Raw genomic sequence first — 115,343 nt, 5'->3', positions numbered from 1 at the left:
ACTTTTAGTTCCTTAGGCTGTAATATTTTTTTATTTAACCTAGGGGTGTACATAATTAAAAAACCAGATCTTCCAATAGTATAGATAATAAAAGCCAGCCAAAGTCCATGGTTATGCCAGATAGGAGTTACTATGAGTTGGATAATTATATATAAAACTGTTGCGTAAATCATAGAGTTTCGAACCGGTGCAATTTCAGTTGCTCCTGTAAAAACACCATATAGGACAAGGCCAAAACAAGCAGCAAATGGATAGATGACAAGCCATGTTCCATACTTGACTGAAATTTCGATAACACTAGGTAGGTTTGTAAAAAGCCCAATAATAGGTTCTTGGAAAAATGCATATAAGCTAGATATAACAAAAGCTGTTATTATTGACCATTGCCTTGATAAAGAAAGCGTTTTTTTATATAATTCTTTGTCATTTGCTCCTACTGCTTTACCTACGAGAATACTGGAGGCATTAGCGAATCCATCAAAGAAATAAGCCATTATGTAGTGAATTTGAAACAATACAGCATTTGCAGCTAGAAATTCTGTGCCAAACGAAGCACCTTTTGCTGTAAACATATTAATAACAGCCAATAAACAAATAGTTCGAATAAACAAATCCTTATTAACATTAAACATCCTTTTCATAGAATCTGTATCCATAAGTGCCTGAATCGATGGCGTTTTCCATTTAAATGGAGATGCTTTCACAATAATGAATAAACCTAATACGAAGGCTGTAATCTCAGCAATCAAGGTTGCTGTAGCGACTCCTTGCACACCAAAAGAAAAAGCATGAACAAAGAGAATAGCTAAAACCATATTTAAAACATTTGTTAGTATCTGTAAACACAAAGATTCTTTAATCTTAGCCATTCCCATTAACCAACCGAGAATCACATAGTTCATCAATGTAAAAGGTGCTCCCCATATTCTAATTCTGAAATATTCTACTGCAAAACTACTTACATCAGCATCGGGAGAAATTACTAGGAGGGCCGCACGTTCAATCGGCCATTGTACATCCCTACTATTACAGCTAATAAAAATGGACGAGATAGAGCAAGTACCCCCTGATCTGGATCGCTTGCCCCATTTGCTTGTGCGGCAAAGGCGGATGTACTAACTCGTAAAAAGCCAAATACCCAATATAACGTATTAAAAATAAGAGTTCCCACCGCAACTCCTGCAATATAAGCTGGAGCTGGAAGTTGCCCAACAACAGCGGTATCCACCGCACCTAATAAGGGCGTAGTCATCGTTGAGATTGTCAGGGGAATCGCCAAAGTAAGATACGTACGATGATTCATCCAACTGGCCTCCTTCTATTATTTTGAACTAAACATAAAAGCAATAGCTTCGATTACGTGGAAGTCTCTTTCCTAAAATGTATGTTCTAATCTATTCGATTGAAAAAAGTTGAGGTAGCTCATTCAACATGATACCCAACTATTATTTAATGGATTTAGTTGCAATATAACAAGGCATATATTCAGTGATTTTTCCCTTGTGGTGATGATCTTCATAGAGATCTTGTAAGGTGAATCCAGCTTTTAGTTGTCCGCCGATTTGAGTTTCTAATGAATGGCTAAACTGTACACCGCCATTTTTTATAAGTTCTTCATCATTTTCCACCGTGTTTTTAGTTCCATCATAAGGTAATTTATTAACCACTTGTAATGCTTTCTCATCTTCTCCAAATAAATAAAGAGCAGGGTTTGCAAAGCCAGATAGCAGAACGCCACCTTTTTTAAGAACTCTAAAGCATTCTTGCCAAACATGTTCAACATCTTGAATATAGCAGTTTGATACAGGATTAAAAATCATATCGAACGTCTCATCTTCAAAAGGAAATGTCTCACTCATATCCCCTTTAACTAAATCAATAGAATAGCCTTCTCTAGTGGACACCATTTTTTCTAATTCTAATTGTTTATCAGAGTAGTCAAACACTGTAACTTCTGCATGTTGTGCTGCAAAAACTGGGCATTGCTGTCCTCCTCCGCTAGCAAGTCCTAATATTTTTGCTTTTTTAAATGGAATAAACCAGTTATGTGGAACAGGTTTACAAGGTGTTAAGTAGATATCAAAATTACCTTCAGTTGCCTTTACAAAATCTTGATGATTAATAGCCAATGACCATTCTCCCCCAGCTGAAGCCCATTCATCCCACATTTCGGAGTTAATTTTTGTATAACTAGCTTTTTGTGACATAGTTAATCCCCCCTTTACCTTTTTGAGTGTTTTATTTAATTTTATCATGTTACTAGAAGAATAATTTAGATGTACTAATTAATTTGTTCTGTTTCAGATAATTCATCTGTACTGGAGAAGTAATTAATAGATATTTTTTTAAATAAAAAACACCCTTTTGAAAAATCAAAAGGATGTTTGTATCTTAAATATAAAAGCTTGTATATAAACAAGGTACAAGTTTTATTTTTAATGGCTTGTCTCGAAGCTTTCAGCCATCATTAGGTCATTTTTGTAGGCAGCCATTGCGAGTTCATACCTCACCTTTTGGCTCGCTTCCACAAAATCAGCTTCCTTCACAAGCCCCGATAACGAATATTGGTGACCTTTAAAACCTACGTTCAATTCAGTAATTTGATTGAATCGAAAACTTTCTATAGGAATTCCATTCACATCTTTCAACAAATATTGACCATACTTCTCGTTACATGTTTGGGCTACTTGCTCCAATACTTTGAACGCCTCGTCCGGGTTTTGCCTATAGTTGAGAATAAGACTTTCATTTACCCTGCGTCTTCCTCGGGTTCCGTTCTGAAGTTCCGTAATGTTGCTATATGAAACTGTATAGAGGTAGCCATCATACTGGCGAATCTTCAAGTAGCGCATAGTAATTTCTTCTATTTTTCCTTGGCGGTTTCCGTTGAGAATAACATAATCTCCGTGATGGATCTGGCGTTCAAACAAGTAAGCCAGTCCCATTATGTAATCACGGATGATATGCTGAAGGATTATTGCCAGGGCACTGGCCAACACTACAGAACTAGTGAGAATCTTTCCGAAATCAAAGAAATGGCTAAGCACATAAATAAAGAAAAAAGCCAGCCCTACTACCCTTGTCACCTGATTAGAAAAATGCATCAGCGTCTCTTCTCGTTTTTCATCTAAAAAGCTCGTTTTGTCAAAGAAAAGCTTAATGAATTTACGAATAAAATAAACAATAAGTATAATCAGCAGAGCTACCGTTAAAACCTTTACGGGAAACTGCTGGAAGAATTCAGTAAAAACCAACCTATCCACTCCTTATTTCTAACACTATACCAAAAGAATGTACATAAAAACAAAAATCTTCTGTTCTTCACAAACCTTAATGATAATAGCACGGTTTCACCAAAATCGGTATATTGATGATAATCTCTCAATTAATTAAAATTAAAGGGGTAAGGCGAACTGTAATAGACTAATTTTCTTCATTTTTTTGTAGCCTATTCTTATATATCTCTTGACTTTTTCAGGCTTTTTAATAAAGACATTCCTATATGTTCATCATTATTTCTACCTAGTCTATAATTAGCTAAAACGACGGACGCAACTTTCTTTTCTTTATCAACCCCTAAAAATAAGCTGAAGCATCCTGTTCCACCACCATGTAACATTACGTTATTGTTTTTCTTTAAAAGCAACCATCCAAGACCCATATCGAACTTCTTAGTTCCATCGCTATGTTTTTCATGGCAAAAAGACAGATATGGTTTATCTTCGTCCATATTTATTTTTGCGTATTTAAGTAAATCCTCAGCGGTTGAGGATACTGCCCCCGCAGGTGATATAAAGTTTTCTTTGTCCCACTGCCAGTTGTCGCAATCATTATTTTTGCGGTCATAGCCATGTAAATTATTATTTGAGCTGCCTATACAAGTATCGTTTAGTCCAAGCTCATTATGAAGAAAGTCATCCATAGTGTCCCAATATCCTTTACCCGATACCATTCCCAACACATACCCAATAAGTGAGATGCCGAAATTGGAATATTTCCATGAATAATCTATTTCTTTCAGTCTATTTCTTTCGATTAGCATCTTCATTTTGTTAAAATCCATATGCAGCGGATTATTTTTGTTCAAATCGCGTCCGCCAAAAATCAAACCTAAAAGTATTTTAAAATATTCCCGTTTATTTAAAGGTAAGCTTCCTGAATATCGGGAAGAGTGAGTAGCAAGGCGGAGCAATGTAGGATAATACGTATCTTTCTTAAGCTCTTTTATGTATTTTTGTATAGAGTCGTTTAACGACACCTTGTTTTCAAATATGTATTTTGATAACAGCGATACAGTGAAAGTTTTAGTAATAGAACCAATTTCATAATGATATCTTTTTGACGAGTCAATTTCACCGCTTTCATTATAGACTTTTATAATAGATTGATTATCCGTTAAGTAGCCAACGGTTAGTTTCAAGTGCTTTTTTCCTTTACAGGTCTTGTTAATTAATCGTAATGTTTCATCACTGATTTCGATCATAATGATTGCTCTCCTTTATCCTTTATTTCAAAAATCGTTAAAAGGATTGAACAGTCTGCTTTAAGATAAAGTAGCCTATCGGATTTATTTTTATGTATTCTTTCCTATATTATTAATTGCTTCACCTCTTCGACTTTCAAGCTCCCTTATTACTCTCAACTGTAATTCATTGTGATCTTCATCCATTTCTACGTTACCTTCCTCTTCAAATCCATCGTGTTCTTCCCCATCAAAGCTATAAAGTTTCTTTAAAAGCTTCCACATTATTTCCAACTCTTCAGTTGAGAACTTGTTAAAAAGTTCTTCTAAAAAGAAGATTCCTTTTTCTGAAACAACAAGCAGTGCCTCTTTTCCCGCTTTTGTAATTTTTACGTTAACTGCACGCTTGTCTTTACTGCTAGGAACTATGTCGACATAACCCTTCTTTTCCACAATGGTAATTAACTGTTTGACGCTTTGTTTTGTGGTTCCTAATTTTCTAGCAATATTATTCAACGTTGTTTCACCTTCAGGTAAATGAGCAATTGCCACCATCGCCATATGCTGTCTTGATGTTAAAAGTTTAAGAGATTTATCACCCTTTACTTGAATTTTATTTGCCAGAGAAAATAAGGTAGCGTAAGTTTGCTGCATTAAGAAAAGCTCTTTATAAATATCCATATTCACCCTCCATTTTAGACAATATATTGTCTAAAATAAGAATGGTATATTTTGGTAATTAAGTCAATGTACTGTCTATTTTAATTTTGACTATTCTAAGGAGATTATTCTGTTACACTAAAGTAGGCAAAGAAATCATGATCGTTCGTAAGCAAAAGTTGTCCTTTCTTTATCTGATTAGATATACTAAAAAGGCACTCTAATTTAATGTTACTCTAAAAAAATGTAAGAAAACCGATATGAAGTAAAGGAGAAAAACATGAACCAACACACACAACCTTTAAACCCTATCGCCTTCCATCTTGGTCCACTTGAAGTCCATTGATATGGAATTATCATAGGAATAGGAGCTTTCTTAGGCTTCTTGTTAGCCTCGAAAGAAGGAAAGAAACGAGGTATCTCTTCAGAAACCATCTCTGATTTACTTCTGCTAGCACTACCCATTGCTATCATTACTGCTCGAATTTACTACGTACTTTTTGAATGGAGTTATTATAAAGACCACCCAGGCGAAATTATAGCAATTTGGCATGGAGGCATAGCTATTCACGGTGGAATTATTGGATCTGTATTAACAGCTATATGGTTTTGCAGAAAAAAGAATCTTTCTTTTTGGAAAATGGCTGATGTTTTAGCTCCTAGCTTATTATTAGGCCAAGCTATTGGCCGGTGGGGAAACTTCATGAATCAAGAAGCACATGGCGGACCTGTTACACGTCAGTTCTTAGAAGCTTTACATTTGCCTGATTTTATTATTAACCAAATGTATATAAATGGAACCTGCTATCATCCTACGTTTCTCTATGAATCACTTTGGAACATAATAGGTGTTCTTGTCCTAATCGTACTAAGAAAATCCTTGTTAAAAAGAGGCGAAGTCTTTCTTACTTACCTACTATGGTATTCGATAGGAAGATTTTTTATAGAGGGTTTGCGTACAGATAGCTTAATGTTAACCTCTCATATCAGAATAGCTCAGTTAGTTTCTTTCCTTTGCGTGTTAGGCAGTTTGATTCTGCTATGGTATAGACGCAAAAAAGGCTTAGCAACTAGTAAGGCTGTATCTCTCTCATAAGTACATACATTTTTGTATGGATCATTTTCTAAAGAATTAAAGGATAAAAACGTACAAAAGCAGCAAGTTTATTTTCAGTGACTCTGAAGATCAACTTGCTGCTTTTTTGTTTTATTTATTAATATTTTTAATCACAATAATGATTTATCTATATTTTACTAATAATGAACTGTCTTTTATAGTTAAAGTACATATTTCTTATGTGAAGCTTTACTTGATAAGAATCTATATTGGAGATGAAATGCATGATAAATATAAATAAAGCTCAAAAGCAAAATCTATTCTCACGAACAAATGCCCAGACGTCATCTAATGTTTCTTTATGGGCTGAAGGAGTTGCTTTTACTTTTCTTTTTGCTTTACTTGCTTATGGCTTAGCGAAAGTCCCGGGGTTTAATCATATCGGTCCACTAGCCTGTTCAATTATAATGGCAGTCACGTATCGTCAAATTTGGGGATACCCCGAAAAAATAAGATTTGGAATTGAATTTTCTTCTAAAAAGCTGTTACGATATGCGATTGTTTTATATGGACTAAAGCTTAATATTGATGTTGTTATTCATCAAGGGTTAGGATTGTTACTTCGGGATGTGGGAACGGCTGTATTTGCGATTGTTTTAACGGTTTTTCTAGCCAAATGGATGAAGGCTGATAGTGGTTTATCCCTTCTTTTAGGGATAGGAACAGGAATATGCGGTGCTGCAGCTATTGCAGCTGTTTCTCCGATTGTAAAAGCAAAAGAAGAAGATACAGCTATCGGAGCTGGTGTTATTGCTTTAGTGGGAACCCTATTTGCGATTGGATATACCATTTTAAGACCTTATATACATTTTACAAATATTCAATATGGAATTTGGTCAGGCGTAGGTCTCCATGAAATTGCCCATGTAGCTCTAGCTGCAGCACCGGCTGGGCGCGACGCCCTAGCTATTGGCCTGTTGGCTAAGTTAGGCAGAGTGCTCTTACTTGTGCCATTAAGCTTTATCTTAATGTACTGGATGAAGCGAACAGGAAAAATTGAAAAGGATACCAAGATTGAATTCCCTTGGTTTTTAATAGGTTTTATAATCATGAGTATTTTTGGGAGTTATGTCGTTGGTAAGCACCTTATAATACCTAAAACGATCATGAATGATATTTCAACTCTAACTACCTTTCTTTTAACAATGGCTATGGTCGGTTTAGGGTTAAATGTAAGTATGAAGGCTCTTCGAACAAAAGCATTAAAGCCGTTGATTGCGATGTTTATTACCTCTACACTCTTATCATTCCTTACATTTTTGGCGATGTAAAAACAAACGAATTATTACGAATAGCTATTAAACAGCCTCAGGTTCATTTTTCGATAGTGAACCTGAGGCTGTTATAGTATTCTTGAGAAATGACTTCCATCTAATGTTACAATAGAAAAAACAATGGCCATCAAAAAGGCTGATTACTCGGCAGCTCATATTTCCTATTCTTATATGCCGAATAGTCATTGTATGTAACGTGCAACCAACTCATAGCACCGCTCTTTTGTAAGGCTTGCTAAAGAAGCCGTATATTCTAAATTCTCTGCTGTACTATCCTTATATTTTAATGATGCCTCTTTGGACAATGATCGTGATGTAATATGCGCTCGGTTTGTATATACTAGGGGTTGTACTGTACTTGATTTTTCAAGAGCATGAGGAGAATGAAAAACCAAAGCATCTCTTCCCACCTAATATAATAAAGTAGAGGCACATTTAGAAAATACATTGACTCTTTTGAATCAGTCATGGTATAAACACAATAGGAGAATTTAGCGCTTAAAAGCATAAAAGCGATAAAGTTTAAAATAATATTCATATAAATAGGATACATAGGAGGAAATTGCCACCATGGAACATACTAGCAAAATTATAGACTGCACTATTCGTGACGGAGGTTTAATTAACAATTGGGATTTTAGCGTTGAATTTGTTCAAGACTTGTATAATAGCTTAAACGCAGCCGGCGTTGAATATATGGAGATTGGTTATAAAAATTCCCCTAAGCTTCTTCAAGCGACTGAGCCCAATCCATGGAGATTTCTTGACGATAACTTCCTCAAAGAAATTATCCCTGAGAAAAAGTTCACGAAGCTATCTGCCTTAGTAGATATTGGGCGTGTAGATCCGAATGACATCCTACCGCGTGAACAAAGTATGTTAGATATGATTCGAGTGGCATGCTATGTCCGCGAAGTAGATAAAGGCCTAGAGCTTATAAAGATGTTTCACGATTTGGGCTATGAGACCTCCCTTAATATTATGGCACTATCTAGCGTACCGGAAAATCAGCTCATTGAAGCATTTGAAATGGTAAAGAAAAGTCCGGTAGATGTTGTGTATATCGTTGACTCCTTCGGAAGCCTAGATCCTGCGGATATTGAGCATCAAGTGAAAAAGTTCCAAGCCATGATTCCTAGTAAACAGCTTGGAATCCATACACATAACAATATGCAGCTAGCTTTTGCTAATACATTAACTGCGATGCGCAATGGCGTTACATTCCTCGATTCGTCTGTTTATGGTATGGGACGTGCAGCTGGTAACTGTAACACAGAGCTGCTTGTTAGCTACATACCAAAACCAAGCTATGAGATGAAGCCGGTCCTTGGCGTAATTGAAAAGCATATGTTAGAAATGCGTCAAAAGTGGGAATGGGGCTATATCATTCCTTACATGATTTCTGGTGTGCTGAATGAACATCCACGTGTTGCTATGGCTTACCGTGATAGCGAAGATCGTGACAAATTCGTAGATTTTTATGACAAAGTAACGTCTCCAGAAGTTACTACGTCTCCAGCATCAAAATAAGTTAAAATGCTAAAAGTACCTCTGTTAACCGGGGTACTTTTTTGTTATTACATAAAAAACCCATGATTGTATAGCATATACTTAAACTTTGATACCCTGGATTTCGACAATTAACTACATGTAAAAAATCGTGCTCTTCTTAAACTATTATTTGTGTATATAAACCGGCGTTCCAATGGGAACTGCAGAGGAAAGTTCTAGAATATCTTCATTGTCCATTCTGACACATCCATGTGACATATCTCTGCCAATAGAAGCTGGATCATTAGTCCCGTGTATTCCATATGTAGGCTTTGACAGTCCCATCCATAGGGGGCCAAATACAGGTGGAGGGGTAGTATCTTTATTAATAATTTTAAATTTTCCAGTTGGAGTTGGAGTAATCATTTTCCCTACAGCAATAGGATATGTCTTTACTAATTTAGCCCCATCATATAGTTTTAATTGATGCTGCTTTATTGAGACATCTATCCTTTTTGCCATAGCAGTACCTCCAATCTCTTATAAGTTACTATAAATAGAATTTTTTTATTGTTAACCACGTATATCGAATAACTATTAACTGAAAAATATTTAAATTGATTCATAAAAATTAGTGCTATTTATACCGTTCTAATAGTGAAAAATTTCTTTAAAAGCCAAGGCCCTGGCGTAAATCCGAGTGTTAATTGCCAAGCTCCTATTGCTTGCAAACCAAATTTACGAACTAACACCATTTTTTCACTTATGCTTCTTACATCTTCAAACCATACTTCATGCATCTGTCCCGCTTGATCTCTATACTGAAAAAATGGGGATTTATACTCCTTAGAATATTGGATGGGCGACTGATATCTCATCGCTGTTTTAATCGCATTTTGATTGGATATAGCAGATGCTACTGTGCCAGGCTTATAAGGGATTGACCAGTTATATCCATACAAAGGAACTCCAATGATGAGTTTTCTTCGCGGAACACTTTTTATCGCAAATTCTATGGTTCTTTTTACTTCAGTAATGGGTGCAACGGGCCCTGGTTCGCTGCCTGCATGATGCCAATCATATGCCATAATGAACATATAGTTAACAACTGCACCTATCCCTCCGTAATCATAGCCTTTTAGCCAAGGAATATCTTCGCTTGTCTTGGCCGGAACCGCTATGGTCAGCACATAGTCTGCAGGTTTTAAACGTTCACCCAGCTGACGTAAAAATCCTGTAAAAAGATCCCTATCCTCGGCCTTTACACGTTCAAAATCAATATTCACCCCGCCGTATCCTTTTCTAGAGACTAAATAAAAGATATTATTAACAAGATTATTTCTTGCCTGAGGGTTATTTAAAACTTGATGAGCAAGATTAGAACTAAATCCTTCAGAAGTTAGATTAGTAATCGTAACTAACGGTGTAACTCGGTTTTTCCAAGTCGTTTCAATCGCTACTAAATCGTTTAAATTGTTCATGATATCTCCATTGCTGCCAATATGATATTCAAAGATAGAAATGGACGAGGAATAAGTTGCAAAATCAGTAATTAAACTGCGATCTAACTCTGGATTTCGAACAGCATAATATTGCAGTGTACCTGCAATGTAGTTTGATATGTTAGGAATTTTTATTTTCATTCCCACCTGCAAATAATTATAATGGACTGAAGAATTAACCCTTTTTAATTCTTCTAAGGATACATAAGCTTTTTTAGCAATGCTGCTCATTGTATCACCAGGTTGAACTGTGTATACATAAGAAGCTATAAGTAAGGCCTGACCTGGAACAATATTCGTTTCTTCTAACCCATTCACACTCCTAAGCTGAGCAATGGGGTAACCATATCTACTGCTTATTGAAGACAAGGTATCACCAGGTTGAACTATATGAACAAACATGTTTTCTCCTCCTATGTACTCTTTATCGAATTATGTTTTATTTCGTGACAAGTTTAAAGAAGCCAGTCAATAAATGTATATGAGTATTGTTTGTTTATATAACTGAGTTAAGTGAGGGGGGAACCTTTTTACACACTCCCCCTCTATTGCGCCCCTCATACGGGTAGAAATGTTCCAAAGATTACATCAAAATCTATATATCATAAACGTATGCTTTTAGCGTGCTTGAAAAAGGAAGATTATTTGTCAGGTAGGATTACGTTAAGAAATAAAACTATTTTAAACAATATAAACAACGCGGCGATTAATGTTAGTCTTAATGAATAATTAAAATCGAAAAACCTTCTCCTCTGTTAGGTAGAAGGTCATTCGTGTAATTGAAATGTCAATGTAGTCTCTGTAAAAAAGAATTCAATTCTTTAAACGGAAGTGGAAGAATACAAGTAAATTTGAGTAACATCATTTATTTGAGAGCCAGGCTTCCATACCACAGATAAATTAAAGTCCTTGACCTACTTTAGCTTTATTTTCCCCTGTACCTCTATAAGCCCATACGATAACCGGAATTAATACTAAAGATAGAATTCCTCCACTTAATGATAAAACGCCATAACTTGATTGAGCTACAACCATTCCTGATAAAGCCCCTCCTGAAGCTCCTGCTAAAGCAATTAAAACGTCTATAGTACCTTGTGTTTTCGCACGTGTTAATGGTTCTGTAGCATCCACTATTTGAGCTGTACCGCTAATTAACCCTAAGTTCCATCCTAATCCAAGTAACGATAGAGCAACCACTAGAAGAACCATTGAATCACTCGGTGCCATAGCTGCCATCAGCCCAGCTAAAAGAAGGGTAATTCCTGAAGCAATTGTCATCGCCGTTCGTCCAATTTTATCAATTAAGACCCCTGTAAATAATGAAGGAAGATACATGGAACCAATATGAAATCCAATTACAACCCCTACTTCAGTTAGCCCGTGGCCATGATGTCTCATGTGCACAGGCGTCATGGTCATGATAGCAACCATTACAATTTGAGTAAGGACCATAACTGTGGCTCCAACAGCCACTCCTTTTTTGTTCGTTGATCGCTCAGTATTTATTAAATTTTTTTGAGCATCACGTTCTTGTTTATTCGCTTCTATTGCTCTTGCAATCAGTAACGGATCCGGACGCAGCATAATATAAAATACAAGACCAGCTACTATATATGCAACTGCTGCTAAAATGAAAGGTCCCGCAAGTGCTGGGGCACCAATAGAAAGAGCAAAATCTCCCATTACATCAACTAAATTCGGACCTGCAACGGCTCCAAATGTAGTGAAAACCATGGCCATACTAACAGCGGTCCCCCGTTGTTTTGCTTTGGCTAAATCTGTTCCTGCATAACGCGCTTGTAGATTAGTAGCTGTTCCTGATCCATAAATGAGGAGCGAAAGAAAAAGAAGAAAAATACTATTAAGAATGGCAGAAAAAATAACACCAATCGCTCCAACTCCCCCTAGAATAAAACCCGTCGTAAGTCCTGCACGACGCCCTTTTTTTGAGAAAGCTTTCCTACTAACCAAGCAGCTCCTGCAGATCCTAAAGTAAATAGAGCCGTCGGTACTCCTGCATAGGCATCTGTACCAAGCATTTGCTGTGCAATAAGTGCACCGACAGTAACTCCTGCTGCCAATCCTGCACCGCCAAAGATTTGAGAAACACTTACAACAAATAAGGTTCGTTTATATAAAGCTTTTTGTTTCTCTGGTGAATTAACATATTCTTGTAAACAAATTGATTGGGTGTCTAAAGCTTTTACATGATCCTCGTTTACCATCATAACCTTCCTTTCAGAAAACTCATTCTATTTTTGAAAATATTCTCACTAGATTTGGATTATCATAACACGCATAAAAAAACCATACAATATTATAATTGTATGGCAAACAATATTATAAATAGTCGTTAAGTAAACGTTTAAGGATAATCAATCCTTGCTCAAGCTCTCCAATCGTTTTCGGTGCACAGACAGCGATCCTTACAGCTCTGTCTGGACAACTGTTTCCCACTACAAAGCGTTCTGCTGCATACACTTGTACGCCCTGCTGCGCAGCTAATGTTTCAAATTCAACACCTGTAATCTTTTCTGGTAATAGTAACCAACGAAATATACCAGTTTCCATACCTAAACACGTGTAATTTTCTAAATGTTGATTTGCAATTCGATTTCTGAGAATAGCTTGTTGACGATGATTCTCTACTAAGGGTTCAAATTGATTTGACACAATAATACGTGCTGTTAACTCTGCTAATAATGGTGAAACTGATATATTTAAATTATAAAGTGCCTTTGAAATAGGCTCTTTAAATCGACTAGGCGCTGCTACATATGCTAGTCGTAACCCTGGTGCTATTGATTTTGATAAACTAGCAATATAGATGACTTGTTCTGGTGCATATGATGCCACTGCTGGCATTGGTTGCTCATGATGGAGATGATACGTTGCATCTTCAATAATAAATTGGTTATATTTTTTTGCAATCACGGCAAGCCTTTCTCGGTTTTCAACAGACATACAGCAAGCAGTTGGATTATGGTAGTCTGGTATCAAGTAAATGCCTTTAATATTATCATTTTTACATGCATATTCAAAAGCAGTTGGACTCATTTCATAATTCTTTGATTTTATCGGTACTAATTGTACACTAAGCATAGCTGCAACCGTTTTTAAACCTGGATAAGTGTGATGATCAACCCCGATGCGATCTCCAGGCTGACAAAGACTCGCTAGTATTGCAGCAATTGCATTTTGTCCTCCATTTGCAAATAAAATGTGATCAACTGTTGTTTTGAATCCGCCTCTTCTCATCAGCTTTACAGCTGCATCTTTGTGCCAAAGACTTTCACCTTGCCTCCCATAACTAAACAACTTTTCGTAATCAGTCTCTTGTAGCATATCTTTTAGTTGAAGGAGAAGTGGCTCGTATGAATCATTGTCTGGCAGTGTCGCGCCCATTTCAATTAAGTGGCTAGGCTTTATATCTTCGAGTAAATACGCATTCGATAACGCATCATACGATACGAATGTACCGCTTCCAACAGTAGCACTTAATAAACCCTTTAGCTCGCACACTTTAAATGCTTTTGAAATCGTACTCAAATTTAAATCTAAATAATCGGCTAGCTCTCTCTGTGGAGGAAGTTTTGTTCCAGGTAATAAAACTCCCTTGATAATATCCTGTTCCAATTGTTCTGCAATGGCTTGGTAAATAGGCTTTCTTGTTTTATCAACAGATGGTTTCCAGCTCATCGGATAGTTTTCAAACGAATTAATCGGCATAGTATCCATCCTTTTTTCACACAATTATATACTTGTACTGTTTATATCACAATTATCATTATTAATATTAATAATTTCCAAGAATCTATGGTTTTTGAGACTTGATTATGATCAATTATTTTAACGATTAAATACAATTGCTCATAATTTTCTACACCTTTTTCTCATGTTTCTAAGCCTCTTGTGACTACTACGAAGAAAAATTTTTGTCCTACTGCTAAGAGTTAATAGAGGAGAAGCACATGCTGAAGGTACCAACTCACGCATGTGAAATATCTTAACCTTATCCTAGAGCAGGATCATCAGGGGATGATATTTTTAGAAGCTATCTCCTATTCAATAAAGGAGTCTTTTGTAAAGAGGAAGTCCGTTCTTTCTTAAACTTTTTAAAATTTCTTGACCTTAATAGTGCTTAATGAAAAATATATTTTTCAGTCTAACTACTGATAAATCTATACAAATCTTTACCTACTGTTGTAGATAAACGTTTACAGTTTAACTTATGTTCCTTTTACTTATTTCTTTTTTTCCATATTTTAATAGCAGTAAAAAAACAATAGGCCAAAAAGAAAGGCTATATAACCTTTCTTTTTGGCCTACATCTAGTTCAGTGCCTAGCTTATCAGTGCCGTTATGAAGTTGGGTTTAAAATCAGAAGAATTGTACTTTTATCTTTATGAAAGTCCCATGCTACTAGTATATCTGTTACCTTTGAATCTAAAATTACTTCTAATGATTGACTATGTTCATGAAGTAGCCTTTTTTCGAGATTTCTTTTAGCCAATGTAAGGTTTTCTTCAAATCCTAATTGAACTAATTCTTTCTCTATATTTACCATAATACCTTCCCTGATTATAAGAAGTTCTCTCTGATCTAATAAATAAGAAGAAACATCGTGAGGAAATTTTTCTGCTTTTTGAGTTACTTCCTCAACTTCTTTATGCAGCAATTTCTGATTTTTATAGGAATGATTAGCTATGTTTTCTTTATCAGAATGGATCATGGTAAACATCCCAGACTGCAGCTCTAAATTCCAATCATAATAAAATTCTTCAATATCTAAATGTATATTTAATTGTATATATCCTTTTATCTCTTCAATTAAAGTCTCCATTAACAAATCACGTGTTTTTTGAACATAGATAACTTGTCCCTTGTCTAACAAAGCCTTTTCTAAAGGTAATAAAAAGGCTTTAAAATAAACGGTTATAAAAGGAGGAGAAATGACGGTGAATACACCTCCAGGACCTCTTCCAAAGTTTTCACGAAGTAACCTTCCCATATAGCTACTTAATTCTTTTTCCAGTTTCGTTTTATCCATAGATGGTGCACCTAGTTTCTAGTTTCATAAGGTATACTATTCGTGATGTTTTATGAAAAATCCTTCTTCATCATAAGATCATTTTCGGTAATAAGAATTCACTTTTTACAAAGTGTAAACGAGGCATACTAGTATATCTTTAATAGATTGGTTTCTGTTTACCTTTGTATTTCCTGTGTTTCAAGATTCTTCTTTTATTTAAAATTCCAATTTTACTTCCATAGATAATGGTACTTAAAAGTATTATATCCTTGCTAATTTCTTCTTTGTATAATTCATTGTCATACTTTTGGTAATCCTGCAACAATCGACGAAGCTCTTTTATAAACAAGACAATCTCATGATTATCAGCCATCCCGACCAAATCCTTTCTGTTGGCACATCCTATTTTTAGGTGCTGTTTTAGGGAATTATTCCGTTACAAAAGGACTTACTCTTTTTAGACAACAAAAATAAGCCGAAAAAGAAAAGGTATGTCCTTTGCTTCCTCGGCTTATGTTTGGCACAGTGTGTCCAATTCATTACTGCCTCATTAATTTTTTGGTTTTAGGATAAGCGTAATAATACTATTATCCTTTTCAAAATCCCAATCTACAAAAATATCAAGAATGTCTGCATTTAATATCTCATCATAGTCATCGTTTTGTCGTAAGATTCCTTTTTCCAAAGGACGTTTAGAGATGCGTAAGGTGTCATCAAAACCCAACGAAATTAGCTGCTTTTCAATAGCCACCAGTATTCCCTCGCGTACGATAACCAATGTACGATCGCTTAATTTATATGAAGAAATTTTTTCAGGTCCTTTTTGGGCAATCTCACTCATCTTTATAATTCGATCATGAATTGCTTGTTTTCCTGGGTAAGGGTCACCCTCAGTCAAATCGGCTTTCAAATCGTCCAGACACACTCCCACAAAAATTCCGGAGTGGTGATCTAAATTCCAATCATAATATAAGTGCTGTAGGTCAAGGTCTGTAATCCCTTTAATTTGCCCAGTGATTTGGGGTTTAAGAGTCTTTACTAAAAGCTCTCTTGTAGTCATAACCTGAAGTTCTTCATTTTGGTTTAACAGTACTTGCTCCATAGGTGATACGAAGCCACTGACATAAATAACAACATAAGGTTCATAAATTGTAACATGAACAGCCTCGGGGCCTTTTCCAAAGTTATCTCGTAACAATTTCCCCAAATTATTCGCCAGCTTTGTTTGCTGAGCCTTAATATCCATATTTCTTCATCCTTTATTAAGAAAGAAGCATCATATCCTCTTTCCATCATTTTATTGTACCATTACGAACGAATAATTTAAATATGCAGAATAAATAAAAAATAATTGTTACAATATGTTTAACCTAATTATAGACGTTCAAAACCTCTTCTTTCTATTGCTTAGGAAGTATTTTGAATGTCACCGGAAAATACGAATCCATTAGATTCGTATTGCTGTTTTCAATAAAGAAATTTATTATACGATGATGAACAAAATTTTTTTATTTCTTAGTAGAAATCTATATATTTTTGAAGGAAAGACCAATTGTTTGTAAAAGAGAATTAAGCTTTGGAAACGTGCAAAAAAGCCAAAGCTTTCTTAAAAAGCATTTGGCTGCTTGCTTATTTCTTTCTTGCTTTACTTAAATAAAAATCTACTAATCATTTAACAGACCTTTATTAAGAAAGAAGACCGTCCTCCCTGACCGCTTTCTTTCTTAATAACCCCATCTATTTAAGAGAGTAGCAGCACCGGTAGTACATCGGCGTTTGATGGATTCCTCTATGATTGAACCGGAACTATTTTGTTATAATTTTTTCAGCCTTCTCCCTTTAGCTCTACCAATTTTTTATTTAATCGCGGAGTGTACATAACTAGGAACCCTGATCGCCCGATAGTATAGATGATGAAAGCCAGCCATAGGCCATGATTATGCCAGATAGGAGTTGCTGTAATCTGTATAATGATATAGACAACCATCGCGTAAATCATAGAATTTCGAACGGGAGCAATTTCAGTTGCTCCTGTAAAAACCCCATAAAGGACAAGGCCAAAACAAGCAACAAAGGGGTAGATGATAAGCCATACTCCATACGTAAGTGAAAGTTCAATCACATCAGGCAAATTTGTAAATAGCCCTATAACCTGCTTTTGAAAATGTGCATATAAACTAGCTATAATAACAGCTGTTATTATCGACCACTGTCTAGACAAAGTAAGTGTTTTTTTAAATAATTCTTTATCATTTGACCCTACTGCTTTGCCAACTAGGATACTAGAAGCATTAGAAAATCCATCAAAAAAATAAGCCATTATATAGTGAATTTGAAATAATACAGCATTTGCAGCTAGAAATTCTGTGCCAAATGAAGCACCTTTTGCTGTGAACATATTAATAACGACTAATAAACAAATAGTTCGAATAAACAAATCCTTGTTAACATTAAACATCCTCTTCGTAGAATTTGTATCTATAAGTGCCTGAATTGATGGCATTTTCCATTTAACTGGAGATGATTTCCAAATAATGAATAATCCTAATATGAAGGCTGTAACTTCAGCAATCAAGGTTGCTGTAGCAACTCCTTGTACGTCAAAAGAAAAAACATGGACAAAAAGAATAGCTAAAAGCATATTTAAAACATTTGTTAGTATCTGTAAACATAAAGATTCTCTGATCTTGGCCATTCCCATTAACCAACCAAGAATCACATAGTTCATCAGTGTAAAGGGTGCTCCCCATATTCTAATTCTAAAATATTCTACTGCAAACCTACTTACATCAGCATCGGGAGAAATCACTAGGAGAGCCGTATGTTCAATCGGCCATTGTAAAAGAATAAAAAGCACCCCTACTATTAAAGCTAATAAAAACGGGCGGGATAATGCAAGTACTCCCTGATCTGAATCGCTTGCCCCATTTGCTTGTGCAGCAAAGGCGGATGTACTAACTCTTAAAAAGCCAAATACCCAATATAACGTATTAAAAATAAGAGTTCCTACCGCAACTCCTGCAATATAAGCTGGAGCTGAAAGTTGCCCGACAACCGCGGTATCCACCGCACCTAATAAGGGCGTAGTCATCGTTGAGATTGTCAGGGGAATCGCCAAAGTAAGATACGTACGATGATTCATCCAACTGGCCTCCTTCTATCGTTTCGAGTTAAACATAACAGCAATAGCCTCGATTACGTGGATGAAATCGAGGCCTTAAAATGCATGAGTATAGTAATATCTTTAAATTAAATATAATTGCTCTTTGTTCTAATCGAGCGAAAACGTGGATGCTCGGCAAGTATAGAACCTCTCATCTCTTTTACCACAGGATTTTCTGAAGTAAAGAACTCATTTTTCGAATTATAATGTTCAATTAATTCTCCTTTTTCTAATACACCTAATGTATCGCTAATCATGCAAGCGGCTTTGATATCATGTGTAATAAAAAAATACGATAAGCCAAAGTCTTCTTTTAACTCCCTTAATAGTTCTAGAATAAGAGTTTGCGTAACCATGTCTAGACTGCTTACAGATTCGTCTAAGACAATGAGCTTCGGCTTAAGAGAGACTGCCCTTGCAATATTGATTCTTTGCAGCTGACCACCACTAAATTGATGTGGATATTTTTTTAAGTCCTTTTCACCGAGCCCTACTTTTTCTAATAATTCAATTACGGTTCGTTTTTGTTCAGCTAATGTTAATTTCTCATAGTTTTCTAACGGCTCTGCAATAATACGTTCAGCGGTCATTAGGGGATTAACTGCTGAGTATGAATCTTGAAAAACAACTTGAAGATCACGCCGAATTTTTTGGCGAGTGTACTTATCTACCGTATAGATATCATGTCCTTGAAAAAGAATCTGTCCATGCTTTGGCTTTTCCAAACCAAGGATTACTTTTCCTAACGTACTTTTACCGGCTCCACTCGTACCCAGCATTCCTAAACATGTCCCTTCTTCAATAGAGAAGGAGATATCAGAAAGTACTTTCTTAGAACGATTTTGCCATTTGAAAAAAGTTCGATTTCCGTAGCTATGAGTGACTTCATTTACTTGTAATAAACTCACTTGTTCACCTCTTATAAAATGCTTTCCACATATCAAATTAAGTTGGTCATAGGTTCTTCTAAATATAATGTTGGTCTTGCATTTAACAGCTTCTTTGTATACTCATGCTTGGGTGAATCAAACAGCTGAAATACACCTGCTTTTTCTACTATTTTCCCATGCTGTATAACGGCTACTTCATCTGCCATTTCAGAGACAACTCCTAGATCGTGTGATATTAATAAAATTGCTGAACCATATTCGGAACGAATTTTATCCAAATGACGTAGTACATTCTTCTGATTATTTACATCTAACGCGGTGGTCGGTTCATCAGCGATAATAACAGCTGGATGCAAGCTTGCTGCAATAGCAATCATTACTCGTTGAAGCATACCCCCACTTAGTTGAAAAGGATAGTATTTCAAAAGCTTGTCAGGGTCAGGTAAGTTTACTTGTTTCATTGACTCAATAGCAAGCTCTGTTGCCTGTTTTTTATTCAAGCTCGTATGAGAGCGAATAGTCTCAACAAATTGGTGCCCAATAGTAAAAACTGGTGTAAAAGCATTCATCGGGTTTTGCATAATAAACGCTATGTCCTTGCCACGAATCTTACGCATTTCTTTCTCAGCTAAACCGTTTAATTCTTGCCCTTTTAGCATTATGCTCCCTTCAATTGTTGTTTCCTTACGATTAAGGAGCTGAAGAATAGACATACTTGTGACGGTTTTACCACAACCGCTTTCACCAATAAGGCCAAGAATCTCCCCAGGCTTCAGTTCAAAATTGATATCTTGAACGAGAGTTGTAATACCGTTTTTTTCTTTTATTTGAACATGTAAATCTCTAACTTGTAATACTTTTGACTTGTCTGTTCCCAACTTTCTTCATTCCTTTTTAAAATCGACGTTTGACACCGTAACGCTCTGATAATGCTTCGCCTAATAGATTGAATGTAACAATAACAAGCATAATAGACAAACCTGGATAAAGCATCAGTTCCAGATTCGTCCGAATATATGATTTTCCTTCGTGAATCATTGCTCCCCATTCAGGTGTAGGAGACTGAACGCCTAATCCCAGAAAAGACATAGCAGATATATCCATGATTGCCCAGCCCATTTCCAATGTACCCATTACGACAAGCGGGGGTAACACATTGGGGATAATATGATTTTTAATGATCTTCCATTGAGAAGAACCACTGATCTTCGCAGCAGGGATAAAGTTCTGCTCTTTCAAACTAAGGGCCATTCCTCGGAACATTCTCGCGTAATAAACCCATTGTACAAGCATCAGCGCTAAGATTACTTGTGACAGTCCAGGACCAAATATACCAACCAATCCTAATACAAGAATAAGGCTTGGAAAAGCCATAACAGCATCGCAAAATCTCATTAAAACATGATCGACCCAGCCACCTTTATAACCTGAAAAAGTTCCAATAATTAAACCAATGGCTAATGATGAAATGAAAATAAGTATAGCAAAACCTAATGAGATGCGTGCTCCATATAAAATACGTGACAAGTTACATCTTCCTAAATGATCGGTTCCTAATGGAAAATTCCAGCTTGGAGGCTGCAATTTATAAGCTAAATTGACGGCAATGGGATCATTTGGTGTAATCCAAGGGGCCAAAATGGCGATGATAAAAAGAATACCTAATATCGTTGAACATATGGGAATTACTTTTTCATTTTTAAATATCGTACGTATACTTGTTATCATCGATGTTGCCCTTCTTTCCTGGAAATACGTGGGTCGATATACATTTGAACTATATCTACAATTAAGTTACTCAAAATAAATAAACTAGCCGCTATTAGTACATAGCATTGTATAACAGGTATATCACGATTAAAAATAGCTTCAATGAAATAACGTCCAAATCCAGGCCAAGAAAAAACCGATTCAACGATAATTGTGCCCGTAAGTAATTTCCCAAGATTCATTCCAAGCCCAGTTATCATTGGAGAAATAGCAATTCTCAGCACATGTTTTGTCATAATCGTTTTTTCTTTAAGTCCTCTAGTTCGAGCAAATAGCACATATGGTTGCTGCAAGTTTTCAAGAACACTGGCACGTAATAATCTTGTATACATCGCTATTAAAGGAAGAGCTAGCGTAATGGAAGGCAGTACAAGATGCTGCCATGTCCCAATCCCTTCAACTGGAAAAAGGTTAAGCTTAACAGAAAAGAAAAAGACCAATATATAGCCCAGCCAAAAACTTGGAATAGATGCACCAAAAAAGGAAAGTAAACGACTAAAATGATCAATAGCGCTACCCTTCTTTACTCCCGCCAGAAATCCAAGAGGGACGCTGACGAACACGGCTATTAATATACTTGCTATAGCTAGTTGGATGGTCGCTGGTATTCGATATATAACCTCATCCCAAACCGGCTTATTCGAAACATAAGATATGCCAAAATCAAGTTGGCATATCTTCATAATAGAGTTTGCATATTGAATAAAGAATGGTTGATCTAAACCAAACTCATGTCTTTTTTGAGCTAAAATCTCATCAGTCGGCTGGATATGGGCTGCTGTTAAATAAGCTTCAGCTGGATCCACCGATGAAAGGTGAACCATTCCAGTCGTGAGAAGTGTGGCCAAAAGAAAAACTGGAATGATGGACATAATTCGTTTCAGTATATAATTGCCCATGAAAACCTCCTGCTAGTTACTGTTTGATGCTAATTCCTGTGAATGGATTCTCGTCACGATTAGCAGGGAAATTAAAATTCGTTACATTCTTTTGATAAATGGCTGTTTTCTTCATATACGAAATAGGAATAATAGCTCCTTGGTCTTGTATTGACTTTAAAATAGACGAATAGAGCTGTTGGCGCTCTTTTTCATCTGTTGTTTGAGGAACCTTCGCCATTTGTTTAATTAATTCATCTTTATTTGGATATGCTGAAATAGCTTCATTAAACCCATATCCTTTTGATGAGACAATGTTTAAAAATGTATGAGGATCATAAGGAGCACCAAAATTACTATAGAAATTAATATCAAATTTATTATCTTTAAATCTTTGAACTTGGTCTGGTAGTTCAACTCCCTCAATGTTTAATTTCACACCAATTGCGGCCCATTCAGATTGAAGAGTTTCGGCCATTGCTTTTTGAATTGATTCTGCTGAATCATACATTAGGTCAATTTCAAGTAACTTTCCATCTTTTTCACGAACTGTTTTTCCTTTAGGGAGTTTCCATCCTGCTTTCTCTAATAGTGCCTTTGCTTTTTCTACATTATACTTTACCAACTTCACATCAACATCTTTCGTGTAAGGTAAATTTGTAGGTAAGATATGGTCTGCTTTTTCTTCTAAACCTGAAGTCACTCCTTTAACCAACGCTTCTTTATTAAAACCATAATGCAGGGCTTGTCTTACACGTTCATCTGAAAGCTGTTCTGTTTTTGTATTCATAACAAGCTGTCTTGTGGCAATTGGTTCAGAAACCCTAGTTTCATATTTTCCAGTAGACTTTAATTGCTTAAACGTGTCTAGACTGACAACTCCTTCTCCATAAATCATGTCCAAATCACCTTTTTCAAATGCGAGTACTCTCGTTTCCGCATCTGGAATAACTTTCACTTTGATTTTTTCTACTTTTGGAATCTCTCCCCAATAATTTTCATTTCGTTTATAAATAGCATATTCGTCTGCTTTATACTTTTCTAAAATCCATGGCCCTGTACCTACCGGTTTAACGATACCTTTTGAAGTATCACCATCTTTAGGAAAACCAGCTTCACCCAAGAAACGAACTGGTCGAACTACAGCTAGCTCTTGAATTGTTGGGTAATATGGTTCAGTCAATGTTAATTTAAAAGTATTTTTATCCACTACTTCTGTTTGAGCTATTTTTGTAATGAAACCCAACCAACTATGTAATTCTTTATTATTCAAAATAGTGTCAAAATTCTTTTTAACAATTTCCGCATTAAAATCTGTTCCATCGGAAAATTTTACACCTTCACGCAAATGAAACGTGTATACTTTACCATCCTCAGAGATTTCCCATGACTTAGCTAGATTTGGTTTTATCTTACCGCCGGCTTGATAGCTTACTAACGGTTCATATACCATAGATTGAGCAAATAATTGTGAAGGATTGTAGACATGTGGATTCATTTCTCCTACATCTCTCGGCCAAGCAATCGTAAGCATGTTATCATGATTGCCTTTCGATATTGATTCCTCATTATTAGCTTTTGAACAACCAACTAATAATGTCGACAAAATTAAAATAAACATAAAAGTTAACTTAATTTTCAGACTAATTTTACCCTTAGACATAACGGTGTCTCCTCCTACTTGATGTTGATAATCGTTTTCAATTGTAAGCAGGATTCGCATTCTTGTCAATGTAATATTAAAAACTTTATTTTCAATATTGTTATCCCATCTGTGAAAGTAACTTTCTAATAAAATAAGCTAATCCTTATTTATATGTATGATATAAACTTAATTATTGCTTAATATATAGAATTAATGCTATATCTTCTTTGTATAAATAGATATTTCCTACTTTTTTTGGAATTTACTGCTTTTTTATTTGCGTTTGTTTGTATAAAAAGGTGTAAATCTTTAAATTGTCTGCTTTAGATATTCTCAATTATGGCTTATGTATTATATCCTCTTTTAACATATTATATTGGGTTAAAATTCCTTTTATCACCCACTTTGTTTATACAGGTTTGTTGTTGAAAACCTTGTTTTGACAAATAATATATTTACTTTGACTTAAATGAGGAGAAAATATGAAGATTTTCGGAATAAATATATTGGTTCTTTTATTGACAACTGCAAACCTCCTATTAATGGATGTTTTGTTAGTTTAGAGGGTAGATTCATTTTTGAGGGAATGAGTTATAGCATGTAGTCAAATTATTGTTGGGGAAATATAGCTTTATCTTTTAATTGATGCATCGCAGGGACATACTAAAAAATGAGGTGATAATATGGAAATAAATCGAGCTAAGCAAATTCTTTCTTCACCCAAGGAAATTGATGTTCATTACCACGGAGTTCCTATTTGGATTAAAAGTGTAGATGAAACATCAAGTATGGCTACCGTTCATGCGAGAGGAACACATGATGAAGACCGTATGGTTCCAGTCCTTGATTTAGAAGAAAAATAAAAAGCCATAAAGGAAGAATGTGGAATTTTCACATTCTTTTCTTCCATCTCCAAATAGAACCGAATAACTGATACCATATTTCTCTAAGCTTTATTTATAAGAAAAAAGAGGTGCAGCATGAAAGAGAAAAAAGAACCACAATTCAGAAGTGGCGAGCTAGAAAATGCGGAACTAAAAGGCTATTATGGAATGGATCCTGAAACTAGCCTTCAATCTGTTAATTTTGCTACGACAGAGAACCTATACTTAAATGAACATTACCAGGAAGATTCTAAAGAAAATGAATAAAGAGGGAAGAAAATAACCGATCTTTATTTCTTTTCTTTAGTTATACATTTTTAATAAGTTGTCAATAAAAGGGGTTGCAGATACCATATTTCAATCTCCGCTTATTCTTACTTCTGCAAAGATATTACCTAACACATAACGAATATAAAGAGCCAATTGCTTTACGCAAGTGGCTCTTTGCTACGTTAATTGAATACACTTGAATCCCTAATAAATAATGGCAAATAGCAATCTATAAGTGATTTAGATTATTCTTTAACTAATTTAACAAGCATATGAGCAAGATGATGTTGTTCTTCCTCATTTCCAACTTTCCATAACTCATGTAACAAGTATTGCTCTTCATTTTGTGGCTCCTCATGCGTTGCGAGATAATCAGCTATTTTTTTAGCTGCTAGAGCTAATTGATTATCATTTAACCCTAGTTTCTCACCTTTTGTGACTTTATCTCCTAAGTAACTTTTAAATTTGTTAAAACTAGAAAGGATGTTGTCTTTCTTCTCTTGACTCATTTCATTTAGTTTATCCTCTACTTTATTTTCAACGGTTTCAGTATTATTGTTCATTTTTCATTCTCCTTCCAATTAAGTATTAATGTTCTTATATGGTAAATCCCCCATTTACAAGTATATAAATATTTCGTAGCCTACTCATATATTAAGTAGAATAGTTAACGGGCTTCAAAATAGTGCACACTTCTTTTTTGACGAGTTTGAATAGAAGATATTGGATATTAAAAAAGAAAAACTTCCCTAGTGCGTTAAGGGAGTTTTTCTTTTTTTAATATTAAGGGTGTAATTGCTTGTTACTTACATATCATTTAATATTTTTGTAGATATTTATTATAACCTATCAAATGATTTCGAGAAAGTAAAAAATGAAAGCGATTACTTTAAATTTAAAATAATAAATGAAACATAACTGTTTTTTATGAGATGTATTTTGGTTCTGAAAAAATACAGAGCTTAAGCTTAAGCTTAAGCTTAAGCTTAAGCTTAAGCGCTCTAAAGTTTCTCTTATATATTAATATATAAGAAACTTTTATTCTTTATCGTTTCGTGGCACAGCATTAGAAACCATAGAAGTGTCTCCAGTATAATATTTATGCAGATAAGGAGCAGAAGACTTAGCAGGCTTTGTTACAAACTCTTTCTCAAGATCATCTAATTTGGTTTCATCTGTATTGTTCTCTGATACCTGTTCTAAATTATTTGATTGATTATCGCCCATATAAAATTCCTCCTTTTAATTAAACAATGCTCATTGCTCATTAAGGATACATTTTTTAATAACCTGGATATAAATGCTGTTTTTATTCTATACTTTCCTGTGCTTTTTCTTCATTTAGTATATATTTGAAATAAATATTTATTACTTTTTTGAAATTGTGAACGATTTATTTATACCTTTAAAATCCATTATGTTAATTAAGAAAGTATGTTATATTCACTTCAAAAAGCAGAGACCGATTGGCCCTGCTTGTTATTTGACTATCACTTTCCCCACCATTCCACTATTAAAATGATACCTACATATCAGTTCATATGTACCAGGGTTTTGTGGTTTTACAGTAATGGTTTTTTCTTTTCCAGGCTGGACTTCAGCGTCAATTCCGAGCTTTTCTACTGTGAAGGTATGCTCTTTCTGACCTTCATTTTTTAATATCAATGTTGTCGTTTTTCCACTCGGGATAGTGATGGTTTCTGGATTAAAGTAATCATCGTTCAACTGAACCTCCATGGTTTTTTGTCTTACCATGTCGAATTCGGCCAAAACACCGAGTGATCCTGAAGTCATCACACTGATAACCATCGCAAACAAAACGACTAATCCCATTAACCAGTTTTTCATAGACATTTGCATTCACTCCTTTCATAAGCCATATTCTTTTCCAATTCATAAAATAATATCAATATTTTTTTGTGAATGAAGTATTATTTTTCCTTAATTTCAATTTCTGGAAAGTACAAATAGTTATAAACGTTGAGAGAATCGTGAGTGCTAAGAGAAGTAAATAGCAGGTGTAATCAAGGGTGGGTAGGTTTTATGAAAGAAGCTTCTCGATTAGGTCTCGCCATTAAATTGCCTAACTTTATAAAATAGTATTGATACTAATAGAACAGTTACAATCATATTCTTATAAGAGAAAACAATAAAAAGGAGTGTCAAGTTAGTTGATAAAAGCTAAGGTTAGTTTACGGCCTATTGTTAGTAAGATAAATTTACCTACCGTTTTGAAAACAGCTATACTTCCTGGTGACTCATTTGAAAGCTTATTTATTGCAACTCAAGTAGGAGAGATCTTTTACATAAGAGACGAAGCTATACAGACTTTTTTAGATATTCGCTCACGAATCATAAAATTAGGTACGTCTGAACCAGGTGTTTCTCGCGGAGGATATGATGAACGAGGATTGCTAGGGCTAGCGTTTCATCCAGAATTTTATTATAACGGTCTGTTTTATCTTCATTACTCAGTAGCTGGAACACAAGGCCCAGGTGCACTTTCCGAACATTATAGGCCTAACCCGTGTGATCCTAAAACTTCAAACTTAAGGTGGATAAATAGAGAAACTAAATATGATCATATTGATACAGTGGAAGAATGGGTTTTCCAACCAAATGCTCAGCCTCAAAAAAGACGGACGTTACTTAACTTAAGAAGACCATTTTTTAATCATAATGGTGTCAACAGCTTAAACTTTTCACCTGAAACTGGAAAACTTATCTTAACAATCGGAGATGGTGGATCAGGCTATGACCCCTTTAACTTAAGTCAGGATGATATGGAAATTTACGGGAAAATAATTGAAATTGATGTAGGTAAGAATATATTCATCCATAATCCACCCGCAGTCACACGTTTTAGTGAACTCCCCTCACCTATTCAGGAAACTCTTACGCTCATTGCCAAAGGAGTTCGCAATATAACGGGCATTTCATTTCAAAGATTTTATAATCAGTACATCAAATATGTAGGAAATGTTGGACAAGACGTGGTAGAGTCGATTTTTTCATTCGTTCATTATAAGCCAATACCTGTTTCTCAACTTGTTCAAGCTTCTTTAATGAGAGCTAAAACGAGCCAAAAAGGATTTATTAACCTTGGCTGGCGGGGATGGGAAGGAGATTTTCCAACTTCGTTTATAAAAAGATGTTCTGAAAATCCGGCCTTGGATGAGAAAATAATTGCTTATTACAATGAAGCGGTAAAAACTTCAGTGAAACGTCTTCAGCCTTTAACTAGTTATTTTCACAAAGATCCCCGACCCAATAAATTTGGAGGGACCTCCCTTACAGGAGTTCAGCCATATATGGGGAATAAAATCCCTAGCTTAACAGGAAGCGTTATGTTTACAGATATTGCACAGGTCAAAGAATCTCAATCCCCAGTTAGAGGAGTTTTAGCTTATACCAGAGCAGGTACAGATTGTAAGCTAAATGATTTTAGTGTTGTGGAAATTGATTATAATTTTGGTTCCCAATCAGCTTACTACGTTAGTTTGGGAACGAACCTGGATCAAACCAGGCTTTATTTAGGAGTTTATGGCTCTATGAAAGTGTCTGACTTTAATCAAGGTACTGTTTTTGAAATTGTTCCATGACTTATATTTATAAAATTCGACTGGGTATTGATTTTCTCCTAAAAATTATAGCTTAATTTTTTCACCAGCTATTTTATAGGAATGAACAAATGAACTTTCTAGAAAATAAAAAAGCCTTTAATCAATAAAGCCCATAAAAGATTCATTTTATGGGCTACAGTACATACCTTTAGAAAGATAAAGAAATTTATCTTAACGGATATGACCTATTCCTGTAAAAGTAAATGCGACTTATTAGTCCCCCCTCTTAATTTCTTTATATATTACATGTAAGAGTTGATATATCGGACAATGATCTAAATCTCTCTTTAACCCCTTATAATGTAAAAACAGTTAACGGAGGTGAAATTCATGTACTTTTTAAAGTCTCTTTCAAATGAAGTAAAATTTGCGCAACTTTTTTTTAATAGACTATCTAAAACTAAGCAGCTTGTATCAGGCGCTCTTTTCGCCAGCTTAGCAGCCTTTTTTCAATCAGCAGGAGGTTTCTTACCAGGAATAGGAATTTTTATTAGTCCATTATCTACTGCACCCATTCTTTTTTGTTTTACACTTTCGCTCCCTTTAGGATTTATTACCTATATACTAACGAATCTGCTTCTTCTCATTACCCAGCCAAGTGAACTTATTATTTTTCCTTTTACCACAGGAATATTGGGAATGGGCATAGGAGCCGCTTTTTACTTTTTTAAAAAGAGATTGTACATTATTATAAGTGGGGCCACCCTATTAACTGTTGGGATTATTACCCTATTGTACGGTTTCAAATTCCCAGTACTAGGTCCCGTGATTTCTAAAAATTTTTCTCTTTCTACTACTGGTTTAATTTTTGTATTTACTTTCCTTTATAGTTGGATTTGGGTTGAACTCAGCTTAGCTTATTTTAAAAAATTAAAAACCTTTATTTCCTAGTGAATCTACAAATTAATCCCTTAACAGAGATAACTCGTTAAAATAATGGAGAAATCCCAATCAGCTTTTTAGAAGAACGTCAATTAGGACAATCTCATCTAAACCTTGTAAGGCTCTTTTCATTATATTTTCAAATTCAACTAAACTATTTGCCTGTTCCCCTTTAATTCCAAAGCTTTTTGCCAGTTGAACAAAATCTGGGTTTGTAAAAGTTACTCCATAGCTCTTACCAAACTTTTTGTTCATCATTTCCTGCTCTATTTTTAATGTAGAGTCGTTTAAAACAATAATGATGAATGAAAGCCCTAAGCGCTTTGCCGTCTCTATTTCAGCAAAATTCATTAAAGCTCCTCCATCTCCAGTAATACAAATAGCTGGATCATTAGGGCAGGCTAGTTTAGCTCCAATTGAGCCTGGTAGAGCAATACCTATGGAAGCTAGACCATTTGATATAATGAGCCTGTTAGGGTTTTTAGGTTGATAAGTTCGGGCTATAGATACTTTATGAGCTCCCACATCTGAAATCACAATTGTTTTCTCTGAAGAGAGCTTGTCAATAATATGCAAGATATTCTCGATTGTCAAAGGCAGCAAATTGCTATCTATCTTTTTTTCTTCAATGTGATAAGATTGCTTAATTTGTTCCTGGAGATTATCAGAGGGAATCCATGGTTTAGAAGGAATATCAAGCTGATTGAATACTCGTAAAGTTTGCTTTATATCTCCAACCAATTCGACCTCTATAGGGTAATATTCATCTACTTCTGCGGGTAAAGTATCTATATGCAAAATTGGTGTTTTTTCCGTGTTCCATTCTTTGGGTAATCTTTCGACAAAATCAAACCCAATTACAATAAGTAGATCAGCTTCCTTTAAGCCTGCGAGCACTTCATCTTTTTCATTAAATCCAAACGTAAAGAAATTTTGTGGATGATCTTTAGACAATACACCTTTAGCCATATAACTATGGGTAACAGGTGATTGAAGGCGTTCAATAAATGGTTGAAGCTCATCCACGGCTCCCTGTCTAACAGCGCCGTTACCGATAATAACAAAAGGTTTCTTATACTGCTTAATAAGAGTATTGGCAGCATGAATGGACTCCAATATAGGTATGCTTACGGGTATAGATGTAGGTAAAATAGTTTTAATGGGAACAATTTGAGTTGCTAAGTCTTCTGGCAATTCTACTACTACGGGTCCTGGCTTTTCCATTTGTGCAATTTTAAATGCTTTTCGAATAATCTCAGGAAGCGTTTGTGCATCTTTTATCTGAACACCCCACTTCGTTGCCGGTTCCACCATTTTGATAATGTCCATATACTGATGCGAATCTTTATGCTGCCTTCCCAAAGCAGCCTGTCCTGTTAAAGCAACAACAGGGGAATGGTCTAGCTTTGCGCTAGATATACCTGTCAATAAATTAGTAGCTCCAGGGCCTAATGTTGATAAGCATACCCCTACTTTGTTTGTTAACCTTCCGTATACATCTGCCATAAAAGCAGCTCCTTGCTCATGCCTCACATTCACGAATTGAATCTGTTTAGAGTTGGATAAAGAATCAATAAAATCCAAGGTCTCTTTACCGGGTATTCCGAAAATATATTCAACTCCCTCATTTTCTAAACATTGAACAAGTGTATCCGTCACTTTCATATTGTTCGACCTCTCTCTAGATAGTATTCTGACAAGCTTATGTGAAAGGAATAGATCATTAATCTTTATCTCATTTTTTGAGTTTCAACTCGCAAAAACCCCAAATATATGCAAAAAGATCCTATTCACTAACTATTGTTTATAGTGTTGCCATTAGGTTCTTATGTTAAATACATTTTTTAGAGAATGTATAAATAATTGAATGGGTCAAAAAACTTGGAAGGAAATTAGACCTCAATGACTGTTTCTTTGTTAGTGAACAAAAAAGGCTTCATTTTTTCTGCTATAACCTTACAGAAAGGTATCCTCTCTAACCCTTCCTCTATGTTGGCTGATTGAAAGTGTGGAGATACCCTATAAAAAATTACTATTAGAAAGTAACATTTTGAGAAATGTAAAAAATCCCATATACAAATAATAAGACGCATACTCGTTTAAATTGGAAGGAGCCGTTTTTATGAAAAGATTATTATTGATGGGATTTATGTTGTTATTTTCGCTAAACATGCTGGTTGAACCAAGTAGTGCTCGTGCTGAAACACAAGAACATCGTGTTAGTCAATCTCAGGTAAAGTTTGAAAATGAATTCAGAAGACTTTGGATGGATCATGTACTGTGGACAAGCAATTATATTACAAGTGCAACAACAGCAGGGTCAGAAGACCAAAAACAGGTGTTGACAAGGTTATTAAAAAATCAAGAAGATATCGGGAATGCTGTGAAGCCGATATACTGAGAGGAAGCTGGGAATAGACTTACGGATTTGCTCAAGGAACATATTGTGATTGCTGGCAAGATTGTAGATGCGGCTAAAACGGGAAAGAAAGCCTTGGTGAATCAGTTAAACAAAGAATGATATAGAAATGCTGATGATATAGCAGCGTTCCTTAGCCAGGCCAACCCTTATTTAAAAAATGAAGATTTGAAAAAATTACTGTATATGCATCTAAAATTAGTGACAGATGATTTATCTGCAAGCTTAGAAAAAGATTGGGAGACAAGAATCGTTGCAATTGATGAAGGAGTCTCACGTATTATCTTAATGGCAGATACTATATCTGAGGGAGTTGTGAAGCAGTTTCCAAAGAAATTTAATAAATAATTTTAATAATATCCAGTATTATTTGAAATTTCTTCATAAAACACTGCATCTGTAAGGGCTCTTTTGCTGGATGACTCTAAGAAACCTTATGTTCACTAAAAAGGTACACGTAGATATTCTGCATAAAGCATCATAACCAAAGGTTTATTAAATTTAAACACTGGGTATTATCAAATCAAGACGATGTGTTAAGAGTACCGCCCGTGCATAGGGTGTGTCCTTCTCTATTCTATAAAAAATGGCGCCTAAAACGGCGTCATTTTTTATTTGGAAACAAGTTTACTGATTCTAGTGCGAAGGTTGTATTTATATGAAAAAGGTATATAGATTCCTATCTAATAGAATGTATTTTTACCCCACTATTCAAAAATTTTTTGAGTGAACTTCATTTTCTTTAGGAAAGACCGGTTCCATCGTGCTCTCTCATCTAATTTAGGCTCATATTTATGAATACAATGCCCTAAACGATTGTGTGAACAGTGGCTAATACTCGACTTCTATCATTTCCATGTTTAGAAGATCACTTATAAATATTTTGAAATTTTTACACGAGAACTCCATTATGAGGTATATAGTCATGCTCTTATTACCTTTTAATGGAATGAATGATGATAAAGAAAGTTAAAAAGATCAAATTAATTTAAGTTTAAGATGTCTCTATTGGGATAATATAATAAATAAGCTAGATTTAATGATAATCTGGTTTATTTTCTACATTTTAGGAGGCAACAAAAAATGGAACATGGTAAAGTGAAATGGTTTAATGCTGACAAAGGTTTTGGATTTATTGAGCGCGAAGGTGGAGAAGATGTATTTGTTCACTTCTCAGCTATTCAAGGTGAAGGCTTTAAATCCTTGGATGAAGGTCAAGAAGTGACTTTTGATATCGAACAGGGACAACGTGGACCACAAGCGACAAACGTAAATAAAGCATAAGAAACCATAATAAAAAACAGACTCTATTTTCAGAGTCTGTTTTTACTTAAAAAGATTTTTATATCAACACTTATTCATCAATAATTAGAGTTCATGTTTTTTTAACTCTTCTTCGAAGAAAAAGGTACTTGGGTATTTGTCGACTGTATAAGAGTATCTTTTCATGTTTTTTACATAATGACTTTTTAAGATTGTCACTAATTCATTCGATACTCTTATATTTACTACTTCTCCATTACTAAATATTTTCTCACTCATAGCCCTTATCCTTTCTCGCATCAAAAATAATCAGGGATTATTTTCTATATGTTTTTTTACGGCCTACTGTTTCTTTTCTCCCTCTATTTCTCTTACGTTCTGTTTTTGCCTTTTTATTACGAAGTGGTGCCACTTCAGTCAATTGGACAGAGGTCATATTTGATTCTTTTGTTAAGAGCTTTAAAGTGGCTGACAGTAAAGAAACAGAATCCACTTCTTCTAATAACTTTTCCGCCATTGGCTTATATTCCACAAACTCCCCTTTGTCGATAGCGGTCAAAACCTGGTGAATGATTGCTTCCTGATGCCCAGCCATTACCTCACTAGAAGTAGGAGGTGATTGTCTAGACATTTTGGTTTTCGTGACATCTTCGATCACTTTTAAGTGATTACGTTCTCTTGGAGTTATAAAGGTAACTGCCAATCCCTTAGTACCTGCCCGTCCTGTTCGGCCAATACGATGAACATAGCTTTCAGGGTCCTGAGGAATATCAAAATTATAGACATGGCTAACACCTGTAATATCAAGTCCTCTTGCTGCAACGTCGGTTGCAACCATAATCTCAATCGTATGATTCTTGAATTGACGAATTACATCGGCACGTTTGGATTGCGTAAGATCTCCATGAATGCCTTCTGCTGCATATCCACGCTTTTTTAGCCCTTCAGCAAGTTCATCCACACGTTTTTTTGTGCGTCCAAACACAATAGCAAGGTCTGGTGATTGAAGGTCTACGAGATTACAAAGAACATCAAATTTTCGATTCTCTGGAATTTCCATATATTGCTGTTCGATGTTCTTTACCGTTAACTCCTTCGCTTTTACTTTTACGAGTTCAGGTTCGTTCATAAATTTCCGGGCTAGACTTTGTACTTGCTTCGACATGGTTGCTGAAAATAGCAAGGTTTGATGAGGCGAAGAGATGCCACCAAGAATCGTTTGGATATCTTCAATAAAGCCCATATTTAACATCTCATCTGCTTCATCCAGAACAGCTGTACGAATATGATTTAAACGAATGGTTCTTCTTTTCATATGGTCCTTAAGGCGTCCTGGGGTTGCGGAGATAATATGCGGCCTGTTTTTAAGGGCTTTGATCTGACGGTTAATATCCTGGCCTCCATAGATGGGTAGCGTTTTAACTCCTTTTACCTGTCCAATTCGATTTAACTCCTCTGCTACTTGAATAGCCAGTTCACGTGTCGGTGCTAAGACTATTCCCTGAATCCCTTCTTCACCAAGCTCAACCCGCTCTATAAGAGGGATGCCAAAAGCTGTTGTCTTTCCAGTACCGGTTTGAGCTTGTCCAATTAGATCTTTACCCGTCATAGCTATCGGAATAGCTTCAGCCTGAATCGGCGTCGCCTCTTCAAAGCCTAAGTTATGAACTGCCTTTTCAATTTCCTTGCTTAAATTAAAATCAGAAAATTTTTTCATTTTTTCGTGCTCCTTCTCTTACTTAAATTCAGAAATGAGAAAAGTACTCTTTAACCAGAGGTGTTATTTATTCATTTCTGCGTATTGGAAATCAGTGTTATTATTCACGAACATCTTATTTTAGCGTATCTATACAAGGCGAATTTATGCCTTATTTTATCCGCACTTCCGCGTATTTATAAATTTTTATAGGATCTATAAAGTGTGGTTTAATTTAGAAAGATATGGTTCTTACTATTTCTTTTTTAAAAGGCATACTATTCAGGAGGAGGGATGATGTAGTTATGTATTATAACCATAGGAAGAAAAATCAAGAGCCCTTACCTAAAGAACAAATAGAGATTTGGGAATGTGAATCAGAAGAATGTAATGGTTGGATGAGAAAAAATTTCTCTTATCAAAATCATCAAAAGTGTCCTTTATGTGGCCATAAAATGAGAACAGGAGAACGGCTTTTAGATGCGTCTCCTAATCCCCATCAAAAATAATTTATGCCCGTCTGTTGTATAAATCTATAAAAAACTTACGGCACTTCTTTAACTGAAAGTAAACTTCTTACCAAACAAACATGCCATATTTGCTTTGTATTTCTAGTGTATGGTTAACTAGTTCATACCTTGTACCCTTCGTATGACCCAGAAACCAGACTTAAAACGCTGGTTTTTCTATTATAACGAGATTTTAAAATGAGATATAATATGTCTTTTGCTAGCTAGTGAAATCAAAAGTAAAAAAAAGACTCCTAGGTGGAGTCTTTTTTACTCATTTTAATTATGCTACTTTATGAACGTTAGCAGCTTGTGCTCCACGTTGGCCTTGTTCGATGTCAAACGTTACTTTTTGACCTTCTTCTAATGATTTAAAGCCTTCACCTTGAATAGAGCTGAAATGTACGAATACATCGTCTCCGCCTTCAATTTCGATAAAACCGAAGCCTTTGTCTGCATTAAACCATTTTACTGTACCTTGTTCCATAATAGTGCCTCCTGGTGTGGAATACTCCACACTTGTATTACTACCCTTGTCCAACCATACTATCTTAAGATGAAAATTTCTATGGAAGAGATTTCTCTTCTCTCAATTCTACACCGAACAAAAATAATTAACCTAAGCGTAACACACAGAACCGAAGATAGCAAATACAGAAAAATAGATAAAATTTTAAAATGGAAATATATGTATCATAATAAGAACTAATTTAAGGTTTACTAGCAGTACATAAATTCAATGGACTTTCACCATTTTTGCACCTCTGTAGATTATTTACAAAATAATAAGCGCATTAAGAAACCTGCTGTTTTTGTGTATATGAAATTTTTCATAAAATTGATATCTTGGGCATAATACAGGATAGACACTTGGTAGAGGGGGGATTGTGTGAGACTGAAGGATGGAAACTTTTATACAGATAGTAGAACCAATAAGGTATATAGATTAAATGAAGATAACAAAGGAAGTTGGTACCTGAGTACTCATGATGATGAAGATAATAATCAAATGTCAAGAACTTCAGGACGTAACATGATGAAAATGTTAAAGAGTTTTTATAACAAAGTGAACGACAGTTGAAAATTTTCAGCTCTGGAAAACAGCATAAAAAATATAAAGCTAGCTTAACACAGCTAGCTTTATTTCTAGTTTATAGAGCTAGTTATCATAATGTTTTTTAGGGATTAAGCAACAATACTAACAAAAAATTTTTAGCCTTGCCATTGGGAATCACCTATTATTTAATTTCGATTGCAGAAGCCTTGTTGCCCCAATCGGATGCCATAATACCATTTCTATATTGTTTTTTGAAAAATCATCTATAATTGATATTGTTTTAATCTCATATTGATATATATAATAAAACCAAGAACAAAAGAAAACGCTTTCTAAATTTAAATACATTGTTACTTCTCAAACTATAAGGAGGATTTAAAATGAGCCAAGTGGAAAGAAATTCTAAAGTGCAGAAATTAGTTGAGTATCAAAAATTCAATGAAGAAGAAGTTTCGAAGATGACAGATCCGCAGGTTGAATATTATCACTGGCTCTATTTTGATGATTCCGCTTATGATTATATGTAACTCAATTATAAAATAAGAAAAAAGCACAAAAACGTTTGGTACCAACGGGTTTGTGCTTTTTTCTTTTCTTTAATTATAAGATTACTCGTTTTTAATACCATTTCCTGTGACAACAAAGTGAGGGCTGTCTTCCTTCCGGTTGAAAAGTCTCCAGAACTCACTATATTCATCGTCTTCTGACGTATCCGGAAATACCTCTAATAAATAACCTTGAGATAAAAAGATCTTTAGCCCTCCTACTTCGTCCGAGTCAACTCTTTCTACAATCGTGTGTTCGTTTATATCTTTTATAATCGATTCAATTCGTTCGCTGATTTTCCCCTTCTCTTACTTCGCTGATTGTCTTTATAAATTCACGCTCAGTTACTCCTAGATAGGAGTCGGAGCGACGAACATACACAATCCTGAGGTTTCTGTAAGGTTCAGGTATTGAAAATAGTTGTACTAACCCTTCCCGCTCATATCTTTCCGCTAATGACCGGGCTATAAGTGTCACACCAAGACCAGAAACTACTGTCCCCATAATCGTTTCAAGTGTAGCAAATTCCATAATTTTTGGTGATACTATTTGTTCGTCTTTTAACCACTGCTGTAGTCTTTCTCTATATTGGCAGCCTTCATTAAATAAAATGAATGGTAAGTGCAGTAACTCTTTGGCAGACTGACTCTGCTTCTTACCTTTTTCATTTGCACTGCATACAAGTACAATTTCTTCATCAAAAGCCGGAATTTGATCAAGCGTTGACACATTTACTGGTTCTGCTACAAATGCCCCGTCTAACTGAAACTTAAGAACTTTCTCTATTAATTGTGTACTGACTCCTGATACAAGAGAAATATCTACATTTTTGTGCTTATTATGATAGGAAGAAATGATTTCAGGAAACCCTACTACCGTTTCAACTAATCCAATACATAATGATCCAACAAGGTTACGCTCATCTTGAAAAGCTTTCTGTATTTCATCCATCAGCCTCATCATTTGTTCTCCATACGTTAAAAGTTTTCGACCTTCTACATTTAATGTCATTCCGCGTCTGTGACGATGAAACAATGGGTGTCCAATTTTTCGTTCAAGAGACCGAATACGTGCTGTTACATTTGGTTGGACATAACCTAGCTTATCAGCGGCAAGGCTTACACTGCCGTATTCTGCTACAGCCATAAATATGCGTATATCTTCTACTTCCATAAACATCCTCCTTTCCACTTACATTCATTTAGGTATTAATAATAGTGATATCTATAATCATTTATCATTATTTTACAAGATATCAAGCTCTAGATAAAATAATGACATCCGAGTGCTACTGCAATTATTTAGTAGCAATTACGTAAAGTTCTTAAAATGAGGTGACTGAAAGGAGGAAATCTGATTGTTTTATTTACTATTGTTTCTTGCCATCATCTTGGAGGTAATTGCAGTATTTTTTCTTAATCTTACAAATGGATTCACAAACTTTGTTCCTACTGTTTTCGCCATACTATTTTATTGTTCTTCAATTGCTGCTTATATGCTACTCAACGCCAAAGGTGAAGTAGGAGTAGCAAGTGCTTTGTATGCAGGAGGAGCAACCGTACTTGTTGTTGTCACAGGTATTATCTTTTTTGATGAAACTATTTCTTTATCTAAAATTTTAGGAGTTTCTCTTATTATAATCGGTGCAGTTTCTCTTAACATTAAAGGGAGCTCTAAAGAAAGGTTGACAGCGTAATGGGATACGTATTTTTAACGATGGGCTTAGTTTTAGGCATTGCAGGGCAAATGTGTGTAAAACTATCTAAAGGCTTTAGACAAACTGTTCCCACAATAGGCGCATTTCTACTCTTCATTGCTTGTATTTATTTTATTTCTCTAACGACACACTATTTTGAAATGGGAATCGTTTTTGCTATATGGGCAGGGCTAACGATTGTTAGTACAACGCTGTTAGGAATTTATATATTTAAGGAATCAAAAAACAAGAGAAAAATTATCTCGGTTACTCTTATTATTACAGGTGTTATTATACTGAAAGCTTTCTAATAAAAATAAGATAAATATGGCCCTTACTTAACTTATAAGTAAGGGCACCAATGCAACTCGGTTCATCTCTTCTTCTAATTCATGTATTCGTTTTGATAATACACTTTTCAATTTCACAGCCTCTGCTAGAGAAATTTTAGACATAGATCAAAGCTCCTTTATTTATAAACTTAATTTTTACTATTTTATTGTTGTAATACCTTCTCATAATAAGGAGGTGTTGTGCCACTGCCGCCATACCCTGAGACACTGCTGCGATCTACTTTATAAGACATTACATAGTGTCCTTTTCGTTTCCCTTTGGTCCAGTTTTCTTCAAAGGTCACAAGGTATAACTCTTTATTTAATTTTTTAGCACGAGTGCTTCTTTGAACGTGATATCCCTCAAACGTTCCTTTCCATGTTCCAACTGTATCAGGAAATAAATCAATATCTGTTCCTTCACCACTTGTCGCAAACTCTATGGCATCTTTTTTAGTGAATGGCGGAAGACTAGGTGATATCACTTCCAATATACTCCAACTGAGAAGTAAAAGAACAAAAGGTATAATTAATAGTACTTTTGTTCTTTTTTCCCTGTCAATTCTTCTTTCTACCCACCAATCTATACATGCATATAACATAGCAGCTGCCATTCCGTAATAAGCCAAATATGTATCTTGAAAAAACAAACCGTTAATTAAACCTAACATGCCGTGAAAGAAGACAAATAGCCACCTCATGTTGGGAAAACATTTCTTTCGAATAGCGTCCAGTATAACTGAGACAAAATTCCCGTAAACAGCAATGATTGCACCTATATAAAAAAGATACACAAGGAACCATCCTGCCATGTCGTTTCCGATATGATACGACAGTTCTTCTTCATCAGTGAGCTGTAGAACTAGATCTGTTATTGCCAAGAGGTAAGCTAAAATAAAGCTTGTAGAAAGAGTTGTTATCGTTTTTCTCAAAATCACATAATCTTTTTCACTTTCCATAAAGGGTACCTTTTTCTACTTATTTCTATATATTTTATATTAAACCATATTTCGTCATTTAAAGGTGACTTACAAACAAAAAATTGTGATTGATACTATTTATTTTAGTGGCTTTGTTATTGTAAATCGTTAATCACAGAAGTACATATATTAAACTGATTTGTGTTAGACTGTTACAAGCTTAATACTTTGAAAAAGAAAGGCCGGAAAAAACATGACACAAACGAATACAGCATTTCGTGATGCGCTTATCAAATCACTGCGAGGTGAAAGAGGTCATCTTCCAACGATTAACGCAATAACCGATATTAATATGGAACTTGCTTCACATAAACCAGAGGAATTACCTTATTCTATTTATCAATTAGTAAAGCATATGAGCTATTGGCAAGACTTTTTACTTGCTCTTGCTAAAGGAGAAAACCCCGTAAGACCGAAAAGTGTGAGTGAAAGCTGGCCCGACCATCCAGCTCCGTCTGATGAGCAAGAATGGAAAAAGACGATCGAGCATTTTTGTGATGGAATTGACGAAGCTTGTCATTTAGCTGATACATTAGCAATCGAAGAACCTCTGGAGGCTTGGCCAAGTGAAACCCCAGGGGGATTACTGCGCAATATTGCTTCTCACAATAGCTATCATCTAGGTGAAATTGTCATTATGAGAAGGTTAAATGGAGCATGGCCGCCGCCAACAGGAGGCTTTCCTGCTTAATAAAAAACGATTGAGACACAATGATTGGCAGAAATAAAGCCCTAAGAAGCGTCGATTAGACACTTTTAGGGCTTTATTTTAGTTATGTGCTATTACCTTTTGTTTTATCTATAAATCAATCGATTACTGAATTCGATTTTCAGTACTCTAAAAATCTTTGTCTTCGTGCAATTAGTTACCTATAAGAATAATGTGTCGGACGAAACAAGTCTTCTTCTGCATTTCTGACAATTGAAAAGTGTACAACATTGTAATGACCATGTAAACTTTCACTATGATGCTTTATAATTTGTTCCGTACTTAAACCTGTTACGGCTCGCTGTTGAATGCCCACCCCATTGATCGTAGCTGTTTTGACTGCACTATCTATACAGTGTTGCGTTTAAATTTATGACAAGCTCAGTGAGCAACTTAACGAATGTTCTTTCCCCCTTGGTCTTTTAACTAGTTCTCCTCCACAGTTAGGACAAATATACATCGCGTTTTCACTACATTTATCACAAAATGTACATTCATGTGTACAGATATAAGCAACAGAGCTATTATGGAGTTTCTTATTGCACTTTTCGCATGTATTTCTCATTTCTAAAGCCATTAAATCCCTCCTTTTGATATAATTAAATTGTATTCTATAAATTTCTATTTTTACATATGTTTCTTATTGTATTACTAAGTAATAACTTTAATATTGACGGAAAACCTATTATTTTAATTTATAATTTAAAGCGGGGTATGTTTTATGGATGAAATTGATAAAAATATATTACTACATCTACAAGAGAATGCTCGTTTGTCCGTTACACAGTTGGGAAAGCTGGTTAGTTTATCTACCCCTGCTGTTAATGAAAGAGTAAAAAAACTTGAAGAAAAAAATATAATAGATGGATATAGAGCAATAATTAATCCTGAAAATTTTAACAAACCTGTAACTGCTTTTATTTTATACAGCAATACAAAATGCAAGCAATTTGTAGAATATTGCAAAGAACACCCTGAAGTTATCGAATGTCATCGTTTGGCAGGTCAATACAACTACTTAGTAAAAGTTTTAACTAATTCCGTTCAATCTCTTGAAACATTCATTGATGAATCTATGGCTTTTGGGCAGCCATCTACATTGATTAAACTTTCCTCACCAGTTGTTTATAAAGCAATAAAGTAGATTAATAATCTACTCTTTTTTATTACTAAATCTATTTAAGGTAATTCTATTATAAGAAGAACATGTTCTGTTGATAGTCACCTTTTTAACTGATCAGCTAGCAGGATTAGAAGTGCATAGAATTTACAATTGCAGTTACCATACTGTCTGTTCTCGGCAGGTATTTTTCTATACGTTCATATGTTACAATAGAGAAAGAACATAAATTAAAATTATATGGTCTCTTTGTACCCTTAGTTTCCTTATAATGGAAAGAGGTACTTTTATGAATATACTTGAAATAAAAAAAACGCTTTATACTCTTATTCAATATGAGGATAGTACTATTACTCATACCATTCCTCAAGTACTGGAACTGTCGTATTGTAAAACATCTAAGATTTTTCAAATCACTACACTTACGGATCAAAAAACCTTAAATTATAACGATTATGATATAGATAACGCTTCTGAAGCTTTATACAAGATCTTAAACTGAAGAAAGCGATTCAATGATTCTTCTATCTTTTATTTAACAAACGTGCGATTTCACAATATGTTATTTTAAACAAAAGAAACTCCTGGTATATGTTCAGGAGTTTCTTTTGTTTTTCTAATGTATACAAGATACAAATCTAATTTAAAAAAACCATTTAAAAATATTTAAAACAGAACGAAACCGTAAAGACGATGCCACTATTTCTTTAATTAGAAACTTCCTCTGAAAGGTTTAGCACCACCTAAAGATTCATATGATATGTATCTTTAAAAAGGTAAAAGTTGCTTTAGTTATTTTCATTTTACAGGTTATTTACTAGAAGTAATTCCTAAAAAATGAAGTGCATTTTTTACAGTAGCCATTATCAGGGTAGAATCTAAATTAATACCTAGCTGTACAGCAGAGCGAGATAATTCTGGCCTTAATCCTGTTAAGATACATTGCACTCCAAGTAGTGACATAACGCTATTAATTTTAAAAAGATGCTCCGTTACAATTGAATTCAATGTATAAATACCGGAAAAGTCTATAATTAAACAATTTATATTTTGCGTCTGCACTTTTACTGGAACAGCCATTAAAAGTTGGTTTGCTCTTTCCTCATCTATGGATCCTACTAAGGGAAGTACAGCGATTCCCTCTAAAAGAGGAACAAGGGTTGTAGACAGTTCATTTATTTGCTTTATTATTTCTTTTTGTCTTGTTTCACTCTCTTTTTTTACCGTAATATCTCTCACATAGGTTTGGATTACTTTTTTATCTCCCAGCAGCAAGGGATGACAATATAATTCAACATTAACAGTTGTCCCGTCCATTCTAAATATGGTTTCCTCAATAAGCTCTGCTGGACGTTCATAAGCAGATTGGATTCTTTTCCTTATTGCTGCTTTAGATGTTTCTTGAAATATATCTAAAGGACTTGCACCTATAATATCTTCCCTTTTTCCTCTAAAAAAATGTTCAGCTGCGTGGTTAACATATATAATCTTATGATTTGAATGAATAATGAGTGGATCTAACGCATATTCAATGACTTCCTGATAATCAATACCCGAAATGTTTTGATTCATAATTTTCACTCCTTAATATAAAGGTTAGACTACTATTTCAAATTTATCAAGGGTTCAATTGCTTGCTTAAAATCTTAAAAAACGACAATAAAGCTTCCTTTGAATTTATAAGTAAGAAATAGTAAGAAAATAGAAGATTAAAAGGTCGTCTGTCCTTTACAGAATAAAAATAAAAACAGCCCTTGGAAATGAATTCAAGGGCCCTCTTTGCATGTATTTAGATCATACCTTCTCACGGGTTAAATCATGGTGTAAGGCTGTATCGGGAACTGTAGGATTAGGATAATTTACTTTCACTTCAAACGGGAATTCTTTTTGATGACGAAATATATTAATTCTTCTTTTAGATTATTTACAGAGTTTTGTCTTTTCCTCTTTTCCCCTTTACCCTATTCTCATTTGACTGAATCGTTTGATCTCTATTTCTTTTTCTTCTACTAAGAAAATAGATAATAAAACCTACTAAAACTAATAAAGTAATTAGAAGGATACTTGTAGGAAAGTATAACGTCCCTATGTGGATACCAAAAAATTGAATCATTATCCTTTCACCTCCATATGAGATTAGTAAACGACTCTAGTAATATACTTTTCGTTCAGTATCTTTTCCGGTTCATAAACCCTTCGTACAGAAGAGCAAATATTATATATAAAGCAACATACTAGCAAGATTTACTAATTTTTCTCTATCACTTAGTTCTTTCAAAGGTTATTGTATAAGAAAACCATTACATATCTTTCTTTGCGATAATGATTATACGTTCTTGTTTCATTTCACCGACACATTGTTTAGCTTCTTCTTGGGTTAAACCTAACGAGGCCATTTTAGAATGAAGTTCATCTTCACGAGAAAATAACTTATTAACTGTAGATTCAAAAACTCCTTGTTCAGAAGCTCGATATTCTTTTGTATTTGTTGTATTTGTTAAATATTCCGAGCGCTCTTTATTATAGGTCAATAAATAAATTTCACTTTTACTAAACCCGTTGACAAAAAACTCTTCAATAAACTTATTTGCCTGACCGCTATTTTCTGCTACTTTAATTTCCTTCACTATTTTCTCCTCCTCTATCCCCATAGAATATGTCGTTCTACTAATAGGTGTATCCTTCAGCAGCCAATTAAAACCAATTTATTCGGATATGGGATAAAAGACTATAAAATATCATCTAAATATTGTATAAAATAGGGTAAATTATCTACTTCTAAGAGAATAGAATATAGACTTCTTTTCCTTTGTAGAAATATCGAAAGAGAACTTTTTATGTAACCCTTCAATGAACCTTAAATCGCAAGTCTTTCTTTCTAGACCTTTTTAATCGTTTAAAATTGGGTAATATATTTTGTGAAAATGTGTGATTTTATTAATTTTTTACGTATTACTATCAAGGCTGTTGTTCTCTCTTTTGCTGGTGTTATATTCAGAGTAATTTACGACCAAATAATTGGAGAAAAAAGTGTTCAAATAGAAAGTCTTATCGGTCTTTTCATTGGTTTTTTTATTGGAATTTTCTTAATTTCCTATTTTACTGATTATCGCAAAAGGAACAAAAATAATAAATAAAATAACCAAGTTCGTTTGCGCAACCATTTCAATTAAAAAGTGCGTTAATCCGGCTTGGATTAACGCACTTGATAGTTACACTTGAATCAACAAAACTCACTTTTTCTATAGGACCTAAACATGCTTTTGAATGTTAAAGATGAGGCTCCGCTTGGATGGAAAGAGTAAGAATAACTGATAATTTAGGGTGCGTATGGCCCTTGATTATCTTTTAGGCCGATGGATTTTCTGATGATTTATTACCCGGTGCAAACCAACCCAATAGCGCGATACCAACTAATACTCCATAGAAAATCAGGGTCCAAGTGGTGCTGTGAGGAAAATGAGGATCTAAGACACCAATATCTTTATGTGCAAAAGTAATAACAGCAAGTTTCACACCTACCCAGGCAACAATGGCATATGCTGTAGTTTCCAAGGCAGGTCGCTTTTCAAGGAGTTTTACAAACCAGGTCGCTGCAAACTTGATTAAGATAAGACCTGCAATCCCCCCAAGAACTACAACTGCAAACTGCCCTCCGTCCATACCACCGATTTCTCCAAACTGTGAATCCGGAAGTCCAAGTGCTATAGCAACCGCAGCTAAAATAGAATCAATGGCAAAAGCTAGGTCGGCTAACGCAATTTTGCCCACCGTCGGCCAGAACCCTTTTCCAGCAGACTCCTTTTCATCATCATTATGAATATTCTCATTGTGTTTCCCAAACCGTGCCTTAATGATATGCTTTAAACCTAAATACAGAAGGTAAGCTGCTCCTATCGCCTGTATCCACCAGACGTTGGCAATAAATGAAATGGCAAAAAGAGCTCCAAATCGAAAAATAAATGCCATGAGAATTCCGTAATTAATCGCTCTTTTTTCTGGTCATCGGGTAAATGTTTGGCTATAACTGCTAGTACAAGAGCATTATCAGCTGATAATAATCCTTCTAACCCGATTAGAATCAATAATGCCCATACGTATTCGAGCCAAATAGATTCCATCCATTTTTCTCCTTTCCAAAATGTAAGCTGTTATGCTAAAGGCCTTGTTTACAATAGAATAACCATATATGCTGCAGTAAACTCTAAAAGATAAGATTTTCATTTTTTTAACACTAATCAACGGTTGAACAACTTTTAGAATAAACCTAAATACGAATTCCAGTATGTGAGTAAATAGTTTATGTCAACATACTTACATAGGTTAGAAAGCCACCATATTATTGTTATGCCATTGGGCTTTTCTCAAGAAGTACCTGTGAACAATAAAAAAACGGCTGTAACATATTAACCAATATGTTACAGCCATTTTTTATAGTGGAATAAGAAAATTAATTAGGACTAATCCCCACCCAAAACAGGTCCACTAGAGCCTGAGCCGTTTTTTCAGGGCCTCCTAATTCTGTAATTAATTCTTTTTTATTCCGAATCATTGTTACCGTGGAAAATGTATGCGCAAGCAATCTGGGACTTGCTACGACGATTTCTCCGTTGTTTGCAGCTTGCTTGAATACGTCCTCTAATGCCTCATGTATCGCTCTCTCTGCCTCACGAATTTCATGAATATGATCTTCTGTAAGCGAAGAAGTCGCTTCCTGCAATAATGTTTCAAAATCAATATGCGGTCTTTTTAAATGATCTAATGTTACCTCATATAATCTGTGTTTCAGCCCATTGGAATTTTGTAATAATTTCTCCGTTTGTTTTGTAATGCGTTGAAACATGCTTGATACCGAAACTGTAAACAAAGTTGCCTTATTTTTAAAATAGTAGTAAACGCTGGCCTTGGTCACATCGCTTGCTTCAGCCACTTGGTCCATTGAAACTTTTTCGTATCCATATGCCATAAAGAGATGAGCAGCTGTTTTTAAAATTTGCTCTCTCGTTATATTATTTTCAGCTGTTATTTTAGGTCTGCCAGGCTTTTTTTTCGATGTCTGATTCGTATTCATAAGGGCCCTCCTTCTAGTTCAAGAAATTGGCAAATTTAAACTAGTTGATTAATTAACCTTCTGGTATATATAATTATTGAAGGTTCTATATATATTGTAATAGAAACAAACAGATTTGGAAATGAGGGAGCATTAATGAAAGAATCACCTTTAGCAACATTCAGCCAATTTATGACTGGAAAAGTGAGTCGTTGGGTTGTTATTGCCGTATGGATTCTGGCAACTGCAGTTCTAACAATTGCTTGGCCTGCCGTAAATAAAACGGAAGTGAACAATGCACCAAACTTAAGTGAGAATTCACCTTCCGTAGAGGCTGAAAATCTTATAAAGAAAGAATTTCCTAACTCATCAGGGGTTCCTGCCTTACTTACATGGCACAAAGAATCAGGTTTGAACAACGATGATCTAAAATCTATTCAGCAAGTGGCGGCAGATTTAGAAAAGAAACCATTAGAAGAACAAACGTCTACACCGCCTTTGCATAAGTTACCGCTATCAGCTCTACAAAAAATGATTTCGAAAGACGGTACAACGCTTGTACAGCCCATTTTCTTTAAAGAAAACGTTGAAACGGATGTACTAGAAAAAAATCTAGACACGATTAAAAAACAAGTAAAAGAACAAGTTTCATATGATTCTTTTGGTACAGATATTGATGCAAAAGATAAGCTAAGCACGCGTGTTACGGGGCCTGTAGGGATTCAAGTAGATGCAACCAGCTTATTTGAAGGAGCAGACGTTTCGTTACTAATTGCAACAGTTTTACTAGTCTTAATTTTACTTCTTGTAATTTATCGTTCCCCAATTTTAGCGATTATTCCTTTAATCGGTGTAGGTTTTGCCTATGGGGTGCTGAGTCCAATTCTCGGTATTTTAGCAGATAAAGGATGGATTACGGTCGACTCGCAGTCCATATCCATTATGACGGTCTTGTTGTTTGGAGCAGGAACAGACTATTGCTTATTTTTAATTTCCCATTATCGCGATGAGCTTCGCAAAGTAAAAGATAAGAGACAAGCACTTATCAACGCCTTTAAAGGTGCTTCAGGTGCTATAGCTATGAGTGGATTTACAGTTGTCATCTCTCTTCTGGCCTTGATTGTAGCAAAATACGGTGCTTACAATCGTTTTGCAATCCCTTTTAGCTTATCTATTCTAGTTATGGGAGTAGCAAGTTTAACACTTATTCCCGCCCTGCTTTCGGTTATGGGAAGAGGTTCTTTTTATCCTTTCGTCCCTCGTACTCCTGAAATGGAAGAGGAATTGGCGAAAAAGAAAGGAAAACCGGTGCGTGACCGAAAAGAGAAAAACCGTTTCGGGAATTGGATTGGTAATGTGGTTACGACTAAACCATGGACAATCATTGTAGCTTGTCTAGTCTTTTTTGGAGCTTTATCCCTTTACTCTAGTCAAATCAAGTACACATATGATTTATTGTCTTCTTTCCCTGAAGATATGCCTTCTCGTGAAGGATTTACGATTATTTCTGATGCTTACTCTCCTGGTGAACTAGCACCAGCACAAGTAGTCATTGATACGGAAGGAAAATCGGTTGACCTTGAAAAAGCATTAAAGAAAAATGACCTTATTAGTACTGTTTCTGCACCTCAAAGTGGTACAAATAATGAGGATTTAAAAGTATATGACGTTACGTTTAATGTGAATCCATATAGTATAGAAGCAATGAAAGCTATTCCAGACTTGAAAGATGCAGCTGAAAAGGCACTGTCACAGTCCGGAGTTTCCGCAGTGGAATCCAAAGTATGGATCGGCGGTCAAACAGCTACACAGTATGACACAATGACAACGAGTGATAAAGACGACAGTATTATTGTCCCATTAATTATTATTTTTATATCACTTCTGCTATTAGCTTACTTGCGTTCCATTGTAGCCATGCTTTACTTGGTTGGAACGGTTATCTTGTCCTACAGTGCAGCCTTAGGATTAGGCTGGCTCATTATTCACAACATCATGGGGGCAGATGCTATCCAAGGAGCGATTCCTTTATACGCATTTGTATTTTTAGTGGCGCTTGGTGAGGATTATAATATCTTTATGATCTCAAGCATTTGGCAGAAAAAGAAGCACATGCCATTAAAGCAAGCAATTAAAGAAGGCGTAAGCGAAACAAGCGGTGTTATCACATCAGCTGGAATCATTTTAGCTGCTACCTTCGCGGTTCTAGCAACACTGCCTATTCAAGTTCTGGTTCAGTTCGGAATTATCACGGCTTTAGGTGTTCTGTTAGATACATTTATTGTGCGACCATTCCTTGTACCTGCGATCACTACGGTTTTAGGAAGGTTTGCTTTTTGGCCAGGTAAAGTTGAAATGGTACCAGAAAAAGAGCAATAAATATTAAAGCCAAGAAAAAAGCAAAGAGAATATTCTCTTTGCTTTTTCAGCAAACCCAGGTAATAACATAGGGTGATACTCACTACTATTATTAATGAGAAATGCAAGGACAAGAAGAATAATTCCTCAGTAGAAACATGTGGCTTTCTACACTTCTTTTAATACCAAATTCATTTAAATTGTTAACCTTTACTTGCAATTCATAAAAGCAGCTATTCAGGATAAAGTATTACTTAAGACACGTATACTACTGGAGGTCGTAATTTGTTAATTGGTGAGATTATTCAAAAGTTAAATAATGGTAATACTTATGAGGAGATTGCTTCTTCCATGAAAATTAGTGAAGATATATTGAGAAATGATTTAAAAAATTTCGGATTTCAATATGATAATAAAGAAAAAAAGGTGGTATTTACAGGCTGCGAATCTGAGTATGAGAATACACTTCTCGTTTGTTATCCTGATATAAAAGGACTTTCTATTTAACATTTCTGGTTTAAATATATAATTTCCCATTCTAAAAGCGTGGACTGCATTCAGTCCACGCTTTTAACTATCTTCATTTTAGTTCTCTTTTTAATACTTTACCAAGCTGGTTTTTAGGAAGTTTATCAGTAAAATAAACTTCTGGAATTTTGTAGCTTGCTAGACGATCTTTACAATATTTTAAGATATCTTCTTTTGTTAAAGAAGAATGAGAATCTTTTACCACATACGCTCTAGGTTTTTCTCCATAAACTGGATCTTCTACTCCTATTACAGCGGCTTCAATGACCGTATCTATTTGCTCAATTATTTCTTCTACCTGATCAGGATAGATATTATCACCGCCATATACGATAACATCTTTATAGCGTCCCATAATATATAAAAAGCCGTCTTGATCTACCTTTCCAGCGTCCCCCATATAGAACCAACCATCTCTAAGGACTTTGTCAGTCGCCTCTTGATTATGCCAATAGCCTTTAAAACAATAGGGGCTTTTTATAATAATTTCTCCAATTTCTCCTGTTTTCACTTCTTGTCCTGACTCAGGATCAATAATTTTTACTTCTACACCAGAAAGAGGCTTACCTGCTGATTCAATTTTTTCATTTCCCATATTTGGTGTCCATACACTGACTGTCCATGCTTCTGTACTTCCATACCCTTGTATCATGCTAATGCCTAATTTTTCATATTCCTTAATAAGATAAGCAGGAACTTTTGCCCCTCCAGCAATAGCAACCTTTAGTGAAGATTTCTTTGACCCTGCATTTTTCACTGCTTCGAGCATTTGCATATACATAGAAGGAAACGCTAACATCATAGTGATCTTATGAGTTTCAATCGTTTCCCAAATGATTTCTGGTGTAGGATCTGACAACAAAAATAACCCCATCCCGTTGGAAACAGATTTCAAAATATTATTAATAGAACTCATATGATAAAAAGGATGCGAAGCAAGAAAACGACCATCCTCTTCATAATCGATTCGTTGGCTAGATGGTTGTATATAAGAATACACATGACCATGCTCAATCATACAGCCTTTTGCGTTGCCAGTTGTTCCAGAAGTAAAAAGAAGCATAGCTATGTCATCTTGAGAGACCTGTATATTTGGATTTAGTATAGAATACGTAGAAAAAATTTCATTATATTCTTCAACTGTCTCCACGCTATTTTTTCTTCCTACTTGTAAAGTAATCACGTCATTTAATATTTCAGAATCAAAAAGAATAACCTCATGAAATTTTTGGTCGTAGAAAATAATTTTAGGTTGTGCACTATCTAAAATATCGATAATTTCATACTTCGTAAGCTGCCAGCTAATAGGAACCGCTACGGCTCCTATTCTTAATGCGGCTAGCAGAATGGTAGGAAACGGATGATTGTTTTGACAGAGAATTGCAATTCGATCCCCTTTTTTAACGTTGTGGCTTAACAGGTAATGAGCGAGTTGATTGACACGTTCATTATATTCTTTAAATGTATGGAAAGATGTACTCCAAATTAAAGCCTCTTTTTCAGCAGATTGTGTAGCCCTTTGCTCTAATAGTTCTCCAAGTGTATACATAATAGCTCTCTCCTTTAATGATAATTACCAGTTTGAATCATATTTAAATGGTGCTTCATTCTAATTATTTTTAAATCTATAAACTACATTACCCATAATTAACGTTAACGAAAACGTCAATTATGGGCGTTTGGAAAATTCATATCTTTTTAGCATGTAAAAGATACATATTTGTTATTCAGAGCAGACTATTCAATATACTTTGAAGCTTATCTTGAGGAGTTCATAGCGCTTTATCTTGTACGATTCTTTTCTTTTTTAACTTTAGCCCCCTTTTGCACCAGCTATTAAGTATGTTCTCTTTCTATGCGTCGAGTTAATTGCTAGTTGCACTCTCCATGTGAATAACAAAAGTCTTAAGAGTTATATTAATAAAAACGCTAAGATAATATAGAGCATCTCTTCTTGCTATAGGATCTATAAATGACCATGGAGGAAAATATGAATAAAGTCTTTTTCATTTTTATGATTATTGGTGTACCTCTTTCAATTATTGGCAGCATTTTTAATTGGAATTATATTTTAATGTTCTTTATTTATTGTGTGACATTAATTAGTTTGGCTAATTACATCAGACGTTCTACTGAAAGCCTTAGCGCTGTAGTAGGTCCAACAGCAGGGGGATTACTTAATGCTACGTTTGGCAACGCTGCAGAAATTATTATTTCGTTTTTTGCATTAAGTAAAGGACTAAATACAATCGTCATTTCCTCCATTACTGGAGCAGTTCTCGTTAATCTACTTTTTGCGAGCGGAATATCAATGATTGTTGGAGGAATCCGATTTAAAAAGCAAAAATTTAGTGTGTTTAAAACACGACATAATACCTCCCTCTTAATGTTTGCTATTATCGTAACTTTTGTATTGCCATTTATCTTTGCAAAACGCTTGGATGATAAAGATATGCAGGTTTTATCAACTTCTTTTGCCATTGTGATGCTGACCATTTACCTGCTTGCTCTTCTTTTTAAACTTGTCACGCATAAGGGGATTTTCACTGGAAACGCAGAAGAAAATGGAGAGGAACCAGAATGGGGAAAAAAGAAAGCAATCGTTGTACTTGGACTGGCCACAATTGTACTAGCTTATATTAGTGAAAAACTTGTTGGCACCATTGAGCCAGTAGGTGCTGCCTTAGGGTGGAGTCACGTTTTTATTGGAATTATTGTTGTGGCCATAGTCGGAAGTGCTGCAGAGTACGTGTCAGCAATTGCAATGGCCTATAATAACAGAATGGACGTAATGGTGGAGATTTCCATTGGTTCAACCGTCCAAACGGCCATGTTTGTTGCTCCTATACTCGTTCTGTTCTCATACTTGTATGATTTCTTGCCTCTTGTATTTAATACAGCGGAAATGATTGCGATGATCCTTGCCGCTCTCATGACGGTGACCGTTGTGAACGACGGTGATTCCAACTGGTTCGAAGGTGTTTTACTTGTTGGTACCTACATTGCGATAGGTTTTAGTTTTTACCTTTTATAGAATCTTTTCAAGAAAAAGATAAAAATTTCAGCTTACATAAAGACAACGCTTGGTCATCTTTTTAAATCTTGATGAATAACATATACAAAAAATTTGCTTTTTTTTGCATGGTTTTCAACTTTAAACACGATTAAAATATTGCTGCATTGATAATATATAATGGTATATGAACGAGAAAAACGAGCTCTTATCTGCTAAGGGCTCGTTTTTCACATTTATTTCATCTGCCCTTATATAAACATTTAAAATAAACAAAAGACACAAGTAAACCTAAAACATATGTCCTAATTGAATATAGCAAAAAATGTTAAGAACCAAGATTTGTTTGCTGTTATAGTGAACGTAAGGTAGGTGAATGTAAATGAATTATGTAACTTGTATACAGAGATCGCTAGATTACATTGAGGAGAATTTGGAGACACAAATTACTTTAGAAAAGTTAGCAGAAATTGCTTGTTTTTCTCCTTTTCATTATCACCGTGTCTTCCAAGCCATGGTGGGAGAATCAGTGATGGATTATGTGAGGAAACGAAGACTTACACGCGCAGCAGAACGCTTATTTTTCACAGATGAAAAAGTGATTGATATTGCACTTGATGTTGGTTTCCAATACCAAGAATCATTTAACAGAGCCTTCAAAAAATTTTACGATGTTTCACCAAAACAATACCGTAACGCAAGGAGAATATCTGGACCGCTGCGGGGAAAAGCCTACCTAACTACCACACTTTTGTCAGGAGGAAATAAGATGGAACCAAAACTAGTCACTAAATCTGCTTTTTATATCATTGGATATGAGCTAAAAACGAAGAACGAGGGTGGCCAGAATAACAAAGACATTCCTGAATTTTGGCAACAGTACATGCAAAATGGATTAGGCTCTAAAATCCCCAAACCCCTAAACGAAAACGCGGAGCTTGGCATTTGCACTGATTTTAATCCTGAAACGGGTGAATTTGTTTATGTAATTGGCATGGAAGTAGAGGAAGGCACTCCCGCGCCTGAAGGAACAGTTTACAGAAGCTTCCCTGAACTAGAATATGCTGTATTTACTACACCAAAATCAAATGAAGAATCTTTTACTTCTTCCATTCAGTCCACATGGAATTATGTTTTTACAGAATGGTTCCCTGAATCGGGTTATGAGCACTACGGATCAATGGAGTTTGAATTGTATGACAAAAGATGCTATGGTTCAGAAAATAAAGAGATCGACATCTACATTCCTGTGAAAAAACAGATTGTTAAGGCATAACAGAGAACTCCCATTTGTTTAAGAGAAAAGTAGTGTAGAAATTCATTTATAATACTATGATATTTAAGTTTCTAATAAAATCTTTTATGTATTGGGTGAAAAGCACTACACCTTATGCTACCTTGCCTTTTTTATGTGTATAATAGTCAAAGATAGCAACCCCAAAGGAAACTCCAAAAGCGGTTGAAAATGCTGTTAAAAGATCAAAATTAGAGGTAAACAGAATATTAATCATTAAGTTTCCTCCAAAGAATATTAAAAAATATACCAAGAATTTCAAAATAACTTTTTTCAAGAACTACCCTACTTTCATAGATGTCGTTTAAATTGACTGCTGATTCAACACAGATTTTAAAAAACATGAAATTATAAATATAACCAATATATGATTATATTACCATATATTTTTACTGACCATAAAAAAGAACCTCTTTAAAATAGAGGTTCTTTTTTTATAACAGACAAGATATTTAGTTACGGTAATAACAAGAATTAAAATGTCATTCGCAAGCTTTAATAAAGATAGTCCTCTTACTACCTATAGCTTCTCTACCAATTCATCAACACGGACACAAGTGAATCCTTTTGTTTTCACTGTTTTTAATACATCTCTTAACGCATTAATTGTGTTTCTTGGAGCTTCAGATTCCGCCCCGAGCGTATCTCCGCAGTCGTGCAGCAAAATGACGTCCCCGCCTTTTATGTTGGCCAGGCGTTGTTTAATCTTTTCGCTTCCGCCAGAGGTTCGCCAATCTTCCGCCATGATTGACCATAGAATAATCTTATATTTACCTCTTCTCATAAAATCGAAAAGGGTGAGTATTCCCCAAGGCGGGCGATAATAAATAGGTGTGACTCCAGTGATAGATTTAATCACCTTGGCTGTATTCTTAAGTCCATTTCTAACTTTCCAAGGCGACATAAACCAGTTGGAGTGATGTACGTAGTTATGAATTCCGATTAAGTGGCCTTCACTATGCATGCGCTGAATCAGTTCAGGGTACTTTTCTGCTTTAGTACCGACCACAAAAAAGGTTGCCTTCACCTCATGTTTCTTCAATAAATCAAGAAGTATCGGCGTATAAATAGGGTTCGGACCATCATCAAACGTAAAAGCAATTTTAGATAAATCCCTTCCTCTTTTAACTACGTTCACTCCTAGACCACGTGATAGGAAATACGGAATAACGGTGTATAATAAAATGAAAAAAATAATAGCAGAAATCATGAACTCCATATTATATACTCACCTCTATCTCCTTTTTCTTTTGTATCGTTCTACTATCTGTTACGTTACGTAATGGACCGCGTCTTGCTGTTTCGACAATGACATGGAGAGCGTCTATGGATGATGTTTTGGTTTGATATTTTTTCATTCTTTGTTTCATCCATCTTAAAGGTGCTGAATCACGGACAAGATTTTCAATTTGCGCAATTAACTCTTTTTCTGACTGTGCAGACAGTGCGAATCCCGAACGACATAAATACTCTGCATTGTCTTCTTCTTGTCCTGGTAACGAATGATAAAGTAGTATTGGTAGATCCATCGCCATTGCCTCAGAGGTTGTTACTCCCCCCGGCTTGCTGATCATTAAATCTGAAATAGCCATTAATTCTTCAACCTTTTCACAGTATCCAAAAATTCTCACGTCATGCTTCGAGTCTTTTAATTCCCACTCTAATTGTGTTTTTAATTTCTTATTTTTACCACATACTATAAAAAGTTGAATCGGTGTGGAAATGGATTCTAATGCCTTAAAGGTTGAAATCCCTTTTCCAAAAAATCCGTCTCCCCCTCCCATGATGAGCAGGGTGAACATATTTGGATTGATCATATATTTATCTAGGAGAAGGTCTTTTGGAAGAACATCCATAAATCTTTTCCGTACAGGTATTCCAGTGTATTTAATTTTGTCTGCCTCTACCCCTAACGCAATTAATTGATCACGCAATCGAGCAGACCCTACCACATATTGGTCTGTAGAGGGATGAATCCAATAAGAATGATCCGTATAATCTGTGATGATGGTTACCGCTGGAATATCAATTAACCCTTGCTCTTTTAATTTCGATACTATCCCCGCAGCAAATGGATAGGTACTAACCACTACTTTCGGTTTTATTTCCTGTATGATTTTAAGCACGGTTTGCATACCCGACAAAAAGATCGAATTTAGCTTAATGGAAAACGAATTTTTCACACGAGTTTTTTTATACAAAAAGCTATACACTTGAGGAAACTTCTTAATGCTTTTTTTATAAATATAGTGGCTGATTGGATAGAGGGTGGGATGAATCCACTCCACGATATCCATGGTAATAGGCTCAGCATCAGCGGCGATCTCATTTACTGCCTCGCTTATCGCATTAGCCACTTGTTTATGTCCCTCTCCAAATGTAGCGGAAAGAATGAGGTATTTATTTTTCTCACGATTATTCATGACTTTTCCCTCCTTGTAGTTTGTATGCTTTTGCTATGTGGTAAAACCTAGGCTGTTTCCCGCACCTTTTTGTTCTCTTATTTATACGATTAAAGAATTACTCTACTTGGAAAAGAGTAAGCATTATAAAAAATTCATAACGGGTAGTTACCCTTTTCAATCAATTGGTAAGATTTATCTTTTCTTCTCTTCCGTTACATAGATTGTTTAGGAACTCCTTACACTATTTATTAGAAAAATAAACGGTCTTATGTTGAACTTTCAAATAGCACATTTTCAGTCTACGGTTTGTAATTAAAAATAGGCTAAAAATAACATTAAAAATCAATGAAAAAGAAAGTTTTTTTTATAAATAGTGCTACATTAAAAGAAAAGTAAAGGTGAAATTAACCTTTTCCCTTCTCTTATTTTCAATCAAATTCAAGCATATTTGAGTTATTCACTGTGCTTTAGGCAAATACATATTATGAAAGAAGGACAAACCATGGATTTTATCACATCTTATATAAATCAATACGGATATATCGTGCTGTTTCTAGCATTGATGCTGGAACTTCTTGCTCTTCCTCTTCCAGGGGAGCTGCTCATGGGCTACGCTGGGGTTCTTGCTTTTCAAGGACATTTAAGCTGGGTGGGAAGTATCTTGGTGGCTGGTATGGGGAGTATGGTTGGAATGACCGTAGCCTACGGGGTAGGTTATAAGTTAGGGACTCCTTTTTTTGATAAATACGGAAAAACATTTCATATGGGGCCAGAGCGAATTGAAATAATGTCAAAATGGTTTAGTGTACATGGAAACAAGCTGTTGATTATTGCTTATTTCCTCCCAGTTATTAGACATATTACAGGATATTTTTCAGGAATTACTCGGCTTCCCTTTCGGACGTATGCACTGTACGCCTATAGTGGATCGTTTCTTTGGGTCACCACATTTATTACTCTAGGAAAGTTATTAGGACCTCAGTGGGAACAGTTTCATAATTCTATTAAGAAGTATTTTGTCATTGGGATGATTGTAGCTGTAAGTTTGTTCGCAGCTATTTACATTTATAAAAAGTTCAAAGTAACGATTAAAAAGATAGCAATTAATTGCCTCAAGTGGATAGTAAATGTGTTTCATACGCGGAAACGGGCAGGTCTTGTTTTTATATTTACAGCATTAGTTACATTAGGGTTTATTCTGCTTATGATTGGAATGACGCAAGACTTTATCGCAAACGAGTTTGGAGATTTTAACAAAATAACAAGTCTATTAATAACAGCCCTTTTTAATAAAGATTGGAATGTACCAATGCGGATATTTTTCATGCTGGGATCCAGGCAAGTGCTGGTGGCATTAATTTTCTTTACACTTGTATGGATTTTATGGAAAGGCAGAGATAAAAAAATCGAATTATTATCTCTGGTAGTTGTTGCAGGCGGCGGGGAGCTATACGAAGAAAGCCTGAGACGAACTTTCCACCATTTCTCCCCTATTAGAAAATCGTTGATAGAACAGCTTTCATACACCTTTCCAAGCGAGCAGTCTTTGATGGCTTTTGTTATTTATGGGTTTGCTGTGTTTATGCTGGTTCGACACTCTAAAAGATTATGGGTTCCTACATTAGCACCAATAGCAGCCATTCTTATTTTATTGCTTATTGCGACTAGTCGTTTTTACCTGAGCATACAATATCCCAGCGATATTGCAGCAGGATATGTATTTGGAGGAGTATGGCTAGGGTTAAACGTTTTACTTCTTGAAACCTTCCGTCTTATGAAAGGTATTACTCTATAAGTGATACCTTAAAGAAAATTTATTTCTGATGTTTCCTATGAGAAAAAACACCTCCAAATGATTGCTCGGTACTCCATACCCAGTTATCAGCTTGAAGGTGTTTTTTTATTTATATAAAATCAGAGCCTGTACAAATTATTAGCAACTACGTTTTCTTAATCTGCGAACGCTGATACTGTCTAAACTAGTAGTATTTCTATTACCTGAATTATCTTCCCATACTAAAAATCCGCCTTCTGCTCGAATAAACGTACCATTTCCATCAAGTTGTCTTCCAGCAGAAAAAACTTGAATTTTATCTCCTCTTCGAAAATTGTCTACTATAGAGCGAGATTGAGATGTACGACGATCTCTACTACGACGTCCTGCCATAACTTCACCTCCCTATACATTTATAGTACATACTATAAAAAAAACGAAAACTGGAATAAGCAAAGCCCGTATAATCACAAAAAATATTTTACAAATTAAAAATTTGTCCATATCTGTCCATAGTATTTCTGTAATCTTTCTTACATTCATTCCCAGTCAACATAATGCCTCTTTCTAGAGCACATATAAAAATCTAGCCTTTAGTGCATAACGATCGTTTTTGTTGCTGCAGCTTAAAAACACATTGAATCTCTTTCATCTTGTAATGCTGTTGTTACATTGATTTATTGAGTATAAAATATATATATGATTAAGGTGTTTGATATATATATTTTAAAAAATTATATCCTTTAGACACACAAAAAAAATCCTCCACAAAAAGAGGATTCAAACAGGATAAGTAAGAAAAAGAAATATACATGCATGTTCCTGGGGGCACTACGCTTGTATAATCAACTTATACCCGATTTTCATCAATGCCTAAAAATTTTGGTGCATAACTAAAACCTTTGTTCTCTAAATGCTTTAATAGCTTATGAAATTTATGACTATCTGATTTTAATTCTCGTCGTACAGTATCTCCCGAGCGATAAACGTTAGAGACATTCCCTCCTGTTAGCACTTCTTCGTCCTCAAAGCTTGACATATAAACATTCCCCCTGAATATATCCTATTTGTCGTCAATAAGTGAAAATGATAAAGCATTCTTCATAAATGAAATATCTCATTTTACTACTGATTTAGAAAAGCCCGTACTTTTTCTTTTGTAGCCCATCAACAATCCTTTGGGACTGACTGATAAGTTGTAGAAACTCGGTTATCGTCATGTTACGTTACATTATAATAAAAAAAGAATCTTCATTCGAAGATCCTTTTAACTGCTTGTTTCATACAAAAATCCGCTAAAAAGTGGAAGACCGCTACTATGTTAAATCACCAAAAGCCTCCATCTGAGTGAATAATTTGTCCGGTAATCCATTCTGATTCTTCACTTGCTAAAAAGATAACTAATTTTGCGGCATCCCGGGGCTCACCAAGTCGACCCATTGGGAACTTTGGCAGTAACTCTTCCTTTAACTCACTGCTCATCCAGCCAGTGTTAGTTGGTCCAGGATCTACAGCATTAACAGTAATTTTAAGAGGTGCTAATTCAATAGCAACTGATTTAGTAAATGTAGAAACAGCCCCTTTTGTTGCAACATAAGCCAAATTCCCAGGCTCAGGTGACTTATCTTGACCTGATACCATATTAATAATTCGACCGCCATGCTTACCTTCGATTAGACGTGCAAACTCAACAGTCAAAAGGCACGTCCCTCTAACATTCACGTTATAATGAGCATCAAGCATATCAGCATCTATAGAACGAAAATCTACGTCCACAGAATGTGTTCCATTATTTACAAGGATTGATGGAGAACCTAGTTTGTTTTGAACTTCATCAAGCAGCTTTCTTGGTGCATTGGGTTGCGATAAATCCAATTCCATTGATTCACATCGCACTCCCAGACTGCGAATCTCTTCCATAAGACGTTTCGACCATTTAAAATCATCCTCATTGCAATAATCCATTAAACGATCATACTTTGACCAATGAGTGAAAAAAATATCTGCACCTTCTCTAGCTAATTCCCTGCATATTTCAGTACCAATACCTTTTGCCCGACTAGCACCAGTCACAATCGCAATTTTATTTATTAACCGCTTCATAAAGCATCTCCTCATGAGAACGCTGAATTCATATGCTCACCAATAGCACACGAATTCAGCAATCCTGTATATGTATATTAATCTATCAAGTTGTAATAAATGAAAAAATGTAATTAAAGTTTAAAAGGTATTTTCTCCATATTAATCATTCATTCTTATTTCACCTCACATAAGTATTTTTCCATACATGCATTCAACTTTCCTGCCTTATCAACATGTTACAGACAGCAAACGCTGAATCCCCATGCTCTCCAACAAGTTTAGGCTCTTCCCTTAGTTACATTTTATATTTTACTTTTTAGTAAAAAGGTAAAGAGATAGGCAGAATAATGGCTTTCCTAAATAAAATTCCAAAAGGAAATATCCTCATTTTAGAGAACTGAATAAAGGACTACTTTTCATTTCTCTAACACTTAAAAGGAGGTACACGAATGAATGAAGAAATAATAAAAATTGATAACGTTGAGATTTGTACAGAAAGTTTTGGAAACCCCAAAAACCCTGCTGTCCTTTTAATAATGGGAGCAATGTCCTCGTTAGATTGGTGGGATGAAGACTTCTGCCTTCGCCTCGCTGAACGGGAGAGATTTGTTATTCGTTACGACCATCGTGATTTAGGTCGGTCTACCACTTATCCACCCGGTACTTCTAACTATACAATAACGGATATGGCTGACGATGCAATTGGTGTTTTAGCTGCTTATTCTATAGACAAAGCTCATATTGTTGGAATGTCTTTGGGCGGGATGATAGGACAAATCCTTGCTCTTAGATATCCGGATCGCATAGACTCCCTTACCCTAATTGCATCAAGCGTATTTGGAAAAGAGGCGGAAAAATTGCCCCAAATGGATCAGCATATACTTGATTACCACACGAAGAGCACTTCCATAGACTGGTCAAATCAAGAGGCAACCGTTCCCTACCTTGCAGGTGGATGGGAAATTTTAAGTGGGACAAAGCCTTATGAAGAGAAAAGAATGCATAAGCTAGCAGAAAGAGAAGCTGCCCGCGCCAAACAGCTGCCGAGTAGATTTAACCATGCCTTGCTTCAAGGAGGAGGCCAATATTATGACAGGCTGAGTGAAATTAACATACCTACGCTGATCATTCATGGAACAAAAGACCCCGCACTTCCGTATGAACATGGGCTTGCTCTTGCAAAAGCTATTTCTCATGCTAAATTAATAGCTCTTGAAGGTACAGGACATGAAGTTCATAGTGAAGACTGGGAACAAATTATTGAATCAATTGTAGGAATTAGCTCTTAAAAGTAAAAAATGAGATATGAAGACTTCAAAGCGCTTTTTCAAAAAAGCTTTGGGGTCTTTTTATGTTTCAAATTTCCTTCTACTGACAGTAGACAAAACATCCCCCACAGCAGCGGGTGTTTTGTACAAAAGTACCTACACCTTTTCAAAACATCACATTTACGATACACTGATATTCTGTATAATATCCACATAAGGGTATTTAAGTAATAAAATGGATGTTTTTGTGAAGTATTTTAAGGTGTTTTTTTGTTTAATATTATTAATCCTTGTAAGCATAACAGGCTGTTCTCAAAAAGAAGAAGTCACAAGTGTTAACAATGTTGATGTAAAAAAACTTAAAGACCATAGTGAAACTTATGTTGGAGATAATTCCAACGTAGTAGCTATCATAGAGGCGTTGCCTGGAGGAGAAACATTTAAAGAAATTGATTTACATAATAAAACACCAAAAATAATGTATGGTACTAAAGAGGGCTCTTTATCAGAAGATGAAATGTTAAAGTATTGGTTTGATGGTAAGAATACATTAGAGAAGAATTTTCTTTACAATGCTATTTATTTAACAATATTAGTACCTAATGCTGAAGGGTACAGTTTTAAAATAGATGATCAGAAATTCTCAGTATCTAGAGAAGAAATGAAACAATTCATTTCCAAAAACATTCAAACTTTACCAGATAGCAATGAGTTATTTGATAAAGAAAAAGCACAGCAATTTATAGATCATAATAAAGAAAAGATAAATAAAACAGTTAAATCGGCAGCTATTCGAGAAAATTTTTTTAAGAATGTTCCTATAGTATAAGAATAAGAGGTTGAAACATAACGAAATGAATCCAATCTAAACACGAACAAATGGATACATGAGCTGAACCGCTTGTGACACCGCTGTTGATTTCCGTGCAAGACTTCGCTTTCCGCGGGCGGCCGATGAGCCTCCTCGTCGCATAAGCTCCTGCGGGGTCTCACCTGTTCCGCTGCTCCCGCAGGAGTCTTCGCCTTGCCCTCCAATCAACTGCTAGAAAGACCTACACACATGAAACCTACGTTTACTCCAACAAAAAAACCAAACTATAAATCAAATATGTTGATCAATAGTTCGGTTTTTACTTCGTCTAAAATAATTTTGTCCCAGCCTCTCTATTTGCCTTTGTGCCTAGCTTTCGCCTTTAGTTTCTTCATCAAATACTTTTTTTCCTTTAGTTCTTCATGGTATTGTTTAGCTTTCTTTTTTCTACTTTTTTCTTTTCTTCGTACTCTTGCTTCATGGCTTCTTGAGCTTTAGTCGAAATACTAATTTTATTTATTTCTTTTGCTACTTGGCGTTGTAAGCGTTTTGGATTTACCTTTTTATTAGATTTTCTTTTTACATCAAGACCTGCATGAACTGATTGATTGATCACCTCTAGCAATCTGTAATTAATAAAGTCTAATATCTCTGCATCTTTTGGTTCTGCTCCAAATACATAACGAAATGCTTTTAACTTACCGCCTTCTACAACTTCAATAATGCCTACCCAAAACTGACCATCATGGTAAATCGTTAGTGACATAACGATTCCCTCCTCTAAACATACTATGAAATGATGGACATCCCGAGGAGGGGAAGGTCACTGACATTAATATATTAATGCATCCGGACTACCAACCGAATTGTGTTTTCACATCCCATATACAAATTTTAACATAAAGCTATTTAATATCACTACCTTCTTTTATTTGTCGCCAAAATTCATTGAAAAAAATAAAAAGCCCGCCATAATAAATAGTGGAATTACTACAAAAGAGATTAAACTAAAATATTTCATTAGCCCTTTTTCTTGTTTTCCAAAAGCTATTATTCCAAATGAGAATCCTATTAAGTAAACAGTAATACATACAAAATTTTGGATCTATGTATGGGTGTGAAATATTGTCCAACACCAACAACCATTCCAAGCAACTATAACCACAGTGAATATTGACTAAAACGTTTTTCCAATTTGAGCCTCACTGAACTAGGTACATGTTTATATGGCCCATTTAGTTATCAGTTACTATAATGTACTTAATCATCGGTAGAAAAAGAGCTTGGATGAATCACTCCAAACTCTTTTTTCTATAAAGAAAGAAACCTATTACCGCTCCGAGTACAGCTATAACTACACTAAAACGAATTAAATGAATAATAAAATCACTAAGGTTTAAATAAGTTGTTTCTGTTGCACCATCACCGACTGATTCAACTTCTTTATATGGGATTACAAAGAAACCCATTGATCCTCCTAAAATAAGGCCATAGAAAAACCCTTTTTCTATAAATTTCAACAAGAAACTCTCCTCCTTTCAAAAATGCTCTTTTAATAGTTATAGCATTCCCTATAACTATTAAAAGGCATTTATTTATCTTCCATAAAAATTATTTAATTATTAATTTTATTACACATAATCCATATATTAACATATGTACAGATTAAAAGGGAGACTAACGTATAGTCTCCCTTTCTATAAAAGTTTAATAACTTTTAAAAATGCTATTTACTTAAACAGTCTTTCAAATTAAATAAAAGATCCAGAAAATCACGAAGCAAGGAAGCTTTTCACAGCAGTTAAAAAAGCGGATAAGTTTCCTGCATGCACCTCATGTCCAGCCCCTTCTATCGTTACTAATTTGCAATTTGGAATGCGCTTAGAAACTTCCTGCAATTTATCTTGAGGAATATGGCTGGATCCTCCTCCTATGATGAGAGTAGGTGCAATTATCTCTGTAAGACTTCCCCACCATTTAGGATTGGGGTTGTTTAACTGTTGAAGAATTGAAGGTACAACCTCCCAGTCAAACGGTAAAGAACCAGGCGGTTTGGCAGGAATTTCTCCTGTAAAAGGTGGAGGAGTGTCTTCAACAATCAATTGATCTACCCTTTCTGGAAATGTTTCAGAAAAAAGATAGGACACCGTACCACCCATAGAATGCCCAATCAACGTAAAGCTCTCCAAATTCATCGCATTTACAAACTGAAGCAAGTCATCGCACATAAGTTCAAACGTATAGGTGCCGGTTCTCTCACTTCCACCGTGTCCTCGCTGATCTAAAGCTAGAAACCGATATTCCTTCCCTAATACAGCTGCTACTTCATCCCAAGACTCTGCACTCATTCCCAAAGCGTGAAGTGCAATAATGGCGGGTGCCGAAGCTTCGCCCGCCTCTCGATATTGAAATGTTAAACCATTTAGTTCAATTTGATTTACTCCCATTTTCAAATTAGTTCAACTCCTAACTCAGATTTCACCAATTAAAATCTAGATTATTAAGGTTCATCTATATATTAGTGAAGTAATGAAAATTCCCTTCACCCCTTATCTTATTAAAAATAATGTGAGATTATTTTATATACCCTTTATAAGTCTTTAGTCAGTGTAATGTACCTAAAGATTCTTACTTTCAATCCCCTTATAATTTAACCCAAAGGTATTACAAGCTAATTGAATAAAAGACTGCAAAGGAAGAGACATAAATTTATCTTTATGCCAAAACATTTGTGTATAAAGAGGCGTATCAACTTTAGTACAAGCCAATTCTTTTAATATGCCTTTCTCAAGCTCTCCTTTTACTACTACTTCGGGCAATATGGCAATACCTAAATCTAACATTACACACTGCTTAATAGCTTCTACGCTTACAAATTCAAATTTAGTTGATGTACAAATACCCGCCTCACGAAACAAGTTTTCCAATACTACCCGATATGAACACCCCGACTCAGTATACAAAAGAGTCTCATTCTCAAGGTCTTCTAAGTAAATTTCCGCTTTATCAGCTAAAGGATGCTGAGGAGAAGCTATAATTTTCAAGTTTTCTGCAACAAGACATTGCGTATGTAGATTTGCATCATGATGCTGAATAGGCTCCATTGTAAAAGCAATATCAAGGGTTCCATCTAGTAGCTGCGCTCTTGTTTGTGCTTGAGAGTAAATGGGCTTAAAAATCATTTTAACCTTTGGAAATTGATCCTTAAACTCTTTTAATATTGGAGGTAATCTATAAGTGCACTGGCTTTCAGAAGATCCAATGATAAGCGTACCCGCAGGCTCCTCCACTCCACTTACAGCGTTTTTTGCTTCCTTAGTCAATTGAATCATTTTATCGGCGTACCTTTTGAATTCTCTACCTGCTTCTGTTAAAACCAAGCGCTTTCCGAGACGTTCAAATAAAGGAGTTTCAAGTTCATTCTCAAGAGCTTTTATTTGAGCGGTAACGCTTGATTGAGCAAAGTTCAAAATTTTAGCTGTATATGTAAAATTTAAATTTTCTGCAGCTGTTTTAAATGTAATCAGTTGTTTTATTTCGATTTTCCTCACCTCTTTATAATCGGATATTTCGATTGGTTCAATCGTAATGTTCATCTGTAATGATTGCTAATTTCATTATAAAATATGGTAAATCAAACCACAACATACTAAATATAAAGAGATAAGGGGAAATCATAATGTCTATAAAAAAAGAGAATACAAAGGAATCAACTGTTCTAATGCAAAAAAATACAAGTGACAAAAACTTCAAATACTATTGGAATGAAATTATTCGAGCGCTTATCGTAACCAAATAAGTAAGGCTAATCAATTTTATTTTTGGGAAAAGTAAATCCACATACAAGCATATAAATATAAAAACAATAGCTCGCTAACGCTGACGATATACAGAGTTAGCGAGCTATTAACCTATTTAAAATTATAATCATGTTTATTGGCTTGAATCTAACCTAAACTTTGCAATATCTTTGTCATCTTGGGAGATAATGAGTGTACCCTTTAACGCATTAGCTTGTAGCTTTTTTAGTTTTTCTTCAGTTGGCAAAAGAGGCAATTCATTATTTTTTTGTTTTGCTCCTAAGGTATAACTAAGAGTAAATTTACTTGTTCCTTTAGATGGAACTTCTCCTATACTCGTACCAATACCTAACTTATTGTTATCCATATTATAAATATTTGAACCAAGTGCTTCCTTTACAGCTGATACTAACTCCTTATCTGGTTCTATGCGAATGTTTGTTTTAGCAGAATCAGAGAGAGCCATAATATTATTAGACGTATTTTCCATCGTAAATGTATAGCGTAACTCCATTGGAACGATACGTTTACTTTTATTCTTTTTATCAGGGACTATCATTTCCCCAACGATTTTTTTATCATCTGTTAACATTACCTCTGCTTGTTGTAATTTTAAGTACTCAACATTGTTTACATATTCGGTTTTTGAACAAGCGGAAATGATAAACACTAAACAAATAACAAACAAACCAAGATAGAACTTTTTCATATTTCTCCTCCAAACATTTTTTATCCCACAACAATAAACATATGTTATCATATTTTCTATATTTTGCATTTTATAATTGTCATATGAGATATTATTAAACGTAAAAACACCAAGGTGCTTTATGCTTCCTTGGTGTCTTTTATTAGTTTTTAAGCGTTTAGTTAAAAAATTAGATTTGGAGAGGAGATTTAATTTGGAAATGGATGTTGAAGATGAACGTAATGGAGCTTATTATACATTTTTTGTAGGAGGAAAAGATGATACAAAATTTATTTGTTTTTGTATCTAGTAATTTTCTTCTACAAAACGTATCGCTTTGTTTAATTCTGAAGTTCTTAAAACGACTTCTTTATCATTAAAAATAATAAAGAAAGGGCTGCCTTCTACCTTTAAGTCTGGATATTGATTCTTTACTTCTTCCAACGAGGAAAAATATCGAACCTGATTTAAACCCATTATTTCCTCTGGATGATCGATGTCTTCCCCTACTGCCAAAATAGAATATTCTTCTCCACCTGACAATAACTCCCTAGGTGGAGAATCCACATATTGCTTCTCCCAAGTTAAACTTGAACATGCTGCACATAGAATGACCAAAGATAGAATAAAAGGTAAGTATAACCACTTTTTCATAACACAGCCCCTTCTTTATTTGAAATATATTTCAAAAGAAAAATGATGCAACATCTTTATTTACCATAATGGATTTTATAGACACTTTAGCACCTTTATTGACGAGCATATAAAAACCACATAGGCATCTCTGTGTTTTCAACTAGCAGCACTTGTTTATGCTTATGATCACCTTTAATAGCATAAACAAAATCCCCATTTTGTGTTTTACCAAAGGCTCTAAAATATTTCTTAGAGTCATACTTTGTTTGATCAGCCATCTCCGTGCACTCATAATTTCCATATGTATCACTTAAAGGCTTTGTGTTCAACACATTCTCGTCTTTCGTTACATAAAACTTATCGTAAGAAAAGAACAAAAAATATATACTTAACGCCCCTAGAATTGTTATACAACTAGCTAAACTGCATCGAATTTTTTTATTCACTTTCGACCTCTTAAAATTTTTTTTGTTTTACTATAATTAGATTTCCATATATGTAACACGCTCATATAGAACGTATTTTCTAAAATACAAAGTAGTCAAATTAGATAATACTCACCTTTTTTGAACTACCTTTTTCATTAACTGACTTTTATGATCTTTGTCTTTAACTATAATATAATATAATATAATATAATCCTCTGTTCCTTTTACTGAATAGATTTCTGAACCAACTGTAAAATAGTTTGATTGATTATTACCTGCGGGCATTTTAGTTGCTTTAGTTTTCTTTTCTATTGTCTCTATTTGGTCTCCTATTTCTTATGTTTGATCTAATTTATCTTCTGTTCCGTTTACAACAATGACAGCAGAAGAACTTTCTGTATTCGTTCCTGTACTTTCTTGATTACATGCAGTTAGAACGGTTAAATAAACTACTGACAGAAAACTAATTGTTCTCTTCATAATAGCCTCCACAAATCATTTTCCTTACCCTTTAATTAAAATTGACATTAGGCGATATACCAAGTTCAGTGACGTATCATAATGTAGTTGAAAATAAAAAATCCTAAAAGTTCTATTAAACAAACTTTCCAGGCTCCTCCACATAACCGCAGCTTGAACAAACATAAGGTATTAACTCACTGTAATTGTGATTGTTATTTAATACGCTGCTCGGTGTTTTATTTACACCTACTGTACCAGGTGATGATTGAATACGAGCTTTGATTAGAGTTGAATCACATTTAGAGCACTTTTTGCTTTGCATACATATCACCCCTCTATTCCATAACATCATTCCTATTTTCTATAGTACATGCTTACTAGCTTTAAAATTAACAATTAGCCATATAACCTGAATAATCAAAGGGAAAATAAATGCAATCAGCAACACTATAAACGCCAACAATTTTAGCGCCGGTGTTTGGATAACACCCGCTCCATCAACTTCTCTTGTCCAGACAACAACTGTGCCTACAGCGAAAAGTATGATCCAAATCATATTAGCTATCCACCAAGAAATCCATCGTCTTTTCACATCATAACTCCTTTCAATTTAAGCTGTATCTTCCTTTTTTAATTCCCAGATAAGAGCAATGGTGGAAATAGCTCCACCTACCGCAAAGAGGTAAGAAGAAAACGGTATTGTTTCATGTATGAATAAACCTCTTACTCCATAGAAACACAGGATAATAGTGCTGATTAAACCAATCATAAGCCGAATATTTTTATTGATCGTTTTCTCCTCCTTTAGGCTTCTCTTTGCACCTGGTCCTTTATCATAAGTCCAAATAAAGCGAAGAAGTTCAACACAACCAGCAATCCATAATAAAAGCCAATCCCTTCAAAAAGCAAAGAGAGAATAGGAAATATCATAGATTCAAAGCCAAACAACATAATAATAAGTCCAATTCCTTTAGCGAGCTGTTTTTCATCCTTAGGTGTAAATATCTTTCCATACCCAGCAATGAAATTAGTATTACCTTTTTTCCATACGCGTTTCCCAATATAAATAATGAAGCAGCTTACTAAACATATAAATAATACGTTCAACATCAGATATTACCCCTTCTTTACACACTATAATTTAACATATATAGTATATTTTATCATAAATGATTTACAAATATTATGTATTAAAGGTGGACTCATAAAATATAACACTATAAAATATATACATACTAATTTTGGAGGTTTTTGTTTGTTAAACTTATTTTTAGAGCTGGATGAGTAAGCTTCCTTGATGACTGTGTGCATAAAGGAAGTCCCATTTATGGAGTATAAAAAGCTGTAATTTACCAAAATGAACAGGAGACTATAAATGGATATCTTAATTAAACAAGAACTCACTGAAGAATATAATAAAACTGAAGAAGTTGTGAAAAGCGCTTTTTTAAATGAAGAATACAGCGATAAGAAAGAACATTTTGACGTGCCTGAAGAATTCTTTATGGCCTTAGAGTTAACAGAGGGATTATTAAAAAATATGCAAGGTGTTGTGCAGTACTCAAAAGCTTTTTCAGAGTAAGCACTAACTGATTAATTAGGTTTTACGTAAAGGCTGCCTAGAAAATAATTTTATAGTATTTTCTATGGACAGCCTCTTTTTTATTTACCTGATATTATTAAAGCGGTGGGTTTTCCACACCTAAATGAACCCAATCTTCTTTTGGAGGCCCATAAACTCCAGGGGGTTTTAGTCCTGCTTGACGCATAAGAACTGTGATTTGACCTCGGTGATGAACAATATGCTTGATTAGTCCTATTAAGATTGCCGCATTTGATTGGGTTCTTCCGAACGCTTCTTGCGTATGTTCTAAAGATTCATCTGTCCATTGCTGTTCGATAATTTTAGCAGCGTGAGAACTTACATTTTTGAAGGTTATGGCAATTTCCTGTGCTGAAGATGGAACGCTTACTGTACTTTCTATTCTGTCTATGCTTAATCCAAACTCAGTTAGGTAATCTGGAATATTTGTTGTAAAATGCCAAGCAATTCTTCCTAACGTACGTCCTTCAGGGTAAACTTGTTGTTTCAACGAATCATCTGTCAAGCTATCCAAAACTTTTTGAGTTAGCGTGGCTTCGTCGTTCCATTCTTTGATAAAATCTGAAATGGTGTTATACATGCAAAAGACCTCCCATTATAAATCTAATCTAAATTAACACTTAAATAATATCATAGAAAAAACCAGTTGGCTTATTTACTAAAGAAAGGAGATTCTATGTTATTTAAAGCTACTGCTCAAAAAACTATTATTTTTCCTTTATTACTTTTAAATAATTTATTACTCATTCAAGCAGTTCAATATAAAGCACTTGACTTTTTACTTCTTTTGGCTATCCTTTGTTCGTTTCTCTCCCTTTTCCTCAGATAGGAATTTCAGATAGACAGAGATACTTTAACCTATAGAACATATATATTATGGTTTAAAGTATATGCAAAAACAGTTAAACCAATGGACATTAAAAGAATTGTATTTAAACGGTTAAGTTGGAAAACAAAATTAGCAGTAGTAAAAGTAGAAAACGGGTGGAATATGCGAATAGCATTATTTAATCCACCCAATGTTTTTAAGGAATTAGAAAAATTTGCACATGAATATGATGTAGATATTCAAAAAACATCAGATTATAAAATTCTAGAGAAAACGTCTTGAATGTCACCGCGTTTAGAATACATTAACTTTACGTATGGGTGCATAATCAGCATCTATTTATTTCTAATTAAGACGCTTTTGGACCTCTTTACTCTTACAAAAAATTAGTAAAGAGGTCCTTCTATCCTTAACCTACTATAAGCATCTCTAAGTTTAAACACTTTGTCCTCCTTCCTCACATCAACCTCAAGCCCTACTTAAAAATAGGCTTCAAGACCATTCTATTTAACATTATTTGGATATACAATTCGTATATAACGCTTTTTAAGAGGTGATGATTCTGTATATATCACAAAAGGTTGGCATTTTAAGCTGGTTTGCTACTTGCTTGTATTTTTTAGTTGAACCTGTCTTTATTTTGACTTCAACTGCTCCCTACAGTTTTTTACATCACGCAATGAGTGATCTTGGCGTCACTTCTTGTGGAAACTACACCTATTCAATTGCACCTCATGAAATTTGCTCTCCTTACTATTTCTGGATGAACGTATTGTTTATTATAAACGGATTAACACTTTCAATTGGTGTTTTGCACATTTCACAAAGTCTAAAGAAAACAAGAAAAAGCCAGCTAGCAACAGCTTTTATTCTTATATTAGCTTTAGGCAATATTGTTTCTGGATTTATACCGGTTGATATAAATTTATTTTGGCATTCAATATTCGCTCAACTTGGCATGATTACTGTTTTAGCTGGTCTTTGGATATATGCGTCATCTTTAAAAAGCGGCAAGTATTGGACGTATGGCTGCTTAGTCTTCTTACTAGTCATCCTTATACTCATTATGCTTGTATTTTTTGTTCCTATGCCTACGGGTCTGCTGCAAAGGTTATTCTATCTAATAACCTTTATATGAGGCACCGTACTTTCCTTTATTTTAAGTAAATAATCCATCATCTCAGGATTATGTTGAACTACTACTGGTAATCTTAAAAAGTAAAAAGTCCATAGAGCCATCCCCTATGGACTTTTTTTGCAATTTTTTAGATAAATTCTCTTAATAATTCTTTCGATTTCTTTCCACTAAAACCAAAATAATTACCAATAAGCTTGACGTATTCTGTGTAGGTAACTTTTCTATTTAAAGCAGTTTCCCACCATCTCTTTGGATTATAATAACGACTTCCACTAGAACAATAGGTTAATTGTATTTGGGTATCCTTAAATTCTTTATTAAAGTTTTTTTCTACCCTTTTCATATGATAGTTGGAAGAAACAACGATAGCGGATTGAAAATGATACTTTATCATTAGCCTTTTTGTGAATTTAGCGTTTTCCGTAGTACTTGTAGCGTGATTTTCTAATATAATTGAATCCTCAGGTATCCCTGAGTCCTTGGCTTGATGATAAAAATTATTCTCTTGACCGTTCGAAAGGATTAAATGAGACGCATAGCCTTTTTTATATAATTCAATTCCTTTCTCCAGTCGATCATTATCACCACTTAACACAATAATCACGTCAGATTTTACAGGCTTTTCGTTTACCACAAGCTCTTTCCCGGCAAACAGAAAAAAAAATAATCCCTAATCCCAGCATAAATATACTAATTTTTATCCTTTTACCTTTAATTTTTTGCATATAGACCCTCATTTAAAAAGTTCACTTCATATCGTATCATAAAGCTCAATATTCATAAAAATAAAAAGGTAACCTTCAAAAAAATTTTAATTCTTAACCATGGTCTTAGTCTTTTCGTTCTTGCTAACTAGTACTTTGTAGTTTATTAGAAAATAGACTTACTTCCTAAATAACGAGGTGCCCAGTAAGAATTGCTTAACGATGCAATAGTTACACCAGTTGAACTTCCAGCATGAATAAACTGTCCGTTTCCAATATAAATTCCAGCATGTGAAGGACCTCCAGTAGTATCAAAGAACACAATATCTCCTACATTTGGAGTAGATGTACTTTTTCCTGACTGATACAAGGTAGCTACTGTTCGCGGTACAGTTACTCCACCTCCATTTTTAAATACATAATAAATGAAACCACTGCAATCGAAACCACTCGGTGACGTTCCTCCCCAAACATATGGTACGCCTATGAATTTTTTAGAATAAGCAACTATATCACTGGCTGTCGCTTGCGTTGAACTATTGACAGTTGAAGAACCAGTGGAGCTGCTAGATGCGTTATTTAAGACATTTAAAGTAGCCGGACCTACTATTCCATCCACAGCTAAGCCATGATCCCGTTGGAAATTCATAACCGCAGTTTGGGTAACTGTACCAAAATATCCTGTTGGTGTAGCATTAAAGTAACCTTTTTCCTTTAACAATTGCTGTACTTTTTCAACTTCATTACTAGTCATTCCGTATTTTAAAAGTGTACCGTTTGTAACCGTACTTGTTGAATTACCTATTAACGCTTGATATGTATTAGATCCTACAATTCCATCAGCGGTTAAACTATGAGAACGCTGAAAGCTTAGAACTGAATCTTTTGTAATTGAACCAAAGTAGCCAGTCGAAGTAGCTGAAAAGATCCCCTTCTGTCTTAAAACATCCTGTAATTCTTTTACGTCTGGAGCTGTCATACCTTCTTTTAATAGCTTGTCTCCTAAAGCTGCTTGGCTTATTGTTGGTAACACAATCAATGACGAGCATAGAGCTAATGAAGAAATTATCTTTTTCACTAAGTATATCCCCCGATGTTATATTTTTCTTATTCTTGACTATAAAATTTTAGCAGGGAGAAAGAGAAAAGAAACAGCCTATTTATGAATTTTTTGTGACATTTTCAAAAATCACTTGATTTATTAGGAGGTAATTATTTGTTTTGTAATATAAAGTATAAATATACTTATAATGGTTAAACCTGTTGTTCTTGAACCTCATTTTTCTTTTTACTTATATGACGCTAAATCTTGAATACAATAAAACACCTTTCTGTAATGGTGGTCACCAAAAGGAAAGATAGCATGCCAGCGCGAAGAGATAGGAGGAATAATGTGAGCAAATTAGTGTTTTTGAATCGCCGGTTTAAATACTTACTTATTAAACTATTAAGATTAAAAGATCATTCACATAAAGTTGCGCTAGGTTTTAGTCTAGGTTCTGTTGTGAACTTTGTTCCTACCTTTGGATTAGGCCTTATAATATCGGTAGGTTTAGCTAAATTATGTAAAGGAAACAGCATAGCAGGATTTATTGGTGGAATGTTTTTTATGTGGGCCTTTCCGTTGATGTTTTACTTGAATACATTAGTTGGAGGATATATATTCCCAATCGACCTTGATCAAACTTTGCTTCAGAATGCAGATGAAGATTTGGATAATCGACTAGAACTAGGAGCAAAATTAGGAAAGAATTTTTTAACAGGAATGGTTCTTAATAGCTTCTTATTTGGAAGTATACTTTATATTGTTAGTTACTATATTATAAATCAGTACAGAGGCTTCCTCTTACACTACATCTATAAGAAATGGACAGTAAAAAAACACAGTAAAAAAACGGATTATTAGCTCAATTTCAACATTTATTTTTAATTGTAAAGCGATATAACTGAACATTTTTTAAAAATGCATAGAGATAAATTAGCCCATAATTGATACCTAAGGTTATCAATTATGGGCTAAGGTACGTGTTTCTGTTTTAAGATGAAATAAAGGACTGTTCTCATTCCTTTGTTGAAGATAATACAGTCTGTTTCACCCATTTTTTTCGATTTCTTTGATCAATTATCCATCGGTACAAACTTTGTATACCTAGTATCAGAGAGATTATGACACCGCTAGCTGCTAGGATTAATGCAAAATATTCTACAGGATTGTATACAAGTATATTTCTCCATTTGATTCTTCCGATAAAATCATGTACTACAAGCCCCATTCCAAGCATTTGACCTACTACGGAATAAAGAGTCAAAATCAGCAATAACAGGCTGTCTTTTTTCGCATTAACGTTTTCCTGGTATCTAAATAAACTCTCTAGAGATTGTTTAGCCTCCTTATATAACAACTCAATATTGAAATTTTCCCTAAGAAGATAGAAAATATCACGGCTCCGGGACTGAGATACTATTTCAAGCGAAAAATAATTGGCGGTAAACGAATTAATGGAATAAATTAATTTTTCCATTTCTTTTACGTCTTTTTCAATATTTAGCTCTGTATAGGTATTAGCTAATTTTAATAAAACGATCTTGTGAAAAAGATTTAATACAAGCCCGTAGTAAAATTCTCCATAAAACTGATTAGCTAAATCAGGAGTTGTACGTTCATCTTGAATCGTTATACAAGTAAAAATATGTTCTTCTATCAGAAAATAAGTGCTAGGAGCCCAGCGCTGATAAGCATGTTTTTGTAAATAATCTTGAATGTAAGGAAGGTTATTAGCATGAACATATGGCTCCCCCTCTACAGTTAAGCCGCAAGGTTTCAAAATAAGAATTTTCCTTTGAATCACCTTCAAAAAAGCGGGAGAGCCCCTCAAAGAGGTTGTTAAATACAAATTCCCCTGCTCCCTTGTATATCTTGCCATCGCATTCAATTTTTGTACTGCTATCTTTTCGTGTTCGTGGTTCTAATACGCGAAAGCGATCCGCGAATTCTAAAGAATGAGATAATGACATAGACGTAAAGGGTTTCAACTCAGTTCGAATGGTTAAAAACCCAAGTTCATAAGGACATGTAGTTAAATCAACAGAGTGTATCTGAAAAGGAGTGCACTCTGTATCTGTAATTAACTTACCTCTTATATTTAACGGTTTTGAGTATCTATGAAGACCTTTTCTTTTTCTGAGTGGGGAAAGAGTATCTTATTAGTGAAAGATTAGTGAAAGACAAATAATACGCCTCCATATCACGATGAGAGACTTTAAAATTGCCGTAATATGCACATTCGTCTTCTAGTTGATTTAAATGAAATAGCTTAAATCCGCTCTTATTTTAAAAAAGGGAGATACTAGATTCAGTTCCTTGCTTTAAGGAAAAAGGGAAAACAAATTGAAAGAGAGCTCTGTCTATCTTTTTTTCTTGGATATCAATTTGCTGCATTTGTTCTAATGTACTCCTTTCAATTATATATATCATTTACCATTTTGTATCATAACGATCGATAGTAAACCTAATATATTTTTTCTTGATAAGAGTTCATTCATTTTAATAATTTAAAAACAGTAAAATAGCTCCACATAAAAATAAATAGCCATACTACGATAATAATTGAACCCGCAACCCAATTTTTAGGTCGTTCATTTTGAATGAGCTCTTCTGCTTTTATTGTGCAGTCCTCTATAACACTTATAGGTAGCATCTTCAAAGCAAGCATAATTCCTAAAGGAACAATGATTATATCGTCAATATAGCCTAAAACCGGTATAAAATCAGGAATTAAATCGATTGGACTGAAGGCATATGCAACAACACAAGCAGTAAATAATTTGATATACCAAGATACCCTTTCATCTTTATAAGCTAAATATAAGATAAATAGCTGCTTTTTTAACTTTTTAGCCCACAGCTTTAATTGATTAAGCATGTTTCCTATTCTCCTTTTAGTAGGGGTTTTAGATAAGTATATCAGGAGATAGATATTTTCATTTTGTAATTTAAGAAAACATTGCATTTATTTTGGTAATCATTTGACTTAGCAACACCATTTTTAACATCACTAATTTATTGAAAATGAATAAAAACGTTACTGTATATCTGGGCGGTTTGATGTAATATAAAATTACTTTTATTCTCTTTGATACCTACATATTTCTCTTATTAATAAATTTAGAACTATAAAAATAACTGATTAATGCAATCATCTTGATTTACAGCTAGTTTGGGAATAGCTTGAATAGGAGCCCAATAGTATGAAAAGATTAATCCTGCATCTTCCCCTTTAGAATTAACCTTATATTCCCACCGTTCTGCAGTTTTTTCTTTAACTTCTAAATGAAAAACATGTCGCTCATGATACTGGCTTTTACCTTCATGATGATAAACATATGTTTTTAATTTTGTTACCGATAAAAATTCCATTAATCCAGATTCTTCTTGGACCTCCCTATATAAAGCTTCTTCAATTGTTTCTCCCTGTTCTACAGTACCTGCTGGAACTTGAACTCCTGCTTCTGGATAATCTTTGTGTTTGTAAACTAATAACTCTTTATGATGACCATTAAACCTAGTTATGTAAGCCATAACTTTTGTTATCACCGTTTTATCCTGCATATTCGCTTCCTCCTATATATAGATACTAACCGTACAGATTTCTTCATCAGCAAACAAACTTCTTTAACTCCCAAGAATAAATCAGGCATATTTTATTACATCTATTTTAATTGCAAAAATAATTAGTCTCAGTGTTATCATAATAAGCTGCTTTTACGGAAGGCTAACTGGTATAGGAATTGGAATGGTTAGTTTTGCTATTCTGATAGGATCTATAATCATCATATCAGTAAGTGAAGTAATAGGAAAAGCAAGAATCAAATTGATTCTTGCTCTTTTTATCTTTATTTTCTTTCAAGAGAAGGTTTTGATACATTTTCGTATTCTGTAATTTTACAGATGCGATTTTCATGATGGCCCCCAACAAATGGGGTTGTTAACCAAGTCTTCACAATTTCGCGGGCTAAACCTGGCCCAATTACTCGTTCCCCCATGGCTAAAATGTTCGTATCGTTGTGTTCACGTGTCATTTTAGCTGAAAAAACGTCATGAACAAGCGCGCAACGAATTCCTTTTACTTTGTTAGCGGCAATACTCATGCCAATTCCCGTACCGCAGATTAAAATTCCAAAATCCGCTTCTTCATTTGCTACTCTTTGGGCAACTGGAATCGCATAGTCCGGATAATCGACTGAACTGCTGCATTCACAGCCTAGATCTTCATATATTATAGACATTTCATCTAATAGATTTATAATCTCTTTACGAATGTTTATCCCACCATGATCTGAAGCAATTATGACTTTCATAAGATTACTCTCCTTGTTCAGCTATAGTCTTAATTAAAATTCTAATGATTTTTGGAGTCTCTTTTTACCGATACATTATTTCCTAGAACAATCTTCCGAACACTTCCCGTACCATGTTTTAACCCCTTCAGAGTTGTCTACATTCTCAATAACTTTCCCACATACTTGACAAACGATAGTTCCCTGTTTTACATTAACCTGCTTATTCATTTCTATTTCCTCCTTTTTATTAGAAAAATTCGTTTGTATTCAAATACATTTCTTTAGAGACAAATTCGTTTTATCTCTATTTTGATAAATCATTGTATGTTAGAAAAGATATCCTTAAGCTAGAATGGTATCCAGTAAGCTGTATTTATCATCGTTACTAGATAACTTCGAATGAACTTTTTCAATATCTACATTAATTAAGTCATTTTCTTTGATTCCTACAGCTCTACCAGAATACCCTTTGAGTAATAATTCTACTGCTGTGATCCCCATTTTACTTGCTAATATACGATCAAATGCGGACGGTTGTCCTCCTCTTTGAATGAAACCCAATATACTTGTCCTTATGCTAATATCTAATCGATCCTCAACATATTTTTGTAGGTCTTGAATATCGTACATTTTTTCAGTAATCAGGATTAGGTTATCTTTTTTGCCGCTTTTCATTTTCTCGTTCAGTTTGGAACATATCTCTTCAAAACTTAATTTCCTCTCAGGTGTGGAGATAATTTCTCCTGCGCCTGCTAAAGCAGAGTACAGGGCTAAATCTCCGCAATATCTTCCCATAACTTCTACAATGGTAGTCTTTTCATGAGATAAATCTGTATCCTTAATTTTACCGAGGCATTCTAATATCGTATTTAATGTAGTATCAAATCCAATTGAATAATCTGTGTAAGATAAATCATTATCAATCGTTGCCGGTATACCAATGACATTTACACCTAATTGATGTAATTTTTGTGTTCCTTTAAAAGAGCCTTCACCGCCGATTACCACTAAATGATTAATTCCATAATCCTTTAATACACTTAAGGCTTTCATTCTGCCCGACTCTTTCATAAATTTTGCGCAACGGGAGGTTTTTAAAAATGTCCCGCCTTTATCCGCAATGTAGTCTACATCCGTAGAGGTTAATCTATGAAGTTTACCTTCTAGTAAACCTTGGTAACCACCCTCAATTCCCATTACCTCTATGTTATGATAGTTAGCTGTTTTTACTACTGCTCTAATAGCAGCATTCATTCCTGGAGCGTCTCCGCCACTTGTTAAAACTCCTAGCTTCATCATTGTCATACACCCCTGTTATTCTTATCCATGTAAGAAAGTTGGCCGACAGTCTCTAGAAACTAATTGTCGGCCCCTCCTAGTAGTACAAATTTCTTTCAAACAAGAATCAACTAGTTTTTTCTAATCGATCAACTGTATTTTTTTTAATAGCTCTTCCTGATTGTTTTAATAAAAAAGCTACGATAAAGGATGCTACGAACATGCTAATACCTAGAAATGTCATACTAGCATTAAAAGATCCGGTCATATCTTTAATATATCCCACGATGTACGGTCCGAAAAAACCACCTAGATTACCAATACTATTAATAAGGGCAATGGCACCTGCAGCAGCAGCTTCCGTTAAGAAAGACGGTGGAATTGCCCAAAACGGAGAATATGCCCCGAACGCTCCGCAAAGGCTGATCGTTAAGAATACAAATGATAAAACAATGTTCGTATTTGCAACGTAGCTACTAATAATTAATGCCACTCCACTTGTTACTAAACAAGCAACTACGTGAAAGCGTCTTTCATTTTTCTGATCAGAGTGGTTACTAACCAAAATCATGGTTACCATTGCACAAACATACATTAATCCTAAAATCCATCCCATAGCATGCGTACTAAGAGAAGTAGTTTTAGATAAGCCTTCTGAGATTGTCGGTAAAAACATGACGATGCCATAGTAGCCAACCATCCAGAAAAAGTATCCTAAAGATAAGGTTAATACGTCACGGTCTTTTAAGGCCTGAGCAAATGTATAGTGTTTGGCTTCCTGTTTTTCTAACTTCTCTTTTGTTGTAACGTCGATTAACCATTTCTTCTCCTCGTTAGTCAGCCATTTTACATCCTCAAGCTTATCGTCAAGATAGAAGAAACATATCACACCTAAGATCAAAGCTGGAATCGCTTCCAAAATGAAAAGCCATTGCCATCCAGCCATGTTTAACCAGTCAATACCTAATAAGTAAGTAGAAAGAGGAGATCCTATTGCATTAGCACCAGGGATCGCAATCATAAATCCAGCAATTGCTTTTGCATGATGTTTTGTTTGATAAAAACCACTTAGATAAAAGACCATACAAGGATAAAAGCTAGCTTCAGCAACTCCTAAAAGGAATCTTGCTGTATAAAACTGCCATGGTGTTTGGATAAAAGCCATTAAAATAGCAATTACTGCCCATGTAATCATGATTCTACTAATCCATCTTCTAGCTCCGACCTTCGTCATCATAGCACTGCCTGGTACTTCTAAAAGGAAATAGCCAATGAAGAAAATCCCTGCCCCTAATCCAAAAACAGCATTAGAAAAACCTAAATCTTCATTCATTTGTAATGCAGCAAACCCAATATTTACTCGATCAAGTATAGATATGGTAAAACATAAAAATAGAAATGGAATGAGTCTTAACGTTACTTTTTTAGTAGTTGAACGTTCTAAGTTAATTGGATCCAAAATAATTCCTCCCCTGGGTTATCATCTTTCTCCTCTTCATGTTCTTCGGTCTTTGACCCGAGTATTTACTCTAGGCTAATTGACAGAAAGAATTAAAAGTTTATATAGAAAGATGATTGATCTATTTCTAAGTCTAAGTAAATCTAGTACCTACTTCTGTAATCCCTTTCATATGAAAATATAAAAAACGAAAAAGCGAAGTATCCCCCTGTATTATTTATCATTTAAAAAAGTAAAAACTACTAGAAAATCTCATACAACAAAACCTTACTAGCGATATGAAAACACCATAAATCTACTTTCTAATTTCTATCCTAATAATCCAAAACATTTGTAACGCACGGTAACGATAAAAAACGCTTACATTTTTGAACCCCTCTGCTAATCTCTTCAAAAAATATCAAGCTGTAAAGAACAATGAATTGTAAGATTTACATTACCTCCGTTTTATAGATTTAGCTACTTGTATACTAAGTTACCTTATATAAACAGTGTACTTACATACCTATCAATTGTCAATATAATTATTAGATTAAATATTTTCTGAATTTTATTAAAAATAGAAAGAAATATACAGTTTGTTTGGAAAGAAAACACTGAATCTTGCTCATTTTATGCTGTCTTTTCAACAGCAAAAAGACAGCTACACTTTAGCTGCCTTTTACCTCTATATTTGGTATTATTCTAATGAAAAATTAGTTGGAATTAAGCTTTCCAATAACGATCATATAAATTTTGCATGTGAAAATTCATAATTCTCACAGCTTCTTCTTCATTATGCTGTACAATTGCATTAATAAGTAATTTATGCTCATTAAAATTAACTTCTCGGTAGTCAGGTCTCGTGACGGTTCGATCTCTTATAAACTTCCACATTTCCTGCTGTTTCATCGCATTGCTAATAGCTGCCATAATACTAATAAATAAATCATTATGAGAAGCCTTCGCTATACCATTATGTAGGGCTTCATCTGTTTCTGGTACATACACGCCTGCGTTCGTTTCTTCCTCCATCTTATCAATTGTTGCACGCAGGTCCTTAATATCTTCTTCTGTAGCTCTCAAAGCTGCAAAGCGTACAATAAGAGGCTCTATGTTCATTCTTGCTTCCACAATGTCTTGAGGGGAGGTAGATTCCGTTAAAAGTGTTGATTGAGAATTTTCAGCTTCTGTTTGAAACTCTTTAACATATACACCTTCTCCTTGACGAGAATAAATAAAACCGTTCAATTCTAGGGCGCTAAGGGCTTGTCTAACAGGCACTCGACTTACACCAAATTGTTCACACAACTCCCTTTCAGCAGGGAGTTTATCTCCTACTTGAAACGCTCCAGATTGAATTTCAGAAAGAATTTGATTATAAATTTGAATATATAATTTATTATTGGAAACTGGATTAAAACTAATGGAAATCACTTCTCTCTATAATTATTAGCTCATTTTATTCATAATTAAGTAGACATAATTATTATATACTGTTCTATTTTTAGGGGCAACAAGCCTAGCATCTTCTAGCAAAAAAATCCTTATTTATGTAGTCAGGTTCCCATTTTACTAATGATTTTATTAATAAACAGCTATACAGGCATACCATAATGGCATGCCTGTATAACGAACCTGAATATTAATCCATATGTGAGCCACCGTTTATATCAATTTCTTCTCCTGTAATATAAGAAGCTTCTTTTGAAGCTAAAAAGGCAATTGTAGCTGCGATTTCTTTCACTTCACCTGGTCTACCCATAGGAATACTATCAATCACAGACTTTGCATCTTCTTCAGGAAGGGACTTCCAAATTTCTGTATTAACGAGTCCAGGAGCTACACAGTTAACTGTAATGCCATCTAAGGCTACCTCACGCGCTAAGTTCTTTGAAAAACCTAGTACTGCTGCCTTAGATGCCGAGTAATGCGGTCCTCCAAAAACTCCTCCACCTCTTTTAGCCGAAACAGAAGACAAGCTTATAATCCGACCATACTTTTGATCTTTCATTGTTTCTAATACTGCTTGCGTACATAGAAACAATCCAAACATATTGACGTTAAACACTTTTGTAATGTCTTCGAGCGTCATATCTTGAACTGTAACTTTTTGAGAAATTCCTGCATTATTAATCAAAATATCAATTCTGCCGAATTCTTCAAGTGTTTTTCTAACCATCGCATCGCAAGAATCTTTACTTGTTACATTTAACTCTATTCCTAGGGCTTTGCCGCCCGCTTCTTTTATTTCATTTACGGTATCCTGCACGCCATCAAAATTGATATCTGCTATAACAACAGCTGCTCCTTGCTCTGCAAGTGTCAGGGCGATTGTACGTCCAATTCCTTTTTTGGAACCGCTACCAGTAATGATTGCTACTCTCTCTTTTAAATCAAACATATTATATTTCCCCCATCTTGTTAGCTTCTTCTATTTAATTTAGTTAGTCTTAAATCAATTCTTTAGCTGTTTTGATAATATTTTCTACAGTAATTCCATTTAACTCTAACAGTTTTTCATAAGGTGCAGATTGTCCAAATTGATCCTGTACACCAATTCTTCGAACCGTACCTTTTCCCTCTTCCGCAACTACTTCACATACGGCACTGCCAAGGCCATTTAGAATATTGTGATCTTCAACCGTAATCATTTTTCCGATATTTAAGCAATCAACCACTGCTTCTCGATCTAAAGGCTTAATAGTATGCATGTCTAGTAATTTCACAGATATGCCTTGTTTCTCTAATTCTTTCGTTGCCTCTAAAGCGAGTCGTACTGTATCGCCGTTGGCAATAATAGCGATGTCGCTTCCATCTTTAATTTTCTTCGCTTTTCCAATTGTAAACTCTTCATTTTCATCGTAAATCATTGGAACCGTATCGCGAGTAAAACGAAGATATACAGGTCCGTACACTTTAGCAGCTTGTTCTACTAGCTTTCTAGTAGAATAATAGTCAGCTCCCATAATGACGGTCATATTTGGAACCGATCTTAATACACCCATATCTTCTATAGCTTGATGACTTCCGCCATCATTAGCGGGCGTTAAACCGCCGTGTGAACAAGCAATCTTTACATTTAAGTTAGGATAGCAAACTTCTTGTCTAATTTGTTCAAGCATTCTTAATGAACCAAAAACCGCGTAAGTGCTTACAAAAGGAATTTTACCAGTCGTAGCAAGTCCAGCTGCTAACCCAGCTGCATTTTGCTCTGCAATCCCTACATTAATATGCTGGTCAGGTAATTGTTTGATAAAGTTTACTGTTTTACACGACTTTGCAATATCTACATCAATGACATAAATATTCTTATTTTCTTTCCCTAATTTTACGATTTCATCTCCAAAGGCTTCTCTCGTAGCTTTTTTTACTGTAAGATCTTTTTCTAGTATGCTCATCATCTTAAACCTCCTGCTACTTCTTCCATTGCTTGATGATATTGTTCTTCATTAGGAGCAACCCCGTGCCAATCAGCCGCATCCTCCATGAACGAAACGCCTTTACCTTTTACCGTGTCACAGATAATACATTTTGGTCTTCCATTCTTCGCTACTCTTACTTCATCCAATGTTTCTACAATCTCTTCCATGGAGTGTCCATTAATTCGCTTTGTTTCAAAACCAAATGCATCAAATTTTTTCTCCAAATCTTGCAATGGCATAATTTCATCACAAAATCCATCGATTTGAAGTCTGTTATTATCTACAAATACAACTAAATTATCTAATTGGTACTTAACTGCTGTTTGAGCAGCTTCCCAAATTTGTCCTTCTTGACATTCTCCGTCTCCTACTAAAGAAAAAACTCTATAGTCTTTAAAATCTCGTTTCCCTGCGATTGCCATACCTACGCCACACGAAAGTCCTTGTCCTAGTGAGCCTGTTGAAATATCGATACCATTACATTTTTTCATATCTGGATGCCCTTGAAACGGAGAACCGTATTCTCTTAACGTGTATATCGTTTCATAGGGAACGAATCCTCGTAAAGCTAAAGCGGAATATTGAATGGGACAAACGTGACCTTTAGAAAGTACAAATCTATCGCGACCTTCCCAGTTAGGGTTGTGCGGATCAACATTCATTTCTTTAAAATAAAGCGCTGCCATAATATCTGCTGCAGAAAGTGAACCTCCTGGATGGCCAGACTGTGCTCCATAAATCATTGTAAGAGCTGTTTTTCTTAATTGAATGGCTTTTTCTTTTAATTCTTCAATACTAATTTCTTTCATTTTAGTCACCTCATTAATTTATGACTTGCTGTTTTCTAAATGATATATTCATTAACATGTAATTTAGTATATTTAGGTAACTTGTATACTAAGTAGCTTTGTTACTTAAGTGTACATCTGAAATGCGAGTTCGTCAATAACAAGATTGAATTATTAGAATTTTTTTATTTAAAACAAGTCATTTTTGAAGGAACAGATGAATTCGTCTGCTATTTTCTCTAAGATTTTTAAGCAAAAAAATAAGTACTGCTCCTATTTTAGAAGCAGTACTTATTTTTTATTGATTGATTAGTAAATTGTGTATATAACCAAAAGCTTTATCAAAAAACAACTATGCTTTTGCACTGGAATTATTGCTGCTTATCATGTCTTGGCTACCAGATTTAATGTTTTTAGCTACTAGTATACCTACTATCCCCGATACTCCTAAAATAATAAAGATGTAGTTATAACTTGTAACGAGAGCAATAAGCGTGGACGAAATAATACTTCCGAAATAACGAAACGTTGAGTAAATGCCAGAGGCTGTACCAGATTGCTCTTTACTTACGGAGTCCAGCGAGGCAACCTGCATGCTTGTTAAACCTATTCCTGTAGAAAAACCTCCAATAATTAAAGCCACTATAAGAAAAAGAATAGATCCAACGTTCTCTAAAGATAAAAAAAGAATATTAGAGACGATAATCATAGCAAAGGAAAATCCAATCACTTTTTTAGAACTAAACTTATTGTTTAATAATCCTCCTATCCAGCCGCTTAAAGACATTGAAATCGAAAAAACTGATAAAACAAGCCCTGTTTGCGCTGTAGATAAATGAAATTGAGACTTCATTAACAGAGGCATAATTAACAAAATCACATACATAACAAAATTGCTAAGCATAATAGATAAATTAGCGCTTGTAAAGGTGGAATTTTTAAATAAAGAAAAATCGATAATCGGGTTTTCTGCTGTATTTTCTCTTTTGATAAACAAAATTGTAGATAGAATAAATATCATTCCCATTATTAAAGCCTTAGTAAATTCCATACCGTGTGTCAACAAGATCAATAAAGAAATACTGATTGCTAAATAGATGGAACCTTGAATGTCTAAAGTGCTTGTTTGCTTTTTAACATTAAATTTAGGAATCATAACTATTCCACTGATTAAAGCTAAGAAAAGAAAAGGAACGTTGACCCAGAATATAGCTTCCAAGTTGAAGTTTTCAAGCAGTACAGACCCTAATAATGGTCCAATTGCAGCACCCAAACCCATCCCCATTCCAAATATACCTAAAACTTTAGGGAGCCGTTCTTTTGGCACCACATATCTAATGATTGCTATAGTGTTTGGAGTAAGTAAAGCTCCCCCTACTGCCTGCAGTGATCGAAAGATAATAAGGGAAATGAGATTAGTTGAAAATATACAGCCTAAAGATGCTATCAGAAAGAACACTACGCCCCATAAATAGATATTTCTGTTTCCATATAGATCTCCTAGCTTTCCAGCGATAGGCTGAGTAACAGCCATTACAATTAAATAAATAGTTACTACCCAAGAAATACTTGCAAGTGGTTCATTAAAATGAGCTGATATGGTTGATAGAGCAACGGCAATCATTGTCGAATTAATTGGTACAAGAAATGTTCCAATTAGTAATGAAATAATCAAGATAAGCTCTTTATGTTTACCCAAACATTATTGCCTCCTTTTAGTGGAGAGAAATTCCTTTTATAAACGTGTTTATGCTGTTTTTTATCATATCTTGATAATCTGCATGTAAGGCTTTGTCTCCAAAATTCAGTTTATACATAAAATATCCCCAATACGTACTTAGGAAAATCTCTGCTTGTGTACAGCAATCTAATTCTTTGATATATCCTTTTCTTTGCATTTCTTCAAAGTATTCTTTTAGTATTTTTTTCGTATCATTAATTTTTTTTATAATTTCTTCGTGCGCCTGGGAGAAAATTAAAGGGTCTTTTAAAGCAATTGAAATCATGTCTCGGTTATTATCAAAGTCTTTTAGTAACAGGTAACCGAAATTCGTCAAATCTTTTTCAAGCTCCCATTCAATTGATTTATCAAAAATCTCAAGCGAAAAGCTTGTTGTTTTGACAATAGCTTGAATAATGCCTTCTTTATTGCCAAAGTGGCGAAAAACAGTTAATTCATTAACGCCAGATTGTTCTGCAATTTCTCTAGTGGTAGTACCTTTATAGCCTTTTTCTTTAAGCAGTTCTATTGTAGCTTTTGTTATCTTCTTTTTTGTTTCATCTTTTTTCATGTTAATCATCCTTTATGCTTCCTGAATGTAAGTATTTACTTTCCATTAGGCAGTATATAAAGGAAAAAGAGCTGTTGTCAAATGGAAGCGAAGAGGATTATTTATTCATTTAAAAGCGTGACAATTCCATTCGTACCATCGACCATAACCATATCGCCATCCTTTAGCTTATCCGTACTTATTTTCGTACCAACCACTGCAGGAATTTCATATTCACGTGCAATTATTGCCGAATGAGAAAGAATACCTCCAGCGTCAGTAATAACAGCCCCTGCAGTCTGAAATAAAGTAGTCCAAAGTGGAGTAGTGGTCTTACATACTAAAACATCACCTTTTTCCAGCTTGGAAAATTCCTTCGTATTTGAAATGACTTTTACTTTTCCAGTATATGTTCCAGAGGAAGAGGCTAACCCTTTAATAGAATGCTCGCTGTTAGCGTCATTTTCCTCAATAGCTCCCATATATTTCTCAGCTTCCTTCAGCTGAGCTGGTTCAGGGACGCCGAAGTATCTAGGCAAATTAGACATTTTCTCGTGTTCTGCGTGTTCTTTTTTACGTTTCTCAATTAATTCTGTCATGTCTACTGGATTTTCTAAAAGAGACTCTAGCTCATCAAGATATAAGAAGAAAATATCTTCTTTCACTAGAAAAACATGATAATGTACTAGTAAATTACCTAGCTTGAGTAGGAATAAACGGGCTTTTGCATCCAACATTGCATCGATATAAAAATGATGGTCATCTCTTATAACGGATGCATCTAATGCCCACTGATAATATTTTTTAAACTCTTCTTTGTGTTTGCTATCCGCTATCTGTTCCAGAAATTCATTATAGTTCTGTTCACGTTTCTTGACCGTCTGTTTGAAATTCTCATCAAAGTTGTAACCGTCATTAACATATCCTTGAATAATCGATAATGCGTGAAGAGGATTCTCTAGCCAAGTTTCTCCTACAAAATCGTGACTTACAACGCTTCGATATCCATACTGTTTTAGAAAAGCATCTACTTCAGCCATAAAGCTTTTTGCTGCTTTATTTTCCTCTAATTTCTTTAATAAAGTTTCTGTACATTCTTCTTCAAAGATCTTAGTAAGTTCCGCATTGCCTTTAACTGTTAAAGCAAGTCTAGAAAGCTGTTGATCCGTTTCCAACGATTTGTTCATTTTCCCGGTCAATAGCTCATAAACATCATGTCCGGATTTTTTATTTGTAAGGTTTTTATAGTATTCTTCAACTTTAGTATTTAAAGACATTTGAGGCATAACAATGTCAAAATGCAAGTCATATGCCGTTTTATAAAAATTAGTCAAACTTTGAAGAATCTCCTTTCCTCTCGGAAGATTGAGATTTTCTCCGGTAAAGCTATCTAACTTGTTATAGTAAGGCAGGAATTGTTCTTTAATCATTTGATTCATTCGTTTTGTTAGGATTGGATAAATACTTTCCATCAATTCTTTATTTGCTTGGAATCTTTTATTAGAATCTCCTTTAAAAGGCTCCGTTTTTGTATAGATATGTCCTTTATAAAGTTTTAAATTAAGTCTATTAAACATAAACTTTAACTTTTTAAAACTAGCAGCTGTTCCTTCAGAAAATGCCGGAATAATAAATGAAGCATACAAAGGACTAACAGCATGGGAAAAACTTGTGTCATTTAAAATCCAAAACTCTTTCATATCCTCCAAACTTAAAGATATATCTTGTTGGAAAGGAGTTAATTCTTTTGACTCTGTTAATGTGGTAATCGCTCTTGCCTGTAATAGATATACTTGATTGTCTTGAATACCAAACTCTATGTCTACGGGATGTTGGTAAAGAGCTTCTACTTCTTTTGTTATTTCGGCCAATTCAATGATTTTCTCGTCTGTTAAACAAAACCTTTGCTGCTCATCTTCCGTTGTTTCGATTTCTTCAACGCCTTCATCAAGTGGAATTATTTTTACTTCCTTTAGCCCTTTTTCTTTCTCTATCTCAAAGGTTTGTTTATTAATCAGGTAAACATCAGGTGTTACTAAGCCTGATACGATTGCTTCTCCTAGTCCATAGCTGGCATTAATCATCATTTCTTTTGTATTATGAGTAACGGGGTTTTGGCTGAATATGACTCCCGATGTTTCGGCCTCAATTAACCCTTGAACAACAACTGCCATTGAAATTCCATCAAAATTAGCATACATATTTTGAGTATATTGTTCGACTCTTTCAGTGAAAAATGAGGCCCAGCACGCTTTCACTTTACTCAAAAAATCCTCAGTGCTTTTCACATTAAGATAGGTTTCATACTGGCCAGCAAAAGATGCACCTTCTAAATCTTCAGCACTGGATGATGACCGAACGGCTACTGACATATAAGAGTTTTTTAGATTTCCAAATGCCTCTATGAGATCTGATTCAATTTCAATAGGAATTTCCCCGTGCAAAATTCTCTCCTGTATATTATCCGTGTGACGATCAATCCCATTCCATTCGATATATCGCTTTAAAGCTTCTGTTTGAATAACAAAGCCATCTGGAATCGGTAAATTTTCTTTTTTCATTTTTATAAGGTTTAAAGCTTTTGCTCCAACTTTTTCGTTCGCCTCGTCCACCTTTTGAAAACTTAAACTATACATTAAAAATATTCATCCTCCTACAAACTAGTTTTAAAATGTAAGTAACTACTTACTTTATGTTTATTTTAATTCTTTTAAATTTTTATGGTCAATAAAAAGTGGTAAAACATTTAAAAAATGCATATTTAGTTGTGCTTTATTTTAATTTCACTTAAATAATATTCCTCTTTTTTATTACATTTTTTAACTTTTATTAGTCTTTTTTATTATAAAGTCTAAATAGTTAACCAATTAAAAAGTTAATAAAAGAAATGCAAAAACCCCCATCTAAATTAAGATGGGAGTTTTACTTTTTTTATATTTGCATTAACCATTATCTCGGAGTGCTTACAAGCTTCCACTGGCTGAGTGTCAATTTTATCTTATATCCTCTAATATATAACTGAGCGCTATCAGATTTACGAATCATATGCGAAGTCATAATCAAAAATCTCCTTTCTCATAGAATTATTTTTAATATAAAACTATTTTGGAAATCTTAACCTAAGCATAGCTCAGTATTGTAAACCATTTATTAATGACAAGAAAAGATTATGTAAACATTTTAAATTACAGGGGAATTGTTAATTCTTCACTCTCTAAAACAAAAAAGAACCCTCTATACTTTGAAAGCATAGAGGGTTCTAGCGTTATATCTCATCTAATTTTTAGTTACCATATCAAAAATTATTAGTACTTAATTTTTATCATAACGCTTTATTCTTCTGAATTGGCCATTCGAATAAGATGAATCATTAAATAGAGAACCTCTTCATCTGTGATATCAAGATCTATCACATTCCTTACATAGCTACGGATAGATTCTGCACAGGTATATTCCTCATTATATGCATTTTTCGTTTGCGTATAGATGAATGAATCCTTTGTTTTAAGTTGTTTATCATCAAGCAATCGTTGAATAAAATATTGAAGATGTGTCACAAATCTTGTATAGCGTATGGAATTGCTGTCAATTCTAATCTTCAACTGATACTGAACAAGGTTTAAAATATCTTTCAATAATTTAATAGAGATCATTGTACTTTCCATATTCTGTTTATCAGACTGGGCATTTACTAAATGAAAGGCAATATTTCCGGCTTCTTCGTCAGGCATTTCGAGACCAAGAAACCCGTTCAATTCCTTGAGAATATGAAGTCCTATTTCGTATTCTTTTGGATAAAATTTTTGTACTTCCCATAAAAATTTGTTTTGTAATGTAATGCCTTTTTGAAAACGTTCAATAGCAAAGGCAATATGATCCATCAACATGATAAACGTCCGATCGTTTAAGTAGCCATCTAACTCATGCTTAACACTCGATAGTGCTTGGTTGATTGCATTTAAATGCTGCTTTGGCATGTTTTCAAGAATACGAATATACTCTTTTGTATCAACACTATTAATGGGAACAAATACTTTTTCCACGCTGGCAGGGTCGATTAATTCACTAGTTTTGCTTTTAAATCCAATTCCTTTGCCCATTACTATGATCTCATGCTGGTTTTCATCTTCTGATAAAATCAAGCTATTGTTAAGTATTTTAATGACTCTCATGTCTTCACCACTTTGCCTTTATAAAATTCTCTTTAATCAACTCATTCTTCCATTCGTTTCAATGACTTGCTTATACCAATGGAAACTCTTCTTTTTTATTCTCCGGAGATCTAATAAATCATCTTCACCACGGTTTACATAAATAAATCCATATCTTTTTCCATAGCCTTGATGCGTACTAACCACGTCAATAACGGCCCATGGACAATAGCCAATTACTTGAACACCGTCAGTAAGTGCCAATTGTACTTGCTTTAAATGATCCCTTATATAGTCAATACGATAGTCGTCTTCTACTGTTGCCTCGTCAGTCAATTCATCTGGAGCACCTATACCGTTCTCAGTTATCAGTATGGGTAAATTATAGCGTTCGAAAGCTTTTCTTAATGTTAAACGCAGACCTACGGGATCAATAACCCATCCGTATCTTGTTTTTCCAACGTGTGAGTTTTCCGCAGCACGGTATACACCTTCTTCGCCAAGCATAATTTGCTGGTCACCAGCTCTTGGACTGACATCACTTGCATCACCTTTGCTCTCGGCAATAGTTGCCGTCGAGTAGTAATTAATCGCAATAAAATCTGGAGCTCCAGATTTGATAGCAGCTAAATCTCCTTCTTCTATTATAGGCTCTATTTGTCGCTCGACAAGATAGTTCCAAAAAAGAGCATTGTAGCGTCCATGCACAGCAAGATCGAGGAAGCTCCAGCCGCGAATAGTCTCCCAATTATGGGCTGCGATAGCATCTTCTGGTTTACACGTCGCTTGATACATCGTCGTCAAATTAATTGCTGGCCCAATTTTCCCATTTGGACACATCTCGTGACAAAGCTGCATGACTCTTCCTTGAGCTATAAGCATATGGTGGTTTTGCTGGTAGAGTTCTTTTTTAGTTGGCAACTTTCCGCCTTTTGGTACCCCAATTGCTCCTGGATGCAGAATCATTGTATTTTGTTCATTGATTGTTAGCCAGTATCTTACCTTTTTACCAAAGTATTCGAATAACGTACGTCCATATTCAACAAAAGCATCTACAGTTGCTCTATTGTTCCATCCTCCATTCTCTTCAAGAGTATAGGGTAAGTCGAAATGGTACATTGTAACAATAGGTTCAATTCCATAGTTATTTAATTCCTCGATGATATTATTATAAAATTCCAAACCTGTCTTATTTATTTCTCCTGTTCCCTCTGGGAAAATCCGCGTCCAAGCAATAGAAAATCGATAAGCTTTTAATCCAAGTTCCGCAAACAATTGTATGTCTTCTTTATATCTATTGTAGTGATCACTCGCTACAGTAAAGCCAGCTGTTCCCTCCGGATGGTTCATCATATCGATGACAGAGGGACCTTTTCCATCTACATTCCATGCCCCCTCCACTTGATAAGCAGATGTTGATCCTCCCCATAAAAATTCTTCCGGAAATGGTTTGATATGATTATACTTCATTATTTGTTACCTCCTATATACTTAATAAACCTTATTTTAAAGATAGAATTAGGTCACCTCTGTGTGTACTGGCCGGCTCAACGAATGTAACTTCAGAAAATTGTTTATCATTGGTGACAATAACAGGAGTAACTAATTCGAAACCTTTTGCTTTAATGGCTTCCATATCAAATTCAAGCATTTTATCACCAGCCTCTACTCTATCTCCTTGGCTGACATATGATTCAAAATGTTGTCCTTTTAAAGTAACGGTATCAATACCTACATGAATTAACAGTTCAACCCCGTTGTCGCTTTTTAAACCAATTGCATGCTTTGATTCTAGCAATGTTATAATTTCACCAGAAAAGGGAGCAAATACTTCTCCTCTAGCAGGAACAATTGCAATGCCTTTTCCAAGCAATCCGCTAGAAAACACATCATCATTAACATCACTCAGTGGCACTAACTCTCCTTCGATAGGACTCATAACCTGAAGAGATCCAACTTCTATCTGGTTCTTAACTGTGACAGGCTTTATTTCTTCTCGAGGTTCTGGCGCTACTTTTTCAGATTCATCAATTGGATCATCAAAACCGATAATCCACGTTAAGATAAATGTAACGACAAAGGCAATGGCAATTGTAATGAGCGCATGAACAATATTCATCGGATTTTCGCCGATAAATGCTGGTAGGGCAGCTAGACCAGGGGATACGAATGCATAACGGACAAGACCTGAAAGTCCGGCATAAATTCCTGCACATCCCCCTCCGATCATCGCTGCAATAAGCGGCCTTTTCAATTTAAGAGTGACCCCATAGAGAGATGGCTCTGTAATTCCAACCAATGCAGTAAAACCAGCCGAACCAGCGAGTTGTTTAAGCTGTTTATTTTTTGTTTTTAATGCTACAGCCAATGTCGCAGCGCCTTGGGCGATATTGGAAGCAAGCATTCCAGGACCATTGATCATTTCTGCACCATGTCTTGTTAATTGTGAAGTAGCAATCGGCGTCATTGCCCATGCGGTTCCTGTTACAATTAAAAACGGCTGAAGCCCTCCCATTAATAACGGAATAAGCCAGCTTGCACGTTCATTGATTGATTCTGCTCCAACAGCTACTAAATCATTTAGATATGTGCCAAATGGACCGATGACTACTAAAGCAAGCGGTGCGGTAATTAATAGAACAAGCATCGGTTTTGTAAAAAATTTAATCATTGAAGGTGATACGCGTTCGGCAATACGTTCAATATAAGACATAATCCATACAGTAATAATGATTGGAAGCACTGAACCGGCATAATCAGTCAAACGTACAGGAACACCCATAAAATGGAGTGGGTCTCCAGCTTTTAGGACTGTACTCCAGTTCGGGTGCAAAAGTACTCCCGCAATTGTCATGGCCAGTATTGGACTGGTTTCAAATTTAATTGAAGCCCCGTATGCAAGTAATACCGGCATAAAGAAAAACGCAGCATCTGCTATCGTATTTAAAACGAAATATGTTTGGCTTTTTTCAGTAAGAAATCCTACTAACACTAATACTGATAAAATAGCTTTAATCATACCCGCACCGATAATAGCTGGAATCATGGGTGTGAACGTCGTTGAAATGACGCTAATAAAGCGCGAAACCCAGCTTTTCTTTTCGATGTTTTGTCCTTTTTTTGGTCCGCTACTCTCTGTTTTTTTACCTATAACACTGATAATAGCACGGTATGATTGTTGCACTTCATTCCCTACAACAACTTGAAACTGTCCTCCCTTGTTTACAACTGAAATAACGCCAGGCAATTTTTCAATTTCTTTTGCATTGACTTGAGATATATCATTAAACTCAAATCTAAGTCGGGTAGCACAATGTGTTAACATCACTACATTTTCTTTCCCTCCAGCTAAATCCAGAATATCCCTACCTAACTGTTTGTAATCCATACCCCTATCCCCTTTACGCGCATTACAAGCAAATAGTGCTAAATTAATAAGAACACAAAAAGACCAAAATAAAATGTACTTCTCTCATCCAAAAATGAGAAAAAACAAATTATCTTGGTCTTGCCTGCTTTACCAGTAACACGCCAATTTTATTTAATTGATACAATAAGAAACCGTTTACAATTAGTATAGTATCACAAATGATTTTAATTTACAAACTCTTATTTATTTTCTTAATAATCGGAACCTTAGCCAGCTACAATGGTTATACAGGAGGATCACTCTATTAGATTGACAAGCTACTATTTATGTTAGATACAATAGTTTTTAACTCCTTCAAATCATCTATTACCACATCAGCCTGCGCAAGTTCAGCTTCTTGAGCAAAATCAAAATTGCACCCCACTGCCATTAAACCATTATCCTTTGCAGCATTTATATCAGATAGGCGGTCTCCCACTACTGCAGCGTGCTTGATATCGTATTTCTTTATAATCGTTTTAACTAAATCGCCTTTATCGAGGGTTTGGATTTGTTGGATACTAAATGTCTCTGTCACCCAATTATTCAAATCGTAATGGTCTACAATTGCTTCTAAATATTCTTTTAAACCGTTACTTGCTATGTAAATGGAACAATTATTTTCTTTTAAATAGCTAAAGACCTCTTTTACATTAGGATATAAAGCACCTTTCCCTTTTCTTATATTCTCCACTAAGCTTGTCAAAAAATAGTCATCTGTATACTTTCTCATTTCATCTGAATGAATAGGTAATAAAGCTTCCCATACTTTTGGTAAAGGTACACCCATAATCTCACGATACTTATCAATAGGAGTGCCAGTATCCCATTGATTGAGTGCACGTAAATGGTTAAAGGTATCGTCAAGCGATAATTCTAAAATTTTATCTGTTTGAAACAGTGTTCCATCCATATCAAAAATCAGTGATTGTAACATTAAGTATCTCCCTCTTTCAACAGTACTGAATACGTATCTATATATAATACCATAAAAAGGAAAAAATTTTATTAAAAACAGTAATTACTGTTCTCAGCACAAAAGAGCACCTACTTATTTATAGGTGCTCTTTTTAACTTTACATACTTTGTTTGAAATAATAAATGAAAAGGTCGCTGCTATAATCGAACTTAAAAATGGATAATTAAAAGAAAAAATACTGACCGTTGAGCTACTCAAATGCTGTGAAGTCTCAGGTACATATGTAAGTGTAAGAAACAGCCCAGAAACAATTTGAAAAGCAAACAGTAACACTATAAAACTACCAATAAACACTGCATAATTTTTCAAAATGACTCCTCCAGTACTCTTAATTTATAAACCTCATATTATTTTAAAAATAGGGACACAACGATAAAACCTATAATCAGTACAGTAATAAGTATACCTAGCCCCTTCCATCCTAAGCTGCCTGCTAAACCAGATAGGTTTCCAGCTTCATTTCTGTTAAATGCATCGTTCATATTCCCTGTGGGGTTTCTCTTTACCTCTTCGTGTTTTAATCTCTCTCTTCTTCTTTTAGGTGTTTCTTTATCTTCGCTCATCGTCACACCACCATTTTTGAAATATTATAACATATTATGGTTAAAATATAAATTAATGGTTTTTGTTAGATACCTTTTCTTACACTAACTGTACACATTTCTTTTTTTAATAAGTACGAAACACTGCTTTGTAATGAAGAAGTATACAAAGCTAGTTATTATAATACCGTTTATCAGCAGTACGAACTCAAAAGAACCTCTTATTAGTAGGTCTTCTTTTGATTATCCGTTGTTTTTGATTTCTTATCTAAGATGAATTTTAAATGGCTACTAAAGATTAATAAACCGCAGATGACCATCAACCAGCGCGTAACCCCTTGATGTATAGGATCAAAAAGGTTTAATAAAATAATTCCTAATCCTGATAACATAGCTAGATAACGAAAAATCAAGCCCCATCCCCCATTTCAGAAATGAAGAGGAGATCCCCCCCTTCATACTTAAGTTAAAGCTTCTTACCACACCATGGACAAAATGAAATCCCAATGATGGATGAACCACCATCATGAATAATTAAACCATATTCCTTATTTGTTTTATCAAATAAGATAAGATTATCTGGACAATCAAACGGATTATTATGAATATCACACGTAAAGTTCGCATGATAATTCATATAATCGCAGCAATGCTTTTTCATTCGTTTTCTCCTTACTATATCGTCATTATTGCTTTTCTCGGTAAGCTGAACAGTGGTCATCTGAAATACGATAATTTTCCTTACCGGTTGGGCCGCTACCTCAACTAATTTATGTCCTAACCGGTCCCATACTGCTACTGTATGCAAAGATACCCATTTCAGATCTCCTCTAGCAAGACGAAAAGAATAGTACCAGTTTTCAGTCCTTACTAATAAACTTCTATAAGAAAGTTCCTTTGTCTTTAAATTTTTGATTTCTAGAATAAAATCTAACATATTTTCTTCCTTAGGCACTTGAATAATTCGCGCTATAAATGTTCCGTTAGGATTTTTTTCGTTTTATAAACTTTTTCCCTTTCTATTTCTAACTCTGGCCGCCCCCTCATATTCCTTCCCCCTGTGTATTAACAAATAATCTCAGTGCTAAGTAGAAATCTATAATTGGCTCAGTAATTCTTCTAACTTTTCTTCAATATCAGCTTCTAAATGATTTTTTGACAAATCATACAAAGTGCCTGTCCCTTTAAAATACCCACCAAAGTAATACCACAACTGGATGTAATGAACGTATGCATCTTCTTCATCTGTAAACCCATCAAAGTTTATTGCCACTTGGGAACGATATTCTTTTTCCAGACACTGCTCCGAACTTAGATTTGGTAGTTGGTCGCCATCAATATCTCGACACACCCATATTTTTAAGTTCTGCTTACCATCACGTTCAAATTTATTTCTATATTTGTGCTGGAGACTTTTGCAGTATGCCTCTCCTACTTCTTCCAACTTCACTATATCTCTTTTTAAATTCTCATTTATTTCACTCTCAGGTACTAAAATATATTTGTCATCTGTTTCCTGATCCTGTTTATCCATAAATAGCTTTTTTAATTTATTAAGCAAGCTTTTCCCACCTATCTAAAAAAATGATATAAGCATGTTAAATTCGACTAAAGAAATCTTATTTCCTTCTCTGAGCTCTAGTCGTCATAACTAATATGATATCAGCTACTTCCTTACAAGTAGATTCTTTTACTGGAGTGCTGATTTTCTGACATACTTGTAATTCAATATTTTTTACAGCGAACACATATGTTAAAGTGTAAAGTAGTGAAGCGAAAGGAGTAACGACAACATGGCTCAACGAATCGTCAATATGTTTTTATCTGTCTTAGCTGCTTATGGAACGTTAATTTTAACCAAAAACATGAGCATTGCAGATAATATCTTTGTGACACAGATTGTTCGTCTGATTATTTGTGTTGTAGCTGTTATCATTGTGACAGGAATTACTACATATATTTTCAGAAATAAATCTTCTAATAAATAAAAGGGCCGCTATTTAGATAGCTGCCCTTTTTATTTTCCTTAATTCCTATTTTATTTCACCCTAAAGAAAATAGGGATGTCTCAAACAATCATAAGACATCTCTATTAAGGTCATACATACGTTTACGCGTTTAAAGCACGCACAAATTCTTTCGCGAGGCTGATAGTAGACTGTGGATTTTGTCCTGTTAAAAGCTTTTCGTCTACTTCAATATGATCGCTCCAATTATCTTTTGCAATAAACTCAGCGCCTAGCTCACGAAGCTTTGTTTCAAGAAGAAACGGCATGTATTTATCTAACGTTGTATCTTTCTCTTCTGAATCAGTAAACGCTGTAATACGTTTACCCTTTACAATCGGTTCACCGTTTTTAAGCTTTCCGCCTACAAGAGCTGCCGGTCCGTGGCATACTGCTGCAATCAGCTTGTCGTCTTCAGCAAATTCTGTTAGCAAACGGTGTAAGTGCGTATCGTCTGGAAAATCAAACATTGTTCCGTGCCCTCCAGGTACAAACATGCCTGCAAAGTCTTGTGAACTTACGTCAGCTAATGATTTTGTATTCTCTAAAAGTTTTCCTGCTTCTTTGTCTTCGTCCGTCACATCATCTGTTAAGCTGTTAGGATCCACAGGTGATTTTCCGCCTTTTGGACTTGCTACAACTACTTCGTATCCTTCTTTCTTAAATTCTAAATATGCTTCAGAGAATTCTGTAAGCCAAATTCCAGCAAGTTCTCCGTTTTCCATTGTATGTCCATTTGTAACAACCATTAAAATTTTTGAATTTCCTGTCATGATTTACTCATTCTTTTTTCATTTATTATTTGCATACATGTATCTTTAATAATTCATTTATCTCCTTGAATATGTTCCCCGGTATTATTTAGTGAAAACATGGTAACTTTTTCTTAATAGTAAAAAGAACTGGTAAAAATAATGGTTAAATTATGCGGAGAAGCAGGCTCTTTTTTACACTTTAAAGATTAGACGGAACCGATTTTTTATATGCAGTGTGACAAGTGATCACTTTAAATATTTTCACTTTTTTGACATATACATCTAATTAAAGAAAGAAGGTAGTAGGCTATGCAATTAGATAAGTTGGTGAATTATCATAAAGCCGTTGGTGATCCTACCAGGATTAGAATTATTTCACTATTAAAAAAAGGACCTCTTCACGGGCAAGCAATCGCTTATAAGCTGGGGTTGCAGCCTTCAACTATTACTCATCACATTTCAAAACTAAGAAATGTAGGAATTATTTATCAAAGAAGACAAGGGAACATTATTTATTTTTATCTAGACCTTGAAAGACTTGAATATAACTCGAAGGCTATTTTGAGTATTGGAGAAGATTCGATGGAAAAGCAAGAAAACCATTTACAGGATAAAGACAAATTATCGATTGTTAAAAACTTTATAAATAGTGATGGAACTTTAAAGATCATTCCAAGTCAAAGAAAGAAAAAGAACGTAATATTAGCCTATTTAATACGCGATTTACAGCACGGAAAAACGTATCAAGAAAAAGAACTGAATGAACATATAAAAAAATATCATGAAGATTATGCGACGATTCGCAGAGAGTTAATTATGCAGCATTTTATGTATAGGCAAAATGGAGAATACGAGTTAAATCCGAAAGAGATGTGGCCTGTTATCTTTTAAAATGGACGTAAAAATGTTCATTTTTTAATCTTTCTAATTCGATATATATCTAATTAGTCTGTGTTATTTCAAATAGAATTAAAGTGAAAATGTAATTTCCAAAATGAAAAAAGCCAACGTTTTGGTAAGCATATGACATTAATTTCATTCTCCTATGTGCTGGCACAGCAGCCATATTAGTTTGCTTACTGCTTACCCTAAAAGCATAAAACCTCTGTATGCAATAAGGATTATCCTCTACCAGTTAAATTAGTGAATAATCCTTATTTTTTAAAACTATAAAAGTGTTTTAACCATAATGAAGTCTATTTGTTCTTCGTCTCCCATATAAAAAGAGTGAGATCCAGTTTGAACAAATCCCTGTTTCTTGTAAAAAGCAATCGCATTTTTATTTTTTTCCCATACACCTAACCAAATTTTCTTTTTATTAAGTGTCGTTGCTATCTCTACTGCTTTATTAAATAAATGTTTACCAAGCCCTTGTTTTTGAAAGCTGTTACCTATATAAATTCTTTCAATTTCAAGCGCTTCTTTCCCCATCTCTTCAGACTGAGCATCATCCGTATTAACCTTTAAATAACCTGCAATTTCATGATTAACATACATAAAAAAGAATTGCGAGGACGTATTTGATAGTTCTTTTTGTAACTGTTCTACTGTAAATGCTTTTTCTAAATAAGCTTTCATGTTTTCAGGTGAATTTTGATCTTTAAATGTTTCATTAAATGTTCTGCAGCTAATATCTTGAAGGTGATTTACATCTTTAAGAATACACTTTTTTATATCCATCTTCACTGACATACGCCTCTCCTTTATATCCTCAATAATTTCTCTTGTTTCCTTTTTTGACAAACTCCCAGTCTGTTTCTATATTTTTTCTTACTCTTTGAACCAGCTTAAGAATGGTATCTGCTTCTTCCTGAGTAAAACCTTCTAATGCCACTTTATCAGAATAATCATTTTCTCTTTTGATAAACGGATATACGTTCTTCCCTTTTTCAGTGGGAAAAAGGTTTTTATTTTTTTTATTGTGGAAATCGTCTTTCTTCTCAATAAAACCATTCATTTCAAGCTTTTTTATAGCCCGAGCCGCTGTTGTTCGATCTACTTTTATCATCTCAGCTAACTTTTCTTGAATGATTCCGGGATTTTCACATATTCGCACTAAATACAAATACTGCCCCTTAGTCAGGTCATACTCTTTAAATTCTATATTACTAATTGAATCCAATGCTCTTGCTATCATTCCAATTTCACGCAGAATTTCACTCATAAATATCTCCTTCGCACATATTTTTGTTGCAAATACAATAAAAATAATATAAGTTTAATGTACCTTAAAATAGTTGCATTTGCAACAAAAAATAGTGAATAAAGGAGCTGATTACAGTGAAATATGTTGTTTATGTAGGAGGAATTTTACTACTAACTCTGGGAATTGCTTTAACGATCCAATCCAACCTAGGAGCTTCACCTTTTGATGCACTTTTAGTTGGACTATCCCTAAACGTAGGTCTTAGCGTTGGAAGCTGGGAAATTATACTTGCATGTGTATTAATTTGTGGTAATGCCCTTTTAAGCAAACAAAAGCCCGAAGTACTGGGACTGTTAACAGCATTCATAACGGGTCTTGGTATTGATTTATGGCTTTTTTTATTACAGAATTGGGCTCCCTTTGAAATGTGGTACAGCAAATTATGTTGTTTTGGAATTGGTTTAATCATTATAGGTGTAGGAACCTCAGCCTATTTACATACAAATTTTGCACCCATTCCAATTGACCGCTTAACATTACTCATACAAAAACTAGCTAAAACAAACTTATTGCTTTCAAGAACACTTCTTTACCTCACATTCTTACTAGCTGCGATGCTTTTAAACGGACCAATTGGTGTTGGAACATTATTAACCGTGTTTTTAGGCGGCTTGCTGCTTAATTTCTTTATGCCCATTACTAAAAGAGCATTAGACTGCATATTACCAAAATCTCATACCTCACAAAATCATAAGCGTTCCATTACATAACTGAAACGACTTCTGTCTACATCATGAATTTTATGTATAGCCATCATTAATAAACAGAAAGCGCACCTCCAGTCAGAGATCCGCTTTCTGTGTTTAAGTACCCTATCTTTTTAACTCCGCTTTAATAATAAAACGATGTTGTCCTACGTCAAAAAAAACTTTAGACTGTATAATTCCATGTATGTTATGCAATCCTTCGATATGTGTTTCGATATCAAAATTAGGAACTTGCCAAGGAATTGCCTTTAAATAAAAGACGAACGCTCCGATATCATAAAATCTCTGTACAGGAAACTCTTCTTTGAAAGAGATGATGTTAAAAGAACTTTGTTTAAGCTCTTCTATTGCTTTCTTTAAATTCCAATTACAAAACTCTTTATTTATTGAAACCCCTATACATTCATTGATTCGTGAACAGTCTAACCCTCCCACTTGTTGCGTGAAAAACGTGCCTTCCTTTGACAAAATCCTTTTTACTTCTGAAGCACAAAAAGATTCGTGCTGGTTCAAAATCAAATCCAATGTATCATCTTTAAACGGTAAGTTTTCGTCTTCAGTTCGTTCAACAACTGTGATACCAAGCGGTTCTAAACGTTTTTTAGCGATTGGAACGTTAGGTTTGTATCCTTCTGTAGCGTACATAACGTGAGGAAAAGGCTGTAACAAAGATAAAAATTCTCCTCCTCCTGTTCCCATATCTAAAGCGGCATTAGAGTCTTGAATAAGACGAAAAGCTTCACTTCCGTATGACCACGAAAGCATGTCGCTATCTATACGACCAGTACGAGTAATAATAGAAAAATCCCATCCAGTAAAATCAACATTTGTATTGTTTACAGCGTTTAAAAAATGTTTGTCCGTTATCATATTAAACTCCTCCTTTTTATAGCTAGCATTAATCATCTATCCTAAACTAGTAAAAGGCGGACCACGGACATATAGACAGCATTGTTATGTTTCATGTGCTAACGTATTCACACTAACCGCTCCTTTATTAAAATTACGTATGCTTCATTTGTTTGTCCATTCATATGTAATATCGGGTAGTTTCTCTTCATTTTCACATCCTCTTTTTATAATACTGAAGCCGTTTTTTTCGTAAAACCTCTGGGCATTTTTATTTCGTTCAAATGTACGTAATATTAATTTTCCATTTGATTCTGTCTTGGCTCTTTCGAGTAAACGCTGTCCGATTCCTCCTCCTTGATAATCTACATGAACGTACAGTTGGCTAATTTCGTCAGCATGATAAGCAATCATTCCTACTATTTGTTCATCCATTAACGCTAATTCAATTTTATAGTGTGCTGACAATATATGATTTAAAAAATAGACATGACGGTCAAAACTGTGCATTTCCTTTTGTTTAATCGCTTTTTCTTTACTATCTCTCCACATTTTTACCGTTTGCTCAGCAAATTGAGGATGATAGTGAACAATATCAACATTAAAATGGGCCATACATTTTCCCCTTATCTGTCATTGTGCTATTCGTATTCTTAATAACGATGTCTAGATATTCCCTTCATGTGGTTGAAGCCTGTCAAAATCTTGTTTTAATAAAGAATACATATACAAATCATCAAATTTTCCACACGTAAATTCATAGCTTCTTAATAGGCCTTCTTTTATAAAGCCATGCTTTTTTATTAATTTTTGTGAAGCAGTATTAGCAGGCTCTATTAATGCTTCAATTCTCCGCAAATTAAAATGTGTAAAACCATATTTTATGACAGCGCCCAATGCCTCATTAGCAATCCCATTCCCCCAGTAATCTTTGCTTAGCTCATATCCAATTTCTGCACGGCAATGGTTATGAACTCTATTAAGAAACCCGCAGCTGCCAATAATGTCGTCCTGTTCCTTAAGAGTAATACCCCATCTTATTCCAGATTTTTCGTTTAAGATCCATTTATACCACGCAATCTCATTTAAAGCATCCTCAACCGTTGTAAAAGGCTCTAGGCCGTAGTGTTTCATTACTTCTTTATCGGATAGGTATTTTAAAATATTGCCTGCGTCTTCTGCTACAATTCCCCTTAGGATAAGCCTTTTTGTTTTAATTATGGGAAAATAATTTGACACCTGTACCTTCCCTCCTCTTATTCATTCCTTAACTAAACGGAACTTTTCTCATAGCTTTATCTAATTTAAATAAGCGTTAGTAAGGAATTTCTTTTATTATTACTGAACTCCTTTTTAATTCTAAATATTTGTCGAGAAATGAGTAAAAAAAGCACGCATAACTTCATTTTTAAATCAGCACTGTCATTTCTTTTATATTTGTTAGTTCTAAAAATTAAAGGAATGAAAGCTAGTAATGAAGAATTCTTTTCTAACTAGTCTAACTGAGAAAATAAGGAGAAAAAGATGAGGCTGTATGGCGATTTTGAAAAAAAAGATTGGCTAAACGTATTAAAGCTATCAGAAAAAGAGCTGCCTAATGCATTTATTATTCATGGTGAGTGGGAATTCCAAGATAATATCAATTTATGGAAGGAGATCTTATCCACTGATGTTCATACGCCTAAATGGAACACGGTAATAGGTAAGTTCAACAACAGAAATATAGGATTTGCGAATGTATACGGCAGTCCGATGGCGTCAAACATTGTACATCAATTTGCTGGCAGCGGAACCGACTTATTTGTTCAAACGGGATATTTTGGAGGTTTATCTTCTACTATACAATATGGAGATATTTTAATTGTATCTGCAGCAAAGATGCAAGATGGCGTATCACATTGGTATTTACCAGAACAAACGCTTGTAGAAGCTGACAAAGAGTTAGTGGAAGCCGCCTGTAGGTATTGTGAACAAAAAGGCTACAAATATATAAAAGGACATGTGGTTAGTATGGGCGCCATGCTTATCGAGACGCATGACATGGTAAAAGAATGGTCGCTTGCAGATTTTCTCGGCGTGGATATGGAGACAGCTTCCACTTTAACCGTCGCTCATAAATTCAACAAGCGCGCTGTCGGCTTATTAAATTTATCAGACCACCTTCTTCACGGCGACACTCTTTATTCGTATACAAAGGACAGAGAGTTAATAGAAAGTGCAACTGATAAAGCAATTCGCGATGTAGCTCTTTATTTAAGCAGTACATACTAGAATAGAACAAACAAAACAAGATAACTATGCAGTTATCTTGTTTTGTTTGTTTCGCAGTTTTTAACACCTGTATAGTTTGTGTATAAACAGGATTCTCTGTTATCAGCATTTAAATTTTTATTTGTTTATTGTTTAAACCAGCTTCCAACGTATCATACAGCGCAAGTTTATAATTAATTCGTTCTAGATGCAGATAGGTTTGCGACATGTCTGCTTCCACTTTCTTTTTATGCTGAAGCATCATGTTTCTGCGTTCGCTGATGTTACTTTCGCCTTTTTTATATGACTCTACATACTGCTTGATTTCAGCAAGAGGCATTCCAGTTGCACGTAAGGATTAAATAAACTTGACCCACTTGATATTCTGATCAGTGTATAAGCGCTGATCATGTTCATTTCGCTCGACAAACGGTAAAATGCCTTCCTTTTCGTAGTATCGCAGAGTAGGCGCAGACAGCCTCGTTTTTTCTTGCATGTCTCTCATTGTATAAGATATTAAGAAGCATTCAGCACCCTTTGCTCCTTTTTTCCCTTTTCTTTAATTAGTAAGACACCTAACAACCCCATCATTGAAAACAAAATGGGAATGATAAAAGCATAATGATAGCCCACGTGCAGCGAACGTTCAGGGAATAAATCAAGGACATTTCCGAAAATACTAGGTAATAATACGGCGCTTAAAAAGCCTCCCATATTGGCAAAACCTGATACAACCCCTACTTCTTTTACTGAGAAAGATTGACGTACTACGGCAAAAGTCAAAGCACTTGCGCCGTTTCCAAAGCCGATGATAAAAAGCAAAATAACGACTAGCATGAATGAAGGTTTTATACCGGATAATAATAATCCAGTCCAGCTAAGCACTACAATAAAATGAACAAGTGAATAGATTTTTTTGATGGAGTTTAACCTGCTTGTTATCCAGCTGATTAAAGGTCCGCCGATCATAGCGCCAAACAGACCATACATAATAAGCTGACTTGCATCAGCGCGAGATAAATGAAACACATTCATTCCATAAGGAACTCCCCAAGAACCAATAAAACCAATGTATGTACCCACTACACCAAAATGACAAAGAAATGTTGCCCATGCTTGACGAGTCGTCATTACCCTTCTTAGGATCGCCCATACGCTTTCCGGAGTCTTAACAGAGGCTTTATTTGCTTTAGCATCATCTACAAATAATCGTTTAGGTTTTACGACTAAAACGACATAAAGCAGATAAGATACCGCCATTAAAACCAGACCTATGCTAAGAAAAGGAACTCTCCAGCCTGAAAAGGAAATCCACATAGATAAAGGCACGGTAGCTGATAACGACCCTACACTTCCTACCAGCCCAATTAAACCTAATAGCTTTACAAACTCATTTCCCTTAAACCACTGACTTAAAATTAACACTAAATTGACAAAAATCATTGAGTCTCCCGTACCGACTAGTAAACGAGAGAAAATTAACACATATTCGTTAGGAGCCGTGCTGTAGATAAGACTTCCTATTCCAGTTAAAAGCGACCCTATAATCAAAAATCGATTGGGACCGTATCGGTCAGAAAGTAAACCAATAGGAATCTGAAGACCTGCATATGCTAAAAATTGTATACTAGTCATTAATCCTATAATAGACGCTGAAACGTGAAAATCTTTCATTAACTGTTCTGTAATAAGTCCAGGGGCTGTTCGTTGACTTACAATCAAATAATATGCTAATAAAGCGGTTCCAAAAACAACCCATCTGTAGCTGCTTTCCTGTTTGTTCATTTTGACAGATCCTCTCATGTATAATTTTTCTGCGTAGAAATGCTGGTGGAAAATGTTTAAGAGATGAAGATATTGATAGAATGAAGGTCTGTTTGATAAATAAGTCGCTATTGCGGACAGCTCTTCTTTTTATCCTTGTTTTTCCTTTCTATTATAATTTTAAGTTTTTAAAGGTTATTTTTCAATGAGGGATGTAATCTTGTAATATACCTTTTACAATTTTCTTTTCACTATTAGGCATCCAAGTTAGAGTCGTTCTCGCCATTTTTCGGGTGTAAGAAACCTTAATAATGACCCATAAATAACCTATATTACACATAGAGCTTTTAAAAAAACCCTTCTTTCACTGTTTTACCGGTGTTCAATAAGTTGGTATAAAACTTGCATGTTCATCTATGAACACTTATTAAAGGAGGAGAACTTTATGATTTTAAATGATAGTTAATTTTATCTCCAGGAGATAAGTAACTAACCTTTATGTTCTCTAATCCCGAACGAGCTTTCTGCTTAGATACAAGCTTAGCTTTGCTCATATCCAAGACAGCTACTCCGCTTCGTCCAACAACTTCAATCTTTTGATCTTTATTGTTAACGACCATAGCCGTATCTTCGTCCACACCGTATGCAAAGTTTTTTTCTTTGTCACGTTCAGAAGTATATGCAGCTACTGCAAGTCGCCCAAGTCGTGCTCGTTCATCCATGTGCTGATCAATTATGCCGTGTTGGAAAAACCCCAGCCCTTTTTGAACTGACAGAGGCTCGTACTCTTTTTTACTCTGTTGGTTTTCGCTCACATGTTTATTTTCCTTGTTTTCTATACTTTCTTTTAAAGCTCCTAGACTGTCTCCTCCTGTAATCATGACGTCACTCATAATTGCAGCTCCTGCACTTGTGCCTCCGATCACTGCTCCTTTACGATATATATCCCAAATAGCTTTTAACGCTTCAGAATCGCTTCCATTATTTTGACGAAGAGAATCCACAATTTTTGTTTGATCTCCTCCAACAAACCAAACTGCCGTTAGTCCTTTAATCGTACGGGATAACTTCTTATCATTTACTTGATTCTTCCAGGTTGATTCATCCTTTTGTGTGTCAGAAAAATCGTGATTTGAAACGGGAAGAATTTTAATAGAATCTGAATTTAGTCCGTATTTTACGATGTCTTCCTTAAACTTTTTGGAAGACTGCAGCGTTGTGCTAGCAGCTGGAATAATCCCTACTTTTGCTTTTTCTTTTCCTCCAGCAAGCGAGAGAAATTTTTCATAGATTTCGTGATTAGATGTTCCTACACCTCCGCCTGCAATAACAAGGCTGCCTTTAATGTCTCCAGTATTTTCTTGTGCTTTTGCAAGCAGGGGTGTACTCAAAGAAGAAAGTAATGTAAAGCTGATAAGACATGAAACAAGTTTCTTTTTCATTTGAAAGATCCTTTCCACGCGTATTTTAATACCTTTCTCTAATTAGCACGTATCTTTCCGCGATACTTTCGTTAAATGATGTCTAAAACCTGTTATTCAAACGTTCCTTTCACAACAGGGACACCGTCTTTTACCATTACTTTACCTTGAGCAAAAACCGTTTTAATTGTTAGCGTCTCTTTGTCTAAAAGGACTAAATCTGCATCTTTTCCAGGTTGAATATGCCCTTTATTGGACAGTTTTAATACTTTGGCAGGATTAGACGTAATGACTTGAAGAGCTGTTTCTAACGGCACTGATTCTTCTAGTACTGCATCTCGTACTTCTTGAAATAAAGAAGACACCTTTCCAACTTGAAGCCCTTTATAGTCTCCGTTATCATCAAAAAACGGCAGGCTCGCTTGTCCATCGGATGAGAACGTAATGCTCGAGATCGGAACTTCTTCTTCAAGCATGATGCGTAACCCTTTGCTGCACTTCACTTCGCCTTCTTCTAAAAAATGGGGAATGGTGCTGGTCGTAAAATCTACATATCCGCCTCGTTTTGCAAATTGAATTCCTTCTTTAAACAGTTCTTCATTTCGATTAATATGTGTAGGATGAAACTGACGAATTGGCAGGTCTGTTTCATCTGCGATTTGATTTAATAAAGATAATTTCCGTTCCCCGTCTCCTACATGAACTTCTAATATTCCGACTTTCCCTGATAAAATCCCTCCATTGCGGGCAGCAGAAGCCACCTTTACCAGTTCTTCAAATGTAGGTTCAGAAGAACGGTGGTCAGAAATGGCAATTTCACCTACTCCGATAATTTTATCAATTAAAATAAGGTCTTCTTCGATGCTGGTAGTTAACGTTTTTACTGGTATTTGATAAGAACCTGTGTGAATGAAGCAGCTAATTCCTTCTTCTTCTAATCCTCTTGCTTTAGCAAGAAGACTTTCCATTCTTCTTGTTGTACCGTCTGTTCCAAGGACACCTACAATAGTTGTAATCCCGGCAGTCGTTGCATCCGTTAACATTAGTTCAGGCGTGCGTGTTTTATATCCTCCTTCTCCTCCTCCGCCAATAATATGAACATGTGAATCAATAAAGCCAGGAGCTATAATATTATTAGCAGCGTCTACAACATGAATAGGAATGGACGTATTTACATGATCAATACACTCTTTTATCAGGATGATTTTGCTGTCTGCAAGCAATACGTCTTTTTTCCCTAAATACTCTGGTGCATATACTTCTGCGTTTTTGATTAAGGTTAACAACTTCTATTCCTCCTACTAGTAAGCTCAACTTACGAATAATATTTTTCTATATAATTTTAATGCTTAAAATGGTCCGTAATTGATAAAATAAGCAATCACAACGGCGATTAGACCAATCACATATTGAATAAGGACTAACGGCAACACCCATTTTGCCCACTTTGTCCATGAAATTCCCGCAATCGCTAAGCCAGCCATTAATGTTCCAGCCGTTGGGAAAATAATATTTCCGATGCCGTCTGCAAAAGAAAAAGATAATACTGCTGTTTGTCGCGTAATATTAAGCAAATCTGCAAGCGGCGTCATGATTGGCATTGTCAGCATTGCATGACCTGTTCCAGATGCTAAAATAAGGTGAATCAACGCTTGGAAATTATAAATTCCGATAACGCTTAAATATCCCGGAATATGCTGAATGGCTCCAGATACTTGATGAAGCATAGGATCTACAATATGACCTTCATTTAAAACAACAAGAACTGCGCGAGAAACTCCGATAACTAGCGCTCCTCCGACTAATGCTGCCGCCCCGTTTGTAAATGACTTAACTGTATTTTCAACAGAGAGCCTTCCAATAATCCCAATCACAACAGTCAAAATGACAAATAAAGAAGCAATTTCAGTAATGTACCATTTGTACTTAATAACGCCAAAAGCAAGAATTACGTAGTTAACAAGAAATGCTGCCATAATCCATTTATGCTTTCTAGTTAACTTCGCATCAGAGTTTAAAAGTTTATTTGCATTAGTTATGCTGTATTTTCCGTACGTACCAATAGAAGGGCTTTTTTTACTTTCATCGCATATCGGTAGACAAACCAAACCGATACGGCGTAAACCACTACAAATAAGATAAGGCGAAAGCCCATTCCAGAAAACATAGGAAGCTCTGCTACTCCTTATGCAACACCCACTGTAAATGGATTCATAACGGCCGTAGTAAAACCAGCAGATGCGCCAATTAAAACAATGGCAGTCCCCGTTAATGCATCGAATCCAAGAGCAAGTGCCAGCGGAATTAAAAGAGGAATATAAGCTAGCGTTTCTTCCGCCATCCCCATTAAAGAACCGCCTACCGCAAAAAATAGCATCATAACAGGAATTAATAACTTTTCCCGTGTAGCAAGCTTTTTAGCCATCGTTGTAATTAATACATCCACTGTCCCCGTAGCGCTTAGTACACCAAAGAAACCGCCGATAATTAATACAAAAAAGATAATATCGGCTCCTTCTACCATTCCTGTATGTATCGCTTTGACCATATCAAAGAATCCAACTGGTGTAGAATCAATCCATTTAAACGACTGAGGATCTACCGTTGTTCGTCCGTCTACTTCTATACGTGCGTATTCTCCTGCTGGCAAGATATACGTTAAAATAGTAGCGATCACAAGAAAGCCTAACAATAAAGCAAAAACGTTTATTTTCCTCTCTTTTTTCCGTACCTGATTTAATGGACTCATTTCCTTTTGCGGTTCACTCATTCTTCTTCTCCCCTTCATTGTGAAATAATAACTTTAAACAGACTTCTCGTTCTTTAAAAGCAGCTTCCTTATTTGTAGCTACATATTGCTCCTTTCTTTTGTATTCCTCATATATAGTACAAGCAATTTTCGTGCCAACGTAGAACCGTTTAATTTTCTGAATTATGATATAATTAAATCGTGTTTTAGGTGTTAATTGGGTGTTTTGTTTAATAGAATAACGCCAATTAAGAAGCTGATTGATAGAAAATCTAGAGCATAAGCGTTAGCTAGTTCTTTCTCTACAAAAGCAGCCAAAAGAACAATAAAAAAATTCAATCTATAAACATAAAAAAATACTATTTTATTATTGTTTTTTCTTTAAGTAGATTAATACTGTAAACCTTCAATCTATTTATAAAAGCATTGCGCATAATGAAAGGGTGTTCAAACCAATGACTGTTTATCGTATAGGGGTATTGGCGGGTGATGGCATCGGGCCGGAGATTATCGACGCCGCAGTTAAGGTAGTTAAAAATGTTTCTTGCAAAACAGGAGTTAAAATGGAATGGATTCATCTGCCGATGGGATGGGAAGGAATTAAACAATACAACAATCCTCTTCCACAAGTAACGATAGATGCTTTACAACATACGCATGGATGGATACTTGGCCCGCACGATTCTGCGGCTTACCCTCTTCAGCACAAAGAAAAGCGTAATCCTAGCGGAGAGCTTCGTCACAGTTTAGATCTTTACGCAAATATTCGTCCTGCTAAAACAATGCCAGGCATTAAAAGCGTCGTGAAAGCAGCTGATTTAGTGATTGTTCGAGAAAATACAGAAGGATTTTATGCCGACCGAAATATGTTTTCTGGACACGGTGAATGGCAAATTACAAAAGACGTCGTGGTAACATCAGGCGTATTTACGCGAAAAGCCGTAGAAAGAATTGCACATGAAGCTTTTGCATTGGCTATGCAGCGTCGTAAAAAAGTAACAATCGTACATAAAGCAAATGTTTTGAGATTAAGTACAGGATTATTTTTAGACGTTTGTCGAGAAGTAGCTGTGCAATATCCTGAAGTACAGGTGGACGACTACCATATCGATGCCATGGCTGCTCATCTCGTACGTCGTGCAGCCGATTTTGATGTCATTGTGACAGAAAACATGTACGGTGATATTCTTTCAGATTTAGCCGGCGAGCTTGTAGGGAGCTTAGGATTAGCCCCTTCTCTTAATGCAAATGAACATATCGCTATGGCACAAGCAGCTCATGGTTCTGCGCCAGATATCGCAGGTTTGAACATAGCAAACCCAACCGGTATTATCTCTTCAGCAGCCATGCTACTGAGATGGCTGGCTGAAAAACATACGGATCACAAACTTGCAGAAGTGGCAACTACAGTAGAATGCGCTCTTTATCAAACGATCCAAGATGAAGTGAAAACAAAAGATTTAGGCGGACATGCCTCTACGTCGGATTTTACAGAAGCTATTTTAGATAAAGTAAATGCCCTGCAAAAATAACATTAATTTATCCATTCTATAGAGGTGACAATAATGAAAAAAAGAAAGATTATTATGGACTGTGACCCAGGTCATGATGATGCTATTGCTATTATTTTGGCTGCCGCACGACCGGAATTAGATATTTTAGCGATTACAACTGTTTCAGGAAACGCAGAAATTGAAAAAACGACGATGAATGCTTTGAAGGTGTGTGATTTGGTATCGTTACATAACGTGATTGTTTCAAAAGGAGCAAGCGAACCAATGATGCGCAGACGCGAAAACGCGCCTAGTATACACGGTGACTCAGGTTTAGACGGTCCTGAGTTCCCGGCTCTGTCTCGGAGCTGGAGTGAAGAGCATGGAGTAGATACTATTATACGAATGGTAAAAGAGTCAGAAGATCCCGTTACGCTTATGCCTACCGGTCCTTTAACAAACATTGCCTTAGCTTTAATAAAAGCTCCAGAAATCAAAGAAAACATCGAAGAAATTATCCTTATGGGCGGTGGAACCTTCGGAAACTGGACGCCAACGGCTGAGTTTAATATTTGGGCAGATCCAGAAGCTGCTAAAAAAGTGTTTGATAGCGGCATCCCACTCGTAGTAATGGGGTTAGATATTACGCATCAAGCCGTTGCAACAGATAATGTTATTAACCAAGTGATGAACATTGATAATAACGTAGCAAAAAAAGTGGGTGAATTATTAGCATTTTTTAAATCTACCTATAAGGAAACGTTTGGCTTTGACGGCCCTCCCGTTCACGATGTATTGACCGTTGCTTATTGTATAGCACCAGAACTATTTACGCTCAAAGAAGTTAATATTTTAGTAGAAACACGCGGAGAATACACGTCTGGAACAACTTCAGTTGATTTGCTTGGAGTTACAGGAAGGAAAGCGAATGCGAAGTTTGGTTTAACCCTTGATGTGGATGGGTTTTGGGATCTGATGCTTGTAGCTCTTAAATCATATACAGCTTAGTAATGTTCATTTAGAAAATAAACTTTATAAACGAGAGGCAGCACCATAGCTGAATTGGTGACTTGCTGGTGCTGTCTTACGTTTATTCATACTATCTAGCTGTTCTTTTCGCTTTTTGATTGAGCATTACCGTAATGATTGAAGCGACAATAACACCTGTAATTAAACAGTTGGATATATCATTATAAATTACTCCCATTACTGTCCCGCCTATAACGCCTACACCAATGAGTGAAATTCGCTCTCTTTGATTCATGATTTATCCCTCCAACTTTTTTAATAAAACATTTAATTTATGAAGAGCGAAGTGCAGATCTAATTGCTCTTCTTCATTTAACTTCGCAAGATTTGTATGAAAGTTACTATAAATCTCTCTCCATTTTTCCTCTTGAATACTTTTTCCTTTAGACGTTAATGAGACTAAAACTGCACGCTTATCTCGCGGATCAGGCATTTTGATTAAGTATCCTCCACTTTCTAATTCACTGATAACATTCGTTAACTGTTGTTTGGCAATATTTAACCCTTTGCTAACCTCCTTAATATTCAAATCTCTTTTTTGCATATACATAAATTCAACTACATGATTTTGTAGATGTGTTAATTTCACTTCATTCTTGTTTAAGTTCTTAAAGTTTTCAAATAAAACTGGTATTAAAGCGATATATTCTTTAGCCAGATTTTCCTTCATGAGATACTCACCTTCTTAGTAAATATATTATTACTAAATTAGAATAAAAACAATATAAATTGTTTATTTTAGTAAAAATATATTTACTAAAATCCATACACACTTCTAAAGTTATTTTATCCCGCTCTCAACAATCGTTTATTAATCTTATAAAAATAGCCATAAAAAAAGTAAGGAAGCACACTTCCTTACTTTCTGTTTGCAACGCCCGTTAAAAAATTCAAAAACACGTGTACGCCTGCTTTCACGGTAATTTCTCCTACATCACGCAGCGGATCTAGACATACAATATCCATTGCTTGAACAAGCGGATGGCTTCCGGCGGTGTATACTGCTTCAAACAACTCATCTGTCCTCATTCCGCCTGTCGTTCCTGCTGGAACTCCCGGTGCATAAGCGATATCTAACACGTCCATATCAACTGTTAAATAGATCATGTCTACCTCTTTGCTCAGCTGTTTTAATGCTTCTTTCACGGTATGATTTATTCCTGCTTTTCTTGCTTGCAGTAACGTTACATAATGAATGCCTTTGCTATCTGCATATTCCTTTAACGATTTTGAATTATAAAACCCGTGAAGCCCGATATTCCATACATGAGCTGCATCAATAGTGTTACTTTCGATTAAATTTCGTATAGGGGTTCCGTTAGAAGGACCGTTGTCTTCTAAGCTGCGTAAGTCAAAGTGCGTATCAAACTGTAAAATTCCTATTTTCTGTTCGGGGTGTGACTCTTTCCACCCTTTTACTAACATAGCTGTAATAGAATGATCTCCTCCAAGCATAATAGGCAGCGCACGTGGATGACATTTCCGCATAGACATCATCGCTTCTTTTATATACTGATGAGACTTCCCTATATCCGTTACGTGCTGTTTGACGTCTCCTAAATCCAACACTGACAAGGAAGTCAAACCCGTATCATACTCAATATGATACGGGTTAAAGGATTTCCAGAGCTTCCTCATGGCCATTGGCGTCTCACTGGCTCCAGAAGCGCTAATGGAAGATCTTGAAAGAGGCACGCCCAAGACCGTAATATCTATCGATGTAAAGTCGACGTTGCTCCCATCTTCAACT

111 protein-coding genes and 12 pseudogenes (2 of these 123 running past the window's edge) are annotated in these 115,343 nt (G+C 35.1%); 31 read left to right on the top strand and 92 right to left on the bottom strand.

Annotated elements, in window-relative coordinates; translation table 11 throughout:
* From Q5794_RS09010 to Q5794_RS08990, 5 genes and pseudogenes are all read right to left on the bottom strand, one after another.
* Window positions 1-1,303 (bottom strand): annotated as a pseudogene (locus Q5794_RS09010) (MATE family efflux transporter) (it extends 7 nt beyond the left edge of the window).
* Between the two features lie 142 nt (window positions 1,304-1,445).
* Window positions 1,446-2,207, bottom strand: a complete 762-nt coding sequence (locus Q5794_RS09005) for a class I SAM-dependent methyltransferase (RefSeq protein WP_192997440.1) — start codon at window positions 2,205-2,207, stop codon at window positions 1,446-1,448.
* Window positions 2,208-2,435: 228 nt separating this feature from the next.
* Window positions 2,436-3,263: a mechanosensitive ion channel family protein gene (locus Q5794_RS09000; protein WP_374988992.1), complete on the bottom strand. Its 828-nt coding sequence runs from the start codon at window positions 3,261-3,263 to the stop codon at window positions 2,436-2,438.
* A 191-nt stretch (window positions 3,264-3,454) separates the two neighbouring features.
* Window positions 3,455-4,483 carry a serine hydrolase domain-containing protein gene (locus Q5794_RS08995; protein WP_374988991.1) on the bottom strand — a complete coding sequence of 343 codons (1,029 nt, stop codon included), beginning with the start codon at window positions 4,481-4,483 and terminating at the stop codon, window positions 3,455-3,457.
* Window positions 4,484-4,573: 90 nt separating this feature from the next.
* Window positions 4,574-5,143 carry a MarR family winged helix-turn-helix transcriptional regulator gene (locus Q5794_RS08990; protein ID WP_214987664.1) on the bottom strand — a complete coding sequence of 190 codons (570 nt, stop codon included), beginning with the start codon at window positions 5,141-5,143 and terminating at the stop codon, window positions 4,574-4,576.
* A 259-nt stretch (window positions 5,144-5,402) separates the two neighbouring features.
* On the opposite strand from Q5794_RS08990, the pseudogene lgt reads away from it, so the two are divergent.
* The 3 genes and pseudogenes from lgt to Q5794_RS08975 all read left to right on the top strand — a co-directional run bounded on the left by lgt (window position 5,403) and on the right by Q5794_RS08975 (window position 9,043).
* Window positions 5,403-6,218: pseudogene (lgt, locus tag Q5794_RS08985) on the top strand (prolipoprotein diacylglyceryl transferase).
* A gap of 245 nt (window positions 6,219-6,463) precedes the next feature.
* Window positions 6,464-7,510: a YeiH family protein gene (locus tag Q5794_RS08980; RefSeq protein WP_214987660.1), complete on the top strand. Its 1,047-nt coding sequence runs from the start codon at window positions 6,464-6,466 to the stop codon at window positions 7,508-7,510.
* 573 nt (window positions 7,511-8,083) lie between these two features.
* Complete coding sequence (locus Q5794_RS08975; RefSeq protein ID WP_192997446.1) at window positions 8,084-9,043, top strand: aldolase catalytic domain-containing protein; 960 nt, start codon at window positions 8,084-8,086, stop codon at window positions 9,041-9,043.
* 147 nt (window positions 9,044-9,190) lie between these two features.
* On the opposite strand, the gene Q5794_RS08970 is transcribed toward Q5794_RS08975, so the two are convergent.
* The 13 genes and pseudogenes from Q5794_RS08970 to nikA form a co-directional block, all read right to left on the bottom strand.
* Window positions 9,191-9,526 carry a L,D-transpeptidase gene (locus Q5794_RS08970; protein WP_074682996.1) on the bottom strand — a complete coding sequence of 112 codons (336 nt, stop codon included), beginning with the start codon at window positions 9,524-9,526 and terminating at the stop codon, window positions 9,191-9,193.
* A gap of 119 nt (window positions 9,527-9,645) precedes the next feature.
* Window positions 9,646-10,908, bottom strand: coding sequence for a glycosyl hydrolase family 18 protein (locus tag Q5794_RS08965; RefSeq protein WP_214987658.1), 1,263 nt, complete (start codon window positions 10,906-10,908; stop codon window positions 9,646-9,648).
* Between the two features lie 498 nt (window positions 10,909-11,406).
* Window positions 11,407-12,734 (bottom strand): annotated as a pseudogene (locus tag Q5794_RS08960) (MFS transporter).
* A 112-nt stretch (window positions 12,735-12,846) separates the two neighbouring features.
* Window positions 12,847-14,235: a PLP-dependent aminotransferase family protein gene (locus Q5794_RS08955; protein ID WP_214987653.1), complete on the bottom strand. Its 1,389-nt coding sequence runs from the start codon at window positions 14,233-14,235 to the stop codon at window positions 12,847-12,849.
* Between the two features lie 631 nt (window positions 14,236-14,866).
* The gene (locus Q5794_RS08950) at window positions 14,867-15,556 is read right to left on the bottom strand and encodes a Na-translocating system protein MpsC family protein (RefSeq protein ID WP_374988990.1); all 690 of its coding nucleotides are present in this window, start codon (window positions 15,554-15,556) and stop codon (window positions 14,867-14,869) included.
* Window positions 15,557-15,695: 139 nt separating this feature from the next.
* Window positions 15,696-15,911, bottom strand: a complete 216-nt coding sequence (locus Q5794_RS08945; protein ID WP_043981827.1) for a hypothetical protein — start codon at window positions 15,909-15,911, stop codon at window positions 15,696-15,698.
* 177 nt (window positions 15,912-16,088) lie between these two features.
* Window positions 16,089-16,784, bottom strand: coding sequence for a Na-translocating system protein MpsC family protein (locus Q5794_RS08940; RefSeq protein WP_374988989.1), 696 nt, complete (start codon window positions 16,782-16,784; stop codon window positions 16,089-16,091).
* Window positions 16,785-17,363: 579 nt separating this feature from the next.
* On the bottom strand, window positions 17,364-18,680 hold the full coding sequence (locus Q5794_RS08935) for an MATE family efflux transporter (protein ID WP_374988988.1): 1,317 nt from the start codon (window positions 18,678-18,680) through the stop codon (window positions 17,364-17,366).
* 107 nt (window positions 18,681-18,787) lie between these two features.
* A complete protein-coding gene (nikE, locus tag Q5794_RS08930; protein ID WP_214987645.1) occupies window positions 18,788-19,609 on the bottom strand; it encodes a nickel import ATP-binding protein NikE in 822 nt (273 codons plus the stop codon).
* Window positions 19,610-19,641: 32 nt separating this feature from the next.
* A complete protein-coding gene (gene nikD, locus Q5794_RS08925; RefSeq protein ID WP_214987643.1) occupies window positions 19,642-20,469 on the bottom strand; it encodes a nickel import ATP-binding protein NikD in 828 nt (275 codons plus the stop codon).
* Between the two features lie 16 nt (window positions 20,470-20,485).
* The gene (nikC, locus tag Q5794_RS08920) at window positions 20,486-21,319 is read right to left on the bottom strand and encodes a nickel ABC transporter permease subunit NikC (RefSeq protein WP_374988987.1); all 834 of its coding nucleotides are present in this window, start codon (window positions 21,317-21,319) and stop codon (window positions 20,486-20,488) included.
* Window positions 21,316-22,260 carry a nickel ABC transporter permease subunit NikB gene (gene nikB, locus Q5794_RS08915; RefSeq protein WP_043981821.1) on the bottom strand — a complete coding sequence of 315 codons (945 nt, stop codon included), beginning with the start codon at window positions 22,258-22,260 and terminating at the stop codon, window positions 21,316-21,318. Before nikB ends, nikC begins: the two co-directional genes overlap by 4 nt.
* A 16-nt stretch (window positions 22,261-22,276) precedes the next feature.
* The gene (nikA, locus tag Q5794_RS08910; protein WP_214987639.1) at window positions 22,277-23,902 is read right to left on the bottom strand and encodes a nickel ABC transporter substrate-binding protein; all 1,626 of its coding nucleotides are present in this window, start codon (window positions 23,900-23,902) and stop codon (window positions 22,277-22,279) included.
* Window positions 23,903-24,567: 665 nt separating this feature from the next.
* On the opposite strand from nikA, the gene Q5794_RS08905 reads away from it, so the two are divergent.
* Complete coding sequence (locus Q5794_RS08905; protein ID WP_013056420.1) at window positions 24,568-24,747, top strand: H-type small acid-soluble spore protein; 180 nt, start codon at window positions 24,568-24,570, stop codon at window positions 24,745-24,747.
* Between the two features lie 117 nt (window positions 24,748-24,864).
* Window positions 24,865-25,035, top strand: a complete 171-nt coding sequence (locus tag Q5794_RS08900; RefSeq protein WP_013056419.1) for a hypothetical protein — start codon at window positions 24,865-24,867, stop codon at window positions 25,033-25,035.
* Between the two features lie 248 nt (window positions 25,036-25,283).
* On the opposite strand, the gene Q5794_RS08895 is transcribed toward Q5794_RS08900, so the two are convergent.
* The 3 genes from Q5794_RS08895 to Q5794_RS08885 all read right to left on the bottom strand — a co-directional run bounded on the left by Q5794_RS08895 (window position 25,284) and on the right by Q5794_RS08885 (window position 26,892).
* A complete protein-coding gene (locus tag Q5794_RS08895; protein WP_214987638.1) occupies window positions 25,284-25,601 on the bottom strand; it encodes a DUF3243 domain-containing protein in 318 nt (105 codons plus the stop codon).
* Window positions 25,602-26,076: 475 nt separating this feature from the next.
* Window positions 26,077-26,265 (bottom strand): hypothetical protein, encoded by a 189-nt coding sequence (locus tag Q5794_RS08890; RefSeq protein ID WP_374988986.1) that lies wholly within the window; start codon window positions 26,263-26,265, stop codon window positions 26,077-26,079.
* 252 nt (window positions 26,266-26,517) lie between these two features.
* The gene (locus Q5794_RS08885) at window positions 26,518-26,892 is read right to left on the bottom strand and encodes a cupredoxin domain-containing protein (RefSeq protein WP_214987635.1); all 375 of its coding nucleotides are present in this window, start codon (window positions 26,890-26,892) and stop codon (window positions 26,518-26,520) included.
* Window positions 26,893-27,209: 317 nt separating this feature from the next.
* On the opposite strand from Q5794_RS08885, the gene Q5794_RS08880 reads away from it, so the two are divergent.
* A complete protein-coding gene (locus tag Q5794_RS08880; RefSeq protein WP_214987634.1) occupies window positions 27,210-28,640 on the top strand; it encodes a sorbosone dehydrogenase family protein in 1,431 nt (476 codons plus the stop codon).
* A 351-nt stretch (window positions 28,641-28,991) separates the two neighbouring features.
* Window positions 28,992-29,552 carry a hypothetical protein gene (locus tag Q5794_RS08875; protein ID WP_214987633.1) on the top strand — a complete coding sequence of 187 codons (561 nt, stop codon included), beginning with the start codon at window positions 28,992-28,994 and terminating at the stop codon, window positions 29,550-29,552.
* Window positions 29,553-29,612: 60 nt separating this feature from the next.
* Here the strand turns inward: Q5794_RS08875 and Q5794_RS08870 are convergent, their stop codons facing one another.
* On the bottom strand, window positions 29,613-31,208 hold the full coding sequence (locus Q5794_RS08870) for an acetolactate synthase large subunit (protein WP_214987632.1): 1,596 nt from the start codon (window positions 31,206-31,208) through the stop codon (window positions 29,613-29,615).
* Between the two features lie 457 nt (window positions 31,209-31,665).
* On the opposite strand from Q5794_RS08870, the pseudogene Q5794_RS08865 reads away from it, so the two are divergent.
* Both Q5794_RS08865 and Q5794_RS08860 read left to right on the top strand, forming a co-directional pair.
* A pseudogene (locus Q5794_RS08865) lies at window positions 31,666-32,310 on the top strand (glycosyltransferase).
* Window positions 32,311-33,045: 735 nt separating this feature from the next.
* The gene (locus Q5794_RS08860) at window positions 33,046-33,246 is read left to right on the top strand and encodes a cold-shock protein (RefSeq protein WP_013056409.1); all 201 of its coding nucleotides are present in this window, start codon (window positions 33,046-33,048) and stop codon (window positions 33,244-33,246) included.
* Window positions 33,247-33,330: 84 nt separating this feature from the next.
* Here Q5794_RS08860 and Q5794_RS08855 read toward each other — a convergent pair whose 3' ends face one another.
* Together Q5794_RS08855 and Q5794_RS08850 are read right to left on the bottom strand one after the other, a co-directional pair.
* On the bottom strand, window positions 33,331-33,504 hold the full coding sequence (locus tag Q5794_RS08855) for a hypothetical protein (RefSeq protein WP_214987631.1): 174 nt from the start codon (window positions 33,502-33,504) through the stop codon (window positions 33,331-33,333).
* Between the two features lie 37 nt (window positions 33,505-33,541).
* Window positions 33,542-34,942, bottom strand: a complete 1,401-nt coding sequence (locus tag Q5794_RS08850) for a DEAD/DEAH box helicase (RefSeq protein WP_374988985.1) — start codon at window positions 34,940-34,942, stop codon at window positions 33,542-33,544.
* 284 nt (window positions 34,943-35,226) lie between these two features.
* On the opposite strand from Q5794_RS08850, the gene Q5794_RS08845 reads away from it, so the two are divergent.
* Window positions 35,227-35,430 (top strand): cold-shock protein, encoded by a 204-nt coding sequence (locus Q5794_RS08845; protein ID WP_025749139.1) that lies wholly within the window; start codon window positions 35,227-35,229, stop codon window positions 35,428-35,430.
* A 283-nt stretch (window positions 35,431-35,713) separates the two neighbouring features.
* Here Q5794_RS08845 and Q5794_RS08840 read toward each other — a convergent pair whose 3' ends face one another.
* Window positions 35,714-35,917: a cold-shock protein gene (locus Q5794_RS08840; protein WP_013056405.1), complete on the bottom strand. Its 204-nt coding sequence runs from the start codon at window positions 35,915-35,917 to the stop codon at window positions 35,714-35,716.
* A 950-nt stretch (window positions 35,918-36,867) separates the two neighbouring features.
* On the opposite strand from Q5794_RS08840, the gene Q5794_RS08835 reads away from it, so the two are divergent.
* On the top strand, window positions 36,868-37,014 hold the full coding sequence (locus Q5794_RS08835) for a BH0509 family protein (protein ID WP_013056404.1): 147 nt from the start codon (window positions 36,868-36,870) through the stop codon (window positions 37,012-37,014).
* Window positions 37,015-37,312: 298 nt separating this feature from the next.
* On the opposite strand, the gene Q5794_RS08830 is transcribed toward Q5794_RS08835, so the two are convergent.
* Window positions 37,313-38,206 (bottom strand): LysR family transcriptional regulator, encoded by an 894-nt coding sequence (locus Q5794_RS08830; RefSeq protein WP_374988984.1) that lies wholly within the window; start codon window positions 38,204-38,206, stop codon window positions 37,313-37,315.
* A gap of 184 nt (window positions 38,207-38,390) precedes the next feature.
* Here Q5794_RS08830 and Q5794_RS08825 point away from each other — a divergent pair, with 184 nt between their 5' ends.
* Both Q5794_RS08825 and Q5794_RS08820 read left to right on the top strand, forming a co-directional pair.
* Window positions 38,391-38,729: a DMT family transporter gene (locus Q5794_RS08825; RefSeq protein WP_374988983.1), complete on the top strand. Its 339-nt coding sequence runs from the start codon at window positions 38,391-38,393 to the stop codon at window positions 38,727-38,729.
* Window positions 38,729-39,040, top strand: coding sequence for a multidrug efflux SMR transporter (locus Q5794_RS08820; protein WP_047932960.1), 312 nt, complete (start codon window positions 38,729-38,731; stop codon window positions 39,038-39,040). Before Q5794_RS08825 ends, Q5794_RS08820 begins: the two co-directional genes overlap by 1 nt.
* Window positions 39,041-39,225: 185 nt before the next feature.
* On the opposite strand, the gene Q5794_RS08815 is transcribed toward Q5794_RS08820, so the two are convergent.
* Window positions 39,226-40,020: a hypothetical protein gene (locus Q5794_RS08815; protein ID WP_374988982.1), complete on the bottom strand. Its 795-nt coding sequence runs from the start codon at window positions 40,018-40,020 to the stop codon at window positions 39,226-39,228.
* A gap of 214 nt (window positions 40,021-40,234) precedes the next feature.
* Here Q5794_RS08815 and Q5794_RS08810 point away from each other — a divergent pair, with 214 nt between their 5' ends.
* Window positions 40,235-40,732 (top strand): DinB family protein, encoded by a 498-nt coding sequence (locus tag Q5794_RS08810; protein ID WP_374988981.1) that lies wholly within the window; start codon window positions 40,235-40,237, stop codon window positions 40,730-40,732.
* 175 nt (window positions 40,733-40,907) lie between these two features.
* On the opposite strand, the pseudogene Q5794_RS08805 reads toward Q5794_RS08810, so the two are convergent.
* Window positions 40,908-41,114 (bottom strand): annotated as a pseudogene (locus Q5794_RS08805) (cysteine hydrolase); the annotation flags it as partial.
* A gap of 6 nt (window positions 41,115-41,120) precedes the next feature.
* Window positions 41,121-41,327 (bottom strand): DUF1272 domain-containing protein, encoded by a 207-nt coding sequence (locus Q5794_RS08800; RefSeq protein WP_081085204.1) that lies wholly within the window; start codon window positions 41,325-41,327, stop codon window positions 41,121-41,123.
* Between the two features lie 144 nt (window positions 41,328-41,471).
* On the opposite strand from Q5794_RS08800, the gene Q5794_RS08795 reads away from it, so the two are divergent.
* A complete protein-coding gene (locus Q5794_RS08795; protein WP_192997471.1) occupies window positions 41,472-41,894 on the top strand; it encodes an Lrp/AsnC family transcriptional regulator in 423 nt (140 codons plus the stop codon).
* A 786-nt stretch (window positions 41,895-42,680) separates the two neighbouring features.
* On the opposite strand, the gene Q5794_RS08790 is transcribed toward Q5794_RS08795, so the two are convergent.
* The 4 genes and pseudogenes from Q5794_RS08790 to Q5794_RS08775 form a co-directional block, all read right to left on the bottom strand.
* Complete coding sequence (locus tag Q5794_RS08790) at window positions 42,681-43,442, bottom strand: PAS domain S-box protein (RefSeq protein WP_374988980.1); 762 nt, start codon at window positions 43,440-43,442, stop codon at window positions 42,681-42,683.
* 728 nt (window positions 43,443-44,170) lie between these two features.
* The gene (locus Q5794_RS08785; RefSeq protein ID WP_192997473.1) at window positions 44,171-44,497 is read right to left on the bottom strand and encodes a general stress protein; all 327 of its coding nucleotides are present in this window, start codon (window positions 44,495-44,497) and stop codon (window positions 44,171-44,173) included.
* A gap of 721 nt (window positions 44,498-45,218) precedes the next feature.
* A pseudogene (locus Q5794_RS08780) lies at window positions 45,219-45,991 on the bottom strand (TerC family protein).
* A gap of 329 nt (window positions 45,992-46,320) precedes the next feature.
* Window positions 46,321-46,941: a TetR/AcrR family transcriptional regulator gene (locus Q5794_RS08775; protein ID WP_214987617.1), complete on the bottom strand. Its 621-nt coding sequence runs from the start codon at window positions 46,939-46,941 to the stop codon at window positions 46,321-46,323.
* A 135-nt stretch (window positions 46,942-47,076) separates the two neighbouring features.
* On the opposite strand from Q5794_RS08775, the gene Q5794_RS08770 reads away from it, so the two are divergent.
* Complete coding sequence (locus Q5794_RS08770; protein ID WP_214987616.1) at window positions 47,077-49,299, top strand: MMPL family transporter; 2,223 nt, start codon at window positions 47,077-47,079, stop codon at window positions 49,297-49,299.
* 264 nt (window positions 49,300-49,563) lie between these two features.
* Window positions 49,564-49,785, top strand: coding sequence for a hypothetical protein (locus Q5794_RS08765; protein ID WP_214987615.1), 222 nt, complete (start codon window positions 49,564-49,566; stop codon window positions 49,783-49,785).
* Between the two features lie 73 nt (window positions 49,786-49,858).
* Here Q5794_RS08765 and Q5794_RS08760 read toward each other — a convergent pair whose 3' ends face one another.
* On the bottom strand, window positions 49,859-51,355 hold the full coding sequence (locus Q5794_RS08760) for a class I adenylate-forming enzyme family protein (protein WP_214987614.1): 1,497 nt from the start codon (window positions 51,353-51,355) through the stop codon (window positions 49,859-49,861).
* Window positions 51,356-51,796: 441 nt separating this feature from the next.
* Here Q5794_RS08760 and cax point away from each other — a divergent pair, with 441 nt between their 5' ends.
* Together cax and Q5794_RS08750 are read left to right on the top strand one after the other, a co-directional pair.
* Window positions 51,797-52,840: a calcium/proton exchanger gene (gene cax, locus Q5794_RS08755; RefSeq protein WP_214987613.1), complete on the top strand. Its 1,044-nt coding sequence runs from the start codon at window positions 51,797-51,799 to the stop codon at window positions 52,838-52,840.
* Between the two features lie 361 nt (window positions 52,841-53,201).
* A complete protein-coding gene (locus Q5794_RS08750; protein ID WP_214987612.1) occupies window positions 53,202-54,095 on the top strand; it encodes an AraC family transcriptional regulator in 894 nt (297 codons plus the stop codon).
* A 112-nt stretch (window positions 54,096-54,207) separates the two neighbouring features.
* On the opposite strand, the gene Q5794_RS08745 is transcribed toward Q5794_RS08750, so the two are convergent.
* The 3 genes from Q5794_RS08745 to Q5794_RS08735 form a co-directional block, all read right to left on the bottom strand.
* A complete protein-coding gene (locus tag Q5794_RS08745; protein ID WP_275261285.1) occupies window positions 54,208-54,330 on the bottom strand; it encodes a hypothetical protein in 123 nt (40 codons plus the stop codon).
* Between the two features lie 303 nt (window positions 54,331-54,633).
* A complete protein-coding gene (locus Q5794_RS08740; protein ID WP_374988979.1) occupies window positions 54,634-55,332 on the bottom strand; it encodes a polysaccharide deacetylase family protein in 699 nt (232 codons plus the stop codon).
* A 1-nt stretch (window position 55,333) separates the two neighbouring features.
* On the bottom strand, window positions 55,334-56,536 hold the full coding sequence (locus tag Q5794_RS08735) for a glycosyltransferase (protein ID WP_374988978.1): 1,203 nt from the start codon (window positions 56,534-56,536) through the stop codon (window positions 55,334-55,336).
* Between the two features lie 484 nt (window positions 56,537-57,020).
* Between Q5794_RS08735 and Q5794_RS08730 the strand changes: the two genes are divergently transcribed.
* Window positions 57,021-58,313, top strand: coding sequence for a VTT domain-containing protein (locus Q5794_RS08730; protein WP_374988977.1), 1,293 nt, complete (start codon window positions 57,021-57,023; stop codon window positions 58,311-58,313).
* A 138-nt stretch (window positions 58,314-58,451) separates the two neighbouring features.
* On the opposite strand, the gene Q5794_RS08725 is transcribed toward Q5794_RS08730, so the two are convergent.
* The 3 genes and pseudogenes from Q5794_RS08725 to Q5794_RS08715 all read right to left on the bottom strand — a co-directional run bounded on the left by Q5794_RS08725 (window position 58,452) and on the right by Q5794_RS08715 (window position 60,395).
* Window positions 58,452-58,685 (bottom strand): hypothetical protein, encoded by a 234-nt coding sequence (locus tag Q5794_RS08725; RefSeq protein WP_214987608.1) that lies wholly within the window; start codon window positions 58,683-58,685, stop codon window positions 58,452-58,454.
* Window positions 58,686-59,154: 469 nt separating this feature from the next.
* A pseudogene (locus Q5794_RS08720) lies at window positions 59,155-59,331 on the bottom strand (aminoglycoside phosphotransferase family protein); the annotation flags it as partial.
* A gap of 287 nt (window positions 59,332-59,618) precedes the next feature.
* A complete protein-coding gene (locus Q5794_RS08715) occupies window positions 59,619-60,395 on the bottom strand; it encodes an SDR family oxidoreductase (RefSeq protein WP_214987607.1) in 777 nt (258 codons plus the stop codon).
* Window positions 60,396-60,826: 431 nt separating this feature from the next.
* Between Q5794_RS08715 and Q5794_RS08710 the strand changes: the two genes are divergently transcribed.
* Window positions 60,827-61,666, top strand: coding sequence for an alpha/beta fold hydrolase (locus Q5794_RS08710; protein WP_214987606.1), 840 nt, complete (start codon window positions 60,827-60,829; stop codon window positions 61,664-61,666).
* Between the two features lie 226 nt (window positions 61,667-61,892).
* Window positions 61,893-62,474, top strand: a complete 582-nt coding sequence (locus Q5794_RS08705) for a DUF4825 domain-containing protein (protein ID WP_214987605.1) — start codon at window positions 61,893-61,895, stop codon at window positions 62,472-62,474.
* A 36-nt stretch (window positions 62,475-62,510) separates the two neighbouring features.
* Here the strand turns inward: Q5794_RS08705 and Q5794_RS08700 are convergent, their stop codons facing one another.
* The 12 genes and pseudogenes from Q5794_RS08700 to Q5794_RS08645 all read right to left on the bottom strand — a co-directional run bounded on the left by Q5794_RS08700 (window position 62,511) and on the right by Q5794_RS08645 (window position 69,580).
* A complete protein-coding gene (locus Q5794_RS08700) occupies window positions 62,511-62,684 on the bottom strand; it encodes a hypothetical protein (RefSeq protein WP_214987604.1) in 174 nt (57 codons plus the stop codon).
* A gap of 125 nt (window positions 62,685-62,809) precedes the next feature.
* A pseudogene (locus Q5794_RS08695) lies at window positions 62,810-63,222 on the bottom strand (YjdF family protein).
* A gap of 526 nt (window positions 63,223-63,748) precedes the next feature.
* Window positions 63,749-63,979 carry a hypothetical protein gene (locus Q5794_RS08690; protein WP_214987602.1) on the bottom strand — a complete coding sequence of 77 codons (231 nt, stop codon included), beginning with the start codon at window positions 63,977-63,979 and terminating at the stop codon, window positions 63,749-63,751.
* A 249-nt stretch (window positions 63,980-64,228) separates the two neighbouring features.
* Window positions 64,229-64,909, bottom strand: coding sequence for an alpha/beta fold hydrolase (locus Q5794_RS08685; protein ID WP_374988976.1), 681 nt, complete (start codon window positions 64,907-64,909; stop codon window positions 64,229-64,231).
* Between the two features lie 165 nt (window positions 64,910-65,074).
* The gene (locus Q5794_RS08680) at window positions 65,075-65,998 is read right to left on the bottom strand and encodes a LysR family transcriptional regulator (RefSeq protein WP_214987848.1); all 924 of its coding nucleotides are present in this window, start codon (window positions 65,996-65,998) and stop codon (window positions 65,075-65,077) included.
* A gap of 391 nt (window positions 65,999-66,389) precedes the next feature.
* Window positions 66,390-66,965 (bottom strand): hypothetical protein, encoded by a 576-nt coding sequence (locus tag Q5794_RS08675; protein WP_214987600.1) that lies wholly within the window; start codon window positions 66,963-66,965, stop codon window positions 66,390-66,392.
* A gap of 285 nt (window positions 66,966-67,250) precedes the next feature.
* Window positions 67,251-67,598: a hypothetical protein gene (locus tag Q5794_RS08670; RefSeq protein ID WP_374988975.1), complete on the bottom strand. Its 348-nt coding sequence runs from the start codon at window positions 67,596-67,598 to the stop codon at window positions 67,251-67,253.
* A gap of 95 nt (window positions 67,599-67,693) precedes the next feature.
* Window positions 67,694-68,026, bottom strand: a complete 333-nt coding sequence (locus Q5794_RS08665; protein WP_214987599.1) for a hypothetical protein — start codon at window positions 68,024-68,026, stop codon at window positions 67,694-67,696.
* Between the two features lie 318 nt (window positions 68,027-68,344).
* Window positions 68,345-68,488 carry a hypothetical protein gene (locus Q5794_RS08660; protein ID WP_214985913.1) on the bottom strand — a complete coding sequence of 48 codons (144 nt, stop codon included), beginning with the start codon at window positions 68,486-68,488 and terminating at the stop codon, window positions 68,345-68,347.
* Window positions 68,489-68,603: 115 nt separating this feature from the next.
* Window positions 68,604-68,792, bottom strand: a complete 189-nt coding sequence (locus Q5794_RS08655; RefSeq protein WP_214985911.1) for a hypothetical protein — start codon at window positions 68,790-68,792, stop codon at window positions 68,604-68,606.
* 39 nt (window positions 68,793-68,831) lie between these two features.
* The gene (locus Q5794_RS08650; RefSeq protein WP_214985909.1) at window positions 68,832-69,062 is read right to left on the bottom strand and encodes a DUF3923 family protein; all 231 of its coding nucleotides are present in this window, start codon (window positions 69,060-69,062) and stop codon (window positions 68,832-68,834) included.
* 212 nt (window positions 69,063-69,274) lie between these two features.
* A complete protein-coding gene (locus Q5794_RS08645; protein ID WP_025749183.1) occupies window positions 69,275-69,580 on the bottom strand; it encodes a hypothetical protein in 306 nt (101 codons plus the stop codon).
* A gap of 265 nt (window positions 69,581-69,845) precedes the next feature.
* Between Q5794_RS08645 and Q5794_RS08640 the strand changes: the two are divergent.
* Window positions 69,846-69,950, top strand: a pseudogene (locus tag Q5794_RS08640) (GNAT family acetyltransferase); the annotation flags it as partial.
* Between the two features lie 199 nt (window positions 69,951-70,149).
* On the opposite strand, the gene Q5794_RS08635 reads toward Q5794_RS08640, so the two are convergent.
* On the bottom strand, window positions 70,150-70,653 hold the full coding sequence (locus Q5794_RS08635) for a DinB family protein (RefSeq protein WP_214985907.1): 504 nt from the start codon (window positions 70,651-70,653) through the stop codon (window positions 70,150-70,152).
* 805 nt (window positions 70,654-71,458) lie between these two features.
* Here Q5794_RS08635 and Q5794_RS08630 point away from each other — a divergent pair.
* Window positions 71,459-72,040 carry a DUF998 domain-containing protein gene (locus tag Q5794_RS08630; protein WP_214985906.1) on the top strand — a complete coding sequence of 194 codons (582 nt, stop codon included), beginning with the start codon at window positions 71,459-71,461 and terminating at the stop codon, window positions 72,038-72,040.
* A gap of 127 nt (window positions 72,041-72,167) precedes the next feature.
* Here Q5794_RS08630 and Q5794_RS08625 read toward each other — a convergent pair whose 3' ends face one another.
* On the bottom strand, window positions 72,168-72,674 hold the full coding sequence (locus tag Q5794_RS08625) for a YdcF family protein (protein WP_374988974.1): 507 nt from the start codon (window positions 72,672-72,674) through the stop codon (window positions 72,168-72,170).
* Between the two features lie 236 nt (window positions 72,675-72,910).
* Window positions 72,911-73,822, bottom strand: coding sequence for a peptidoglycan-binding protein (locus Q5794_RS08620; protein WP_214985902.1), 912 nt, complete (start codon window positions 73,820-73,822; stop codon window positions 72,911-72,913).
* A gap of 315 nt (window positions 73,823-74,137) precedes the next feature.
* On the opposite strand from Q5794_RS08620, the gene Q5794_RS08615 reads away from it, so the two are divergent.
* Window positions 74,138-74,650, top strand: a complete 513-nt coding sequence (locus Q5794_RS08615; protein WP_214985900.1) for a DUF2062 domain-containing protein — start codon at window positions 74,138-74,140, stop codon at window positions 74,648-74,650.
* Window positions 74,651-74,804: 154 nt separating this feature from the next.
* On the opposite strand, the pseudogene Q5794_RS08610 reads toward Q5794_RS08615, so the two are convergent.
* The 22 genes and pseudogenes from Q5794_RS08610 to Q5794_RS08505 all read right to left on the bottom strand — a co-directional run bounded on the left by Q5794_RS08610 (window position 74,805) and on the right by Q5794_RS08505 (window position 97,925).
* A pseudogene (locus tag Q5794_RS08610) lies at window positions 74,805-76,183 on the bottom strand (hypothetical protein).
* 100 nt (window positions 76,184-76,283) lie between these two features.
* The gene (locus tag Q5794_RS08605) at window positions 76,284-76,667 is read right to left on the bottom strand and encodes a YkvA family protein (RefSeq protein ID WP_214985898.1); all 384 of its coding nucleotides are present in this window, start codon (window positions 76,665-76,667) and stop codon (window positions 76,284-76,286) included.
* A 248-nt stretch (window positions 76,668-76,915) separates the two neighbouring features.
* Window positions 76,916-77,353 carry an NUDIX domain-containing protein gene (locus Q5794_RS08600; protein WP_214985896.1) on the bottom strand — a complete coding sequence of 146 codons (438 nt, stop codon included), beginning with the start codon at window positions 77,351-77,353 and terminating at the stop codon, window positions 76,916-76,918.
* Window positions 77,354-77,637: 284 nt separating this feature from the next.
* A complete protein-coding gene (rpiB, locus tag Q5794_RS08595; protein ID WP_214985894.1) occupies window positions 77,638-78,102 on the bottom strand; it encodes a ribose 5-phosphate isomerase B in 465 nt (154 codons plus the stop codon).
* A 75-nt stretch (window positions 78,103-78,177) separates the two neighbouring features.
* Window positions 78,178-78,312 (bottom strand): GapA-binding peptide SR1P, encoded by a 135-nt coding sequence (locus Q5794_RS08590; protein ID WP_107917869.1) that lies wholly within the window; start codon window positions 78,310-78,312, stop codon window positions 78,178-78,180.
* Window positions 78,313-78,426: 114 nt separating this feature from the next.
* A complete protein-coding gene (gene pfkA / locus Q5794_RS08585; RefSeq protein ID WP_214985892.1) occupies window positions 78,427-79,383 on the bottom strand; it encodes a 6-phosphofructokinase in 957 nt (318 codons plus the stop codon).
* Window positions 79,384-79,489: 106 nt separating this feature from the next.
* A complete protein-coding gene (locus Q5794_RS08580) occupies window positions 79,490-80,821 on the bottom strand; it encodes an MFS transporter (RefSeq protein WP_214985890.1) in 1,332 nt (443 codons plus the stop codon).
* Between the two features lie 705 nt (window positions 80,822-81,526).
* Window positions 81,527-82,237 carry a FadR/GntR family transcriptional regulator gene (locus Q5794_RS08575; RefSeq protein ID WP_214985888.1) on the bottom strand — a complete coding sequence of 237 codons (711 nt, stop codon included), beginning with the start codon at window positions 82,235-82,237 and terminating at the stop codon, window positions 81,527-81,529.
* Window positions 82,238-82,445: 208 nt separating this feature from the next.
* Window positions 82,446-83,204: an SDR family NAD(P)-dependent oxidoreductase gene (locus Q5794_RS08570; protein WP_098600654.1), complete on the bottom strand. Its 759-nt coding sequence runs from the start codon at window positions 83,202-83,204 to the stop codon at window positions 82,446-82,448.
* Window positions 83,205-83,253: 49 nt separating this feature from the next.
* On the bottom strand, window positions 83,254-84,201 hold the full coding sequence (locus tag Q5794_RS08565; protein ID WP_214985928.1) for a transketolase family protein: 948 nt from the start codon (window positions 84,199-84,201) through the stop codon (window positions 83,254-83,256).
* Window positions 84,201-85,052, bottom strand: a complete 852-nt coding sequence (locus tag Q5794_RS08560) for a transketolase (protein ID WP_311591318.1) — start codon at window positions 85,050-85,052, stop codon at window positions 84,201-84,203. The genes Q5794_RS08565 and Q5794_RS08560 overlap by 1 nt, the downstream gene beginning before the upstream one ends.
* A gap of 313 nt (window positions 85,053-85,365) precedes the next feature.
* The gene (locus tag Q5794_RS08555; RefSeq protein ID WP_374988973.1) at window positions 85,366-86,712 is read right to left on the bottom strand and encodes an MFS transporter; all 1,347 of its coding nucleotides are present in this window, start codon (window positions 86,710-86,712) and stop codon (window positions 85,366-85,368) included.
* A 16-nt stretch (window positions 86,713-86,728) separates the two neighbouring features.
* The gene (locus Q5794_RS08550; protein ID WP_214985882.1) at window positions 86,729-87,313 is read right to left on the bottom strand and encodes a TetR/AcrR family transcriptional regulator; all 585 of its coding nucleotides are present in this window, start codon (window positions 87,311-87,313) and stop codon (window positions 86,729-86,731) included.
* Between the two features lie 92 nt (window positions 87,314-87,405).
* Window positions 87,406-89,919 (bottom strand): PEP/pyruvate-binding domain-containing protein, encoded by a 2,514-nt coding sequence (locus Q5794_RS08545; RefSeq protein WP_374988972.1) that lies wholly within the window; start codon window positions 89,917-89,919, stop codon window positions 87,406-87,408.
* A gap of 696 nt (window positions 89,920-90,615) precedes the next feature.
* A complete protein-coding gene (locus tag Q5794_RS08540) occupies window positions 90,616-91,455 on the bottom strand; it encodes a PRD domain-containing protein (RefSeq protein ID WP_374988971.1) in 840 nt (279 codons plus the stop codon).
* 36 nt (window positions 91,456-91,491) lie between these two features.
* Window positions 91,492-92,904 carry a glycoside hydrolase family 1 protein gene (locus Q5794_RS08535; protein WP_214985877.1) on the bottom strand — a complete coding sequence of 471 codons (1,413 nt, stop codon included), beginning with the start codon at window positions 92,902-92,904 and terminating at the stop codon, window positions 91,492-91,494.
* Window positions 92,905-92,935: 31 nt separating this feature from the next.
* The gene (locus Q5794_RS08530) at window positions 92,936-94,822 is read right to left on the bottom strand and encodes a beta-glucoside-specific PTS transporter subunit IIABC (RefSeq protein WP_280160237.1); all 1,887 of its coding nucleotides are present in this window, start codon (window positions 94,820-94,822) and stop codon (window positions 92,936-92,938) included.
* 286 nt (window positions 94,823-95,108) lie between these two features.
* Window positions 95,109-95,780 carry an NIF family HAD-type phosphatase gene (locus Q5794_RS08525; RefSeq protein WP_214985874.1) on the bottom strand — a complete coding sequence of 224 codons (672 nt, stop codon included), beginning with the start codon at window positions 95,778-95,780 and terminating at the stop codon, window positions 95,109-95,111.
* 389 nt (window positions 95,781-96,169) lie between these two features.
* Entirely contained in the window at window positions 96,170-96,385 is a 216-nt protein-coding gene (locus Q5794_RS08520; protein WP_214985872.1) for a DUF6366 family protein, read from the bottom strand.
* A gap of 445 nt (window positions 96,386-96,830) precedes the next feature.
* Entirely contained in the window at window positions 96,831-97,025 is a 195-nt protein-coding gene (locus tag Q5794_RS08515) for a DUF6980 family protein (protein ID WP_251033976.1), read from the bottom strand.
* Window positions 97,026-97,050: 25 nt separating this feature from the next.
* Window positions 97,051-97,411, bottom strand: a pseudogene (locus tag Q5794_RS08510) (hypothetical protein).
* Between the two features lie 49 nt (window positions 97,412-97,460).
* Window positions 97,461-97,925 carry a hypothetical protein gene (locus Q5794_RS08505; RefSeq protein WP_214985867.1) on the bottom strand — a complete coding sequence of 155 codons (465 nt, stop codon included), beginning with the start codon at window positions 97,923-97,925 and terminating at the stop codon, window positions 97,461-97,463.
* Window positions 97,926-98,157: 232 nt separating this feature from the next.
* Between Q5794_RS08505 and Q5794_RS08500 the strand changes: the two genes are divergently transcribed.
* Window positions 98,158-98,352: a hypothetical protein gene (locus tag Q5794_RS08500; RefSeq protein WP_013082531.1), complete on the top strand. Its 195-nt coding sequence runs from the start codon at window positions 98,158-98,160 to the stop codon at window positions 98,350-98,352.
* A 122-nt stretch (window positions 98,353-98,474) separates the two neighbouring features.
* Here Q5794_RS08500 and Q5794_RS08495 read toward each other — a convergent pair whose 3' ends face one another.
* Window positions 98,475-99,143, bottom strand: coding sequence for a type 1 glutamine amidotransferase domain-containing protein (locus Q5794_RS08495; RefSeq protein ID WP_214985865.1), 669 nt, complete (start codon window positions 99,141-99,143; stop codon window positions 98,475-98,477).
* 291 nt (window positions 99,144-99,434) lie between these two features.
* Between Q5794_RS08495 and Q5794_RS08490 the strand changes: the two genes are divergently transcribed.
* Window positions 99,435-100,016: a metalloregulator ArsR/SmtB family transcription factor gene (locus tag Q5794_RS08490; RefSeq protein ID WP_214985863.1), complete on the top strand. Its 582-nt coding sequence runs from the start codon at window positions 99,435-99,437 to the stop codon at window positions 100,014-100,016.
* A gap of 276 nt (window positions 100,017-100,292) precedes the next feature.
* Here the strand turns inward: Q5794_RS08490 and Q5794_RS08485 are convergent, their stop codons facing one another.
* Together Q5794_RS08485 and Q5794_RS08480 are read right to left on the bottom strand one after the other, a co-directional pair.
* A complete protein-coding gene (locus Q5794_RS08485; RefSeq protein ID WP_214985861.1) occupies window positions 100,293-100,817 on the bottom strand; it encodes a GNAT family N-acetyltransferase in 525 nt (174 codons plus the stop codon).
* 19 nt (window positions 100,818-100,836) lie between these two features.
* Window positions 100,837-101,289, bottom strand: a complete 453-nt coding sequence (locus tag Q5794_RS08480) for a MarR family winged helix-turn-helix transcriptional regulator (RefSeq protein ID WP_192997514.1) — start codon at window positions 101,287-101,289, stop codon at window positions 100,837-100,839.
* Window positions 101,290-101,405: 116 nt separating this feature from the next.
* Here Q5794_RS08480 and Q5794_RS08475 point away from each other — a divergent pair, with 116 nt between their 5' ends.
* Window positions 101,406-102,041 carry a YitT family protein gene (locus tag Q5794_RS08475; RefSeq protein ID WP_214985859.1) on the top strand — a complete coding sequence of 212 codons (636 nt, stop codon included), beginning with the start codon at window positions 101,406-101,408 and terminating at the stop codon, window positions 102,039-102,041.
* Between the two features lie 102 nt (window positions 102,042-102,143).
* Here the strand turns inward: Q5794_RS08475 and Q5794_RS08470 are convergent, their stop codons facing one another.
* From Q5794_RS08470 to Q5794_RS08460, 3 genes are all read right to left on the bottom strand, one after another.
* Window positions 102,144-102,908 (bottom strand): methyltransferase domain-containing protein, encoded by a 765-nt coding sequence (locus Q5794_RS08470; RefSeq protein ID WP_214985857.1) that lies wholly within the window; start codon window positions 102,906-102,908, stop codon window positions 102,144-102,146.
* A gap of 144 nt (window positions 102,909-103,052) precedes the next feature.
* The gene (locus Q5794_RS08465) at window positions 103,053-103,502 is read right to left on the bottom strand and encodes a GNAT family N-acetyltransferase (protein ID WP_214985855.1); all 450 of its coding nucleotides are present in this window, start codon (window positions 103,500-103,502) and stop codon (window positions 103,053-103,055) included.
* Window positions 103,503-103,553: 51 nt separating this feature from the next.
* A complete protein-coding gene (locus Q5794_RS08460; RefSeq protein WP_214985853.1) occupies window positions 103,554-104,126 on the bottom strand; it encodes a GNAT family N-acetyltransferase in 573 nt (190 codons plus the stop codon).
* 285 nt (window positions 104,127-104,411) lie between these two features.
* Here Q5794_RS08460 and Q5794_RS08455 point away from each other — a divergent pair, with 285 nt between their 5' ends.
* The gene (locus tag Q5794_RS08455; protein WP_214985852.1) at window positions 104,412-105,158 is read left to right on the top strand and encodes a uridine phosphorylase; all 747 of its coding nucleotides are present in this window, start codon (window positions 104,412-104,414) and stop codon (window positions 105,156-105,158) included.
* A gap of 109 nt (window positions 105,159-105,267) precedes the next feature.
* On the opposite strand, the gene Q5794_RS08450 is transcribed toward Q5794_RS08455, so the two are convergent.
* The 6 genes and pseudogenes from Q5794_RS08450 to Q5794_RS08425 all read right to left on the bottom strand — a co-directional run bounded on the left by Q5794_RS08450 (window position 105,268) and on the right by Q5794_RS08425 (window position 111,092).
* Window positions 105,268-105,477, bottom strand: a complete 210-nt coding sequence (locus Q5794_RS08450; RefSeq protein ID WP_374988970.1) for a hypothetical protein — start codon at window positions 105,475-105,477, stop codon at window positions 105,268-105,270.
* Between the two features lie 18 nt (window positions 105,478-105,495).
* Window positions 105,496-105,633 carry a MerR family DNA-binding transcriptional regulator gene (locus Q5794_RS08445; RefSeq protein ID WP_374988969.1) on the bottom strand — a complete coding sequence of 46 codons (138 nt, stop codon included), beginning with the start codon at window positions 105,631-105,633 and terminating at the stop codon, window positions 105,496-105,498.
* Between the two features lie 20 nt (window positions 105,634-105,653).
* The gene (locus Q5794_RS08440) at window positions 105,654-106,922 is read right to left on the bottom strand and encodes a nitrate/nitrite transporter (protein ID WP_192997520.1); all 1,269 of its coding nucleotides are present in this window, start codon (window positions 106,920-106,922) and stop codon (window positions 105,654-105,656) included.
* A 422-nt stretch (window positions 106,923-107,344) separates the two neighbouring features.
* Window positions 107,345-108,343 carry a cyanophycinase gene (locus tag Q5794_RS08435; RefSeq protein ID WP_374988968.1) on the bottom strand — a complete coding sequence of 333 codons (999 nt, stop codon included), beginning with the start codon at window positions 108,341-108,343 and terminating at the stop codon, window positions 107,345-107,347.
* A gap of 92 nt (window positions 108,344-108,435) precedes the next feature.
* Entirely contained in the window at window positions 108,436-109,608 is a 1,173-nt protein-coding gene (gene iadA / locus Q5794_RS08430) for a beta-aspartyl-peptidase (RefSeq protein WP_215054930.1), read from the bottom strand.
* Window positions 109,609-109,671: 63 nt separating this feature from the next.
* Window positions 109,672-111,092: pseudogene (locus Q5794_RS08425) on the bottom strand (YfcC family protein).
* A gap of 434 nt (window positions 111,093-111,526) precedes the next feature.
* Between Q5794_RS08425 and Q5794_RS08420 the strand changes: the two are divergent.
* Both Q5794_RS08420 and Q5794_RS08415 read left to right on the top strand, forming a co-directional pair.
* On the top strand, window positions 111,527-112,603 hold the full coding sequence (locus Q5794_RS08420) for an isocitrate/isopropylmalate dehydrogenase family protein (RefSeq protein ID WP_214985846.1): 1,077 nt from the start codon (window positions 111,527-111,529) through the stop codon (window positions 112,601-112,603).
* A gap of 33 nt (window positions 112,604-112,636) precedes the next feature.
* Window positions 112,637-113,572: a nucleoside hydrolase gene (locus Q5794_RS08415; RefSeq protein ID WP_214985844.1), complete on the top strand. Its 936-nt coding sequence runs from the start codon at window positions 112,637-112,639 to the stop codon at window positions 113,570-113,572.
* A 91-nt stretch (window positions 113,573-113,663) separates the two neighbouring features.
* Here the strand turns inward: Q5794_RS08415 and Q5794_RS08410 are convergent, their stop codons facing one another.
* The 3 genes from Q5794_RS08410 to Q5794_RS08400 all read right to left on the bottom strand — a co-directional run.
* Complete coding sequence (locus Q5794_RS08410; protein WP_214985842.1) at window positions 113,664-113,828, bottom strand: hypothetical protein; 165 nt, start codon at window positions 113,826-113,828, stop codon at window positions 113,664-113,666.
* A gap of 3 nt (window positions 113,829-113,831) precedes the next feature.
* Window positions 113,832-114,263, bottom strand: coding sequence for a MarR family winged helix-turn-helix transcriptional regulator (locus tag Q5794_RS08405; protein WP_214985840.1), 432 nt, complete (start codon window positions 114,261-114,263; stop codon window positions 113,832-113,834).
* Between the two features lie 188 nt (window positions 114,264-114,451).
* Window positions 114,452-115,343, bottom strand: the 3' portion of a protein-coding gene (locus tag Q5794_RS08400; RefSeq protein ID WP_214985838.1) for an agmatinase family protein. Its footprint extends 92 nt past the window's final position; only the last 892 of its 984 coding nucleotides appear in the window; the start codon falls outside the window, past its right edge; it ends in the stop codon at window positions 114,452-114,454.

The sequence above is a fragment of the Priestia megaterium genome, from assembly GCF_041941685.1.
GTDB classification, from domain to species: Bacteria; Bacillota; Bacilli; order Bacillales; family Bacillaceae_H; genus Priestia; species Priestia megaterium_C.
The sequence above is the reverse complement of the archived record's forward strand: the minus strand, read 5'-3'. Positions and strand labels throughout refer to the sequence as shown.

Excerpts from the sequence above, each read along its gene's own strand:
- Q5794_RS09005 (WP_192997440.1), bottom strand. The coding sequence starts at position 2,207 with ATGTCACAAAAAGCTAGTTATACAAAAATTAACTCCGAAATGTGGGAT.
- Q5794_RS08995 (WP_374988991.1), bottom strand. The coding sequence starts at position 4,483 with ATGATCGAAATCAGTGATGAAACATTACGATTAATTAACAAGACCTGT.
- Q5794_RS08990 (WP_214987664.1), bottom strand. The coding sequence starts at position 5,143 with ATGGATATTTATAAAGAGCTTTTCTTAATGCAGCAAACTTACGCTACC.
- Q5794_RS08980 (WP_214987660.1), top strand. The coding sequence starts at position 6,464 with ATGATAAATATAAATAAAGCTCAAAAGCAAAATCTATTCTCACGAACA.
- Q5794_RS08975 (WP_192997446.1), top strand. The coding sequence starts at position 8,084 with ATGGAACATACTAGCAAAATTATAGACTGCACTATTCGTGACGGAGGT.
- Q5794_RS08970 (WP_074682996.1), bottom strand. The coding sequence starts at position 9,526 with ATGGCAAAAAGGATAGATGTCTCAATAAAGCAGCATCAATTAAAACTA.
- Q5794_RS08965 (WP_214987658.1), bottom strand. The coding sequence starts at position 10,908 with ATGTTTGTTCATATAGTTCAACCTGGTGATACCTTGTCTTCAATAAGC.
- Q5794_RS08955 (WP_214987653.1), bottom strand. The coding sequence starts at position 14,235 with ATGCCGATTAATTCGTTTGAAAACTATCCGATGAGCTGGAAACCATCT.
- Q5794_RS08950 (WP_374988990.1), bottom strand. The coding sequence starts at position 15,556 with ATGGATAAAACGAAACTGGAAAAAGAATTAAGTAGCTATATGGGAAGG.
- Q5794_RS08945 (WP_043981827.1), bottom strand. The coding sequence starts at position 15,911 with ATGGCTGATAATCATGAGATTGTCTTGTTTATAAAAGAGCTTCGTCGA.
- Q5794_RS08940 (WP_374988989.1), bottom strand. The coding sequence starts at position 16,784 with ATGGATATTAAGGCTCAGCAAACAAAGCTGGCGAATAATTTGGGGAAA.
- Q5794_RS08935 (WP_374988988.1), bottom strand. The coding sequence starts at position 18,680 with ATGAATCATCGTACGTATCTTACTTTGGCGATTCCCCTGACAATCTCA.
- nikC (WP_374988987.1), bottom strand. The coding sequence starts at position 21,319 with ATGATAACAAGTATACGTACGATATTTAAAAATGAAAAAGTAATTCCC.
- nikB (WP_043981821.1), bottom strand. The coding sequence starts at position 22,260 with ATGGGCAATTATATACTGAAACGAATTATGTCCATCATTCCAGTTTTT.
- nikA (WP_214987639.1), bottom strand. The coding sequence starts at position 23,902 with ATGTCTAAGGGTAAAATTAGTCTGAAAATTAAGTTAACTTTTATGTTT.
- Q5794_RS08905 (WP_013056420.1), top strand. The coding sequence starts at position 24,568 with ATGGAAATAAATCGAGCTAAGCAAATTCTTTCTTCACCCAAGGAAATT.
- Q5794_RS08900 (WP_013056419.1), top strand. The coding sequence starts at position 24,865 with ATGAAAGAGAAAAAAGAACCACAATTCAGAAGTGGCGAGCTAGAAAAT.
- Q5794_RS08895 (WP_214987638.1), bottom strand. The coding sequence starts at position 25,601 with ATGAACAATAATACTGAAACCGTTGAAAATAAAGTAGAGGATAAACTA.
- Q5794_RS08890 (WP_374988986.1), bottom strand. The coding sequence starts at position 26,265 with ATGGGCGATAATCAATCAAATAATTTAGAACAGGTATCAGAGAACAAT.
- Q5794_RS08885 (WP_214987635.1), bottom strand. The coding sequence starts at position 26,892 with ATGTCTATGAAAAACTGGTTAATGGGATTAGTCGTTTTGTTTGCGATG.
- Q5794_RS08875 (WP_214987633.1), top strand. The coding sequence starts at position 28,992 with ATGTACTTTTTAAAGTCTCTTTCAAATGAAGTAAAATTTGCGCAACTT.
- Q5794_RS08870 (WP_214987632.1), bottom strand. The coding sequence starts at position 31,208 with ATGAAAGTGACGGATACACTTGTTCAATGTTTAGAAAATGAGGGAGTT.
- Q5794_RS08860 (WP_013056409.1), top strand. The coding sequence starts at position 33,046 with ATGGAACATGGTAAAGTGAAATGGTTTAATGCTGACAAAGGTTTTGGA.
- Q5794_RS08855 (WP_214987631.1), bottom strand. The coding sequence starts at position 33,504 with ATGAGTGAGAAAATATTTAGTAATGGAGAAGTAGTAAATATAAGAGTA.
- Q5794_RS08850 (WP_374988985.1), bottom strand. The coding sequence starts at position 34,942 with ATGAAAAAATTTTCTGATTTTAATTTAAGCAAGGAAATTGAAAAGGCA.
- Q5794_RS08845 (WP_025749139.1), top strand. The coding sequence starts at position 35,227 with ATGTATTATAACCATAGGAAGAAAAATCAAGAGCCCTTACCTAAAGAA.
- Q5794_RS08840 (WP_013056405.1), bottom strand. The coding sequence starts at position 35,917 with ATGGAACAAGGTACAGTAAAATGGTTTAATGCAGACAAAGGCTTCGGT.
- Q5794_RS08835 (WP_013056404.1), top strand. The coding sequence starts at position 36,868 with ATGAGCCAAGTGGAAAGAAATTCTAAAGTGCAGAAATTAGTTGAGTAT.
- Q5794_RS08830 (WP_374988984.1), bottom strand. The coding sequence starts at position 38,206 with ATGGAAGTAGAAGATATACGCATATTTATGGCTGTAGCAGAATACGGC.
- Q5794_RS08820 (WP_047932960.1), top strand. The coding sequence starts at position 38,729 with ATGGGATACGTATTTTTAACGATGGGCTTAGTTTTAGGCATTGCAGGG.
- Q5794_RS08815 (WP_374988982.1), bottom strand. The coding sequence starts at position 40,020 with ATGGAAAGTGAAAAAGATTATGTGATTTTGAGAAAAACGATAACAACT.
- Q5794_RS08810 (WP_374988981.1), top strand. The coding sequence starts at position 40,235 with ATGACACAAACGAATACAGCATTTCGTGATGCGCTTATCAAATCACTG.
- Q5794_RS08800 (WP_081085204.1), bottom strand. The coding sequence starts at position 41,327 with ATGGCTTTAGAAATGAGAAATACATGCGAAAAGTGCAATAAGAAACTC.
- Q5794_RS08795 (WP_192997471.1), top strand. The coding sequence starts at position 41,472 with ATGGATGAAATTGATAAAAATATATTACTACATCTACAAGAGAATGCT.
- Q5794_RS08790 (WP_374988980.1), bottom strand. The coding sequence starts at position 43,442 with ATGAATCAAAACATTTCGGGTATTGATTATCAGGAAGTCATTGAATAT.
- Q5794_RS08775 (WP_214987617.1), bottom strand. The coding sequence starts at position 46,941 with ATGAATACGAATCAGACATCGAAAAAAAAGCCTGGCAGACCTAAAATA.
- Q5794_RS08770 (WP_214987616.1), top strand. The coding sequence starts at position 47,077 with ATGAAAGAATCACCTTTAGCAACATTCAGCCAATTTATGACTGGAAAA.
- Q5794_RS08760 (WP_214987614.1), bottom strand. The coding sequence starts at position 51,355 with ATGTATACACTTGGAGAACTATTAGAGCAAAGGGCTACACAATCTGCT.
- cax (WP_214987613.1), top strand. The coding sequence starts at position 51,797 with ATGAATAAAGTCTTTTTCATTTTTATGATTATTGGTGTACCTCTTTCA.
- Q5794_RS08750 (WP_214987612.1), top strand. The coding sequence starts at position 53,202 with ATGAATTATGTAACTTGTATACAGAGATCGCTAGATTACATTGAGGAG.
- Q5794_RS08745 (WP_275261285.1), bottom strand. The coding sequence starts at position 54,330 with ATGATTAATATTCTGTTTACCTCTAATTTTGATCTTTTAACAGCATTT.
- Q5794_RS08740 (WP_374988979.1), bottom strand. The coding sequence starts at position 55,332 with ATGGAGTTCATGATTTCTGCTATTATTTTTTTCATTTTATTATACACC.
- Q5794_RS08735 (WP_374988978.1), bottom strand. The coding sequence starts at position 56,536 with ATGAATAATCGTGAGAAAAATAAATACCTCATTCTTTCCGCTACATTT.
- Q5794_RS08730 (WP_374988977.1), top strand. The coding sequence starts at position 57,021 with ATGGATTTTATCACATCTTATATAAATCAATACGGATATATCGTGCTG.
- Q5794_RS08725 (WP_214987608.1), bottom strand. The coding sequence starts at position 58,685 with ATGGCAGGACGTCGTAGTAGAGATCGTCGTACATCTCAATCTCGCTCT.
- Q5794_RS08715 (WP_214987607.1), bottom strand. The coding sequence starts at position 60,395 with ATGAAGCGGTTAATAAATAAAATTGCGATTGTGACTGGTGCTAGTCGG.
- Q5794_RS08710 (WP_214987606.1), top strand. The coding sequence starts at position 60,827 with ATGAATGAAGAAATAATAAAAATTGATAACGTTGAGATTTGTACAGAA.
- Q5794_RS08675 (WP_214987600.1), bottom strand. The coding sequence starts at position 66,965 with ATGAAAAAGTTCTATCTTGGTTTGTTTGTTATTTGTTTAGTGTTTATC.
- Q5794_RS08670 (WP_374988975.1), bottom strand. The coding sequence starts at position 67,598 with ATGAAAAAGTGGTTATACTTACCTTTTATTCTATCTTTGGTCATTCTA.
- Q5794_RS08660 (WP_214985913.1), bottom strand. The coding sequence starts at position 68,488 with ATGAAGAGAACAATTAGTTTTCTGTCAGTAGTTTATTTAACCGTTCTA.
- Q5794_RS08655 (WP_214985911.1), bottom strand. The coding sequence starts at position 68,792 with ATGCAAAGCAAAAAGTGCTCTAAATGTGATTCAACTCTAATCAAAGCT.
- Q5794_RS08645 (WP_025749183.1), bottom strand. The coding sequence starts at position 69,580 with ATGTTGAACGTATTATTTATATGTTTAGTAAGCTGCTTCATTATTTAT.
- Q5794_RS08635 (WP_214985907.1), bottom strand. The coding sequence starts at position 70,653 with ATGTATAACACCATTTCAGATTTTATCAAAGAATGGAACGACGAAGCC.
- Q5794_RS08630 (WP_214985906.1), top strand. The coding sequence starts at position 71,459 with ATGATTCTGTATATATCACAAAAGGTTGGCATTTTAAGCTGGTTTGCT.
- Q5794_RS08605 (WP_214985898.1), bottom strand. The coding sequence starts at position 76,667 with ATGCTTAATCAATTAAAGCTGTGGGCTAAAAAGTTAAAAAAGCAGCTA.
- Q5794_RS08600 (WP_214985896.1), bottom strand. The coding sequence starts at position 77,353 with ATGCAGGATAAAACGGTGATAACAAAAGTTATGGCTTACATAACTAGG.
- rpiB (WP_214985894.1), bottom strand. The coding sequence starts at position 78,102 with ATGAAAGTCATAATTGCTTCAGATCATGGTGGGATAAACATTCGTAAA.
- Q5794_RS08590 (WP_107917869.1), bottom strand. The coding sequence starts at position 78,312 with ATGAATAAGCAGGTTAATGTAAAACAGGGAACTATCGTTTGTCAAGTA.
- pfkA (WP_214985892.1), bottom strand. The coding sequence starts at position 79,383 with ATGATGAAGCTAGGAGTTTTAACAAGTGGCGGAGACGCTCCAGGAATG.
- Q5794_RS08570 (WP_098600654.1), bottom strand. The coding sequence starts at position 83,204 with ATGTTTGATTTAAAAGAGAGAGTAGCAATCATTACTGGTAGCGGTTCC.
- Q5794_RS08565 (WP_214985928.1), bottom strand. The coding sequence starts at position 84,201 with ATGAGCATACTAGAAAAAGATCTTACAGTAAAAAAAGCTACGAGAGAA.
- Q5794_RS08550 (WP_214985882.1), bottom strand. The coding sequence starts at position 87,313 with ATGATTAACATGAAAAAAGATGAAACAAAAAAGAAGATAACAAAAGCT.
- Q5794_RS08545 (WP_374988972.1), bottom strand. The coding sequence starts at position 89,919 with ATGTATAGTTTAAGTTTTCAAAAGGTGGACGAGGCGAACGAAAAAGTT.
- Q5794_RS08540 (WP_374988971.1), bottom strand. The coding sequence starts at position 91,455 with ATGAGAGTCATTAAAATACTTAACAATAGCTTGATTTTATCAGAAGAT.
- Q5794_RS08535 (WP_214985877.1), bottom strand. The coding sequence starts at position 92,904 with ATGAAGTATAATCATATCAAACCATTTCCGGAAGAATTTTTATGGGGA.
- Q5794_RS08530 (WP_280160237.1), bottom strand. The coding sequence starts at position 94,822 with ATGGATTACAAACAGTTAGGTAGGGATATTCTGGATTTAGCTGGAGGG.
- Q5794_RS08525 (WP_214985874.1), bottom strand. The coding sequence starts at position 95,780 with ATGTTACAATCACTGATTTTTGATATGGATGGAACACTGTTTCAAACA.
- Q5794_RS08520 (WP_214985872.1), bottom strand. The coding sequence starts at position 96,385 with ATGAGCGAAGATAAAGAAACACCTAAAAGAAGAAGAGAGAGATTAAAA.
- Q5794_RS08515 (WP_251033976.1), bottom strand. The coding sequence starts at position 97,025 with ATGAAAAAGCATTGCTGCGATTATATGAATTATCATGCGAACTTTACG.
- Q5794_RS08500 (WP_013082531.1), top strand. The coding sequence starts at position 98,158 with ATGGCTCAACGAATCGTCAATATGTTTTTATCTGTCTTAGCTGCTTAT.
- Q5794_RS08495 (WP_214985865.1), bottom strand. The coding sequence starts at position 99,143 with ATGACAGGAAATTCAAAAATTTTAATGGTTGTTACAAATGGACATACA.
- Q5794_RS08490 (WP_214985863.1), top strand. The coding sequence starts at position 99,435 with ATGCAATTAGATAAGTTGGTGAATTATCATAAAGCCGTTGGTGATCCT.
- Q5794_RS08485 (WP_214985861.1), bottom strand. The coding sequence starts at position 100,817 with ATGTCAGTGAAGATGGATATAAAAAAGTGTATTCTTAAAGATGTAAAT.
- Q5794_RS08480 (WP_192997514.1), bottom strand. The coding sequence starts at position 101,289 with ATGAGTGAAATTCTGCGTGAAATTGGAATGATAGCAAGAGCATTGGAT.
- Q5794_RS08470 (WP_214985857.1), bottom strand. The coding sequence starts at position 102,908 with ATGATAACGGACAAACATTTTTTAAACGCTGTAAACAATACAAATGTT.
- Q5794_RS08465 (WP_214985855.1), bottom strand. The coding sequence starts at position 103,502 with ATGGCCCATTTTAATGTTGATATTGTTCACTATCATCCTCAATTTGCT.
- Q5794_RS08455 (WP_214985852.1), top strand. The coding sequence starts at position 104,412 with ATGAGGCTGTATGGCGATTTTGAAAAAAAAGATTGGCTAAACGTATTA.
- Q5794_RS08450 (WP_374988970.1), bottom strand. The coding sequence starts at position 105,477 with ATGCCTCTTGCTGAAATCAAGCAGTATGTAGAGTCATATAAAAAAGGC.
- Q5794_RS08445 (WP_374988969.1), bottom strand. The coding sequence starts at position 105,633 with ATGCAAGAAAAAACGAGGCTGTCTGCGCCTACTCTGCGATACTACGAA.
- Q5794_RS08440 (WP_192997520.1), bottom strand. The coding sequence starts at position 106,922 with ATGAACAAACAGGAAAGCAGCTACAGATGGGTTGTTTTTGGAACCGCT.
- Q5794_RS08435 (WP_374988968.1), bottom strand. The coding sequence starts at position 108,343 with ATGAAAAAGAAACTTGTTTCATGTCTTATCAGCTTTACATTACTTTCT.
- Q5794_RS08420 (WP_214985846.1), top strand. The coding sequence starts at position 111,527 with ATGACTGTTTATCGTATAGGGGTATTGGCGGGTGATGGCATCGGGCCG.
- Q5794_RS08415 (WP_214985844.1), top strand. The coding sequence starts at position 112,637 with ATGAAAAAAAGAAAGATTATTATGGACTGTGACCCAGGTCATGATGAT.
- Q5794_RS08410 (WP_214985842.1), bottom strand. The coding sequence starts at position 113,828 with ATGAATCAAAGAGAGCGAATTTCACTCATTGGTGTAGGCGTTATAGGC.
- Q5794_RS08405 (WP_214985840.1), bottom strand. The coding sequence starts at position 114,263 with ATGAAGGAAAATCTGGCTAAAGAATATATCGCTTTAATACCAGTTTTA.